Source organism: Pseudomonas sp. CK-NBRI-02, from assembly GCF_008124495.1.
Lineage (GTDB): Bacteria > Pseudomonadota > Gammaproteobacteria > Pseudomonadales > Pseudomonadaceae > Aquipseudomonas > Aquipseudomonas guariconensis.
Window position 1 is genome coordinate 284,534 of the sequence record NZ_VSJH01000006.1, and the last position, 115,343, is coordinate 399,876.

Here is a 115,343-nt window from a genome sequence, read left to right on the forward strand (position 1 = left end):
CATGGTAGACCGTATTTACGTGCCACATGCACATCAAATCGTAAAGCTGCTTCTGGTTGCGCACCGACCCCAGGAACGGTAATACCCGTATCGGCAAGGCTTCGCGGTTAACGCGCTGCTCAAGCTCACTCAGGATACTGTAGAGATTGAATTCACTGTGCTCGAACAATAGCAAGGTGCGGGGGTGCAACGATAGAATCTGGCGGCATAACTCAGAGCCGATCGAACCACCCGCACCTGTAACCATTACAACTTGACCGGTGATGCAGCGGGCCAATAACTCACTTTGTGCCGGCACGGCATCACGCCCCAACAGGTCGGCAATGTCAACTTCCTGGATATCATCCACCTTGACTCGACCGCTAGCCAAGTCCATGAAACCAGGCACGCTGCGAACATGGAGTGGAAAGTTTTCAAGATACCCAAGCACTTCTCTACGACGGGCACGACTGGCCGAGGGGATTGCCAGCAGAATTTCATCTGCTCCGGTGAGATCAATCATCCGTTGCACATCATTGCCACGAAAGACCTGCAATCCAGAAATCACACGGTCAACCAAACTTTCATCATCATCGATGAACGCCACTGGCTGCATCATTCGCCCCATGCGCAACGCCACCGCCAACTGGTTGCCAGCAGCACCCGCACCATAGATGGCCACTTTTGGTAGTCCGTTATCACGATTGGTGAACGGTACGTGCTGAGTCGCAGCAAACCAATCACCGAGAAAATACTGGCGCATTATCAACCTTAACCCGCCGAGCAAGACGAGGCTGAGCCACCAATAATTGAAGATGATTGAGCGTGGCACAACAATTTTGTGATTGCTGTACCAATACACGATTAATGCTAGGACGAGCGCTGACAGACTCACGGCCTTAAAAATGACAATGAGTGCATCGTTACCAAAGTAGCGCATGACCGCTCTGTACATGCCAAAGCGAACAAAAATCGGGATCGCAATGATAGGCGCAACAGCAAACAACCATAAATGGGTGAACACGGGGTTGATCTCTTCGATGCCGAGCCTGACGACAAATGCCAGCCACATCGCGATCCAGACCAGGAAGACGTCGGTGACCACCTGTATCGCCCTCTTATAGCGACGCGGCAGTGACAACATCCGTGATCTCAATTTATCCATTGCCCGACTCAACCTCACATGAACATTTCACTCGTCCCCGTCCTAGCGTGGCGGGAGAATTAATTTTGTCACTTTACAGCAGGCACGCGCATTAGGGCTTTTCCACAGTACCTGCCTTGTAGACAACCGCCAAAAGGCAAAGTGGCACATAGGCAATCAAGATGCCAAACAATCCGCTCATCCACCCCAGCGCTACCGCAACGGCCAGCGGCAGCAACCATAGGGTGTTGATGGCCAGGACACCTAGCGTAACCGGCAAATGGCGACCGTAACGACGCGAGGCGAACTGGTATCCGTGACTGCGGTGTGCCTCATAGACTTTTTCACCCCGACCCAATCGACGGATTAAGGTGTAGGTAGCATCCACCACAAAGACTCCGAGCAGTATCAGCCAGCTCCATAACAACGACGGGCCAGACCAGGCAGCCTGTAGCGCCAGAGCGGCAATGATCACACCCAGAAAGCCGCTCCCGGCATCCCCCATGAAAATGCGCGCAGGAGGGAAGTTCCAGATCAGGAATCCGGCTACCGAAAAGGCCAACAATAATGGAATACCTGCCAGCATCGCATGGCCTGTCAGCCAATAGACCAAGGCACCTCCCCCACACACGCCGATGGCCTCGACACTGGCGATGCCGTCAATCCCATCCATGAAGTTATAGAGATTCAGCATCCAGACAAGGTACAGCAACGCCAGAATATGGCCCAGCCATCCCAATTCGACGGTGTGGCCAAACATGTCAACGGGAGGAAAGCCACCGGTCCAGAACAAAATCCATACCGCAGCCGAGAAATGCCCAAGTAACCGCCAACGTGCGGCGATATGCCCGTGGTCATCCAAAAAACCGAGTAGTGCCACACCTGCGCCAGCCCCCAACAAGGCTACGCCCCAGCCGTCAGCAATCCCGCCGGTAGAAAGCATCCACACCAATGCCGCCAGAAAAGCCAGCACAATCGCCACACCTCCTCCCCTTGGAGTGGGTTGCGTATGGGAGCTACGGGCATTCGGCACGTCTATCAGCTTGCTCGCCAGTGCATAGCGACGCAACGCCCAGGTCGCAACGAACGAAAACGACAAGACCACCAAGCAGGCAATCGTCCAGATCATCATCAGAATGGAAACCCTTGTTCAAATTCGGCGCATTTACCAGTCAGGTATTTCGATGCACCGGCAGTCATCCGCGAGCCTTTTGGCGGGAGATGTATTCACGGCCAGCTTTTCGCAAACCTTCGAGAGTGTTTTCGCTGGACTGCCAGCCAAGCAAACGATATGCCTTGGAGGCATCGACCTGCAAAGAGCCACAGAGTTGTTCATACATTGCAGCTTTGCCCAACATGAGTAGTGCGAGCCTAAGCAACCCCACCGGGAAGGCAAACAGAAGTGGGCGCTTGCCCATGCCCTCTCTCAGAGCCATTATCATCTGCGCTGTGGAAACATCCTCCCCATCAGCGACCAAGAACAACTCACCTGCGGCGCGGGGGTGTTCAGCGCACAGGACGAGAAAATCAACTATATTCCTACGGGAAATCAGACTCCGTGCATTGTTGACGGTGCTCAGCGGCAACGGTAGACCACTCGCAACAAGCTTCAGTAGACGGCCGAAGTTACCAGGAGCATTGTCGGCGTAGATCAGAGGTGGCCGGACAATAACAAGCTCCATACCCTTGCCCTCGAGCAACGCCATCAACTCTTGTTCCGCTTCATATTTTGAAACCGCATAGGGGGCATGCGGCCTGGCCGGCGAATCCTCGATGAAGGCCTGCTGAGAAGTGCTGTTACCGTTTACACCAATAGAACTGACAAACACAAAACGCTTTACCCCGGCGTCAAGTGCACGGCAGGCCAATCGAATGGTCGCGTCTCGGTTGACCTCACGGAACGCCGTTAGCGGGTCAGCAGCCGTGTCATCCAGCATATGCGCGCGCCCGGCCAGATGAATGATGCACTCCACGGCCGGAAAGCCATCGACAAATGCTGTGGGATCGGAAAGATCGGTTTCAATATACGTAACTTCGGGCAATCGTTCTTCGATCCGCCGCACAACTGCAACCACGCCATGACCGGCTCTCACTAGTTCACGACACAAGGCCGACCCCACGAACCCAGAAGCCCCGGTAATCATGATTTTTTTCATTCTGGCCTTCCACTGCCAAGCCCCTGCACGACCTTGCGCGCTAGCTTCTCATAGGTGTAGTGCCCCAGCACCGCATCATGCCCCCTACGCCCCATCGCCCGGCGCTCATCCGCGCTCAGCGGCAAGAGGCAAGATATAGCAGCTGCAATATCTTCTGCAGAATCCGGGTCGGCAGAAACACCGCAGTCATAGTCCCCCACCGGATCATTTCCAGCTTTGCAGGCAAAAATGACGGGTAAGCCGACCAGCATGTAATCCCACAATTTGTTGGGACTGACGCCAAAGCGAAAGATCGGTTCAGACTTGAGAGAGATGTAACCCGCCGACGCCAGCTTGAGAGCAGCCATCACCACTTCCTTGGGTTGCTGCTCGAAAAACTCCACCAAGCCGCTGGCGTCCTGCGAGGCAATTGCCTTTAACTGCTCTTTGCGCTCGCCCTTGCCCACCAAGATGATCCTGACATCAGCCTCACGCTCGGCCAGCAACTTGGCGGAACGCACCAACCCCTCGAGTGCGTTGGGTTCGCCGTGGGCGCCCGCATAGATCACGACGAAGGTACCTTGTGCCCTAAGTGATTTCACATGCTGAACGAAACCACTCTCATGCACGGCCAGATCAGGCTGGGCGTCACTGCTGTCTACACCATTCGGGACCCACATGAACTTACCAGCCGCAAGCCCTTTGCTAGCCATATGAGGCTCAGCGCAGGGTAGCAGGCTGATGACTTTGTCAGCCCGAGCATAAGCGAACCGCTCGATCCAGCCGGTAACGCGCACCAAGGGGTTGCTGGCTTTCAGCCCGCCCAACTCAATCAGGCTCAAGGGCCAGATATCGCGCACCTCGAATACGAATTTCGCCCGGAGCAGTCGAGCGGCCAACCAGCAACTGATTACGCCAAATGGATGGGGCGAGGAGTAGATAATCGCGTCCGGACGCCCCCGTTTGAACGCCTGACCGATGCAAAATGGCAACAGCATCACGGCAAACATCAGCATCGACAACATTCGGCCCAAACCATTCCCCAGATAGCGCAAGGTCGGCACATAGACGTACTCGGTCCCATTCACGTCGGCTGTCCCAGTGCGCTTTTCATCCGGCTCAAGTAGATGGTGATAACCGGCGGAGATGACCACCGAACGGTGCCCTGCTTTATTCCAGAATTTGGAAAAATAATACGGTCGCCAGTAACGACCGACTCCAGGGCCACCAGCGTAGGGATGCACATACCAGACGTTCATGAAACTCGATAAACCTTGTGTGGGTATTCAGGGTGCGAAGCGTTACAGTTTGGCCAAGTACTCCGCAATCCGGCCTGCCGCCTGACCACCGCCATACAGTTGGCCATCGTCCTGCACCTGCTTGCCCAGACTTGCGCTGGCTGCGTCAACGATCTTGTCGCGGTCCGCTCCCACCAGAATATTCGCGCCACAGGTTACCAGTTCGACCCATTCAGTCTGGTCACGCATCGTGACGCAAGGCTTACCAAAGAAGAAGGCTTCTTTCTGAACCCCGCCGCTGTCGGTGAGCACCAGACCAGCGCGCTGAAGCAGCCAGATCATTTCCAGGTAACCAACAGGGTCGATTACTTGGACCTCCAGCTTGAGTCCTAGACGCTCGATGACCCCTCGGGTACGCGGGTGCAAAGGTAGAATGACAGGGGCTGCATTGCGCTGCAGTAAGTTCAATGCTTCCACGATCGAGGTGAGACGGGCAGGGTCGTCAGTATTTTCCGCACGATGCAAAGTCGCAAGAATGAAACCGTCCTCAACGGAAATCCCCGACGGGGCACTAGCACGCTGAGCAAAAAATAGGGCGCTGTCCTGCATCACATCGCCAACATTCAGGATTTTTACCGGCTTGTGCTCGAAACCTTCACTTTTGAGGTTATCGATAGCCACTTGGGTCGGGCAGAACAGAATGTCGCTGACCTGATCGGTGAGGATACGGTTAATCTCTTCAGGCATACGCATGTTGAAGCTGCGCAGCCCCGCTTCGATGTGTGCAGTCGGCACATGCAGCTTGGACGCAGCCAACGCACCCGCTAACGTGGAGTTGGTGTCGCCATAGACCAGCACGCGATCAGGCTGTTCTTTCAAGATGACGTTTTCGATTTCCATCAGCATCCGACCGGTCATCTGCCCGTGGGTGCCGCCATGGATGTCCAATTGGTAGTTGGGTTTCGGAATACCAAGCTGCTCAAAAAAGATATCCGACATGTTGGCATCGAAATGCTGGCCGGTATGCACAATGACCTCTGTCAGTGCAGGCTGCTGCATAATTGCCTTGGAAACCACGCTTGCCTTGATGAACTGAGGGCGTGCACCGATAATGGTTAGGACTTTCATTCAAAATCTCACTTGTTCAGTAGCTCGGTATAGAACTGCAGTAGCTTGCGCCCTTCTAGATCCCAGTTATAGCGCTCGTTCACAGCGCGCTGACCATTACGGCCCAAGGCTGCGGCTTCCTCTGGGTGAGAAACTAGGTAGTCAATCGCCTCTGCAATGGCTGTCGGCTGCAACGGGTCAACACAAAGCCCGCAATTACTACCCTCGATGATTTCCCGCCAAAGGGGGAAGTTCGAAGCGATGACCGGAATACCCGACGACATATACTCGAACATCTTGTTTGGTTGGGCATCTATGTGGTTAGGCAACGGATGAAACGTCACCAAACCGGCCAAGGAACTACCCAACACGTCCCGAACCTCTTCGCGGTCCAACTGCCCATGCTCGTTGACTGCCTGCCAACCCCTAAGTGTTTTCGCTTCGCGTTCAACGTCAGGCTCAGAAAATCGGCCGACAAGGTTCAACCTCGCTCCGGTCTTCACCAACGCCAAACTGTTGATCACCTCACGAATGCCACGAATGGACGTTATACCGCCCACATAACAAACTTCGTTTTTTTTGTGGGTCCAAGGCACCATCGCATCCAACTCCCCCAACATCGGGAAATTATTGACATCCAAGACATTTTTATTGATATTCTTAAATTTGTCTCGAATATGCGGTGTCGCAGTGAGGATCGCATCCAGCTTTCGGCAAGCATATTTCTCATAGCCTGAAAACACGCCCGCCACAATTCGCCTCGCCAGAGGGTGCAAATACGGCTTACTCAGCAATTGCTTGGGGACATCTTCATGGGAGTCGAAGATCACTTTCTTGCCATGCTTTTTCAACCTGACACCGACAGGTATCAATTCAGGATCATGCAGCTGATAGATATCGGCCTGCAAGGCCAGCGCACGATCATGGACTTTACGAGTAGTCTTGAAGATCCGATTCAAACGACCAGATAGTTTGCCGACGTCAATAATACGCACGCCGTCCTTGACCTCGTCACCCTTTCCATCAGCCACGATCAGGCACACCTCGTGCCCCGCCTGGGCCAATGTCCTGCATTGCTTGCGGAAAATACGAATATCGTAGCGCGAGTGAACCGATGTGAGGTGAGCAATTTTAGACATGCCTGTTCCTTATCCGTCAGGAATAGACATTGATACGACGCCCCAACAGGCGCTGCACCAGCAGTTGAATTTTCTTTGCGCCCTGCTGCCGCGAGTCCCAATTTGCAAAGTCGGAATACTCGTGAATCGGCGCCTTCATCAAAGCCTCGAACTGCGCCTGTGTAATACGCATTTTTTTGCAGAAGTACTCGATATCCAGTTGAAGCTCAGCCGGATCATAAAGAGGTTCTGCAAGCTTATGTTGGGCTTCGTCTCGAGTCATCTGCCCAGAAAGAATCATGCTAGAGTAGTGGAGTTTGCGCTTATCATAACCAAACTTGGTAGGCAGATAATAATTTTGGAATAACTTGGTAAAAATAGACTCTCCATGCTTACGCGCATAGGACCGATAGCCTATTGTTTCCTGCAGGTAGGCTTCAGCCTTGGCCTTATCATAGTTCATGAAGTTCAAGGGCCGAACCGTGCGCATGCCTTTGACGAACGGGTACCAGAAGTAGTATTCAAAAAAGCTGATGGTCTTATAGTCTTTCAGCGGCCGCTCACCATACTTCTTATGAATGGCTTTCAGATTGATCGCATCCATCGCACTGCCGTGCCATGTATCTGGAAACACCGCTTCAGTTGCGAGATTTCCGCCACTAAGAATATATTTGATATTATTCTTGACCGCAAAATGATACATACTTGCAAAGAAGGCATGATCCTGCGGCACATCTTGGTTAGCGACGGCCGCTTTCATGTAAGCAAGTTGTAAGTCACGAACTTCTTCCCAGTTCATCACATGCGTGTGCAGGTCATAACCGCAGTGCTTGATGATTTTTTCGATGTTGCTAACAGCCAGTTCACTGTTCCAACCTGCATCCACATGCACCACCAATGGACGCAGCCCCAAGTCTTTGACTTTCACAGCAAGATAGGAACTGTCCACACCGCCGCTAAGACCAATGATACAGTCGTAGTCTTTGCCAGCACCTTCATTCTTAATCTGATCGACAATCTTCTGCAGGCGCTGTTCACCACTGCCATCGGAGAACAATTGCTTGGACTGGACGTTGTCAAATTTATGGCAGTGATTGCACACTCCCGCATCATCGAACACGATTTCAGCGTCAGATGTATCCATGACACAGCGCGAACAAACCTTCACCACTCCCAACCTCCTGAAACGTTCTCATTGGCCTGTCTGTTGAGGTGCCTCACCAGCAGACCTGAATTTTGTTGTCAATCAAGGCAGCGGCCCGCCCCAAAGCAAGGGGCTCTCCAGTCCACGAGACTGCCTTTCAGAAATTTCAAATGCGCTTACCCGGCATTCAACTTGTTGATGTCCGGGTAACTGATCAGTACGGCACGATGCTTGCCGTGGAACACAAAAAGACTACCTGCGGCCACAGCCGAAACGCCGGTACGGTCAAAAAGGTCGGTCAGATCGGCCATAGAGCCTGCGCCACCGCAAGCGATGACAGGCACGTGTACTTGCGAGACAACGCTTTCGACCAGTGCGGTGTCAAAGCCCTTCTGCGTGCCGTCTCGATCTACCGAGTTCAGGAAAATTTCGCCAACACCTGCCGCCTCAAGCGCCTGCGCCCAGTCCACCGGGGAGCGCTTGGTATCTTTCATTCCGTTGTCGGAGTATACAGAATAACCGCCCCAGAATCCCTTACGACAATCCATGGACCCAACGACACTCTGTGAGCCGAATTTGTCGGCAATCTGCCGGATGAGCGCCAAGTTGGCGAAAGCCGCTGTATTGATTGAAATTTTCTCGATACCTAGCTTGAAAATTCGCTCGGCATGGTCGAGGGTCTTGATCCCGCCCCCGTAGCAAATAGGCATGAAACACTCACCCGCCACCTCCGCGATCAGCTCGTAGTTCGGCTCACGGTTAAGCCGGGAGGCCTCGATATCGAGCAGCACCAACTCATCAACTTCCTTTTCGTTGAAGATGCGTATGGCGTTGATGGGGTCACCCACATACTTGGGGTCTTTGAACTTCACGGTCTTGACCAGACCGCGATCTTGGATTAACAAACAGGGAATAACGCGTTTCCTGACCATTAGACCAGCTCCACGAAATTCTTAAATAGCTGCATGCCAAATTTGTGACTTTTTTCCGGGTGAAACTGAAAACCGAAAATGTTTTCCTTGACTACCGCCGCCGCAAATTGCTGATCGTAGTTTGAGGTCAGCAAAATATTCTCCACCTGCCGAGGCACCATATAATAACTATGGACGAAGTAGAACCGACTCATTTGGTCTATACCGGTCAGAATGGGGTGCTGCCGCTGCGGCGTGACTTCGTTCCAACCCATATGGGGCACTTTACGGCCCTCTCGCTTCTCGAAAAGAACTACATCCATATCGATCCAGCCAAGACCAGGCTCTTGTCCTTCTTCGGAGCCATTGCCCAGCATCTGGCTACCCAAGCATACCCCCATCACGGGCTTGCACTTGTCTAACGCCTGTTCGTTAAGCACCTCCACCAAGCCGCTGTTCCGCAGTGTCTGCATACCAGCATCGAAAGCTCCAACACCCGGCAGAATGAGTTTGTCTGCCTGTTGAATGTCTTCCGGACTGCTGGAAGCCTTGGCATTCGCGCCCACGCGCTTCAGCATGTTCAGGACCGAAGCAATGTTCCCCACACCATAATCAACAACAACAATCACTTGACATCTCCCTTGGCGCAGTGGAAGGACATCCAGAAATAAATGAAATACATAGCGGCATAGCCCACTGAGTAGAGCCACAACACCGCATCCACGGTCACTGGCAATGTAAAGCAGGCGACTGTCAACACCAACAAAGCCAACTGCCAGAACAAATCCAGATTCTGACGTTGGGCAATATAAATCGTATAACTGAGTGGGCTAACAATAAAGCGCATGTAAAAAAGTGGGATCATCAATACGGCGTAACGCCCCGACTCTGCCCAGGCCTCACCAAATATAAAACCAAACGCCCACTCACCCACAAACCAGAATGCAATGAAGGGAGGTAGCGCCAGCAACGCCAGCAATTTGAACGTTTTCAAGAAAACGCTTCGGCAACTCCCAGTATCCCGAAAGTCCCGAGCGGCCTGTTCTTTGAACACATCAAGGACTGAGGCAGCCAAAAGCGAGATCGGCGCCCCCATGATCTTGAGCGTCAAGGCAAACCAGCCCGCACTCTCGCCGCCGAATTTTGTCGCCAATAGAACAACCGGAATTTGGCTTGCGACTGTATTGATCAGATCGGCAGGCAAGGAAAATTTCGGGAAGTTCATAAACTGTACCGCCACTTGGCGAACGGCTCGAGACGGCGTGGCGGCACAGGCAACGAACAACGGCTTGCCCACCCAGAATGCGGCCAAGACAGTGGCCACCAGCACACCCCATAATTGGCCGTAGATCAGCCCCGAAACTCCCCCTACGAGATAAGCAGCTGAAACCTGGCCAATGGCAATGCAAGCAGCAAGACTTACGCGCGCGCCCCCTAATCTATTGAAGGCCTGCTGAAAGGTGAGCAATGACAGGACCAACTTGTTTGCACCCAACCCCAGGGAAACCAGCGCCAGCGCCAACCAGAACTCACCGACCACGCCAGGCATCGAGGACACGAACTGCTCGGCCAGGACAACCCCCACAGCGACTACGACCGACACTACCAAAATGAGCTGCAGCACTAGCTTCACCACGGCATGGAATTCGTCATTGCCTCGTGTGGAAAAGATTGCCAGTTCATATCGCCCGGTGACCACGACAGCAAAGATGGTGGCGAACGAAAGCCATACGCTAAATGCCCCCATTTCCGCTGGAGAGTAGAGCCGGACCAACAACAGTGTGACACCAATAGTGATCAATTGGGCACCCAGCGTACCTGCCAGCACACGCACAACTCGATTGATGAATACCGCTCTCATGGCACTCTCTTCAATGACAGCTTGAATGGGAAGGAGATGAGCACCAAGAACATCAACATCACGAATACTCCCGACCCCAAAAGCACAGTCAACAACGATTGTTCAAGGATTTTCGTCGTAAATAGCAAGGCAACCGGAATGGCCATGAACGCCCGGTATCGTGAAAAAAGGAAGTTCATGAGTATGACGATGGCCGCCACCACCAACGACTCCACCCAAACACCCAGATAACCCGCCTGCATGTAAGCAATCGCAAAAAAATTCACATTCGCATTCATGCTAGGATTATTATAAATCTCGCTCCCCAACCGAAACGTCAATGTTTCCGCACGCCCCTGGCCAAAGAAGACCCCCAGCAACGTATCACTGTAATAATTGGAGCCGAACTGCGTCACAAATTGATCCACCGCGCCTAACAAAGTAGAAGGCACGATAAACGCGCGCCGCAACAGGTAGTCATTCAGGTACGAATATCCTAATACCTCATGCTCCAACGCCCCCATCAGCAACAAGGCGAGTAATGCACCGACGATCCAAGAAACACTGACCCGACCAAATTTCCGAAAATACATCATTAGGCCGTAGATCAGAATGAGCACTATAAACGGATACTTCTGCCCAAAAGCCCCCCACAACACCAACGCGTTGAGCACACCCAGAGCGACATAAAGCCATTTCCGTTTGTAGACCCCCCAGGCGAAGAGCACAGGAAAGAAAGCCTGAGTACCGATTGAAGACAAGTAGCCATTGACGGAGCCTGCAGCAAACACCTCTCGCGCAACCGCGCGACGAAGATATTGCCCAGCATAATCGAGCGAAAAATAGCCGGCGCTTTTTAAAAAAATAAATGTCAATACGGCCAGATTGAGCACCGATAGCAGTATCAATACTCTACGACCCTGGTTCTCACGCTGCCCATCACTGCGGGGCAAAAACCTGATCTTGTTGGCGGTGCCAATGAGCAAAATGCCCAAGGCCACCGCCAACGGTACGCCCGACCACGGTTGGGCATCGGGCGAAAATTGATTGGCTCCATTGAGTACAAGTGCGTGTGGTACCAACACCACGATCAACAAAGTCACCAATAGGTCACCCGGTCTACGGATGTCACCACCGCATAATACTGCGCAGATAAACGCCAGCACAAGCAGGTATGGATACAGCCCGAAATTGGCAGTCTTCTTTGCCGCTCCCATATACTCATAGAGAAAAAATATGTAACTATTATTCACCCACACTACCGCAGAGAAGTAGGCGAATAATAATAGGGTATTCAGCAGGACAGACCTGTCGATCCGAGCAAGTATATACATGCGTCAGTTCGTCAACGCAGCACAAATGGTATCGATGGACGCCTCATCCAGATAAGGGTGCATAGGCAGACTCATCACGCGAGTGGCAATCTGATCGCCAACCGGCAACATGCAGGTTTCATCCGCAACTGCGGGCTGCTTGTTGAGAGGGATCGGATAATGAACGGCAGTCGGTACACCTGCTGCTTGCAGGCGCTTCTGAACGGCATCTCGCTCGTCCACTTGCACGGTGTATTGAGCGTACGCACTGACGTTGCCAGCTTCGATGAAGGGCGTGCTATCGACCCCCGCCTGCTTGAGCACTGCGTCGTACCACCCCGCCACCTGCTGACGCAGGGCAATTTCCTCTTCGAAAATCTCCAGCTTCGGCAACAAGATAGCCGCCTGCAGCGTATCCAGACGACTGTTCACCCCTACTCGAATATGGTGGTAACGTCGGTCTTGGCCATGACGCGCAATTTGACGGAGAACAGTGGCCAGCGCCTCGTCATTAGTGAAAATCGCGCCACCGTCACCGTAGCAACCTAATGGCTTACTGGGGAAAAAGCTTGTGCAGGCGATGGTGGTGAGATTGCACGAGCGCTTGTCTTTATAGGACGCACCAAAGCTCTGCGCAGCATCCTCAATGACCGGAATGCCGTATTTGGAGGCGATTGCATTGATGGCATCGAAGTCCGCGCATTGGCCATACAACGAAACCGGAATGATCGCTTTGGTCCGCGGCGTAATGGCCGCTTCAAGCAGCTTCGGATCAAGATTGTAGGTGCGAGGGTCGACGTCTACGTAAACCGGCTTAGCCCCCAACAATGCGACCGTCTCGGCCGTTGCGATGTAGGTGAAACCTGGCGTAATGACTTCATCCCCTGGGCCGATACCCAAGGCCATCTGTGCAATCTGTAGGGCATCAGTGCCATTTGCACAACTGATGCAGTATTTGGCGCCTACAAAAGCAGCGAGGCGCTCCTCGAGCACTTGTACCTCCGGCCCCAGAATGTACTGACCATGGCTCAGTACCCGTTGAATACCGGCGTCGATCTTATCCTTGATGCGCGCCTGCTGACACTTCAGGTCAATGAACTCAATCATCTCAAACACCTACCTTGTCCAAGTTACTTCCATTCAACACGTAGCGCGCGCCTGTATGAGAACAGACAGCCTCACCCTGATCGCTCATTTGCAGTTGTTCACCGAACTCACTCATCCACCCAATCTGACGGGCAGGGACCCCTACCATCAGCGCATAAGCCGGCACATCCTTGTTGATGACTGCCCCGGCACCCACAAAGGCGTACTCACCGATGGTCACACCGCAGACGATGGTGCAGTTGGCACCTAGTGTCGCGCCTTTTTTCACCAACGTATCGCGGTATTGGTCCTTGCGCTCAATAAGTGAACGGGGATTGTAGACATTGGTAAACACCATGCTCGGTCCACAGAAAACCCCCTCTTCCAAGGTTACGTTGTCATAGACCGAAACATTGTTCTGAACTTTGCAGCGATCGCCGATCACGACCTTGTTGCCGACAAAGACATTCTGGCCGAGCGAAACACCTGCGCCGATACGGGCACCGGCACAAACATGGACAAAGTGCCAGACACGGGAGTTTTCACCGATTTGCGCGCCCTCATCGACGATGGCGCTCGGGTGCTGGTAGTAATTCATGGCTTCAGACTCACACTGGACTGAGGTTGGTCGAATGCACGTTGCAACTGCCCAGCCGCAAAGTGCCCATATCGCGTTGCCCCCACTTCATTGAGGTGGTGACTATCGCGATATATAAGCAAACCTTGCTGATAGGGTGCCGCGGCGAAAAAGGAGCTGTCGGAAAAGTCCAAGTAGCGCACACCTGGCGTGCGGTCGACGATGCTCTTGACTTGCTGATTGGCAGACTGCCATTCACGATTGAGTGTCAACGGTGCAGGCAACCCGATTTCAGTGAAACGTCGGACTCGCTGGACATCCGTCTCGAACATCGGCACCTGAGCTAGCACTACAATCTGTTTATGGGCGTTTGCAATGTCCTGGAGAAAATCAGCAAGGGCTTTGGCAAATACCGGACTCTGCATCTGGTACTGCCACATACCCGCGATAATCACCCGGTCGACCTTTGGTAACTCACGCGCTACCGCTTCGATTTGGGCACGACAAGGTTTTTGAGCCCACCCCGGCAGTCGCTCCAGATCAAATCCTGGAATCGGTACACAGCTACTGGCCGTCAGCACGCGGTACGCCACGCCCTGCTCTTGACCAACCTGGTCGAAGAAGTAATTCAGTTGGGCTGCGTGACTGTCACCGAGCACCAGGACAGAAACCTCTGCTTGCGGTTTGCCCCTCTTGCATTCCCCGACCTGCGTACCATGACAAATCAGCTCGGGAGGCGCATAACGCGTCAACTCAACAGGCAGAGGCGCCACGAGCGAGGCGTTCACACGCGGCCCACCCCAGATCATCAACACCACCAACGCCAAAGCCAAGCCCCCTCTGCGTACTTGGTGCAGCATGCCGGTGGCGTTTCTCGCCGGTGTTTCTATGAATCGATAGGAAAGCCACGACAACAGGAAAGCGCTTGCCACAAACGTCAACAGCCACCCTGGCGTAAGCTCGTACTGCCCCGTGTAATAGCGGATAAACGCGAGAATCGGCCAATGCCACAGGTACAACGAATAGGAAATTCCACCAACCCAGACCAAAGGCTTGGTGGCCAACAATGAATTAACAGGGCCACGCCTTGCTGCAATCAGCAGCCCGGCACCAACACAAGGCACGACGGCCCAGAAGCCAGGAAAATACTGTTTATCAATGGCCACAAATGCCCAGATCAGCAGAATCGCTCCGCCAAAACCGAACACCCTGGCAAGCACAATTGGAAGCTCGCGCTGGCGCATCAGCAAGGCAACGGCAGCACCGACCATGAACTCTGGCGTTCGCGCCACAAGAGAAAAGTACTGGGCAGCCTGTGCATCGCCGAACGAGCTGTAGGCGCTCCAACCGAACAGCCCCACTGCCAAGAATGCAAATGCCGCGAGGTGAAAGCGCTTTGGGACACATACGAGTATCAGCGGGAAAAACAGATAAAACTGCATTTCAATAGCTAACGACCACGTATGCAGCAGGGGTAATTCATCAGCGCGTGGTGCGAAATAGCTGCCAAAACCAGCGAAATAGTGATTGCTGAAAAACAGCGCCGAGGACCTCAGGCTTTCCTGAAAGAAAGAAAAGTCCGCCGGCAGGAACAGGACCGTTGACAGCGCACACACCGCGACCATCATCGTGAAGTACGCTGGGAAAATGCGTTTGATACGACTGATATAGAACGCCGCGAGATCGATTTTCTCGCTCCGTTCGGTCAATAAGGCAGTAATGATGAAGCCTGATATGACAAAAAACACATCGACACCGACGAAGCCGGCCTTCAGCCAGCCGCTATTGGCGTGATAGAGCAAGACTGCGAGTACCGCAACGGCACGCAAACCCTGGACATCAAGCCGGATACTGCGCCCTGACCGCTGCGCCTCCATATCGTTCGGCTTTTGAAAATTTTCGTTCGACACGCTGACTCGCGATCCTGCTGTAAACCTTGAGAACGGGTGACTGAAAGCCACCCGTATGCATCATCCCATCAGCGGTACAGTGCCTGAACGAAGGGATGGGCTTCGCTGTTCGCAGCCGTGACAATCGCTGCACTGCGAATGGTGTTGACCGTCTCAACACAATGGCGAGCATCTTCAATGCCATAGCCTCGACCAGCCAGGATTTCCTCATAGCTAGTGGTATGCAGGTCGGTGAAACCTTCGGAGAATTCCATCTCCTCTCCGTTGACTGTGATCGAACGGTAGGTCGGCTTCTTGCCCTTCACCGACTCAGGCAGATCGTTGGCATCCACCGACAGGAACCAGCGCACGCGCGCATTTTCATATTCCAAGTAGCCAGCGGCTTTGTGCTCGGAAGTGAAGTGTACGACGTTACGCTGCAGCTTGCCGAAAATGAAATGCAGCATGTCGTAAAAGTGAACGCCGATATTGGTGGCTACACCGAACGACTTGCGCGGGTCACCTTTCCAGCTCTGCAGGTACCACTTTCCGCGCGACGTAATATAAGTCAGATCAACTTCGTACTTATGTGGATTGTTTTCTCGGGCTACTTTATCTTTTAAAGCGAGGATCGCCTGGTGGTGACGCAATTGTAGGATGTTATATAGGCGCTTACCAGTTTCTTGCTCAACTCGTGCCAGCTCGTCCAACTGCTGAGGCGTCGGTACCAACGGTTTTTCGCAAATGACATCGCACCCCAGGCGCAGCCCTGCGGCGATATGAGGGTGATGCAGGTAATTCGGCGAACAGACCGATACATAATCCAGCGCGGTCGCCGCGTCACGCTTGAGGCCGTGAGCGTGATCAAGGAAGAACTCAAACTCAGTAAAGAATTCGCTCTGTGGCGAAATGCTGTCAATAATGCCGACCGAGTCATTGATATCGTATGCGGAGACCAAACGGTTACCGGTATCCTTGATGGCGCGCATATGCCGAGGAGCGATATAGCCGGCGGCACCGATAAGAGCAAAATTTTTCATAGGGATTCCTTTGAAACGGATAAATCCGCTCAGTCCTCACGGCATGAGCGGATCAATTTGCTGGTGATGCCGATCAGGCTTTGATGATGTGCGAAGCCGGAGCGCGATACTTACCACGACTGTCAATGATCAGCTTTGCCTTTGCCTCGATCAGGGAATAATCAAATTTATCGTGATCGGTGGCCAAAACGACAGCGTCGAAGCTTGCCAGGTTTTCGGCCGTCAACGGCTCACTGCTCAGCTCGAAGTGGTGTTCACGCATCTTAGGGAAGACCGGTACATGCGGATCGCTATAAGCCACCACGCCCCCCTTGGCCTCGATGAGTTCCATGATCTCGACAGAAGGCGACTCACGCATATCGTCGACGTTCTTCTTGTAGGCAATGCCCAACACTAGCACTCGACTACCTTTGAGCGCCTTACCGGACTCATTCAAACCGTCCATCAGCTTGCCCAACACATACTCAGGCATGGCCTGGTTGACCTCACCGGACAATTCGATGAAGCGGGTATGCAGGCCATACTCACGTGCCTTCCATGTCAGATAGAAAGGGTCGATCGGGATGCAGTGGCCGCCCAAACCAGGGCCTGGGTAATAGGGGGTAAAGCCAAAGGGTTTTGTAGCTGCAGCATCGACCACTTCGAAGATATCGATGCCCATGCGATCAGCGACGATTTTCATCTCGTTGACCAAACCGATGTTGACCGCACGATGAATATTCTCCAACAACTTGGTCATCTCTGCGGCCTTGGTCGAGCTAACCGGCACGACGCGATCGATGGCCTGCTCGTAGAGCGCGATGCCGACCTCAAGGCATTGAGGGGTATGACCGCCAATCACTTTCGGAATGGTACGAGTTTCAAAATTAGGATTGCCCGGATCTTCACGCTCCGGCGAATAGACGAGGAAGATGTCCTGCCCAACGACCAAGCCACGCTCTTGAACACGAGGCAGCAATTCCTCTTCGGTCGTGCCTGGGTACGTCGTGCTTTCCAGCGACACCACCTGTCCTGCGCGCAGATAAGGCTTTAGCGCGTCAGTGGTATTGATGACAAAACTCATGTCCGGCTCGCGATACTTGTTCAGCGGCGTAGGCACGCACAGGATCAAGGCATCACATTGGCTGACACGCGTAAAATCGACAGTGGCCTCGAAGCCTGTTTCACGTGCTTTGGCGATGCTGGCCGCCGGGATGTGCTCAATATAGCTTTCTCCAGCATTCAGCTTGCCGACCTTGACCTCATCGATGTCGATGCCCAGCACGTTGAAACCAATAGCGTTGTATCGCAGCATCAGTGGCAAACCGACATAGCCGAGCCCTACGATACCAATCAAGGCCTCTCGGCTTTTGAACTTCGTTACCACTGCCTTCATGTCTGTCATTCTTCCCAACTCACCTTGAATTTTCCTGCCCGTCTCCACGACCGCTATAACGGGGTATTCGAACCTATCGATTCATTCGTTAGACGAGCGAATCCTTTCCGCTACACCACGCGCCCATCACACGGTGCCGCATAATCAAAGAAGCGCCCACTAAAGTCCGATCAAAAATCTACCTTACCGGCGCCAAAATGAACATCCAATCATAGGGGGTAAGGCCTCAGCGATCCATAAGAGATTTTTAGAATCATCCTAAGGGTTGAGACCGCCCCCCCATGAAATCAACCAATATTGCGTCGAAAGGAACGAATCTGCGAGGTTCAAGCTTGCAGTCCTTTTGCGTCCACCCCTGTCTGTTAGGCGCCATTCGTCACCCAGGCGTCAGCATCCGACATTGCCGTTAAGGCCAAACACAACGTCGTGGACCTGCCTAATCTCGCCGCACTCGTGCCTGCCAGAGATGAACAATCAAAGCCAAGAATCCACCCAGCAATACACCGAAAATCGCTCCCAGGGCCACAATCATTGGCTTGTTGGGCTTAACCGGTCGATCGGGAGATTCCAATGCACCATCTTGGCGATACACTTGAACAACACTCGGTTCAACTCGCAAGGAGCGATAGAAATTTAAAGACTCCTGCTTCTCACGCAGGTTTTCAATAAACGGATCATCAGAAGTACGGCTGCGCAGATTTTTGATCTCTGCCTCCAGCGCGTTGGCACCCCGCATATAGGTCAACGGTCCATCCATATCCGCGGATACCTCGCTGGAAGGCCCATAAGAAATGATCGGCGGTTTTTCCAATCCCACAGAGCGCGCAACCCTGAGCGCCTCTGTCAACTTTGCAATTCTATCCTCCCGTTGTTTTCGCGCACTTTCACGGGACGCCCTTACCAACTGCTCAAGATTATCTGCCTTGACCATCGCATCCGCACGAGCATCCTTAATAATCTCGGCCTTGGCCTGATCACCCGCCATTTCCACATAACGGGCAACCCATTCTGAGGCCTGCCGCGGGTCTGGAAGTTGCGCCATTACGAAAAAGCGATCCGGCGCATCCTTGCTAACCACGCCCAGTGTCAGAGTTTTCTTAAACTGGTTGTACAGCGAATCTTGAGAGCCGCTCCGCCGCTCTTCGCTCAAACTAGGGATATAGTACTTACGAAAAAACTCCCTGCGCAGCGATTCCGATTGAAGCGTACGTGAGTAGATGCCTGAAACATCCTTTATTGTGAACGGTTTTAGCTCGCTTTTCCCACCACGCCCATAATTGAGTGGTGCAATATCATTTTGAGACGGAGCCTGCACAAAAACCTTGGCTTCATAAATTGGGGTCGCTAGCAGAACATACGCCAGTGCCATTACTGTCACTACAACTGCCACTAAAATGATCAGTAGCTTTTTCTTCCACAACCCCTCGATCAGCTCGAACAGATCAATCTCATCCTCAGCTTCACCACTCAGGCGCTCACGTTCACTGCGCATTTATTCTATTTTTCCTCTGATCCGTCTTAGCTATCGCACATTCCTAGGCAGGCGACAAGCATACCGGCCGCCCCGCTTCACGCGTGGTGCCAATTTACCAGTATGCTCGTCGGACTTCACGCCTTAAGCGTTAATCAATGATAGAAGAGGCTCTTCAGAAAAAGTTCCCGGAACTCCGATGAGAATTTGCCGAACCGCCAAACGGTCACGGGATCGAGACAGTTAGCGCCTCATTCGTCGCTTCGTACGCTCGCTGAAGCGCTCCAGCCAATGCTCGCTTAGCACGCTCCTCGCCATGCACGAGCACTACTTCCCTCGCGGCACTCCCCTGCCCTCGTGCAAAATCGACCAGTGCTGCCTGATCCGCATGGGCCGAATAACCCTCCAAACTCATCACTTTCGCCCGCACTTCGTACATTCTGCCGTCTAGGTCAATTTGCACAAAACCTTCTGCCCCCTGACTCGCTTGGATGACGGCACCGGGTGTGCCTTTTGGCTGATAACCGACAAACATCACTTCATGTCTGGGATCGCCCACCATAGCCTTGAGGTAATTGACGATGCGCCCGGCGGAGCACATGCCATTACCGGCAATCACGATAGCGGGACGTCCCGTACTTTTAAGGTAATTGACCACTTGCTGATGTTTGGCGTGTGTATCCACGCATATCAGTTGTTCAAAGCTCAAGGGGTTGCGGCCTTCATATAAACGTTGCCGGGCTTCGGCGTTCCAGAACTGATGCAGGTCTTGGTACGCGCGGGTAATGCGCTGGGCCAGGGGCGAATCGAGGATGATGGGGAGTTGCGACCAATCAAGGGGATCACTCCCGGTATTCTCGCTGCGGGGCGCGAGCAGGGCTTTGCGGTGCAGGATGTCTTCGAGCTCGTAGAGCAACTCTTGGGTACGCCCGAGGCTGAAGGCGGGGATCATGAGGGTGCCGTGATCGGACAACGCGCGATCAATGGCCGCTTCCAGTCGTTGCTGGCGTTCGCTGCGGTCAGCATGTAGGCGATCGCCGTAGGTGCTTTCGAGCACCAACACGTCCGCTCGCTCTGGTGGCTGTACGGGCTTGAGCAATGGATTATGCGCAGCACCCAGGTCTCCGGAAAATACGACACGCGTGCTGCTGGGCGAATCCGCTTTACATACATCGCACTCGACATAGGCAGAACCGAGCAGATGCCCGGCGCGCTGCAGCCGGATGCGGCATACGAGTCCTTCTCGATCTACGATGGTGTGCCATTGTTCGAAGGGTACGGGGGTTATCAATTTCTCGAGGAATTCCAGGTATCGCTCGACCTGGGTAGGCTCGGCAGTGACGCTGAGCTTATAGGCATCTTCCAGCACCAAGGGTAACAAGCGCGCAGAGGGCTCGCTGCAGATGATCGGGCCGCGGTAGCCGGCGGCGAGCAAGGCGGGAATACGCCCGACGTGGTCTAGGTGCACATGGGTAACGATCAGCGCCTGGATTCCATCGATGGCGAAACCGAGCGAAGCGCTCTCACCTTTCAGAGCGGCATCACCGCCCTGCTCGAGGCCGCAGTCGATCAACAGGCTGGTCGCGCTGTCGATGTGAAGTTGATGGCATGAGCCGGTCACACCACGGATAGCACCGTGGTGTGAAAGCGTAGGGAATTGCATGCTGCTGAACCTCCAAAGTCTGAATTGAAGCGCGCTATTACTTCATTCATTCAGCTGGAGGATACAGGGCAGGATTCGCCGCCCCTGGAAGGAAAAATCCTCAGTTGCCAGACAGGGCCGCCTGGCGGGCAGAAGCACGGATCTTGCGCTTGCTGCGAAGCACGCCGTAAGCGCCGAGCAGCGGACCGACAGCCAGGCCAACGACCAATGCGGCGATCACCAGTATCGCTACAGGGACCGCCGGTGCAGTCCAACCGAACAAGACCAAGGAGACGGCTTGCTGATTCTCCAGAACGAAGAACAGGACCACCGCCGCCAGCAGCAGCACGAAGAGTGCCGCCAAGGCACGCTTGAGGTTACGCATCAGGCTGTTCCTTTATCAGTGCGGGACCTGGTCTTCTTCGTTGACGCGATCGCGCAGTTCCTTGCCGGGCTTGAAGTGCGGTACGTACTTGCCTTCAAGATTCACCGACTGGCCGGTCTTGGGGTTACGCCCTACCCGTGGTGAGCGGTAGTGCAAGGAAAAGCTGCCAAAACCACGGATTTCGATGCGATCACCGGTGGCTAGGCATTGTGACATCTGTTCAAGCATGGTCTTGATGGCCAACTCCACGTCCTTGGACGAGAGCAGCCCTTGATGGGTGACAATACGTTCGATCAGCTCCGACTTCGTCATATTTTTCCCTTCGTTATCAAGCAGCTAGATCATTGCTTAACCAGTTTGTAGCACGCCCCGACGGATTTGAACAGGGTGGATCTTGACTTAATAAAAAAATTCAAGATTGCAGGAGACTGGGAAGCGAGATGAGCAGTAGGGAATGGCCGAATAACCAGGCGAGGCGCAGTGAATTGATTCAGGGGGAGCTGGCGCCGCTTTGCAGGCTTCGTCAGCGTCTACAGAAGCGGCACGCGACGCGAGGGCGGTATCTGCTTGTTTTCAAATAGGCACAAAAAAGGGCGACCGAAGTCGCCCTCTTTTACCGATCAAACAGAACTTAGTTCTGCTTGGCCATCGCTTCGCGCAGCAGCGCAGCCATGGTGGTGTCGGCAGCAGCTTCCGGAGCGGCGTTTTTCAGGCTCTGGATAGCTTCGCGCTCTTCAGCGTCGTCCTTCGACTTGATGGACAGGCTGATAACGCGGGACTTGCGATCGACGCTGATGATCTTGGCTTCGATCTCTTCGCCTTCCTTCAGGACGTTACGAGCGTCTTCAACGCGGTCACGGCTGATTTCGGAAGCTTTCAGAGTAGCTTCGATGTCGTCGGCCAAGGTAACGATGGCGCCTTTGGCGTCAACTTCCTTGACGATACCCTTGACGATTGCACCCTTGTCGTTCAGAGCAACGAAGTTGGAGAACGGATCGTCTTCCAGTTGCTTGATACCCAGGGAGATGCGCTCGCGCTCTGGGTCAACCGACAGGATGACGGTTTCCAGCTCGTCGCCCTTCTTGAAGCGACGTACGGCTTCTTCGCCGGACTCGTTCCAGGAGATGTCGGACAGGTGAACCAGACCGTCGATGCCGCCGTCCAGGCCAATGAAGATACCGAAGTCGGTGATCGACTTGATGGTACCGGTGATCTTGTCACCTTTGTTGAACTGGCTGGAGAAGTCTTCCCATGGGTTGGACTTGCACTGCTTGATGCCCAGGGAGATACGACGACGCTCTTCGTCGATGTCCAGAACCATGACTTCCACTTCGTCGCCAACCTGAACGACTTTCGACGGGTGGATGTTCTTGTTGGTCCAGTCCATTTCGGAAACGTGTACCAGACCTTCAACGCCTTCTTCCAGCTCAGCGAAGCAGCCGTAGTCGGTCAGGTTGGTAACGCGAGCCTGTACGCGAGTACCTTCTGGGTAGCGCGAGGTGATGGCAACCCACGGATCTTCGCCCATTTGCTTCAGACCCAGGGAAACGCGGTTGCGCTCACGGTCGAACTTCAGGACGCGAACGTCGACTTCGTCACCAACGTTGACGATTTCCGACGGGTGCTTGATGCGCTTCCAAGCCATGTCGGTGATGTGCAGCAGGCCGTCGATACCGCCCAGGTCCACGAAGGCGCCGTAGTCGGTGAGGTTCTTGACGATACCCTTGACCTGTTGGCCTTCCTGCAGGGTTTCCAGCAGGGCTTCGCGCTCGGCGCTGTTCTCGGCTTCCAGCACGCTGCGACGGGAAACGACAACGTTGTTGCGCTTCTGGTCCAGCTTGATGACCTTGAATTCCAGCTCTTTGCCTTCCAGGTGGGTGGTGTCGCGCACTGGGCGGACATCAACCAGGGAGCCCGGCAGGAACGCACGGATGCCGTTAACGTCGACAGTGAAGCCGCCCTTAACCTTACCGTTGATAACGCCCTTGACCACTTCTTCGGCGGCGAAAGCTGCTTCCAGAACAATCCAGCACTCGGCGCGCTTGGCTTTTTCACGGGACAGCTTGGTTTCGCCAAAGCCGTCTTCGACCGCGTCCAGCGCAACGTGAACTTCGTCACCGACCTTGATGGTCAGCTCGCCAGCTTCGTTGATGAACTGCTCGAGCGGGATGACGCCCTCGGACTTCAGACCAGCGTGAACGGTAACCCAGTCGCCGTCGATGTCGACAACGATACCGGTGATGATCGCGCCCGGCTGCAGATTGAGGGTTTTCAGGCTTTCTTCAAAGAGTTCTGCAAAGCTTTCGCTCATTTTAATTCCTGTAGATTCGGGCGAAACAGACGCCCATAGCCACATTCCAGACAATGTGGGTTTCGTTCATATAAAGGAAAACCGGCAGGACGTTGACTGGTGCCCCTGCCTGTTCTCCTGGCTATCAGAGCAGATCGCGCTGGGCGAGCTCGCTCCTGATACGTTGCAACACCTGCTCGATGGACAACTCGGTGGAGTCCAGTTGGATGGCATCGGCCGCTGGTTTCAGCGGGGCCACCGCGCGCTGGGTGTCGCGCTCATCGCGCGCACGAATCTCATCTAGCAGACTCGCCAGACTAACATCATCGCCCTTGCCCTTCAACTGCAAATAGCGACGCCGTGCCCGCTCCTCCGCGCTGGCGGTGAGGAACACTTTCAAGGGCGCGTCCGGGAAGACCACGGTGCCCATGTCGCGACCGTCAGCGATCAGGCCAGGCGCTTCGCGGAAGGCGCGCTGACGCTGCAGCAACGCTTCGCGCACTGCGGGCAGCGAAGCGACCATGGAGGCGCCGGCGCCGACGGTTTCGGTGCGGATCACGTTGCTGACATCCTCACCCTCGAGGATGATCTGTTGCAGCTTACCCGGTTCCGCGGCGACGAATTGCACATCCAGATGGGCGGCCAAGGCCTTGAGCAACTCTTCGTTGGTCAGGTCGACGCCGTGGTTGACGGCATTGAACGCCAGCAGGCGGTACAGGGCGCCGGAATCAAGCAGCTTCCAGCCCAGCTCGCGGGCCAGAATGCCCGCGACCGTGCCCTTGCCCGAACCGCTTGGCCCATCGATGGTGATGACTGGCGCTTGCGAACTCACGATTTGCCCTCTTCTGCGACCCGAATGCCAACCTCGGCGCACAGCGCCAGGAAGTTCGGGAAGGACGTGGCGACGTTGGCGCAGTCATGGATGCGAATCGGCGCGCTAGCACGCAGCGAGGCAACGCTGAAGGCCATGGCGATCCGGTGGTCACCGTGACCGTGCACTTCGCCGCCGCCGATCTGGCCGCCATCGATGATGATGCCATCGGGGGTTGGCTCGCACTTCACGCCCAGGGTCAGCAGGCCGTCAGCCATGACCTGGATGCGATCGGATTCTTTGACGCGCAGTTCCTCGGCGCCGCGCAGCACGGTACGCCCTTCGGCGCAGGCGGCAGCCACGAACAGCACCGGGAATTCATCGATGGCCAGCGGCACGAGGTGCTCGGGGATCTCGATCCCCTTGAGCTTGGCACCGCGCACGCGCAGGTCCGCGACCGGCTCACCGCCAACTTCACGCTGGTTTTCCAGGGTAATGTCGCCGCCCATCAGGCGCAGGATATCGATAACGCCGGTACGGGTCGGGTTGATGCCGACATGCTCGAGCACCAGCTCCGAACCCTCGGCGATCGAAGCCGCGACCAAGAAGAACGCCGCCGAGGAGATATCCGCCGGCACCTCGATGCGGGTTGCACTGAGCTTGCCACCCGACTTGAGCGAAGCGACCGGGCCGTTGGTCTCGACCGCATAACCAAAGCCGCGCAGCATGCGCTCGGTATGGTCGCGAGTCGGCGCAGGCTCGGTGACGGTAGTGGTGCCTTCAGCATACAGGCCAGCCAGCAGCAGGCAGGATTTGACCTGGGCACTGGCCATCGGCAGCGTGTAGTTGAGCGCCTTGAGCTTGTGGCCGCCACGGATGGTCAGCGGCGGACGGCCTTCAGGACCGGTCTCGACCACTGCACCCATCTCGCGCAGCGGATTGGCCACACGGTTCATTGGGCGCTTGGACAGCGAGGCATCGCCGGTCATGGTGACATCGAACGGCTGGCCGGCCAGCAGACCCGACAGCAGGCGCATCGAGGTACCGGAGTTACCCAGGTAGATCGGGCCGGGTGGCGGTTTGAGGCCGTGCAAGCCGACGCCATGGATGGTCACACGACCATGGTGCGGGCCTTCGATGACCACACCCATGTCCCGGAAGGCCTGCAAGGTCGCCAAGGCGTCCTCGCCTTCGAGGAAACCTTCGACCTCGGTGGTACCTTCGGCCAGCGAGCCAAGCATGATCGAGCGATGGGAAACCGATTTGTCGCCCGGAACGCGGATCCGTCCGGACAGGCGGCCACCAGGTTGGGCCAGGAAAATCAGATCGTTGGCGTTCATAGCGTCCACATAGGCCCGGCGGGCCAGGATTTTACTGAAATGCTCGCGGGCAGCCCGGGCGCGGGTGAATACACCCAGCAGCTGGTGCCCGTCCCCTGCATCGACCGCGTCGCGCAAGGCGTCGAGATCGCTGCGAAATGTATCCAGGGTGCGCAGGACAGCCTCGCGGTTGGCGAGGAAGATGTCGTGCCACATGATCGGGTCGCTGCCGGCGATTCTCGTGAAATCGCGGAAGCCTCCCGCAGCGTACCGGAAGATCTCCAGGTTTTCATTGCGCTTGGCCAGGGAATCGACCAGACCGAACGCCAGCAAGTGCGGCAGGTGGCTGGTGGCGGCCAGGACTTCGTCATGGCGCTCCACCGGCATGTGCTCCACATCGGCACCCAGCGCGCGCCACAGGCGGTCGACCACGGCCGCGGCGGCCGGATCGGTTTCCGGCAGTGGCGTGAGGATGACCTTGTGGCGGCGGAACAGTGCGGCATTGGAGGCCTCCACGCCGCTCTGCTCGGAGCCTGCGATCGGGTGGCCCGGGACGAAACGCGACAGACGTCCGGCAAAGGCCTCACGTGCGGCACGCACCACATTGCCCTTGGCGCTGCCCACATCGGTGATCACTGCATCGCCCAGGTCCAGGCGCGCGAGATGGGCCAGGACCTTTTCCATCGCCAGGATGGGCACGGCCAACTGGATCACGTCGGCGCCGACGCAGGCCACGTCGAGGTCTTGCTCGCAGCGATCGACCACGCCGAGCGAAACGGCCAGCTTGCGCGACTGGGCATCCAGATCGACGCCGACCACTTCCCGGCACAGGCCGCTTTCGCGCAGGCCCTTGGCGAATGACCCGCCGATCAGGCCCAGGCCTACGACGACCAGGCGGCCGATGATCGGCGCGGGTTTGGTTGTAACTGCATCTACCACGAGTGCGAACCCTGTTTAGAAACTATGCCAGTCAGTGAGACCGCAGGGGGCTGCCGGGCAGCCCATCGCGACACGAGGCCGCTCCCACAGGTACCGCGCGAAAACCAAAGGTTTTCGATCAAAGCACCGCCTTCGGATAGGACCCCAGCACCTTGAGCGCCACAGCCTCCTGGCTGATCTTCTCCAGCACCGCCTTGATCAGCGGGTCGCGGTGATGGCCGACGAAATCGATGAAGAACACGTAGGTCCATTTGCCGCTGCGCGACGGGCGGGTCTCGATACGGGTCAGGTCGATGCCGTTTTCATGGAAAGGCACCAGCAGCTCGTGCAGGGCACCTGGCTTGTTGCTCATCGAGACGATGATCGAGGTCTTGTCATCGCCGGTCGGCGGCACTTCCTGGTTGCCGATCATGAGGAAGCGCGTGGAGTTATCCGGGCGGTCCTCGATCTTCTCGGCCAGGCGGGTCAGGCCGTACAGATTGGCCGCCATATCGCCGGCGATGGCCGCCGAATTCCACTCGCCCTTGACCCGTTTGGCGGCCTCGGCGTTGCTGGACACCGCCACGCGCTCGACATTCGGGTAGTGCGCGTCCAGCCACTTGCGGCATTGGGCCAGGGACTGAGCGTGGGAATAGATGCGCGTGATGCTGTCGGTCTTGGTGTTCTCGCCCACCAGCAAATGGTGGTGGATACGCAGCTCGACTTCGCCACAGATCACCATGTCATGCTCGAGGAAGCTGTCCAGGGTATGGCTCACCGCACCTTCGGTGGAATTTTCCACCGGCACCACACCGAAGTTGACGGCACCTGCCGCCACTTCACGGAACACTTCATCGATGGCAGCCATCGGACGGCTGACCACGGCATGACCGAAGTGCTTCATGGCCGCGGCCTGGGTGAAGGTGCCTTCAGGGCCGAGGTAGGCAACCTTGAGCGGCTCTTCCAGGGCCAGGCAGGAGGACATGATTTCGCGGAACAACCGCGCCATCTCTTCGTTGTCCAGCGGGCCCTTGTTGCGCTCCATGACGCGCTTGAGCACAGCAGCCTCACGCTCGGGCCGGTAGAACACCGGCTTCTCGCCTTCGGCCAGGGAGGCGGTCTTGACCTTGGCCACCTCCTGGGCGCAACGGGCGCGCTCGCTGATCAGCTCGAGGATCTTCTCGTCGAGACTGTCGATGCGTACGCGCAGCGCCTTGAGTTCCTGATCGGACATCAAGCGTGCTCCTTCTCGAACTCGGCCATGTAGGCCACCAAGGCATCGACCGCTTCCAGGCCCAGGGCGTTGTAGATCGAGGCGCGCATGCCGCCGACCGAACGATGGCCCTTGAGGTTGAGCAGACCACGGGCATCGGCGCCGGCCAGGAAGGCCTTGTCCAGGCGCTCGTCGGCCAGGCGGAACGGCACGTTCATCCACGAGCGGGCATTGTGACTGATCGGGTTGGTGTAGAACTCGCTACCATCGATGAAACCGTACAGGCGGTCCTTCTTGGCGCGGTTGCGCTGCTCCATGGCCTCGACCCCGCCCTGCTCCTTGAGCCATTCGAACACCAGGCCCGAGAGGTACCAGGAATAGGTGGCAGGAGTGTTGTACATCGAGCCGTTGTCGGCCGCGACCTTGTAGTCGAGCATGGTTGGGCAATGGCTACGGGCGCGACCGAGCAGGTCTTCGCGCACGATCACCACCACCAGACCGCTCGGGCCAATGTTCTTCTGCGCACCGGCATAGATCAGACCGTACTGGGAGACGTCGATCGGGCGCGACAGGATGTCGGACGACATGTCGACCACCAGAGGAACGTCACCGGTCTGCGGAACCCAGTCGAACTGCAGGCCACCAATGGTCTCGTTGGAGGCATAATGGACATAGGCAGCGTTCTTGGTCAGGTTCCACTCGTTCTGTCCCGGAATAGCCAAATAATCGTAGGGCTTGGCGCTAGCGGCGACGTTGACATGACCGAAGCGGCGCGCCTCTTCGATGGCCTTCTTCGACCAGATGCCAGTCTCGATGTAGTCGGCCGTAGCGTTTTCCGGCAGCAGGTTCAGCGGGATCTCGGCAAACTGCTGGCTGGCACCACCCTGCAGGAACAGGACTTTGTAGTTGGAGGGGACGGACAGCAGGTCGCGCAGGTCCTGCTCGGCCTTTTCGGCGATGGCCACGTAGTCATCGCTGCGATGGCTCATCTCCATCACGGACAAGCCCTTGCCACGCCAGTCCAGCATTTCGGCCTGGGCACGCTGCAGGACAGCGTCAGGAAGCGCGGCAGGGCCTGCGCAGAAGTTAAAGGCTCGTTTGCTCACATCCACTCTCGCTCTGCCAAATAGTACAAATCTACAATCTTCGATACTGCCGAGCACCCTGGGAAGCGGGTTTACCCGCTTCCACAGGTAGTGCACCGTCCTTGAGGACGCTGCCTGCCGTAATCAGTCAAACGGGGCGACCATGGTCGCCCCGTTCGGGGGTGTTGCGCTGAGTTACTCCTGTGGCGCCTCTTCGGCGACACCACCGTCGTCGTCGACTGCGTCCAGCGCATCGACCTCGACGCCCTCCTCGTCCCCGTCGATCAGTTCGTCGGGATCTTCGGACGGCTCCTGAATCCGCTCCAGCCCCACCAGCGTCTCGTCGGTCGCCAGCTTGATGAGGGTCACACCCTGGGTGTTACGGCCCAGGCTGGAGACCTCACCCACACGGGTACGCACCAAGGTGCCCTGGTCAGAGATCAACATGATCTCTTCGCCTTCCTGCACCTGGATCGCACCGATCAACAGACCGTTACGCCCCTTGGTACCCATGGCGATGACGCCCTGGCCGCCACGGCCGCGACGAGGGAACTTGGACAGCGGGGTACGCTTGCCGAAGCCACGCTCGGAAGCCGTGAGGATCTGCGCGCCGGACTCAGGAATCAGCATGGAGATCACCTGCTGCCCTTTGCCCAGTTTCATGCCGCGAACACCACGGGCGGTACGGCCCATTTCGCGCACCACGCTCTCGGCGAAGCGGATCACCTTGCCGGCGTCGGAGAACATCATGACTTCCTTGGCGCCGTCGGTGATGGCCGCGGCAATCAGGGTGTCACCTTCCTTGAGCTTCAGGGCGATCAGACCGCTGGAACGCGGACGGGCGAACTGGGCCAGCGGGGTCTTCTTAACGGTACCGGAGGCGGTCGCCATGAAGATGTACGCGCCGGTCGGCTCTGCCACCCATTCCGGGGTGTCGCCGTCTTCTTCGTCGACTTCCTCGGCCTCGATCACTTCCCCTTCGAGCACGGTGTCGTCGGCATCCTCCAGTTCTTCGTCGCCATCGGCGTTCTGCTGAAGGGCTTCGAGGTCGATCTGCAACATGGCGGTGATGCGCTCACCTTCTTCCAATGGCAGCAGGTTGACCAGCGGACGGCCACGGGCGGCGCGGGACGCTTCGGGAATCTCGTAGGTCTTGAGCCAGTAAACCTTGCCCTTGCTGGAGAACAGCAGCAGCGTAGCGTGGCTGTTGGCGACCAGCAGGTGTTCGATGTAGTCCTCGTCCTTCACGCCAGTGGCCGACTTGCCTTTGCCGCCACGGCGCTGTGCCTGATAGGCGGACAGCGGCTGGGTCTTGGCATAGCCACCGTGGGAAATGGTCACCACGCGCTCTTCTTCCGGGATCATGTCGCCGTAGCTGAGGTCGTGAGTGGCGTTGAGGATTTCGGTGCGACGGGCATCGCCGTACTCGGCGCGGATCGCTTCGAGTTCTTCGCGGATCACTTCCATCAGGCGCTCAGCGCTGCTCAGGATGCGGATCAGCTCACCGATCTGCTCGAGGATCTCCTGGTACTCGGCCAGCAGCTTCTCGTGCTCAAGGCCGGTCAGGCGGTGCAGGCGCAGGTCGAGGATGGCCTGGGCCTGTTCCGGCGAGAGGTAGTACTTACCATCACGCAGGCCGTACTGCTCCGGCAGGTCTTCCGGACGGCAGGAGTCGGCACCGGCACGCTCGACCATGACCTGTACGGCGCTGGACTCCCAGGCCGTGCTGATCAGGGCTTCCTTCGCCTCGGAAGGGGTCGGCGAGGCCTTGATCAGGGCGATCACCGGGTCGATGTTGGACAGCGCAACGGCCTGGCCTTCAAGAATGTGACCACGCTCGCGCGCCTTGCGCAGCTCGAACACGGTACGGCGGGTCACCACTTCACGACGGTGACGGACGAACGCCTCGAGCAGGTCCTTGAGGTTGAGCAGACGCGGACGGCCGTCGATCAGCGCGACCATGTTGATGCCGAACACGCTCTGCAGCTGGGTCTGCGAATAGAGGTTGTTGAGCACCACTTCCGGCACCTCGCCGCGACGCAGCTCGATGACGATGCGCATGCCGTCCTTGTCGGACTCATCGCGCAGCTCGGTGATGCCTTCGATCTTCTTCTCTTTGACCAGCTCGGCGATTTTTTCGATCAACCGCGCCTTGTTCAACTGGTACGGCAGCTCGGTGACGACGATCTGCTGGCGACCGCCGGTCTTGTCCTTGTCGATGTCCTCGATCTCGGAGCGGGCGCGCATGTAGATGCGGCCACGGCCGGTGCGGTAGGCCTCGATGATGCCCTGGCGGCCGTTGATCAGGCCGGCAGTGGGGAAGTCGGGACCGGGGATGAACTGCATCAGTTCATCGATCGACACCTCGGGATTGTCGATCAGCGCCAGGCAGCCGTCGATGACCTCGCCCAGGTTGTGCGGCGGGATGTTGGTTGCCATGCCCACGGCGATACCGCTGGAACCATTGACCAGCAGGTTGGGGATCTTGGTCGGCATGACCGCCGGGATTTGCTCGGTGCCGTCATAGTTGGGCACCCAGTCGACGGTTTCCTTGTGCAGGTCGGCCAGCAGCTCGTGGGCCAGCTTGGCCATGCGCACTTCGGTGTATCGCATGGCTGCGGCGTTGTCGCCGTCGACCGAACCGAAGTTGCCCTGGCCATCGACCAGCAGATAACGCAGCGAGAAGGGCTGGGCCATACGCACGATGGTGTCGTAGACCGCAGTGTCGCCGTGGGGGTGGTACTTACCGATGACGTCACCGACCACACGCGCGGACTTCTTGTACGGCTTGTTCCAGTCGTTGCCCAGTTCGCTCATCGCGTAGAGAACGCGGCGATGCACGGGCTTCAAGCCGTCACGCGCATCGGGCAGCGCACGCCCGACAATCACGCTCATCGCGTAGTCGAGGTAAGACTGTCTCAGTTCGTCTTCGATATTGACCGGGAGGATTTCTTTGGCCAGTTCGCCCATGAGAAGCCTGATTCCTTTTTCTGGTGAAACTTCGTCGTTTCCCTCGTAGGACGAACGAAGCTCGCCGCCGCACGCAAAGGGGTGCGACGACTTACGACAAATCAATGAGTTGAGCCATGGATCTGCGCAATGAAGGCCGCTTCAACGAGCGGCCCTGGAAACTGCCGGATGGTATCACAAAGGCGTGGGGCGTGGGAGATATGGCAGGTTGCCGCTGCGCCTGTAAAAACGCCGTTTTTCCTGCCCCACGATGAGGCCATCGTAAAATCCTGAACGATCAGTGCAAACGCTTGCGACAAATCAACTGGGCAATCTTGGCGGTATCAGGCCGCTCTACCACGCCTCGCTCGGTCACGATCACATCGACCAGGTCCGCTGGCGTCACATCGAATACCGGATTGAACACCTCCACCTCGGCTGCCACACGGTTACCCGCCACATCCAGCAGCTCGTCGGCCTCGCGCTCCTCGAGGGGAATGTCCTCGCCGGTAGCCAGGTTCAGGTCGATGGTGGTGCTCGGCGCCACCACCATGAAGCGCACGCCATGGTGCATGGCCGCGACCGCCAGTTGGTAAGTCCCGATCTTGCCAGCCACATCGCCATTGGCGGCGATGCAGTCAGCGCCCACCACCACCCAGGTGATGCCCTTGGTCTTCATCAGATGGGCCATCGCCGAATCCGCGCACAGGGTCGCCGGGATGCCTTCGTGGGCCAGCTCCCAGGCGGTGATGCGCGAGCCGTGCAGCCAGGGCCGGGTTTCGCCGGCGTAGACCCGCTCCACCATGCCTTCGAGGTAGGCCGCGCGGATCACCCCCAGCGCAGTGCCGAAGCCGCCACTGGCCAAGGCACCGGCGTTGCCGTAGGTGAGGATGGTCTGCGCGTTGCCCTGCTGGCGGCGAATCAGCTCCAGGCCGTGCTGGGCCATGGTCAGGTTGGCTTCGCGGTCGCTTTCATGGATTGCCACCGCTTCGGCCTCCATGACCGCCAGCACGTCTTCATCCGCACGCAGACGCTGCAGGCGCTCGCGCATGCGGTTGAGCGACCAGAACAGGTTGGCCGCCGTAGGCCGGGCTTCGGCAAGGGCAAGGAAATCTTCCTCCAGCGCGTGCTCCCAGTCCTCCCCTTCGGCCAGGCGCTGGCGCAGGGCAAGCACTAGGCCGTAGGCGGCGCTGATGCCAATGGCCGGCGCACCGCGCACCGCCATCTGGCGGATCGCGTCGACCACCGCCGTCACGTCGGTGCAGGCCAACCAATGCTCACGAACAGGCAGCAGGCGCTGGTCGAGCAGATGCAAGGTGCCATTACGCCACTGGATGCCGGTCACCTTTTCCGCCGCCAAAAGTCGCTCGCGCATCGCCTCTCCCCGTCGTTCGCTGATCAAAAGCGGCCGATTATAGCGAGCCTCAGCCCTGGACGCTCGGGTATACTGCGCGCTTGACTCAACCGAACCAGGTGCCCTTCGCATGCCCACAGCCCCCTCCCCCCTCGACCTGCTGCTCGTACCGGGCTGGCTGGTCCCCGTGGAGCCGGCCGGCGTGGTACTCAAGGAGCACGCCCTGGGCATCCGTGACGGGCTGATCGCCTGGCTCGGCCCGCGTGAACGGGCACCGGCTGCACGGGAAGTACGCGAGCTGCCCGACTGTCTGCTGTGCCCCGGCCTGATCAACGCCCATGGCCACGCCGCCATGACCCTGCTGCGCGGGCTGGCCGACGACCTGCCGTTGATGACCTGGCTCAAAGAGCACATCTGGCCGGCCGAAGGCCGCTGGGTGGATGAAGCCTTCGTGCGCGATGGCACGGACCTGGCCATCGCCGAGCAGCTCAAGGGCGGCATCACCTGCTTTGCCGATATGTATTTCTTCCCGCGGGAGGCCTGCGACCGAGTGCACCGCAGCGGTATTCGCGCCCAGATCGCCGTGCCTTTGCTGGATTTCCCCGTCCCTGGCGCCCGCACGCCCGACGAAGGCCTGCACCTGGCCATCGAGCTGTTCGATGACCTGCGCCACCACCCACGCATCAGTGTCGCCTTGGGGCCTCACGCGCCCTATACGGTCAGCGATCAGAGCCTTGAGAAGATCCGCGTGATCGCCGACCAGCTCGACGCCCCGCTGCACATGCATATCCACGAGACCGCCGGCGAAGTCGAACAAGCCCTGGCCGAGAACGGCGAGCGCCCGTTGGCGCGCCTGGCCCGTCTCGGCCTGCTGGGCCCAAGGCTGCAGGCGGTGCACATGACCCAGATCAGCGACGATGACCTCACTCTGTTGGTAGAAAGCGACACCAGCGTTGTCCATTGCCCCGAATCCAACCTCAAGCTGGCCAGTGGCTTCTGCCCGGTGGAACGGCTATGGCAGGCCGGGGTCAACGTGGCGGTCGGCACCGACGGTGCAGCCAGCAACAACGACCTGGATCTGCTCGGCGAAACCCGCACCGCGGCCCTGCTGGCCAAGGCGGTCGCCGGCTCCGCCACAGCCCTGGATGCCCACCGAGCCCTGCGCATGGCCACCTTGAATGGTGCCCGCGCCCTGGGTCTTGAGGCGGTCACCGGCTCGCTGGAGCTGGGCAAGGCCGCTGACCTGGTGGCTTTCGACCTCTCGGGGCTGGCCCAGCAGCCCGTGCACGACCCGGTTTCGCAACTGATTTACGCCACAGGCCGCGACTGCGCACGGCATGTCTGGGTCGCCGGCCACCAACTGCTCGACGACCGACGCCTGACGCAGATGGACGAACAAGCTTTGACGACCACGGCCCGCGCCTGGGGCGCGCGCATAGCAGGTCACGAATGACGGCCGCAAGCCTTGGGTTTGCGCCTGTAACACTTTTATCGAAGATTCAGAGGATTGTTCCATGAGCAACGTCGACCACGCCGAAATCGCCAAGTTCGAAGCCCTGGCTCACCGCTGGTGGGACCGCGAGAGCGAGTTCAAGCCGCTGCACGACATCAACCCGCTGCGGGTCAACTGGATCGACGAGCGCGTGGGCTTGGCCGGCAAGAAGGTGCTGGACGTCGGCTGCGGCGGCGGCATCCTCAGCGAAGCCATGGCCCTGCGTGGCGCCAGCGTCACCGGCATCGACATGGGCGAGGCACCATTGGCCGTGGCCCAACTGCACCAGCTGGAGTCCGGCGTCGAGGTCGAATACCGCCGCATCACCGCCGAAGAGATGGCCGAGGAAATGGCCGGGCAGTTCGACGTGGTCACCTGCCTTGAAATGCTCGAACACGTGCCTGACCCCTCCTCGGTGATTCGCGCCTGCCATCGCCTGGTCAAGCCGGGCGGCCAGGTCTTCTTCTCGACCATCAACCGCAACCCCAAGGCTTACCTGCTGGCGATCATCGGTGCCGAGTACGTGCTCAAGATGCTGCCGCGCGGCACCCACGACTTCAAGAAGTTCATCCGCCCGTCGGAGCTGGGCGCCTGGAGCCGCGTCGCGGGCCTCGAGGTGAAAGACATCATCGGCCTGACCTACAACCCGCTGACCAAGCACTACAAGCTCAGCAGCGACGTCGACGTCAACTACATGATCCAGACCCTGCGCGAGGAATGAGCATGCGTTTGCGAGCAGTACTCTTCGACATGGACGGCACCCTGCTGGACACGGCGCCGGATTTCATTGCCATCTGCCAGGCCATGCTGGCCGACCGTGGCCTGCCGGCCATCGATGACCAGCGCATTCGCGACGTGATTTCCGGCGGCGCCCGGGCCATGGTCGCGGCCACCTTCGCCATGGACCCGGACGCAGAAGGCTTCGAAGCCCTGCGCCTGGAATTCCTCGAGCGCTACCAGCGCGACTGCGCGGTGCACAGCAAGCTGTTCGACGGCATGGCCGAGCTGCTCGAGGACATCGAGAAAGGCAACCTGCTGTGGGGCGTGGTCACCAACAAGCCCGTGCGCTTCGCCGAGCCGATCATGCAGCGCCTGGGCCTGGCCGAGCGCTCGGCCTTGCTCATCTGCCCGGACCATGTGAAAAACAGCAAGCCCGACCCCGAGCCGCTGATTCTCGCCTGCAAGACCCTGAACCTGGACCCGGCCAGTGTCCTGTTCGTCGGCGATGACCTGCGCGACATCGAGTCCGGCCGTGATGCCGGTACCCGCACGGCGGCGGTGCGCTATGGCTATATTCATCCTCAGGACAATCCCAACAACTGGGGAGCAGACGTGGTGGTGGACCACCCCCTGGAACTGCGCAAGGTGATCGACAGCGCGCTGTGCGGCTGCTGACCTGATACAACCGGGTTTGGGGAGGGCATAGCGCTCCCCGTTGATCGCAACTGACTTCAAAGGACCGACCGATGTACGACTACACCGCCCGCCCCGACCTGCTCAAAGGCCGGATCATTCTGGTCACAGGCGCTGGCCGTGGTATCGGTGCTGCCGCCGCCAAGGCCTATGCCGCCCTGGGGGCGACCGTGCTGTTGCTGGGCAAGACCGAGGCCAACCTCAACGAGGTCTACGACCAGATCGAGGCGGCCGGCCATCCGCAACCGGTAGTGATCCCGTTCAACCTCGAGACCGCCCTGCCCCACCAGTACAACGAACTGGCCGTGATGATCGAAGAGCAGTTCGGCCGCCTCGACGGCCTGCTCAACAATGCCTCGATCATTGGCCCGCGCACGCCGCTGGAGCAGCTTTCGGGCGAAAACTTCATGCGCGTGATGCACATAAACGTCAATGCCACCTTCATGCTGACCAGCACGCTGTTGCCGCTGCTCAAACTGTCGGAGGACGCGTCGGTGGTGTTCACCTCCAGCAGCGTCGGGCGCAAGGGCCGCGCATACTGGGGCGCCTATGGTGTCTCGAAGTTTGCCACCGAAGGGCTGATGCAGACCCTGGCCGACGAACTGGACGGCGTAGCGCCGGTGCGCGCCAACAGCATCAACCCTGGCGCCACCCGCACCGCGATGCGTGCCCAGGCCTACCCGAGCGAGAACCCGCAGAACAATCCGCTGCCCGAAGAGATCATGCCGCTGTACTTGTATCTGATGGGTCCGGACAGTGCCGGGGTGAACGGGCAGGCGTTCGACGCCCAGTAACAGGGCCGTTCAGCCTGACACGATCAGAGGCCAGGCCAGCTCCTACAGGTAACGTGTTGCCCCTGTAAGAGCTGGCGCAGCCTGCGATGGGCAAGCCCCCAGACCTTACCCTATGGCCAGCGCCGGCCGCAGACGCCCTGGCTGACGATGCTCCAGCTGCATGCATCGCTCCAGGAACAGGAACATGCAGTCATAGCTTTTGCAGATCGTCCTGCGCAGCTCGGCCCGCAAGCCCGGAGTCGGGTGCTCACCAGCCAGCGTACAGATGATCTCCAGCGCCTCCCACGGATGCGCATCATCGTATTGAGCATGCATCTTCAGCCATTTCATCGCGCGCTTGCGGATGTCCTCGGGGAAGCTCAAGGCATAGGTGTCGGTGGAACACACCAACGCCGCCCACTCACCTGTCGCGCCTTCGATCGCATAGTTGGTCGCGGCCATCGACAGCGCCAGCGACTCGGTGGCACAAACCCGCCAGCACCAGTCATTGAGGCCATTGAGCTCCGGCGGGACCTCCTGGGCCTGCAGGTCAGCCAAGGTGATCCCGTGGGCCTGGCACCAGTGCAGCCAGTAGTCGGCGTGGTTGAGCTCGACGCGGATGTTGCGCATCAGCCAGCGCCTCGCCATGTCTTCGCCTGGGTGCCGGGCAAAGCGGGTCTTGGTCAGGTTGTGGGCCATATAGAGGGAGAACTGCTCGACCACCGGCCAGCCACCGATCAGGTACTGGCGGATAGTGGCCTGCTTGAGCTGGCCGTCGCGCAAGCGCTGGTAGAACTCATGCTCCACCACCCGCCGCTTGCTTTCGCGGCACTCTTCGATCAATTGCTGAGCCCAATCGGGGTAACTGGCGGCATCCATCAATGGGCCGATTCGTACGAAGGTATCAATCACTTTCTGCTCCTTGAATCCATGTGATTTCCGGACGACACCTTCTTCAACGAAAGGTCCCAGGCGCCCGGTGCAACAGGGGCCTTGCGGCTATTCGTTGGCGTTGCAGGCTGTCGCAGGTGAACACCTGCGGCCGCTCGATGAGGTAACCCTGGGCATAATCCACGCCGATCTCCTGCAACGCCTGTTCAATCAACGGCGTTTCGACGAATTCGGCAATGGTCCGTTTGCCCATCACATGCCCGATATGATTGATCACCTCGACCATGGCGCGGTTGATCGGATCGTCGAGCATGTCTTTTACGAAACTTCCGTCGATCTTCAGGAAGTCTACAGGCAAATGTTTTAAATACGCGAATGACGACATACCCGCGCAGAAGTCATCCAACGAGAACTTGCAGCCCAGCCCCTTCAACTCGTTGATAAAACGAATCGCACTGCCCAGGTTGGCGATGGCGCTGGTTTCGGTGATCTCGAAACAGACCAGCCGCGGTGGAATCGAATACTCGCCAAACAATGAGCGCAGGTACTCCAGGAACTTGTCGTCGCCAATGCTCGATCCGGATAAGTTGATCGCGCACATGGCCAGCGGCCCTTCCCTGCCTTCGTCCAGGCATTGGCGAATGACCTGGAACACGTTGCGCACCACCCAGCGATCCAGGGCAGTCATCAAGCCGTAGCGTTCGGCGGCCGGAATAAAGGTGCTGGGCAGGATGGTGCGGCCGCTTTCATCGTGCAGGCGCAGCAGGATCTCCAGATGGCCAGGCCCTTCCATGGACGAAAGCGGCGCGATTTCCTGGGCATAGAGGCAGAAGCGGTTTTCCTCCAAGGCTACGTGCAGACGCTGGATCCACGCCATTTCGCCAAAGCGCAGGGACAGTTCAGTGTCGTCGGCGTGGTACACCTGGACCCGGTTGCGGCCTTTCTCCTTGGCCATGTAGCAGGCCATGTCGGCCGCACGCAGCGAGGCTTCCAGGGTTCCGGCCGGTTGGGCGATATGCACAAGGCCCACACTCACGGTGGTGACGAACGGCCGGCCTTTCCACACAAAATGTAGGCTCTGCACGGTCTGGCGCAGTTGCTCGGCAATACGCTCGGCCTGTTCGGGCGGGCAGTTCTCTAGCAGCACGCCGAACTCGTCGCCCCCCAGCCGCGCCAAGGTGTCCCCCTCACGCAGGCCAGCCTGCAATACCGCGCAAATGTGGCGCAACAACTCATCGCCAGCGGCATGGCCGCTGGTGTCGTTGACCAGCTTGAACTGGTCCAGGTCCAGGAACATCAGCGAATGCCGCCCGGGCTGGCGTGCCAGGCTGTTGAGGGCCTGCTCGAGGCGATACTCGAACTCGCGGCGGTTGGCCAGGCCCGTCAAAGCGTCGTGAGTCGCCTGCCAGGAGAGGCTGGCGATGTACTGGCGCTCCTGGGTCATGTCATGCAACGCCAGCACCAGGCCACTGACCTGGCCATCGCTGACGATCGGCGAGCCGACCAGGTTGATCGACACCGTGCTGCCATCAAGCCGCTGTATCAGCCGGGCATGCTCGGAGCCACCCTTGAGACTGCCGCTGAGCACCTGCTCGACCAGGGTGCGGTTGTCGTGCTCGGCATGCTCGTCCACCAGGCTGAACAACGCCGCCAGCGGCATGCCCTGGGCCTGGCTGGCCTGCCAGTGGGTGAGCAGCTCGGCGGCCGGGTTCATGTAGACGATGCAGCCTTCGACGTCAGTGGTAATCACCGCATCGCCAATGGACTGCAAGGTGATCTGCGCCCGCTCCCGTTCGGCCTGCAGGGCCTGGGCAAACGCTTGGCGCTGGGCCAGCAGCTTGCTCGAACGACGCCAGGCGATACTGATGAGAAACAGCGCCGTCGCCAGATTGGTGATCATCAGCATCCTGAGCAACATCCGCGACCCTTCGCCCAGTGCATCGCTGAAGGCCTTGGCCGCCGGGGTTACACCCTCGTTGATGGAGACGATGCGCGCACGCCAGCGGTCCACGTCGCCGGCAGTGACCTCTCCAGTGACAAACCCCTCGCGCATCTCCCGAGCCACGTCATCGAGCAAGCGCAGATAGTTATCGCCGATGTCCCAATAGGCGATGGCGGTTTCCATATAGCTGACGTGGCGAAAATTGCGGTAGAACCAGATGATCCGGGAGGCATCGTCCGGGTGGTTGCCGCCTTGCAGGACACCTTTGCGCGCCGCCTCAATGTCAGGATCGGGTCGGTCCAGCGCCAGACGCAGTTGGTAGTCACCCTTGGGCACGTCGATTGCCTGCAGGTAACGCTGGTAAGAGCGTTCGTCACGGGTATCGGCGTACAGGCTCAGGTAGTAGATGGCGTCCTTCTGGGCCTTGGACCACAGGCTTTCGCCTGCCACATAGGCGCGTACGGCAGACAATGCGTAGAGACTCATGCTGCCCAACAGCATCTGGAAAATCACAACGGCGATGAAGGGCCAGATGATGCCCAGCAGCCTTGGCGCTTCGAGAGTCCGATTTCCCTTCATGTAATCCCTGTCACTGAGCAGAAAGGCGCATGTCGACCCAGACAAGCACAGCGTAGGTCATTTGCCAGCGGGACGACGGGGTTTTTGATGGGAATTGAAGTGGGTTACCGCGTTACCGGTACTGGCCTGGATCAAGCGTTGCGGGGCAATGGCACCGACCGTGGCAGTGCTCGCGACGAGGCGCGCTTTCCCGCAGCGCCCCCAGGCACGTTCAGCTCTGCTGCAAATGCCCATACAGCTTGGCGTACAACCCGCCCTCGGCAATCAACTGCTGGTGACCGCCATCCTCGGCCACATGCCCGCCATCGAACACCAGCACCCGGTCTGCCTGTTTCACCGCCGACAGCCGGTGGGCGATGATCAATGTGGTACGGCCATTGAGAAACCGCGCCATGGCCTGATGCAGGTTGTATTCGGTGGCAGCGTCCAGGGCCGAGGTGGCCTCGTCGAGAATCACCACCTTGGGCTCGGCGAGGATCATTCGGGCAATGGCCAGGCGCTGGCGCTGGCCACCGGACAAACGCACGCCGGAGCGCCCCACCACGCTGTCCAGGCCCTGGGGCAGCGCGGCGATGGTGGCATCGAGCTGGGCGATGCGCAGAGCCTGCCAGCAGGCCTCGTCGGTGCAGTCACGGCCCAGCGTCAGGTTGGCGCGCACGCTATCGTTGAACAGCGATGGGTGCTGTAGCACCACCGCGACATTCTCGCGCAGCGCCTCAAGGCCGATCTCCTGAAGGCTCGCCCCACCGAAGCGGATGGTCCCGGCCTGGGCGCTGTACAGGCCCAGCAGCAGCTGTACCAAGGTGCTCTTGCCGCCACCGCTGGCCCCGACAATAGCCACTTTCTCGCCCGGGGCGATGGAAAGATCCAGATGCTCGAGCACCGGCTCGTCGGCATAGGCAAAGCGCAGGTCGCGCACTTCGATGCCGACCGTGTCGCGCCCGGCGAAGGGGTCGACCGCCGCCGGATACTGCGGCTCGTCGGCCCGTGCCAGCAGCTCATTGAGCCGGCTCAGGGCGCCGCCGGCGGCATAGTAGGCGTATTGCAGATTGAGCAGTTGCTCCACCGGCCCGATCATGAACCACAAGTAGCTGAATACAGCCAACATCTGGCCAATGGACAGGTCGGAGAACAGCACCGTGAGCATGGCCGCGGCGCGGAAGATATCGATACCGAACTGGAACAACAGCCCGCTGGCACGACCGCTGGCGTCGCTCTTCCATTGGGAGGCCACGGCATAGTCGCGCACTTCCCGGGCACGCAGCCCGAGGCGACCGAGAAAATAACCCTGACGGTTGCCAGCGCGGATCTCCTGGATGGCGTCCAGGGTCTCGGCCAAAGCCTGGGTAAAGCGTGCGGTGCTGTCGTTTTCGAGCTTCTTCAGGTGCTTGACCCGCTTGCCCAGTTGCACGGTGAAGTAGATCACCAGTGGGTTGAACAGCAGGATCAACAGTGCCAGCTGCCAGTGCATCCAGATCAGGATGGCGGCCGTACCGGTCAAGGTCAGGACGGCCACCAGGAAGCGGCTCAAGGTCTCGCCGACGAACTTGTCCAGGGTGTCCAGGTCAGTCACCAGATGCGTGGTCACGGTGCCGCTGCCCAGGCTTTCGTATTCCTTGAGGGAGATCCGCTTGAGCCGTTCGATCAGGCGAATGCGCAGGCGGTAGACGATGTCCTTGGCAAGGCCCGCGAACAACTTGGCCTGCAACACGTTGAAGGCCAGTGCAGCCAGGCGCAGGCCAAGGGTCGCGATCAGCATCAGGCCGATGTAGCCGGCCGCCACCTGCCAGTTGTCCGGCAGGAAGCGGTTCATCCACTTGAGCGCCGCATCGCCATGGCCGAGCAACACTTCGTCCACCAGCAATGGCAGCAGCAAAGGGATCGGCACGCTGCACAAAGCCGCGAGCACGGCCACAAGGTTGGCGGACCACAGGGCCTTCTTGTGATGCAACGCCAGGCGGCGGATCTCCGCCCAGCTCAGACGATCGGCCACGGCGGGGGCCTTCCCCGGCACAGGGTCGGATGACCCTGGCAGGTCAAGCACAGGCGGCCTGCTGCAGCCAGCGGCCGAGCAAGGGTTGCAGCCGGTCCAGCGGCTGGTAGCCGTTGGTCAGCAAGGCCAGCTGGCCGTTGCGCTCGGCCAGCAGCGTCGGAAAGCCGGCAATGCCCAGATCCTGCACCCAACTGAAATCGGCCGCGGTGGCGGCACGGGTACCGGCCCGGGAAAACGCCTCGGCGAAATGACCTCGGTCAAAACCTGCCTGCTCGGCAAGCTCCACCAGTTGCGGAGCGCGGGTAACGTCCACCCCCTGCTCGTAGAACGCCCGCTGAATCAATCCCAGCAGAGGCCAGACCCGCTCGACGTCCAGCTCGCGCGCTGCCACCAGGGCGCGGCAAGCGGGCTCGGTGTCGTAGACGAAGCCGTCCGGCATGGCACCTTCGAAGCGAAACGCCTGGCCGGTGGCTTCGGCCACCGCCTGCCAATGTTCGAGGATGTAGCGACGGGTCGAGGCATCCAGGGCGCTGCTGCCCGAGCGCAGGCCACCCAGCACTAGGCGCGTCGGCACGCCAGCCTCACGCGCCTGGGCGATCAACGCCTCGGCCACCGGGGCGAAGCCCCAGCACCAGGAACACATCGGGTCCATCACATACAGCAGGCGTGCGGACATGCATCAAGCCTCGGCTTTGTAGTTGTAACCGATCGGGTGGGGCTGGTTGCGCGCCTTGGCCAGTTCGATCTGCTTCTGCCGGTCGATGGCACTGCGCCGGGTCTTCTCGCTCAGGCTGTCCCAGCAATGCGGGCAGCTCACGCCTGGCGAATAGTGCTCGGACGCACGGTCCTCCACGCTGATCGGGTGGCGGCAGGCATGGCACTGGTCGTATTCGCCCTCGGTCAGGTCATGACGCACCGTGACGCGATTGTCGAAGACGAAGCAGTCGCCATCCCACAGGCTCTGCTCCTGAGGCACTTCCTCGAAGTACTTCAGGATCCCACCCTTAAGATGATAGACCTCCTCGAAGCCTTCACCGAGCATGTAGCTGGAGGCTTTTTCGCAACGGATGCCGCCGGTGCAGAACATCGCAACCTTTTTGTGCTTGCTCGGATCGAAGTTGGCCTTGATGTAGTCGGGAAACTGGCGGAAGGTCTCGGTCTTCGGGTCGATGGCGCCCTTGAACGTGCCGATGGCCACTTCGTAGTCGTTGCGGGTGTCGATCAGCAGCACTTCCGGGTCGCTGATCAGGGCGTTCCAGTCCTTGGGCTCGACGTAGGTACCGACCTTGTGGTTCGGGTCCACGCCCGGCACGCCCAGGGTGACGATCTCTTTCTTGAGCTTGACCTTGGTGCGGTAGAACGGCTGCTCGTCGCAGTAGGATTCCTTGTGGTCGATATCGACCAGGCGCGGGTCGTTGCGCAGCCAGGTGAGCAGCCCGTCGATACCTTCACGGGTGCCCGAGACAGTACCGTTGATGCCTTCCAGGGCCAACAGCAAGGTGCCTTTGACGCCGTTGTCGACCATGGTCTGGAGCAGCGGCTCGCGCAGCTCGACGTAGTCTTCCAGAGTGACGAACTTGTACAAGGCCGCCACGACGATAGCTTGGGACATGAAACAACTCTCCAGGTGGTCACCCTCGTAAGGGGCGGACCGGGTTTGACAAAAAGCAGGGGGCCGCTGTAGCGGCCCCCGGATGACGCGGATTGTACCAGAACGACGGAAGGGATTCAGTGCCCCCCGCCGGCACAGACCGGGGAGGCCGGCGCCGCACCGACTTTGGCCCATTCCTCGGATGTATAGGTATGGATCGCCAGGGCGTGGATCTGGCCCATCAGCTCACCCATGGTGGCGTAGACCTTCTGGTGGCGCTTGACGCTATTGAGTCCGGCGAACTGCTCGCTGACGATCACCGCCTTGTAGTGGGTCTCCTGGCCACGGCTATGCATGTGGCTCTCGTTGAGCACCTCAAGGTGCGCCGGGGCCAGGGCGGCCAACTGCTGTTCGATGCGTTGCTGCATGTTCATCGGGGCGTCACTCACTTCTTGGCTGGGGCCTTGCCGGCGTTCGGGTCCAGTTCCTTGGTCATGTCGTCAAGCAGCTTGTTGACCACTGGGACCGCCGGCTCCAGGCTCTGCTGGGTCAGCTGGGCCGACTGCTGGGTCACGCGGGGCATCTCGCGCAGGACCTTCTTGCCCAGCGACGATTCGTAGAATTTGACCAGGTCCTTGAGCTCCTGCTCGGTGAAGGTCTGGGTATACAGGTCGACCATCTTCGGCTTGATCTTCTTCCAGCCGATGGCGTTGTCCAGGGCGGCATTGGCCTTGGCCTGGTAGCTGTCGAGCACGTTTTTCTTGGACTCAGGCGCTTTGGTCTGGGCGAAACGCTGGGCGAACATCTGCTGGACTTGCATGTACACCGGGGTGCCCAGCTTGTCGGCATTGACCAGAGTCAGGAATTTCTCGGCGGCAGCGTTGTGGCTGGCAGTGGCGGCGAGTACCTGGCCGCTGGCGCAAGCCAGGACGACGGCGGCACAGAGGACGCGAAGACGAGTCATTGCATTTCCTTCATGAAAGAAAGGGAGGCGGGTACCTCGGGGAGAGCATTCTGCGCCGTGGCGCCATAGTGCTCAAGTGGCATGACGAGCGACGGAACCGCTCGAGCGAATCAGGGCCTAAACTGCGGTTTCGGACTGACAAAGGAGTGAACGCAGCATGAGCCGTATCGAGACAGACAGCCTGGGCCCGGTCGAAGTTCCAGAGGACGCCTACTGGGGCGCGCAGACCCAGCGTTCGCTGATCAACTTCGCCATCGGCAAGGAGCGCATGCCCCTGGCTGTACTGCACGCCCTGGCGCTGATCAAGAAAGCTGCAGCGCGGGTCAACGACCGCAATGGCGACCTGCCGGCCGACATCGCCCGTCTTATCGAACAGGCCGCCGATGAAGTGCTCCAAGGCGAACATGACGACCAGTTCCCGCTCGTCGTCTGGCAGACCGGCAGCGGCACCCAGAGCAACATGAACGTCAACGAAGTCATCGCCGGGCGCGCCAACGAGCTGGCCGGCAAGGGTCGAGGCGGCAAGGCGCCGGTACACCCCAACGACCACGTCAACCGCTCGCAGAGCTCCAACGACTGCTTCCCCACCGCCATGCACATCGCCGCTGCACAGGCCGTGCACGACAAACTGCTGCCAGCGATCGCCGAACTCTCGGCGGGACTGGCCGAGCTGTCGGCGCGTCACCAGCACCTGGTCAAGACCGGCCGTACCCACATGATGGACGCCACACCCATCACCTTCGGCCAGGAAGTCTCGGCGTTCGTCGCCCAGCTTGACTATGCCCAGCGCGCCATTCGTGCCAGCCTGCCGGCAGTGTGCGAGCTGGCCCAGGGCGGGACTGCGGTCGGTACCGGGCTCAATGCTCCGCACGGCTTCGCCGAAGCCATCGCCGCAGAGCTGGCGGCGCTTTCGGGCCTGCCCTTCGTCACCGCACCGAACAAGTTCGCCGCCCTGGCCGGCCATGAGCCGCTGACCACCCTGGCCGGCGCCCTCAAGACCCTGGCCGTGGCCTTGATGAAAATCGCCAACGACCTGCGCCTGCTCGGCTCCGGCCCACGGGCGGGGCTCGCCGAAGTACGCCTGCCGGCCAACGAACCGGGCAGTTCGATCATGCCCGGCAAGGTCAACCCGACCCAATGCGAGGCCTTGTCGATGCTTGCCTGCCAGGTGCTGGGCAACGACGCGGCGATCGGCTTTGCCGCCAGCCAAGGGCATCTGCAGTTGAACGTGTTCAAGCCGGTGATCATCCACAACCTGCTGCAATCGATCGAGTTGCTGGCCGACGGCTGCCGCAACTTCCAGCAGCACTGCGTGGCCGGGATCGAGCCGGATGCCGAGCAGATGGCCGCGCATCTGGAGCGAGGGCTGATGCTGGTCACCGCGCTCAACCCGCACATCGGTTACGACAAGGCTGCCGAGATCGCCAAGAAGGCCTACAGCGAGGGCAAGACACTGCGTGAGGCGGCGCTTGAGCTCAAGTACCTGAACAACGAGCAGTTCGACCAATGGGTGCGGCCAGAGAACATGCTGGCGCCCGGTGCAAAAGGCTGACCGTCAGGCCATGCAGCCCCGTTTGCGCCAGCTCTTTTACGGGAGCTGGCGCAGCCACGTCTGGTTCACTGAACCTGTGCCAATCGCGCACGCCGCGCACGCCAGCCGGCCATCAATGAAGGTCCCAACGCCACGAGGGCCGACCCCACCACCACCGTCACCGCCCCGACGTATCCCAGGGCGTTGATGTCTTCGGCCTGGACATAATCCGGCCACAGCACGGCCGCCGCGGCCACGGCGAGGAAAGTCACCAAAGGTGTGAGCGCCAAGGTCGCGCTCACTCGCGAGGCCTCCCAATGGGCCAGCGCCTCGGCGAACGCTCCGTACGCCACCAGGGTATTGAGGCAACACGCCAGCAACAGCCAGCCTTGCAGCGGGCTCAACTGCAATGCCTCCAATGGATGCGCCCAGGGCATCAGCAACAGCGCACAGCTCAGGTACATCACCATCATCACCTGCTGTGAATGCCACACCGTGAGCAGTTGCTTCTGGCTCAGGGCATAGAACACCCAGATGCTCGTGGCCAGCAGAATGGTCAACACGCCGGTGGTATAAACGCCCAACGAGGTCAGCAGCTCTTCGAGCCGCTGGTTGAAGAACAGCCCGAATCCAGCCAGCAGCACCAACAACCCAAGCCCCTGTCCCAGGCTGAAGCGCTCCTTGAAGACGAACACGCTGGCCACCAGCAACAACACCGGGCCAATCTGCACCACCAATTGTGCGGTGCCAGGGCTGAGCAGGTTGAGCCCGATCAGGTACAGCACGTAATTGCCCATCAGGCCGAAGACCGCCACGGCGATCAGGCCTGCGCCCTTGCGTCCAAGCTTGCCGACAGCCGGCAAGCGCCGATTGACCGCCAGCCAGGCGAACAGCAGGCAGCCAGAAACCGTGAGGCGATACCAAGTGACGGTGATCGGGTCCATCACCTGCAGGACTTGCTTGAGCTTGATCGGCAGAATGCCCCAGAGAAACGCGGTCAGCAGTGCCAGGAACAGGCCGTAGCCCCAGCGTCCGGAAGAAATGTGCATAGCGTCCTCAAATCAGGCCCTGCGGGTGGGGGTACTGGAAATTCTAAGGGCTTGGAGTACAGGGCTGGGGAAAAGTCGCGGGAAAAGAATTCATCGGGTCATTCCTTGCGGGCATGCCAGGATTTCCCCTGTCGCCTACGCTGGCCTTTTCGCCGGCAAACCCGCTGCCACAGGTGCACCGCTAGTCTGTGGAAGCGGGTTCGCTCGCCAAAATAGGTGACAGCCAAGCACTTACTTGCGGGATTTATGAAATGCCGCTTCCAGCGCCTCGTTGATGGTCTTGAGCACCTTCACCCGTGCCCAACGCTTGTCGTTGGCCTCGACCAAGGTCCAGGGCGCGATCTCGGTACTGGTGCGGTCGACCATGTCCCCCACCGCCTCTACATAGAGGTCCCACTTGTCGCGGTTGCGCCAATCGTCCTCGGTGATCTTGTAGCGCTTGAACGGGATCTGCTCGCGTTCCTCGAAGCGCTCCAGCTGCGTTTGCTGGTCGATCGCCAGCCAGAACTTCACCACCACGACGCCCGCGTTGGTCAGTTGCTCCTCGAAATCGTTGATCTCGCCATAGGCACGCATCCAGTCGGCCGGGGTGCAAAAGCCCTCCACCCGCTCCACCAGCACCCGGCCATACCAAGAACGGTCGAAGATGGTGAACTTGCCTCGCGCCGGAATATGCCGCCAGAAACGCCACAGGTAAGGCTGGGCCCGCTCCTCCTCGGTGGGCGCGGCGACCGGTACGATGCGGTACTGACGGGGGTCGAGCGCCGCGGCCACCCGGCGGATAGCGCCGCCCTTGCCTGCCGCGTCATTGCCTTCGAACACCGCCACCAGTGCATGGCGGCGCATCTGCTTGTTGCGCAGCAGCCCTGCAAGGCGAGCTTGTTCGGTGACCAGTTGCTCTTGGTAATCGTGTTTGTCCAGGCGCCGGCTCAGGTCCAACGCGCCGAGCAGGCTCTTCTGGTCGATGCTGCGCCCCAATGGCGCCACGTTGCCTTTGTGCTTGCTACTCGGATCGTTGGCCAGCGCCGCTTGCAGGCTCTCCAGCAGGATGCGCCCCACCGCCAGGCTGCGGTAGTACGGATCGACCCCCTCGATCACATGCCAGGGCGCGTAGTCGCGGCTGGTGCGACGCAACACACGCTCGCCGAAACGCACGAAGCGGTCATAGGTTTGCGATTGCTGCCAGTCCAGCGGGCTAATGCGCCAGCTGTGCAAAGGGTCGTCCTTGAGCGCCTTAAGACGCGCCTTCATCTGTTTCTTGGACAGATGGAACCAGAACTTGATGATCAGCGCGCCCTCGTCGCAAAGCATCTGCTCCAGACGCTCGGCCCCGGTGATGGCCTGGTCGAGCACCGCATCCTTGAACAGACCATGGACCCGTCCCTGCAGCATCTGGCTGTACCAGTTGCCGAAGAACACACCCATGCGCCCTTTGGGCGGCAACGCCCGCCAGTAGCGCCAGGCCGGCGGACGGGCCAGTTCCTCATCGGTCTGCTGGTCGAAGGTGCGTACCTCGATCAGACGCGGGTCCATCCACTCGTTGAGCAGTTTGACCGTCTCGCCCTTGCCGGCGCCCTCGATGCCGTTGATCAACACGATCACCGGAAAGCGCGCCTGCTGCTTGAGTTCGTACTGGGCTTCGAGCAGCGCCTCGCGCAGGGCGGGTACTTCGGCCTCGAAAGCCTCCTTGTCGATGCTGTGACCAATTTCGGCGGATTCGAACATGAGTTGCCTTGGCTCCTTCAATGGATAACCAAGACTAGCGGATTGTGCGCCAGGCTTCAGGTCCAATCGCTGGCCACGTTCGGTTCTGTTCGGTTGGCGCAGCGACAGGTGCGTAAATGGCTTAAAATCGTCCTCCCGCGACATGCTGAGCCAACCATGCCTGACACCTTCTTACAGCACGCCCAGATCGACTGGGACGACCAGGGCCGCCCTCACTCGCGGCAGTACGACGACGTCTACTTTTCCAAGAACGAAGGCATCGAGGAAACCCAGCATGTCTTCCTCGAACAGAACCGCCTGCGTGAACGCTGCACCGCCCTGACGCCCCAGGACTGCCTGGTGATCGGCGAGACCGGCTTCGGCACGGGCATGAATTTCTACTGTGCCTGGCAGTTGTTCGCCGAACACGCCCCGCGGGGTGCGCGCCTGCATTTTGTCAGCGTCGAAAAGTACCCGCTCACCCGCGAAGACCTCGCCCGCGCGGTACAGCTGTGGCCACAACTCGAACCTTACTGGCAGCCGCTGCTGGCACAGTACGTGGCGGTACATGGCGGCTTCCAGCAGTTCAGCTTCGACCATGGGCGGGTGACCCTGACCCTGATGGTGGGCGATGCCCTGGCGCAATTGCCTACGCTCGATGCGCAGGTCGATGTGTGGTTCCTCGACGGCTTCGCCCCGGCGAAGAACCCCGACATGTGGACGCCGGAGCTGTTCGCGCAACTGGCCCGGCTGTCCCGGCCCGGCACCACACTGGGCACCTTCACTACCACCGGCTGGGTGCGTCGTGGCCTGATCGCTGCAGGCTTTGCCATGCGCAAGGTGCCGGGTATCGGTAAAAAATGGGAGGTCATGCACGGCCAGTTCCAGGGCTGGCCCGCTGAGCAACCCGCCCCAGCCGAACCCGAACCTTGGTACGCCCGCCCTGCCCCTGTGCAAGGCCCGCGGCATGCCTTGGTCATCGGTGCCGGCCTTGCCGGTAGCGCCACGGCTGCCAGCCTCGCGGCCCGTGGCTGGCAGGTCAGCGTGCTGGAGCGCCACGACGCCCCGGCCCAGGAAGCCTCGGGCAATCCCCAGGGCGTGCTCTACCTGAAACTCTCGGCCCACGGCACGACGCTGTCGCAGATGATCCTCTCGGGCTTCGGCTACACCCGCCGTTGGCTGCAACAGCTGCAACGCGGACAGGACTGGGACGACTGCGGTGTGCTGCAATTGGCCTTCGACGACAAGGAAGCACAGCGCCAGGCCAAGCTGGCCGAGGCCTTCGACAGCACATTGCTGCACGTGCTCGATAAAGCCCAGGCCGAGTCGGTCGCAGGTGTGGCACTGCCTGCCGGTGGGTTGTTCTATCCCGAAGGCGGCTGGGTGCACCCGCCAGCGCTGTGCCAGGCGCAGCTGCAACATCCGCACATCGAGTTGCTGACCCACCAGGAGGTGATCGAACTGCGCAAAGTCGATGGCCGTTGGCAAGCGTGGGACGGTGAGCGCCTGCTGGCGAGCGCGCCAGTGGTGGTGCTCGCCGGTGCCGCCGAGATCCGCCGCTTCGAGGCCTGCGCCGAGCTGCCGCTCAAGCGCATCCGCGGGCAGATCACCCGCCTGCCGGCCACCGAGGCCAGCCGCGCCTTGCGCACCGTGGTGTGTGCCGAAGGCTACGTCGCGCCGCCGCGTGGCGATGAGCACACCTTGGGCGCAAGCTTCGACTTCCATAACGACGACTTGGCACCGACTGTCGCCGAACACCAGGGCAACTTGGCCCTGCTCGATGAAATCTCCACGGACTTGGCCGAGCGGCTCAATACCAGCGTGCTGGACCCCGCCCGGTTGCAGGGCCGAGCGGCGTTCCGCTGCACAAGCCCAGACTACCTGCCGATCGTAGGGCCCGTGGCGGATGCGCAAGCGTTCACCGACGCCTATGCGGTGCTCGCTAAAGACGCTCGACAGGTGCCGGACACGCCCTGTCCTTGGCTCGACGGGTTGTACGTGAACAGCGGCCATGGTTCGCGAGGGTTGATCACCGCGCCCTTGAGCGGCGAGCTGGTCGCAGCCTGGGTGTGCGGTGAACCGCTGCCGCTGCCGCGCACGGTGGCGCAGGCGTGTCATCCGAACCGGTTTGCGTTGCGTCGGTTGATTCGCGGCAAATAGAGAGGCCGGGTTCACCGGCAACGGAGCCGCTCAACCCATATAACGGATTGATCTAAAACTCTCACAACCCCCATGGGTCAGTTCCTTATGTGCCCCATTTCGGGGCGCATATTCCCCAACGGCAAAACCGGTAAGGACCTATGTGCGGATTAGCAGGAGAGTTACGTTTCACCCCCATCGACCAAGCCCCTCGCCCGGCGGACCTCGCCGCGGTAGAGCGCATCACTCATCACCTGGCGCCTCGCGGCCCCGACGCCTGGGGCTTCCACAGCCAGGGCCCGATCGCCCTCGGCCACCGGCGTCTGAAAATCATGGACCTGTCCGACGCCTCGGCTCAGCCCATGGTCGACAACACTTTGGGTCTGTCGATGGTCTTCAATGGCGCCATCTACAACTATCCCGAACTGCGCGAAGAGCTCAAAGCCCTGGGCTACCGCTTCTTCTCCGACGGCGACACCGAAGTGTTGCTCAAGGGCTATCACGCCTGGGGCGCAGCCTTGCTGCCCAAGCTCAACGGCATGTTCGCCCTGGCCATCTGGGAACGCGACGCCCAGCGCCTATTCCTGGCCCGCGACCGTCTCGGCGTCAAACCGTTGTACCTGTCGCGCAACGGTGAGCGTCTGCGCTTCGCCTCCACACTCCCGGCGCTGCTCAAGGGCGGCGATATCGATCCGGTGATCGACCCGGTGGCGCTCAACCACTATCTGAATTTCCACGCCGTAGTGCCCGCGCCTCGTACCCTGCTGGCCAACGTGCAGAAGCTCGAACCCGGGACCTGGATGCGCATCGACCGCCACGGCGAGGTGCAGCGTGAGACTTGGTGGCAGTTGCACTACGGTCCGCGTCCGGATGAACAGCACCTGGACCTGGAAGACTGGACCACACGCGTGCTCGACGCCACCCGCGACGCCGTAGCCATCCGCCAACGGGCGGCGGTGGACGTCGGCGTGCTGCTCTCCGGCGGCGTCGATTCCAGCCTGTTGGTCGGCCTGCTGCGCGAAGTAGGGGTGGACGATCTGTCGACCTTCTCCATCGGTTTCGAAGATGCCGGCGGCGAGCGCGGGGACGAGTTCCAGTATTCGGACCTGATCGCCCGCCACTACGGCACGCGCCACCATCAATTGCGTATCGACGAGCGCGAGATCATCGAACAGCTGCCGGCGGCGTTCCGCGCCATGAGCGAGCCGATGGTCAGCCATGACTGCATCGCCTTCTACCTGCTTTCGCGGGAAGTGGCCAAGCACTGCAAGGGGGTGCAGAGCGGCCAAGGCGCCGACGAATTGTTCGCCGGCTACCACTGGTACCCGCAGGTGGACGGCGCCGACGATGCCTATGAGGCCTATCGCACCGCGTTCTTCGACCGCGACCATGCCGAGTATCGCGACACGGTCCAGGCCCCGTGGCTGCTGGAAAGCGACGCGGCCGGCGAGTTCGTTCGCGAACACTTCGCCCGCCCTGGCGCCAGCGAGGCTGTGGACAAGGCCCTGCGCCTGGACAGCACCGTGATGCTGGTCGACGACCCGGTCAAACGCGTCGACAACATGACCATGGCCTGGGGCCTGGAAGCCCGCACACCGTTTCTCGATTACCGACTGGCGGAACTGTCGGCGCGCATCCCGGCCCGATTCAAACTGCCCGACGGTGGCAAACACGTGCTCAAGGCCGCGGCGAGACGGGTAATCCCACATGAGGTGATCGACCGCAAGAAGGGCTACTTCCCGGTGCCGGGTCTGAAGCACCTGCAAGGCGCCACGCTGGACTGGGTTCGTGAACTGCTGACCGACCCAAGCCAAGACCGAGGTCTGTTCAAACCGGCCATGCTCGATCGCCTGCTGAGCAACCCTCAGGGTCAACTGACGCCGCTGCGAGGCTCCAAGCTTTGGCAGTTGGCCGCCCTGAACCTCTGGCTCAGCGAACAAGGAATCTGACCGATGAAAGCGCAAACAGCCTATGGCCAGCGCCTGCTCCGCGGACAAGCCCCCTCCTACGAGCGCCTGCAGGCGCAATTGGCCGGTGACGGCAGCGAACCCCACGGCCAACCCCGTGCGGTACATTGCGGCTGGGGCCGGCTGCTGATCGGCCACACCTACCCGGACCCGGCCGTGCTCGCCGAGGCATTGCTCGACGAGCGCCCCGGCGAGCGAGACATCGCTCTGTATGTGGCCGCTCCCCAACAAGTGCTGGCCCAGGCCCCGCAACAGTTGTTCCTCGATCCTTCGGACACCCTGCGCCTGTGGTTCACCGACTACCGCCCTGCGCAACGCGTGTTCCGCGGATTTCGCATCCGCCGGGCCCAGGCCGACGCTGACTGGCATGCCATCAACGCCCTTTACCAAGGACGCGGCATGCTGCCGGTCAACCCAGAGCTGCTCACCCCCCATCACCTGGGCGGGCCGGTGTACTGGCTGGCCGAGGACGAGGACACGGGCGCTGTGATCGGCAGCGTCATGGGGCTGAACCACAGCAAGGCCTTCGATGACCCTGAACACGGCAGCAGCCTGTGGTGCCTGGCCGTCGACCCGCAATGCACCCGCCCAGGCGTAGGCGAAGTGCTGGTGCGTCATTTGGTCGAGCACTTCATGAGCCGCGGCCTGGCCTACCTGGACCTGTCGGTGTTGCACGACAACCGCCAAGCCAAGCGCCTGTACAAGAAGCTGGGCTTTCGCAACCTGCCGACCTTTGCAGTCAAGCGCAAGAACGGCATCAACCAGCCACTGTTCCTCGGCCCTGGCCCAGAGGCTTCGCTCAACCCCTACGCCCGTCTGATCGTCGACGAGGCCTACCGGCGCGGCATTGACGTGCAAGTCGACGACGCCAGCGCAGGCCTGTTCACCCTGAGCCTGGGCGGGCGCCGTGTCCGTTGCCGCGAATCCTTGAGCGATCTGACCAGTGCCGTGAGCATGACCTTGTGCCAGGACAAACGTCTCACCCAGCACGTTCTGGACGCCGCCGGTCTGCGCGTGCCGGTTCAACAGTTGGCCGGTAATGCCGATGACAACCTGGCTTTTCTCGAAGAGCACGGCGCGGTGGTGGTCAAGCCGGTGGATGGCGAACAAGGCCAAGGTGTCGCAGTCAACCTGGGCACTCTGGAGGAGATCAACCAGGCCGTCGAGCAGGCTCAACGCTTCGACAGCCGGGTACTGCTCGAAAGCTATCACCCTGGTCTGGACCTGCGCATCGTGGTGATCGGCTTCGAAGTGGTGGCGGCAGCGATCCGTCACCCGGCCCAGGTGATTGGGGACGGCAAACACAGCATTCAGGCCTTGATCGAAGCCCAAAGCAGACGGCGCCAGGCTGCCACCGGAGGCGAAAGCCGTATCCCGCTCGATGAGGAGACCGAACGCACCTTGCGTGCGTCGGGCCTGGACTACGACAGCGTGTTGCCGGCAGGACAACGCCTTGCCGTGCGCCGCACCGCCAACCTGCACACCGGCGGCACGCTCGAAGACGTCACCGAGCGCCTGCATCCGGTGCTGGCAGACGCCGCCGTGCGCGCCGCGCGCGCCCTGGACATTCCTGTGGTGGGCCTGGACCTGATGGTGCGCGATGCCGAGCAGCCGGACTACGTGATCATCGAAGCCAACGAGCGGGTGGGCCTGGCCAACCACGAACCGCAACCGACCGCCGAGCGCTTCGTCGACCTGCTCTTTCCCCACAGCCAAGCACCGACATGAAACCGTGCACAAGGTAAACCGGCTCCCATTGGGCTCGGCGCAGCTCTGTGGGAGCGGGCTTACCCGCGAGAGAACAGCGTTAACCCAAGGAGTACCTGATGTCTAACGGACACCCCGAACCCGATCTCGAGTACCTCAAACGCGTGCTGCTGGAAATGCTCGCCATTCCTAGCCCCACCGGTTTTACCGACACCATCGTACGCTACGTGGCCGAACGCCTGGACGAATTGGGCATCCCCTTCGAACTGACCCGCCGCGGCACCATCCGCGCGACGCTAAAAGGCCGTCAGAACACGCCCGACCGCGCCGTCTCGGCGCATCTGGACACCATCGGCGCCAGCGTGCGCCAACTGCTCGATAACGGCCGTCTGGCCCTGGCCCCGGTGGGCTGCTGGTCCAGTCGATTCGCCGAAGGCAGTCGCGTCAGCGTGTTCACCGACACAGGCGTGTACCGCGGCAGTGTGCTGCCGCTGATGGCGAGCGGGCATGCCTTCAACACGGCCATCGATCAGATGCCGATCAGTTGGGAGCATGTGGAAGTGCGTCTGGACGCTTACTGCGCTACCCGCGCCGACTGCGAGGCACTGGGGATAGCCATCGGCGACTTCGTCGCCTTCGATCCGCTACCGGAGTTCACTGAAAGCGGTCATATCAGCGCGCGCCACCTGGACGACAAGGCTGGCGTGGCAGCACTGCTGGCAGCACTCAAGGCCGTGGTGGAGTGCGGCCAGCAACCGTTGATCGACTGCCACCCGCTGTTCACCATCACCGAAGAAACAGGCTCTGGTGCCGCGGCAGCGCTGCCTTGGGACGTGAGCGAGTTCGTCGGCATCGACATCGCTCCGGTGGCACCCGGGCAGGCCTCAAGCGAACATGCCGTGAGCGTGGCCATGCAGGACTCCTCAGGCCCTTATGATTACCACCTCTCACGGCACCTTCTGAAACTGGCTGGCGACCACGACCTACCGGTGCGTCGTGACCTCTTCCGCTATTACTTCAGCGATGCCCATTCGGCCGTCACGGCCGGCCACGATATCCGCACCGCGCTGGTGGCGTTTGGTTGCGATGCCACCCACGGGTATGAGCGGACCCATATCGATAGCCTGGCTGCCCTGAGCCGCTTGTTGGCGGCTTATCTGCTCAGTCCACCGGTATTCGCCAGCGATTCGCACCCTGCAAATGCATCGCTCGAGCGCTTCAGCCATCAGCTGGAGCATGATGCCCAGATGGAAAGCGAGACAAGGGTGCCGGCGGTGGACAGCCTGGTTGGCAACAAGCCTTGAGCGCTTGGCGCGAGGAGGCACAGCACCTGAGGCAAGCCCTGCGCGATTGGCGTAGCATGCCCCCATCCCAGCCAAGACTTTGTGACCATGCTGATCCCCTACGACCAACTCGAAGCCGAAACCCTCACCCGTTTGATCGAGGACTTCGTAACCCGCGACGGCACCGATAACGGCGACGACACGCCCTTGGAAACCCGCGTACTGCGGGTCCGCCAGGCACTGGCCAAAGGTCAGGCGTTCATTTTGTTCGATCTTGAAAGTCAGCAATGCCAATTGCTGGCCAAGCACGAAGTGCCCAGGGAGCTATTCGACTGACTGCTTGCCCTGGCGCCGCTGCGCCAGGGCTTGTTTGACGCTGTCACTGATCTCTTCCCGGTTTACCGTGATATCAGCAGGTGCCTTGATGCCCAGACGCACCTGTTCACTCCCTTGCACGGACAACACCCGAATCGTGATGTCGTCCCGGATCTTGATCGCCTGCCCCACCTGACGCCCTATCACCAACATGTCTGACCCTCCAATCCAACGGAAAACCAGAGACTGCCTGTGGCGCCTTCAACCGCACAACGTTACGCAGGTGAAATAGACGCATCCCACACAAACACGCGATTTCACCTACAGCCTTGCCTGCATCACCCTTGCTGCAACCGCGGCCCGAACACAATGAGGGTTGCACCGGCCACGCAGAGCAGTGCCCCTAACCAGTCACTAGTCATTGGCCGCGCACGCTCCACCAACGCCAGCCAGAGCAACGAGGCAACGATATAGATACCGCCGTAGGCGGCATAGGCACGGCCGGCATACGCCGCTTCGACACGGGTGAGAATCAGCCCGAACACCGTCAGGCTGGCCAGCGCAGGCGCTACCCACCAAGCGCTCTTGCCCAGGCGCAGCCAGAGATAAAATGCATAGCAGCCGCCAATCTCGAACAGCGCCGCCAAGAAAAACCATAGGTAATTGATCACACCGGCCATCCTGCCCATTTGAACGACGCATAGCATAACGGAGGCGGAAGCAAAGCATGGAGGGCTCTCAGGGGTTACCGTTCCATCGCAACCGCAGAAGTTCTCAGGCCAGCTCGATTTGTAATTCAGGATTCAATGCAAGCATTGCATGTAATAGTCTGATGTCATCAGTGGCATCAGCGCCTCTATTGTCTGGGGAATACAAGATCCCGGTGACGCCAACTTCTTTCGTCATCGTAAAATGTATTTTGGCGCACGGTCGGGTCACCACAAGGATTTCGTTATAATCCGAAAAAACACCGTGACCTCGGGTATGGTGCAATATCTCGAACGGCGGCTCGATGTGTCTGAAGCCACCCGCCCACATCATGTTTTGCTCGAACCCGTTAAGCACTGCATCGGAAAACTCGTATCCATCGGCTGATGCATGGGTAGGAAAAAGTACATCCCGCGAGAACGTGCCGAGGATATTTTCAGGCGGCACATCCAATATAAAACCCACCGAATGACACATGGGTGTCACCTGAGACGAAATCTGCACAAAGCCTGCACGGTTCCTGCGCATCATACTGTGTGCCCACAGACGCCTGCGTATGACCAAAGACGTTGAAATCACATCCCAGGATCTAAAGACATCCTGTGCCCTGCCCGCTGACAGCGCGCCTGCCTGAAATCCATTCAAACAGAGCGTATGAACCAGGCATAGGCCATATTCTGAAAGCCGTCCCCACTCACGTAAATCGCGCTCGACCTGCTCGTCGAAGGAATACAACGGCGATGAACACGACGACCGTGGCTTGAATGCCGCCTTCGCCAAGCCCGCAGAGAGAGATTCTGCGCGCGATCGAAACCTGAAACATCCCATGCGAAGAGCCTACTAGCAAGATTTTGCGCAAATGGTATGTACACTGACAGATCGAGTATGGCGGTGTATGAAAACAACCAGCGGCGAGGAAAATCGAGGCCGACAACCAGACTCATATGTATTCGACAGTTAAATCCGGATTAACCTGACACAACCGGTCTAGCATAAACTGATCCCGCCTTTTGTCTCGGATGAAAGCGTTTCCATGCTGCGAGTAAATAATGCCTTGCACCCTAACCTCTTCCGTCGCCGAAAAGTGCACCCTGACATTGGGTCGGGTAACGACCAATATCTCGTTGTACACGGCACTTGGCGTGATGGTTTTCTTCAGGATCTCGGCAGGTGACTCAATCTTGGTAAACAGGTCTTCATTGAAAAGCTTTCCTTTTGCCGTTCGCCTTGCCAGTATTCGAGATGCAAATTCGTAGTGTGCCGCCGGCGCATGAGTCGGAAAGAAAACATCATACTCGTGAGTACCTAATATATTTTGGGGAGGTACTTTTAAAATCAGCCCCAGATTGGCGTACAGACAATTGCAGCTATCGATCTGTCGAAGAATCCGGTTTGGGAGATTGTGTGCTTGGGCCTGTCGCCGGATACGATTACGTGCAATCATGGACGTGGAAATTACGTCCCACCCCCTCAACACATCCTGCGCTCTTCTTTGGAATAACTCGCCCCCAAAAGAGCTAATGCCCAAAGCATGCACCAGACACAGCCCATATTTCGAAATGTCCCCCCACGCCTCCAAATCACTTTCCACTTTTTCGTCGAAAGAGAATCTAGGCGTAAAGGATGCTCGCGTTGAACTGAAAGCCGTCTTGGGCTCTGCAACCGAAAGGCAATTCAGTCTTCGTATAACCTGGGATACTTTCATCCAACCTCTCAAGAATACTATGCAAAGGCATCAAACGTGCCCAAACTTCAAACAAACAATGTCCACACCGGAGTTTCAGGCGGCAGTACGGCGCCCCGCACCATCATTAGCTTTCTTCCGACCTTTAACGCCTCGCCGGCGCATAGGCCCCCCTGAAGTAATTCGCCGTATGAAAACCCAACCACAACTTCCGATTTTCATCGGAAAACTCGGACTGCGTGTCCTTCGAAAGCACCACGATATCTTTGGCGATGACTCTCTGCGTGACAACACCATGTACATGTTGGTTGGGTTTGCCCATGATCAAAACTTCATTATGCTGCCAACGGGTCGATTTCATTAGCGTTTTGGGTGTAACAACGTTGAAGGAGGCATCCGTCTGAGACGTAATATCTGGACCTTCAACACTGAATAATCCATTGTTTGCCAATATGAATTTTTGCTGATTGATTCGGGTACGAGTCATCATCGGTGCCGCCGCAGCACGTAGGATATTTTGCGGCGGCACGTCGAGCACAATACCAAGTTCCTCCGGCATACCGGAAAATAAATGCCCGTCCCTATTCATTCGCCGATAGCTTTTCCGTTGCTTTTCGATGTCGCTCGGATTGACCAATGACGTGGACAGTACCCAATGACGATCAATCCACTGTTGGATGACTGGCAATTCATAGCCACATAAAGCCGTGATGGAGGTGAAGGGGCACACCAGCATCATGCCTTGGCGGTCGAGATTCTCCCACTGCGATAAAACCTGCTGCATCGCGGTGCGATTGGAATATAGTTTTCGCTCTTTCGCTTTCGAAACCATCGCTCAGATTCACACTGTTCGCCAAGTCAGGCTTACCCTTCCTCGACTGGAAGATCGGGATTCAATTCGCGCAAGCGCTGAAGCACCTCGGCTTCCGACGGACTGAGACCACAACTTCCTTGAGTGTAAATAATACCCTTCACTTCAACGTTCTTCGTTTCCGAAAAGTGCACCCTGACATGAGGGCGGGTCACCACGAGAATCTCGTTATACTTAGTACCCGGCATCTCTTTCCCGGTCCTTTCCATTATCCTGCGCGGCGACTCAATCTGAGTATATGCCCCTCCTAATACCGGACGCGCTGTACTTCTGTCTCCTAAAACTGCACTCGCAAACCTGTAGTCTTTTGCCGGTTCATGCGTTGGGAAGAAGACGTCCGTTGGGAAGGTTCCCAGAATATTTTCTGGCGGTACCTGTAGAATCAACGCGACATTTGCATACATCGTCGGAGGCTTCCTTAGCAGCCGGGCGATCTTTGGATCCCGATTGCGGATCTGCACTTGCGCCCATGGCCGTCTGCGACTGATCAACGACGTTGAAATGACATCCCACCCGCTCAAGACGTGCTGTGCGCGCCCTTGGAACAGCTCACTGTCGTCCAGCGCGTGCTCGCCCACGGCATGCACCAAGCACAGCCCCATCTCGGAAATACGCCCCCACTTTTGCAAATTTTTTTCGACTTTCTTGTCAAAAGAATATGCTGGATAGGCAGTCGCCGGTTTGAAGGTAAAAGCAGCTTTGGAATCCTTTCCCGATAGCGCTTCGAATCTCGAACTGACGCGTATTTTATTCAACCACCTCACATGACACCTCGTATTAGCCCACGCCTTAGACCTGTACAACACCAAGCCCTGGATTCAACTGACGAAGGCGACTTATAAAATCCAACCGTTCGAAACTCGATCGGTCCCGATCATTTCCCGCAACCTCGAATTTAGGCGCGTAAAGAATACCGCGCACCCTGATCGGTTGCGTCATCGTGCAATATATATTCACATTAGGTTTGCCGACGACCAGCACTTCATTATGAAACGCCGTTCGCCCAATGATGTCGCTTGGCGGAACGACCTTATTGTATTTCTCCACCAGCCTTTGCGAAAATAGCTTGGAGACACCGTTGAGTATTGCATCGGCAAACTTAAAATCCTTACTGGGAAGGTGCGTCGGAAACATGACATCTTCCGGGAAGGTTCCCAGAATATTTTGCGGCGGCACTTCCAGAATGAAACCCAGCTCGCCGAATACTTGGGTTGGAATGGCTGATCCTGTATTTTTATATCGGCGTCTGTACCTGAAGACCCGCAGGGAGTCCACCAGACTGGTGGAGAAGACATCCCACGACTTGAAAACGTCTTCGGCCCGTCTCTTCGAAAGGTCGCCTCTTTCGAACTTATCCAGGTCGAAAGCATGCACGAGAAATCTGTTCTGCTCCGCCAGTCGCTCCCATTGACCCAGGGCGTGCTCGACACTTTTATCATAAGAGTATTTGGGGTGCAGCCGCCCCGCGTCGCTCAACCTGCCCATCGATAGTTCAAGTGCCCGTTCGTATATGATGGCACGTCAGCATGTATGAACGCACCGCACCTCTACAATTCCTCAACAAGGTCTTACATGGAATAGACTTCAAGGCCTGGATTCTGCACTCGCAGCAGCCTAATCAAATTAAAATCTTCACGCAGTTTTTCACTATCGTTCCGATTGACAATTACCACACCCTTTACGTTGATTTTGCGCGTCTGGGCAAAATGCACATGCGTGTTGGGCCGACCAATGACCAGTACTTCATTGCCAACATTTTTGTACTTGAGCAGCTCCTCCGGCGTCATAATTTTGCGATACCCGCCTTTGATTATCTTTCCGCTCTGGCTAATACCTGCCTCTATGCTGTGGGCCAACTGATACTTAGAGGTCCGTCCATGAAACGGCAGCCCGACAGGCCGAGTAAACGTCCCGAGAATATTTTGAGGATTTATGTCCAGAATCAGGCCAACCCCGCGAGTCCACGGTACCGAGGCAGGGTTGCCATACGAAGCCAATGAGGTGGAAAACACATCGCACTCCTCGATAACATCCTCCGCTGTTCGCCGACTCAGATCACTGCTCAAGAAACACTCCAGCGTCACGGGATGTGCCAAGAAAAGGTCGCGATCATCCAGGTCTTCCCACGTTGTCAATCGCTGTTCCAATTTGGGGTCGAGGGAATATTTTGGCGTGCATGCCTTGCCATGCATATTGACCTTGGTGTTGGCGGGTCGCCGCCGCAGCAAAGACGACGTAGCAGTTGCCAACTTGGACTTTAAATCAGTCATGAGTCTCTCACTTTCAGATTTTGTTCAAACAGATAATATTCGACCATTCGCCACTTCGATTGATCGGCGATTGATCACGTCTCGACAGTCTTAAACAACGCTAAGCGGCAACGTCGGATTTAACTCACACAACCTTCGCAGTAACGCAACCCTTTCCCAAGGCAGGTCACGCAAAGACAACTCGCAATTCTGATGGTGGAGAATACCGACGACCTTGATGGGCTTGGTCATTGCGTAGTGCAACTTGAATCCCGGCCTGCCCACGACGAGAACTTCACTGTATATATAAATCTTCGACGCCACCCACTCAGGCGTCTCGATACGATTGTAGCCGCCTTTTATATAAACGCGCCGCCCCAACGGCTTGTCTTTATAGGCCGAACGCCCAGACAATACGGATCGGGCAAACTTATTCTTCTCACCCGTTTCATGGGTGGGAAAGTACACATCCCCCCTGAAAGTACCCAAGATATTTTCAGGCGGGACCTCCAATATCAGTCCAATCGCGGCAAACGTTCCGAGTGGCGCCTGTTGCCTTCCAGCTTTACCGCTCGGACAGGCTATCAAGGAGGTCGAGAACACGTCCCACCGCTGGAATACCTCCTCAGCGGGCCTTCTCGTCAATTCACTCGAGAGGCCATGGTCAGTCCTGATCGCGTGCACCAGGCAAAGGCCCTTAGCAGAAAGATTCGCCCATTCACCCAACTTGGACTCTGTCGCTGGATTCGTCGAGTACCGCGGGCCAGGTAGGACGCCACGCATTTCAAAGTTGGAAACCGACGGCATGGCGTGTTTATACGCTGCCTTGGAACTGAAGATGCTCATTTCTTGCCCCCTACGCTTCGACCGCCGAAAGGTTTTTCCACTGACATTGATAGCGGTTTTTCGAAAACGACAGAGTCAGCACCCCTGTCTTCCCCTGTTCGGCCGCTACCACCCTTGCCAGCTCGGGAAGCACGTGTTCATCGATCAGTTCATCGATTTCTCGCGCCCCGCTTTCGCTCACACGGCACGCCGTTGCAATCGCTTTGACAATGGCCGGTTTAACGACCAGCTGCATATACCCTCGGGAGGCTTCACCGACGCGATCAACGATCTTGTCCAGTTTGAGCCGGGCAATTGCCATTAACTGTTCGAGGCACAGCGGTTGATAGACCTGTAGATTCACACGCCCCATGAAGGCCGGCTTGAACACCTGGGCACAGGCTTGGCGAACATGCGACATCACCTCATCGTCCGCACGACATTCAGTCAGCAGTTCCGATCCCACATTAGTGGTCATCACCACCCAGGCATCATGGAAACTCACGCGTTGCCCTTCGGCGTCTTCCATCCAGCCCTTATCCAGGACCTGGTAGAACATCTCGCGTACGTCGGGGTGAGCTTTTTCGAATTCGTCCAGCAACAGCACGCAGTGCGGTCTCTTCCTGACCGCTTCGGTCAATCTTCCGCCTTTGCCATAGCCTACGTAGCCGGCCGGTGCCCCTTTGAGTGCAGAGACCGTATGCGCCTCTTGATATTCGGACATGTTCAGCGTGATCAGGCTCTCTGGCCCTGAGCCATACACCTGTGCCAATGCCAATGCCGTTTCTGTCTTGCCCACCCCCGAGGGGCCGGCCAGCATGAACACTCCAGCCGGCTTGTCCGGTGCCTGCAGCCCCGCTCGGGTGATGAACAGTTTGCGGGCCAGCGCCTTCAATGCCGGTTCCTGACCGGCCACGTAGGTTTGCAGCTGGCCGAGCAACGTCGTTTCGCTGGCTTGCGTGCGTTCCTTGAGCTTGCCAAGCGGGATTCCGGTCCAGCCCGAAAGCACATGCGCCACGCACATCGCATCGACGTGGGCATGGACCATCACCTGCTGTTCATGCGCCTCGGCCAGGGATCGGCTGGCGGCATCGCCAGCGGGCAATCCGGCAAGCGTTTCTTGTACCCAGGCTCTTTGCTGCTGCCATTGCTGATAAACATCCTCTCGAGCTCGCTGGAGCCGTGCTTGGGTGTTGACAAGCTCCTCCAGCAGCCGAACCTCGCGCTTCTCGCGCGCCAACCAATCCCGATGGCTGCCCAGACTGGCCAGTTGTGCGTCCAGGTCTTCCAAGGCGTGCGGAACATGGGTTTGCGAGAGCGCGACCCGTGCACAGGCTGTGTCGAGCAATGCCAGGGATTTGTCGGGCAACTGGCGATCGATGATGTAGCGCGTCGACAAGCGCACGGCCGCTTCGATCGCTTCGTGGAGAATGGTCACCCCATGGTGCCGCTCCAGCAGCGGAGCGACATGGCGCAGCATCGCAATGGCGGATGTTTCGCTCGGTGGCTCGACCTTGATCAACTGGAAACGGCGCGCCAGCGCGGCGTCTTTTTCAAAGATGCTCTTGTACTCGGCCCATGTGGTCGCGGCGATGACCTGAAGCTGTCCTCGGGAGAGCGCCGGCTTGAGCATGTTCGCTGCATCGTTCTGCCCGGCCATGCCGCCTGCGCCTTGCAGTCGATGGGCTTCGTCGATGAACAGCACAACCGGTACAGGCGAAGCCGCAGCCTCTTCCACCACGCTTTGTAGCCGCTTTTCAAACTCACCTTTGACACTCGCCCCTGCCTGCAGCAGCCCAAGGTCCAGGCTGTAGACTTCGCAGTTTTTCAGGACTTGCGGCACGTCGCCGGCCGCAATGCGCTGCGCGACCCCTTCTACCAGTGCAGTCTTTCCCACACCGGGTTCCCCGACCAGCAGCGGATTGTTCTGGCGACGACGCAGTAAGACATCGATGACCTGGCGAACTTCCTTTTCGCGCCCAATGACAGGGTCAAGGCGCTGCTCACGCGCTTGCTGCGTCAAGTTGTGGCCATACGCCTTCAGCGCCCCGACTTCCTGTCCAGACGTCGGCTGCCCATGACCTTGGGTGCGCAACCATGCCACTGCCGCAGACGCATCGCAGGTAAGCCAGGCGCGCAGCGAGGCCACTTCCGGATGATGCGATCCGCTCTGTTCGAACCATGACGCCCAGCAACACGCCACGCCAATCGACGAGTGCCCCCATTGCAGACAAGCACGCTCCCAGGCGTCGTCCAAGACACCGACCAACGACTCGGAAAACACTACGCTCTGGGCATTACCGTCTGGTTGATCCTGCAATCGGCGTTTCAGCTCGACCTGCAGCGCCTGAAGATCTAGGCCGCAATGGCGCGAAAGCCCTTCAGCCAAGCGGGGCTGCTGGCCAATCAGCGCAAACAGAAAATGATCGCAGGTGATCTCGAAATGTCCGGCCTCGCTGGCACGCAAGGCTGCTTCATCCAGAGCCTTGCGCGCTTCGATCGACAACGAAGCCACCCGTGATCTCAATGTATCGTGCATAACCCGTAGCCCTTAACGTCGACACTGGACGGCGCTGACGGGCAGAGCCGTCAAATTGCCGGTGAAATAATTGCCATGCTGCTTTGCAGCATCTTGTAAAGCCGAGATCTGCCCCCGTACCGGTGCCATGGCCTGCCTTACTTGTTGCCAGGCACGCCATCGCTCCAAGGCGCGCTCATGCCCTTCCAAGGAAAAACGTACGAGAATCTCGTTGACGCCTTGCAGCGAAAACACCAAGGGATCGGCAGCCTCGAACGCCTCCAGCGCATAACGGTGCTCGCCGCTTGCAAGCTCCTGGAGAAATCGCGGCCAGGCATCGTCCCCAAGCCACTGGCGCTTCAACTCGCCTTGTGGAAACACCACCGACAAACTCACGCTCTGACACTGGCCCGGCGCCCAGCGAAACACACGCTCCTCGTACAGGTTTGCGCTGGTTAGCGCTGTGGTCTGCTTGCCGCAAGACAAACCGAGTTTCGTACCAATCGGCATCAGCGCTGCCCCACCAGGAATGGTGGCTGGTTGGGTGGTGACACGGGTTTCGAACCATTGCTCGCTCATCGCCGCGCCCAGGTCCTTCAGCCTTGCCAGCTCAGCTTGCTGCGCTGAGAGTTCATCTTGATTGCGCGTTTGTTCGCGCAGCGGCAGACGCTCCAGATCCTGGGAGGAAGTCGCACTGTTGAGCACTTGCAGGAACTCCGTCGTGAACGGTATCGCGCTGTCCTGCCAGTACTTCGGCGAAAGCCCCGATTGGCCGGGCGTCAGATACGCCAGGGCCTTGTTTTTCAAGAAGCCCTGGAACAATTGCCAGGCCATTTCCTCCTGGCGACGGGCGTTGTGCTGAAGCCGCGGGTCACTCAAGGGCTGCAGGACCTGGTTCTGCCAATGCCCTTCCAGTTCACAGGCCACGACCGAAACGGCATTGGCCGTCAGCGCGTCAACCTGTGTGCGCAACAGCTCCCAGACCGTGCCGCTGCCCTGCCCCTGGGCGGGCAACGCCATGTGTTCCTCAAGTTGGGTGAACGCCCCGTGCAACGCCTCCAGCACGTTGGACGCCGATTGCCCCTCACTTTCCGGATGAACGAACAACCCTTGCGCCGTCCTGGCCAAGTCTGTAGGCCGCAATGTCATGTTCACTGCCGCAGCAAGGTTGTCCCTCCATGCTTGCCATACCTCATGGTCCTGCTGGCTGGCATAGGCCTGGCTACGCGTGCTACCCCACTGTCGATAGAACCAACCCCGAACGCCTTTTTCCCAGACGAACAACCGCTCCTTCATGGTGGCCGGTCGCCACTGGGCCTGTAGGTGCGACACACGGCGCATTTCATTCAGCCATGTCTGGCTTTCAGCGCCAGGGATGGTCGCCAGCTCCGATACGGTGCGCGCGATAAAGCGGCTCGCCGGATCCTGCCCGTTGAGCAATGCCACACTCTCGTCGCTGGCAAGGGGGTGTTCTGCGTGTGCGTGAACCTGCGCGATCGTATCGCCGATAAAGGCCAGCCAAGCCTCCTGCCGACGCAAGTGCCAGGTTTTCCAGAAGGCTTGGAATGGCTGCCGATCGGCGCTGTGCAACGCGCGGGAGACCAAGGTGATTTCTTCTTGCACTGTTCGCTCGCCCGCCTGCAGCCACAGGCCCGACAGTTCGGTTTGCACGGGCCAATCTGGCCAAAATTGGGCAGACCGCAATGCCGGTAATGTGTCACGCCCTTGCAAAAGCCAAGTCCAGGCCGGGTCCTGCTCGACCCACGACAACAGTAGCGCGCGCTGCTCGGCCAACGGCAAGCGATGAGGGTTGCGCTGCCCCCACGCCCGTGTGATCAACAACACTTCCTTTGGGCTGAGTGTCTTGTCGAACGTCAGCGGATAGAAACGATTGCCCTCCCAGTGCAGCGGTGCGAGCACTGGCAATGCCTGCTGATCGAGCACCGCTTCCTGCAACAGCACAGCCGAGCTCAGCTGCAGGATCATTTGCCGTTTCTGCGCGGCGTCGGCCTGTGCGAACTGCTGTTGCCAGAGGACCTGGGCCGCCGACTGGTCGTTTTCGCGCCATCCCCCGGCCTCGAGCATCTGCCGCTCGAGCCGTGCCTGCCAATACCTCATCAACGGCACATAAGGCATATGCAGCATCGGCTGAGCGAAACCTGCATCCAGTTGCGCCAGCCGCACGACACTGACCGGCAACTTCGAAGCGGGGGGTGCGTCATACAGGCGATACGTCTTCCAGCCGCTCCACAGCAGCGCCCCGGCCGCCAAGGCGAATGCCACCGTAGCCAGCGACGGCCTGTGCACACCTGGACAACGTACATACCGCTCCCCTGCCGACGATTGCGCAGCCTGCAGCAAGCGCTGACTCAACAACTCTGCAACAAAATATCCCTGGCGTTTTTCTCCGGCTTGGGCCATTCCGGGCGCAGCCGTCAACCACACGCCTTTGAGTACCCCCGTGGCGTGGTAAGGGTCTGGTTCGCAGAGCGCGACCACGAAACGCAGCAGGCCGGGTTTGAGCGCCTGCACCCGCCCTGGCAATCCCAGGCGCTGCGCCGTGGCCTGGCCAGGCGGCGTGGCGTCCAGCGTGCTCAGGCACTGGGTCAGCAATCCGTCGCAGAGCGTGTCGAACAACGGCTCGAGAAACGACGTGTTTCGATCGACGACCGGTGGGCGTTCCCACTGGTAGCCCAAAGCGTGTTCACGCTGCTCATCCGTCAGCGTGCGCTGCCAGGCGTTGAAGCCTGGCAAGGCATCGATACCGGTAATCACGACATGCACCGGCAATGCTTGGCCGCAGGCTTTGATCAGATGTTCAAGCTGCTCACGCAGGCGACGCCCGTGTTCATGCAGCTGCACCGGAGAATGCGTCTGCAGTGCAGTGCAATTGATCGAGACGAGCACGCCTTGGGGTGGCCGAACCTGCCTGGCCCATCGCACCAGACGTTTCCAACTGCGCTGTGCCGTGGCATTGCCCGTTGAGAAATGACTACCGACGTCCAGCACACACAGGTGTTTGAAGAACCACCATTTCAATGTCCGGGTCGGGAGTATCCGTTCGCGCGTATCCAACTGGGACAACACGGGCAGTCGTGCGCTGTCGAGCAGCGTCGTCTTGCCATCGCGCCCACCTACGAATACAAACCAGGGCATTTGTGCACCAAAGCGATTCAAGCGCTTTAATGTGCGCGCCCCGCTTCGCCAATGCTCACGCAACAAGAAAACCTTTCGGGAAACTTGAAAGCCGGCGAGGAACCGATGCATACGCGGATGCCCGCGAAGTTCGCCGAACGCCACCATCAACAGGCGAAACAGCAGAATAACCAACAGCACACCGGCCCACATAAACAAGGCAGCAAACAACGAGCCCTCTCGAGCGAGTGCAACTAACGCGCACAACAAAAAGAGCAAGCCAGCCAGTAAGATCCAGCCGGAGGATGAAAGTATCTTTTTCATGTTTGACTACAAGAAGGTGAACAACAATCCAACAGAAACCATCGCCCACAAGACTGTCAGGGTCAGAACAAAACGATAACGCCATATCCAAAGATGCCGACGCTTACGCTTGATGCCTTGACGGTCGACAGGTGTTATTTCTGCGCAACTGTGTTCGGCTTGCCAGGCGTGGGGCAACGCTTGGCGCGCCGACGCGATACGTGCCCGTAATTGCGCCGGCTCAAGATGGCGATACTTGCCTTGGAATCCGAGCAACAGGCAAGTCAGATAGACCATGCGTATTTGGTGATTGCATGTGTCCAGAGCATCAAACCTGGCAAAGAAGGCTTCCCCGCCCACCACTGTTTGATAGTGTTCAGACTGCAGCAAACGGTCGCGCCATTCATGGCGCAGCGCCAACGCGGAACACAGCACCCATTCATCGACCCAGGCCATGATGGCAAAGCGCGAGGCATGTAGATCATCCTTGCCGACAAGAATCGCGCTGGCTTGTGCGGCTTCGGCCAAGTACCGCTCCACCTGTTGCCGAAATGCGGTGAAATCCCCTGCCGTATCCGCTTTTGTACTGGCAATGAATTGGATCAAGGGAAGGTAACACTCAACGACCTGCATCAATTCGCCCTGCATAAACCAGCTGAACGCTCAAATCATCGGGCGCGTATGCCCAGAAGAAACTGAGTTTCTGAAACTGTTCCGCCGTTACCCAATTCGGGTCACGGATATCAATTTCCAGATAGCATGTATCTTCACGCCTAGGCAGCTCTATAGGTGTTTTCTGACATAGGCGTAGCGAAACACCTGACAATGCATGCTGAATCAATGACTCCATTCTCTGAGGGTCGGCCAGCTTAGCGGTATCCAGCCCATGAACCATCGCCTCGTTGTCAATGAACCTGCTGCTTTGAAGTTTTATATATAAGCTCTTGGCTTGAGCGATCATTTGCCGATCAAGGCGGCTTTGATAAATCCCTCGCTCGTCCCGCTCGAAGGTGCGATAGGTATTCTTTTCCAGCGCAATGCTGTTGAGCAGCCTGTGCAAAACTCGCTGGACCTGCTCGAAACTTTCAAACAGCCGGTCGTGGTCGTACTGCAACGCTGCCGACGCATCGTGCTGCCACTGGCCCAAATGGTTGCAGTCATCGTTGAAGGTGGAGAGTTCGCCGACCAACTGGACCAACAGCAGGTGCGCCTGCCAGGGGTGGACACCTGGCGCACCCAGGTAGGCCTGCAACATCGGCAGCGCACGATTGAGCGAACGCATGACCAGGGTCAGCACCAAGGATTCATTGCTGACTTCGCTGGTGAGCCTGCATAACGAGTGTTTGAGCTCAGCCAGGCCCTGCGTACGCTGGGTCAGTTCAAAAAAGATCTGCTCGAGTTTCGAACGCAAGGCCTCGGAACTGTCCAGGACGATGCCAGGTGGCGCGTAGGTTTCGTCGACGACCACTTCATGGTCGCGCATACGCACACGCAACAATGGGAAGCACTGATCGCTCAATGCCTCCTGGCGCTCGTCGTCCCAGAGCAGACGCAGGCTGTGAAGGACACGCGGCACTTCGACTTCCGGGCCCTGGTGATACAGATCACGCATCGTGTGTTCGGGAGTCGCGGTGACCCAGCGCGTCAGTGGCTGCTCGCAGCCTTGCTCGAGCACGGTGACATTCTGTTGCTGCGGGTCGAGCCGGCGCAGCGCACCCCAAATGATGAACGGCTTGTCACGCTGCTTCCAGGCTTCGCGAAAACAGCGTTTTTGCAGATGACAGTTGCCTGGATACGCAAGGTACTCACCGGCGGCTGTCACCACTTCCAGAGCGTGAAACTCCACCGTGAAATCGAGCAAGGCGTGCGGGTTGACCTGAGCCTTGACGATCCCTGACTGCCACGGCTTGCCATGGCGCCAATGCTGCGCATGCTGCCAGCTTTGATGAAGATCCATCGACTGGAAATGCTGCGGTTGCAGGTAGAGCCCGGAGTACCAGTAAACGGGTAGTTGCGCCTGGATCATTGCCCATGCTCCTGTCGATCCGAGGAGGTCGGCAGCAGGTTCGTCGCGCCCTCGAGCTTCACCAGCGCGCGCTCACCCCACAACGTCGAGAAACGCAAGGTCTCGATCGATACCTTCCAGCCGAGCCATCCCCGCTTGATTTCAACCGGCACAGCAACCACCGCGGCCTGCTGGGCGCCAGGCACGGGATAGTAGCCAGCGATGACTGCGACGTACCGGGCGTTCTCGACACGGTTCACATGCAGGGTGGCCTGCTGGCCAGGCAAAGCCGTGAAACGGTCGATCGCAAGGATCTGCGGCGGCAATGCCGCACCGCTGAACAACGCGCGAGCAGCCTTTTCTGATGCGATGAGCGCGTTCAGGCTGTGTTGGTCACGCGCTTGCAGGATCAACAGCGATACCGAGTTGGCCAGCCCTTTCCAGGCATTGAGCGTCGGCTCTGTCTTCACATTGACCACGATGCCGGCCTCTGCATACCAGGGTGGCGATTGCTGCAGCAGTTTCTGGCGCTGCGCCTCGTTCAACGAACACGCGCTAGACAGACCCGCAACGCACAGCAGCACAAACCATCGAAGTGGACGCATCATGCTTGCGGCCCCTCCAGGACGAGGTTGATGTCCCTCAGGCAGTTCTCGTCGCGCACCATCTCCGTCAACCATTGCTGCAACGGCATGCTCGCCCAGCGCACCGCCCGGTCCATCAGCATCGGCACAGGACTGGAGGGCTCGTGCTGACGAAAATACCGGGCGATGTCCTGCATCTGGCTGATTGCGGCTTCGCGAGACTGCGCACCCTGCGCCGCACGTTCCGCCACACGCTCGGGGGATGGCGCCTGCACCTCTTCATCGCTGACTCCGAGCGGAGCAAACCATTCCAGCATCCGCGACACAAAAGCGTCCCACTCATCAAGCTTTTCCTGGGTTTTAGCCATCACGCTTGCGCCACTACTGGCCATGACCGCGGACAACGCGTAGGCGAACGGTTGCAACAGGCTGCGACAGTTCCTGACCTGCTCAAGCAGAGCATCCAATTGCGCAGCCTCCAGTTCCCGAACCACCCACAGACGAAATTGCTCCAGGCTGTATTCGTCCGGAGTGTTCGTCTCTTCGCTGCGCTTGAGGTGCTCATGACGAAGCACCTGCTGCCACCAAGCCAGCGAGCACTGCGGCGAGCCGGTCATCGAATGGGTTAGCAGCCATTGGCCAATGTCCCGATCCAGGCGACCGAACATCGCCAACCGATAAGGTTCGCCGTCGGCCTCCAAGGCCGGAAAGCCGCTCGCCCACCACTGGCGCACCATGCTTTCGAGCAAGGCCAGGCCTTGGGCCAATCCCGTCAGCCCTTGCTGGTGCATCCAGGCCTGGGTCACCCAGCAAGCGATCTGAAAGTGCTTGGAGTGCTCCCTGAGCACCTCCTCTCCGAGCAAAATGACTTGCTGCCAGTCGGCGACCTTGGCTTCGCAGGCCCACTCGTCCTCGGCCACCACCTCCTCGTGTTCACGCGCCTGGCGAATCTGCTCAAAGAGGCTGTCGTACTCGATGTCGTGCCCCGCCGGGGCCTCGGAGCCGATTGGCGCCATCAACGCCTGAATCCGCACGTTACGTTCTTCACTCATCTGCGTTGTTATCCAATCAGAACTTTCGGGTATCCCACAGCGATGCTGCCGCCATGCGCGCACTGGTCACCCATACGCGCGGCTGGCTTGCCGCCGATCAACACTTTGGCGCTGCCTTTGACGATGGTGTCCGCGGGCCCGGTGCAGGTCAGCAAGTCGCCGACCACCGCTGCGGGCATGCCACCGATCAGCACCTTCGGATTGCCGGGGCCGGTGATAGGCCCGCCGACATGGGGAATAGGATCAGCGACCGGGCAAAGGTGCATATCGCCCAGGCGTGCAGCTGGCTGGCTCATGGTGTGCGCTCACTATCCAATTTTGATCAGACCGCCATCGATGACCGTCAAAGCGTCACCCTTGAGGGTGATCTGCGGGGCTTTGAGAGAGATACCGGCAGGGCTGATGCTGATCTCGCTGCTACCCACCTTGATGACCACCTTCTCGTTGGACTCGATCAGGCACGCCTTCGCCGTACTGATGGTGCTGCCTGCCGTGCGGCTTTTTATCCGGTGCTGGCCATCGAACTCCTGGGTGCAATCGCCTTTTGCCGTGAGGCGGTAACTCCCCTGCCCTAGGTCTAACAGGTCATCGCCTTCCTTGATCTGCGTGCTTCGTCCTGTACCGACGGTGATATGGGCGGCATTGCCGAATTCGGCCAGCAAGTCATGCCGGGTTTTTAGCGAGAGGTCCTTTTCCGAGTGCAGCTGGATCAGTTCCGCGTCTTTTCGGTCATCGAACACCAGACGATGACCATGACGGGTATCGCCGCCTGGCTCGCTGCGCGTGGTGATCCCACTGCTGAGCTTTTGCGCTGGCAGCGGCACCGGCCAGCTATCGCGTTCGTTGTAAAGCGAGCCTGTGACCACCGGGCTGTTGGGGTTGCCCTGGATGAAACTCACCAAGACTTCGGTGCCCACTCGGGGCAGGCAGAATGCGCCAAAGCCTGGCCCTGCCCAGCCCTGGGCCGCGCGAATCCAGCAGGACGCGGAGTCACTCTGACGCTGCGCTTCATCCCAGTGAAAGCGCACTTTGATACGGCCATGTTCATCGACATTGACCGCCTCGGACGCAGGCCCCACCACGGTTGCCATCATCACGCCCGGAATGACCGGAACCGGTGTTTTCCAGTGAGGCCGCAGCTTGAGGCTTTTCGCTTGCAGACCAAGCCTTGCCGGCTCGGCCTTGATGTTGGCGGACCAGTTGTCGATGAACATCTCCATCGAAACCACACAGTACTCGCCGTCATGTGCAGGGTTTCTGCCCAGGCTGACCCGTTCTCCCACACTCATCCAGAATGCCATTGCATCGGCGTGCAGGATGCCCCGCGACGCGGCTTCTTCGTTGCGTACTTTTGCTTCGCTGTCAGCCCGACGCGTCCATTGCTCACCGTTGGGGTCCAGCACGGGCAATGCCGCGCTGTCGATCCAGCCGTGCACCGGCTCGACCGCTTCGGGCGGTGCCGGCGCCCACTGACTCGCGACCACCCCTCGAAGACTGTTGAGCTCCAAATCGCGCCATGTTTCCTGCCAGATCAATGTCGGGCCTTTGGCGCGTTCACAGCCGCCGGTATGGTCAATCAAGACAAGGTGGTGGGCATCGGGTGCATGCCGGAAGAAATAGTGGATGCCCGCACGCTCGAGCAGACGCGATATGAAGTCGAAGTCGGTTTCCTGGTACTGCAACCAGAACGGTTGTTCGGGGTACTCGCCGATCAAGTGCGTCGTCTGTGCGGACAACCCATACTCGGCCAAGATCGAAACCACCAGATCGACCACATTGATGTTCTGGAAAACCCGCAGATTCCGACGTTGTCGAGTCACCGCCAGTTGCGGAACCACACTGAGCTGCCAGCGGTGCTCCTCGCACTGATTGACGCTGCTGACATAGCCGTGAATGAAGCGGTCGATTCCGGCGGATGCGATCCGACAACTCACCAGGGTACCCAGCGCGTCGATGACGGGCTCACCGGGGTAGGCACGTATGGTCATCGTGTACTCGAACAACGAGGAAAGTGCTTCCCGCCCCTCGACCCGGTGGATTTCCCACCGTGCGTGCGCGGGTGAACTGAAGCTCAGTTTGGTGAGGATCATGTCACTAGCTCCCAGGGTAGTTTGATACGGCGCTCGACCTGCCCTTGACCGAGGCAAGCGCACATGCCCAACCGCCGCTTGCCCAGCACGGCAGGCAGCGGCATCGGCTCATGGATGGTGATTTCGATGTCGAAGCCAAGATCGGCCCCGACGAAGTACTGCAGGCAGCGATGCAGCTGCGCCAACGAGTCACGCCCAGGCATGAACGACTGCGCCTGCAGGGAACCCACCGGACCTATCGAAAGGGCAAAACGGCTTTGCGGCTCCCAACGCACGCCCCCCAACATCGGCGCATGGCCCAGGGGCAACTTCATTGCGCCCAGGGGCGACAGCGTGTATTCGCTGGCTGGTTGCCAACTACCGGTAAACGGACGAATCACCACTGGCACGTCGAAAACCTGCTGTATCCAGCTTTCGAGCACCGTGAGCGAGCGAACCGGCTGCGCCAGCAGCGACGCATAGCGGTACGACAACAATGCTTCGTCACGGGGGTTGTTCAGCACGCCGCTCAAAGCTCGGCTGGCCGTACTCAGTGGTACCTCGTCGCGCAGCTCTGCACGCGCATAGCACCGGCTTTTCTCCCAGACAAGAAAACGCAGCACCTGCAAGCGATGCGTGAACAGATCCAGAAATGCCTTGGCCGCACGCTCACCACGGGTGTAGTAGCGGTCGATCAGCCATTGGGTGTAAGCCGTCGGCAGCGCGCCCAGTGCCCCTACCAGACCACGCTGCCAAACAGTGATTCGCCAACGGCCCTCCACCTTGTGCGCATCACTGACTTCAGTGGGCGAGGCCTCCAGCGAGAGCGGGGAAACCATCTCCATCGAGTCTTGCAACAGCTCGTTCTTTCCCGCTGGCCGCTCGCCAGCAATGCGGTTCAGCAGTTGGCGTACATATTGGTAAAAATGCCGGTTGACCGCCGACAGCCTTACAGCCACGAAAGCCTCCCCGCCCTGATCGGCCACTGTTGGCGGGACTCCTCGACTCCCTCGATGCAGGTAGTCAAGCGCGAAAACCCATTGACTGGGGCATATAAGCCCAGCAGATGGTCAAGAAAACAGCAGAACAGCGTGTAATAGCCAAAGGTCCGGGCCTGGGTGGCGAAGCTGACCGTTATGCTCAGCCCACGTGCCGTGGAATGGGGGTCGCAGGCGATCAGGCGTTCGTGGACCGAGGTCATCTGGAGGCCCCGGACAAGCTCGATCGCTTGGCGAAAGCGTGGACAATGGCTCAGGTTGTAGAGCGATAAGCTGTGCTTGAGATACTGGCACCCCTGTTGATCGCTCAGCAGCAGATGATTGAGGGTCAACTGGGAAACCAACCGCCAGACCGAGGCCGTCCCCTGCGGTGGATGTACGGGGGCCGAGGGACGCGTCAGGGCGTTAATGGTCATCCCCGGCAGCTCGGCCGGTGCCACGAAGTCTCCATCAGGGTGCCCGTTGGCCATTTCCGTAGGCAGCGCGCCGTTAGTGCAAAGAATCTCCAGCATCACGACGCCCGAGGGCTCGGAGTGGGGCAAGGGACGGCGGTCGGAAAACGCGATGAACGTGCCGATGCCAGCGCCGTCCTTTCGCAGTAGCTCTCGTTGCACGAGCTGCCAATGCAGCCCCGGCCCGGCATCGACGTGATACCCCTCTAGGCCCAACAGTGGCGAAAGGATCGTCGTGACCGCTTCATCGCCTTTGACCTGGCGCAGCCTGACCGACTCGATGGCCCAGAACACTACGCTCTTCTGGTTTTTCATGTCCGCGATAACCGGATGTTCGTCGACTTGCGACTGCAAGGTGATCGGCTCTGCGCGGCATGCGAATAAATTGAGCGCTGGTGTGCAATTGATCTGGAAGTTGGCAGCACTCACCAAAGGTGCGATAGCAGCCAATGCAGGCGCCATCCAATTGCGCCGGAACGTGATTTCCCATTCCAAGGGCTCCGGCCCGGCAAGACTTGTCTCTTCCGGCAATGGCAGATCCAGGAAATGAAAGCGTTGCGCGAACTGCGCGAAGTCCAGCATCAGGCTATGGGTCGGCGCGGTCCGCGCCTGCTTGTGCAACAACAGCTCGTCTTGCTCGAATCCCACGTGTCGAAGGCGCTGCACTGGCAAATCGAAGCGCTTGCCAGCGTGACGCACCGTGATGTGCTGGACATGCGCGCACAACTGGGCCAGCAGGGTATGCACCAGTTCTTCGCTGCCCTCCAGCCAAACGCGCAGATGGTTTTCGCGGATGACACTCCCTGGCCAGGGTTGCACTGACAAACGCAACTGCCACGTATCATCCAGGTGTGACTGCGCAAGGCACGCGTCATCGACTCGGGCCGGCCAGATCCGCAAGGGGTAATGGGTCAGGAACCGACAGGTCTGCCCGTCGATGGGATTGCTCTGCAGCTCGAACCCTGCCGGGATGTTCCGCACCTGGGTCATGCCCCCTTGCTGGACATCCGGCTGAAACTGCACGATGCACGACGAGGGAAAGGATCTGAGCAGTTGTGGCGCAAGGTTTTGCATCACGCCGTTGGCGATTTCAGGGACATCCTCGTCCAGCCGCTGGTGCAGTTGCGCGGTCAACAGCGCGAACGACTCCATCAGCCGTGCGGTATGCGGGTCGTCGAAATTGCCTTTTGACATACCCAATGCCTGGGCGACACCCGGAAACCGTGGGGAAAAATACTTTCCCTGCTGCGCGAGCAACTGCAGCTCCTGGCGGAAATAGGACATCAAGTTACGCATAGAGTCTCTTCGTCTAGGGACGGATAGCTGCGCTATCGAGGGCATCGTTCCAGACGATGGAAAAAGCGATGTCTTCATCGCCGACGTCGGCGACGAACGAATAGGTCATACCTGCCGAGCACTGCTGCTGCTCGAGCAGTCGCACTTGGTGCATGCGGGGCTCGAATGCCAGGATCGCCTCCAGCAAACGCCGCCCAATTTCTTCCTGCTTCTGGGCAAGAGGCAAGCCATCGATATGCTCCAGCTGGATTCCGTACTGCAGGATGGTGTCTTCGCCACCTGGTCCGACAGGTGCTGCCGCCTTGGACTGCAGCACCATTTCCAGCTCACTGAGCAGCTGATGCAGCCATGCCTTTTCGTCACACGACACTTCGTGTTCGGTCAAACGAGACAACAAGGACACATCAGCTTCCCTCAGCGTGGACGTGCGTCAATGCTGACGAACACCCTTCTCCCAAGTGATGTCCTTCTTCTGCGCGCCATTGGCGTACTGAGTCTGGATGGTTTGGAAATCGAGTACGAAGCCCGCGACGTATTCACCCGAGGTTTCTTCGGTATCCAGGCTCAGGTCCTGCACGATGACATTGGTCAAGGTCACTTGAGTGAGGGGCTTGGCATTTTTGTCGTTGCGGTCCGCAACAGCGGCAATGACCACTTCCTTGATGGCTTCTTTTTTGTTGATGAAATGATCATGGATATCACCAGCCATGTTGTCCGACAGTGACAGCTGGATTGGAATGTCGAAGTACTCCGGCGCCTCGTTCACGGTCAGCGCTTTGCCATCGGCGGTACGCTGCATGCGGCGCACCATATGCAGCGAAGGGAAATTTCGCGCGGTTGCCCAGGTACTGAAATCGCTTTTGTTCATACCGCCAATCCCGTCAAGGTACACGGCGACTGTCTTACTCATCGTACTGCTCCAGTGGTTGGTTGATTAAGATGCCGAGGCAGGAAGTTCTGCCACCAGGCGAAGCGAGAGCGTGAGCCCTTCCAATTGGTAATGTGGTTTCAGGTAGGCCACTGCGCGGTACACGCCGGGAGCGCCCGCGACTTCCGACACTTCCACCCGGGCTTCACGCAACGGCCGACGCGCCTTGAATTCCGCAGAGGCGGAATCGGACGCCAACACGTACTGGTCGATCCAGGCCTGGAGGTAGTCCTGGCATTGTTCGCGAGACATGAAACTGCCCACTTTGTCGCGCACGATGACCTTTAAATAATGGGCAAAGCGGGACGTCGTCAGGATGTAGGGCAACTGGCTGGACAAGCGCGCATTGGCGTTGGCGTGGTCGGACAGGTATTTGCGCGGCTTGTTGACTGAGGAAACTGCGAAAAACGCAGCGAAATCGGTGTTCTTGCAGTAAATCAGGGGAATGAAGCCGAGGTCGGCGAGCTCTTTCTCCCGACGGTCGGAAATGGCCACTTCGGTTGGGCATTGAAGCAAGCGCTCGCCGCTCTGCGCCGTGTAGGTGTGGGCCGGCAGGGAACGCACCAAGCCACCGCCTTCGACACCGCGGATATTCGCGCACCAACCGTACTCTTCGAATGCCTCGACCAACCGGCCGGCCAATTCGTAGGCTGCATTGACCCACAGGTAGCTTTCATCCGGGCTGTCCTGGAGATGGCGCTCCTCGAACTGGAAGGTTTCGGCAGTTACCGTTTTGCTGCCGTAAGGCAAACGCCCGATGACACGCGGCAAAGTCAGGCCGACGTAACGCGCGTCGTCGCTCTGGCGGAAGCTGTTCCAGCGGGCGTAGTCGGTGGTGTCGAACAGCTTGCCCAAGTCGCGCGGTTGAGCGATATCCCGATAACTGTTCATTGCGAACATGCCTGGCGCCGCGGCACTGAAGAACGGCGCATGGGCCGCAGCGGCGACATGGGAGATCTGCTCGAGCAACTGGATGTCTTCTGCGGTGTTATCGAAGGCAAAGTCGCCGACGAAAGCGGAGAATGGCGTTCCGCCATAGGTGCCGTATTCGCTTTCGTAGACAGCCTTGAACAAAACGGATTGATCGAAATCCGACGCCGATTTGAAATCCTTGAGCAGTTCGCGCTTGGTGCAATTGAGCATGCGCACCCGCACGTTTTCCGTCACGCTGGTATGGACCAGTTTATGCAGCCCCGACCAAGCCGACTCTCGCTGCCTGAACGCCGGCGCCTGCATGATCAGGCTGACCTGTTCGGAAAGCAGCTGGTCGATCTGGGCGATACGTGCCTCGAGGCTCGAGACCAGATCGCTGGACAGCATGACCGAGCCCGCCTCGAGCTCCCGGAAAAAATGTGTCAACTGCGTGCGCAACTTGCCACGGTCGGACTCGCGACGGATGGCGTTGGTGGAATCGATGATTTCGTCGAGCAATTGCGTGGCGACAGGTTGGGCGAGCTGTTCTTGATGGGCTACCTGCGTCATGCGGTTTCCCCATCGTCGCCTGGCTGCCCTTCGGGGCGTTTGCCTTGCTCCAACGCAGCACCAAGGCGCTCTTTCAATTGGATGTTGCTGGCAGCGCGATTACGCAGCTCGCTCAGCTCGTTGCGCATTTCCAGCAACGCCTTGAGTTCAGGAACGTTCTGCACGACCTGGTCGGGCGTGAAGTCCTCCATGGACGAGAACGTCAAGGCCAACGCCATTGCCCCCTCTTTACCGGGCAGTACGCTGTCCACTATCACGTCAGCGCAGGGGCGCAGGCTGCTCATCACCTCGTTGAAGTTGTCTTTATCGATGTTGATGAAACTGCGCTCGCGAAGATCGTTATCCTCTTCTGCAAATTCACCTACCGCACCAATCACCAGCGGCAACTCTTTGCTTTGTTCAGCGCCCCCTGTTTCTACGTCGTAGGTAATTTGCACGCGCGGCACGCGCACCTTGCCGATCTTCGATTGTGTTCCGGACATAACTACGCTTGATTCTCAACCATGAACGATACTGGTCTGCCCGATAAATCGCCGTTCACTGTGCGGTCATTAACCAGGCAGGCGCTTCAAATGCGCTACAGGGCAATCGCCCAACGCATTGAGTGCTGGAGATGATCGTTAGTTAGTCGCCCCCGAAGAAGACGGACAATCCACAAAACTTGTAAGGAAACCCTTATACAAGGAGGCGTGACTGCTGCGTGCTGAACGCGTTCGCACAAAAGTGCTAGAGCACCTGCGCATCGAAGATGAGCGTTACCGTCCCTGCGTAGGTACTGCCGGGGTTGGTCAAAGGACCGGACGTGGTCAGGCGAAACGACAGGTCGCGTGTGATCTGAGCGGGCGCTCGCCCACCGGACCATCTCCCAGCCGCCAGGTGGCTCCATTGAAAGGCGCCCCCAGCCCCTTCGGCGGCAACGGTGCACGCACCACGCTGCACGAGCCTTGCACATCGCGTGTCGCAACCGGGCTGTTGCTGCCTACAGGACTTTCGGCAGTCACGATCGCGTACTGCCTGATATGCATGGGCACGGGCCGTTTCAGTCTTTGAACGCCAGTTCCTGGCGCTGCCCTCCTTCGAGCAGCTCGAAGCGATACTCACGCCCTGGCTGCTCGGGGAACTTGCGCGTCACACCGGGCAAGAGGTGATGCTTGGTGCCTGCAACGCATTCGGTGCCGTTTCTAACGCAATGTCGGAAGTTGTCCAGCACCACCGTACTGTTGCCCTGGTTCGCCACCACGAAGTCCGCGCCCTCCCGATGCATGGGCGTGCGAAAGTGCGCGCCTTGAGGGCGAACGAACAGCAAAGTGCCATAGCCTGCCAGCAATTGAACGCCGGCCTTGAGGGTATCGCTGTACTGTTTGGCCTCTTCCTCGCTGATGGCGAAGCCATCGTTCTTTTCCGGCAGCACAGGCACGAAGCGCAGGCGGAAGTAGCGCTCCTTGTCGCGCTCACCGCGATACAGCAGGCGCACGGCCTGCATACCGCGCGCCGGCACGATCAGTCGTGCGGGGCTGGCGATCACGCCGCGCTGCTCCAAAGGCAGTTGCTCCAGGTCCACTTCCTTTGGCACCCCGTCTGCCCCGTAGACCAGCTCGGCGACACTGACCTTTACGAAGGCCGTGGCGTCCCCGCCGTTGTAGATACGTTTGAGCAGGGTGCTCTTGCCATCGTCCAGGTAGTCGTAAAGACCGCCGACGTTGAGCTCGGGGCCTGCCTTGGCCACCAGTGGTACCAACAACAGCGCCAGACACAGCGATTTGAACCCGTGCATTTTCAACCTCCGATTTGCTAAGCACATCCTTGGCCTGCGGCCTCGATACCGCAGGCCGCATCTCATGAATCACCTTTGGGTGCGTTGCCGCGATCGGCCAGACTGCTGGTGCGGCACACTTGGTCGCCCGCCAGCAGCACATCCCCTTCACGCTTCAAGCTGCTCACCGGCAAGCTGAGCAGGCAGCTCACCGCACCGGCCTGGCGAATTTCCAAAGTCGGCGTGGAATGGCTCATTTCCACCGAGAAGAACCCATCGACTTCGCTGACACCGCGGCTGGCATGGTTGATGACATGCGCGCCACGCATGGGTTGGCCTTTCTCGTCGAGCAGCCTGCCAAGCACCGTGACCGTTCGCATCACATGCAACTGGCGGTACTCCACGCCCCCCCGGTTGAGGTGATAGTCCAGGCTCGACGGCTGAATGACAGCAGCCGGAGCATCGTCACCGTCGAAATCGAACTGCACATGACCTGACTTGAACGCCGTGACTGGGATGATGTTGCGACCTGGACGCAAATTGGCGCTGCTGCCCTGCTGGTCATCGGCGCGCAGTTTCAGGCCATCGACATCGGAGTCCACATCCACGATCAGACCCGCCTCATGTGTCAGATACTGGCCGCTCATGGCCATCTTGCCGCCACCGAAGGCCGTGATGCTCTGCAGGTTCAGGCCGGCGCTGAGCTTATTGTTGAGGGTCGAGGTTTGCGCATATGCATCCCCGTACAGGCTGTCGCTTTGCAGTTGGGCATTGCCGCCGAAACCGCTGCCGTAGCGGTCGACCGTCGTGCTGATGCCCAGGCTTTGCACAGGGCCTGCGTCCACATCCTGCTGATAGGAGACCGACGCGTGCTGGTCGCTGCGTCCATCACGGGAAGTGCGGCTGCCCAGGCTGGCAGCGATACGCTTGCCTGGCCCGCCCAGGTTCATGCTCAGCGTCAGGTTGACGCCACGGCTGCGCGCATCGCCGCTGCTGGCGGTACCGGGGCGGTCGAACACCGAAAGACGCCAGTTGGTCTCCGAGCCCAACATCTTCCCGAAGAACGCCCAGCCCAAGTCGATGCCCGTACCACTGGCCGAACCTGAGCTGTGGGACAGACGCAAGGTGGCACTGCTGCGCTGGGTGACCCGGTGGCTGAGCGACAGGCTCGACTGACTGCGTTGCTCCTGCCGGGACGCCTCGCCTCGATGGGTGCGGCCGGTCTCGACCCACGACTGACTGTGACTGAGGACCATAGAGCCTTGGGCGTAGGACTGGATGAGCTGCATGTCGTAGCCCGTGCCACGATCCTCGGTGTAATTGACGTTGCCATAGAGTTTCAGCCGTTCCAGGACATCCCAGTCCAGCGAGGTGCCGTACTGCAGCGCCTCGTCCACTCGCTGAGCGGACAGACCAAGCACCGCACGCGGATGCAGCAGGTAATTGCTCATGACGCCGGCGCCGAAGCTGTCCTGACGTTCATAGCCCCAGTTGTTCAACAGGCTGGTTTGCTGCCCCAGGTAGGCGTTGTAGCGCCAGCGGCTTTCCGGGTTGCGCCAATTGGAAGGCTTGTAGATGAACGCCTCGGTACGCGAGGTCTCCTGACCGTCTTCGAGCAGACGCACTTCCACCTCGTAGATGCCACCAGGCAAAACGCGGGTATCGAGGGTTTGCAGACCCGGCTGCACCGGCTGGCTGTTGATCAGCACGCCGTTGCGGTAAATCTCGACGATCCCCTGGCGATTGGGCGTGACATAGATCGGCGTGGAGCTGGGCTGGCCGTTGTCGATCAGCAGACTGTCACTGCTGCCGAACATCAACCCGAGCGTGGTATCGGGCGCGTTACCCAGTAACGTGGGCTGACGCGTCAGGCCCTGGGCGCCCGGGGTGAAGTAACCCAGGCGGAAGAAATTCTGTTCGAGCAGACGCTCGGCATAGAGCTGGTCCATGCGATAGCGTGTGCCCGCCTGGCTTTGGCTGACACGGTCGGCCTGGGCATCGGCGACCGCGGTCCAGTTGCCCAGACTGCCTTGGCTCTGGAAGGCGACGCGGCCGGTGGTGTCGTCACCATCATGGACAAGGTTGAGCTGGTTACGCACCAGCAAGCCCATGCTGCCGCCTTCGGGCATCTTGTGATAGCGCAACTGTTGCGCATTGTTTTCGGCATTGGCCGTGACCAGCGAGAGCTGGGAGTTGGCCAGGCTGTAATGGATGGCCTGCAATCCATCTGGACAGTTGCGGGTGCAGTCTCCGAGCAGGCGCCCGGCCTGCAGACGCTCCTGCCATTGACGCCGGACCACAGGCGACTCCCGGCTTTCCTGGGTATCGGTGAACTCGAGCAGTTGCACGCGTTCGTCGCGGGTCAGGATCACCATGGCGTCGCCCAGGTAGCGCCCATCGAGCTCGACGCGAACCGCCAGCGGCACGTCGAAAAAATGCGCCTCGAACTCGCGCGGCAACCCATCGAACTGGCGAACCACCGAAGGTGGGACCTGAGATTCGGCCCAGGTCTGCAAGGGCATCAGGCAGGTGCTACAGACCAACCAACCGCGCAGACAACGGTGAAGTGCAATGAAATGGAACATGACTCTTTCCGCAGGCAAAGCCTACCCCCTGCCACTCGAAGAGCATCGAGCAGCGGAGGGAGGCAATGGAGAGGGAGTGCGGTGTGCCGCAGAGAGGGATCAGGCGCCGCCTGGAGCTTCGCTTTCGAACATCATGTTGACCATGCCCTGGTAGGAGCCTGCCTTGTAACCACCGGCTGGTTTCACCGCGCTGACCACGAAATCCATGGTGGTGCCGGCAGCGGCCTGCTCCTTGGTCAACAGCGGAACAGGCGTAAGACCCAGCGCCTTGCCAGCCAGGGTGACGTTCAGGCCGAATTTGTCGATACCGCTGACGACCTCTGGCTGGTTGAGCAGGAAGGCGGTCACTGGACCGATGGTGCTCTTGGCCTGGAACTGACGACGAATTTCGCTGAAGTCCTCACGCTGCGGGTTCCAGGTAAGCGCTTGCGGATCGTCCATCCAGTTGCCGACTGGCTCGACATAGAACTTCTCGGTCGGTACCTGGGCAACGACCTGGACCTGCTTCTCGATCGTCTCGGCGGCTGTCACCGAACCTGCCGCCAGCGCCAGAAAAGGGATAGCCAGAAAACGCGCTTTCATTCCATTCATCTCCTTGAAAAATCTCAAATGTCATCTCGGCAATTCGCCGCTGACGGAGTGAATTATCGACATGCGCTGTACGTGTATATGCAGGACCGCTCCGAGCGTACTGTGGAAATTTCAGACGGCACTCAGCCTGGAAAACCGTGGGTTGGCATCCTTGCCAATTGATGCTCCAGCTGCATCATCATTCGGCGTAGCGCCTGGACATCGCTGCGCAGGCGCTCGACATCCAGCGGTTGCGCGGCACAACTGCGCTCGAGCTGTTCGCAGCGGTCGTACAGTCGATCAGCCCGGGCGATTCTCGCCCCGCCCTTCACGCGATGGGCCAGCTCCGCCAACGCCAACGCATCGTTGCCCACAGCCTCCAGGCGCTGCAGGTCTTCTCGGTTACTGCTGCGCAGGTCACCCAGCAAGGCCTTGAGCGCAGCCTGGTCCCGGTTGACCAGACGCTGCAGGTGTTCGAGGTCGAGCATGGGCTGCTCTGCGTTTTGCTGGCGCATGCCATCGGCCAGTGCCCGTTGCAGGCTATCCAGGCCGAGGGGCTTGAACAGGCAATCATCCATGCCCACGGCACGACACCGCCGGCGCTCGCGCGTCATGGCGCTGGCCGTCAGGCCGATCAAGCGACAGCGCGACCTGCCGCTGCGACGCTCATGTTCGCGAATGGCTCGGGCCAAGGCATAGCCGTTGAGCTGCGGCATGTTGCAGTCGCTGATCACCACATCGAAGTGCTCCTTGAGCCACAAACGCAGTGCTTGCGAGCCATCCTCGGCCACCCGGGCATGGTGACCGAGAAAGTCCAGTTGCTGGGCCAACAGCAGGCGATTGGCCGGATAATCATCGACCACCAGTACCCGCAAGCGCAGTTCCCCCGCCAGGTCCGGAGGCGCATTGGCGGGCAGGGCCTGCTCACGCTCAGGTGCCAGTGCCAGGTCAAGGTTCAGTTCCACGCGCGTTCCCTGCCCCAGGACGCTATGCAACTTGAGGTCGCCGCCCATCATCTGGCAGAGGCTGCGGCTGATACCCAGGCCAAGGCCGGCGCTACAGCGGGCCGATTGACGCTGATTGCTGGCCTGGCGGAAAGGCTGGCCGAGCGCATCCAGCTCTGCTGCATCGATGCCGATACCGGTGTCCTCGACATGCACCTCGACCAGCAGCCTCGTTTCATCCTGCAAGGCCCGCACCCACACCCGCACATGCCCTTGGGCCGTGAACTTGACCGCATTGCTCAACAGATTCGCCAGCACTTGCTTGAACCGCAGCGGATCGAGCATCACCTGCGTATCGACCGGACCTTGCGTGTCCAGGAGCAACTCCAGCCCTTTACCCTTGGCCTGTTGGGCAAAAAGCTGCACGACCCGGGCAACCTGCTCATCCAATCGAACCCGCTCAAGCACCAGTTGCAGGTGCCCGGACTCGATACGCGTGATATCGAGTATGTCGCCGATCAGCTCCAGCAGGCCGCGTGCCGCATCGCTGGCAACCTCGATGGCCAGCCGATCGAGTACCCCTTGGGCCGCCTTGCGCTGGGCCAGTTCGAGCATGCCCTGCACCGCATGCAAGGGCGTGCGGATTTCATGGCTCATGGTGGCCAGGAAGTGGGTCTTGGCCTGGTTGGCTTGCTCGGCGTCCTGCTTGGCACCCCGTAGTTGCAGGTGCAGGCGCCGCAGATAACGCACCCACAGCAATGCCATGGCCAGCAATACGACGATCACGGCAAAGCCTGCCATCACCTTGGCCCGGTAACGCGGCCAGTTGCCGTCGGCGACGATCATGGGGTTGCGCCAGCGGCGCACCAGCGCGTCGATTTCCTGTGGTGCCAGGCTGAACATGGCCTTGTTGATGATGCCTTGCAGCTCTGTCGCGCCGCGAAGGCTCGCCAAGGCGAAATGCACAGGCGGCAGTGCCAGGCTGGCGCCGATCTTCAAGCGTCCCGGGTACCAGCGGATGATCAGCGGCCGGGCGTCGTCAAGTGACAGCACGGCAGCGGCGGCCTTGCCTTTGGCCACGGCGTGCAGCGCGTCCAAAGGGGTTGCGACGTTCAACTGACGAAGCTTCGGATGGTGCTGTCGCAGTTCGTCCTGCACAGCGCTGCCCTGAACCAGCGCCAACCGCTGCCCCTGCAACTGCGCAAGCGCTGTCGGCGCCTGGGGTTCATCGCGCGTCACCAATACCCGCGGTGCACTCAGGTAGGCACGACTGAAGCTCAAATATCGGCGCCGTCCGGGGCTATCGGGCAAGCCGGCGATCAACTGCGCCTGCCCCTGGCGCAGTTGATCGATCATTCGCTCGATGGTACCGCCAGGCCGAACATCGAACTGCAAACCGGTACGACGCTCGATCAACTGCAGGATGTCCAGGCTCATGCCTCGCCAGTTGCCGTTGGCGTCGTGATAGCTCAACGGCACCAGATGCTCATCGGCCAATACCGTCACGCGCGGGTTGTCGCGCAGCCAGAGTTGCTCGGCGACACTCAATTGCAGAGGCTCGGGATGGTGACTGTCGATCAACGTGGGCCGCCAGCGCTTGCTCACCTCAAGGCGCTGGGACACCGAGAGGCTGTCCAGAGCGATATCGATCAGATCCGCCAACGGACTGGCGCCCTCGGCCATGGCAAAGCCGAGCATCTGCTCAGGCAGACTGGCACGCCCAACCTCCTCGAAGCCACCAGACTCATTGCGCCCCAGCACATAGCGCACACCCAGCGCGCTGCCCAGGTAAAGGTCCGCCTGGCCAAGCGACAGCGCGGCCAAGGCGCTCGCCGGCGAAGGAAAGGTTTGCAGTTGGGCCTGGGGAAAGGCCGCCTCCACCTGATCCGGTGCACGGTAGCCGTCGACCATTGCCAGCCGCACAGCCTGTGTGGTGTCCAGGGGCGCACGCACGCTCGGCGCCAACAAGGTGGGCGCATCGCTGACATAAGGGCGGGACAGCCGCAAGCCCTGGGCCTTGGCCTGTTCCAGTGTCATCGAGCCAAGCAGGTCGATATCCCCCTCGCGCAAGCCTTTGATTGCACCGTCCAAGGACGTGTACACCTTGACCTTCACCTGTAGCCGCAACTGTGCAGCCAACAGGCTGGCGTAGTCGGCGGTGATACCTTCGAAAGACAAGCCTGTGCCCAGAATTTCGAACGGCGGGTTCTCTCGATCGATCACCCCAAGGCGCAAGGTGCGGCGCTCCCACAACCAACGAAGCTGTCGATTGTCCAGGTCCGGCCGCGCACCTTCGGAAAAGGGATGCGTGTTGAGTTGTGGAGCACCATGGGCGACGGAGACGGCGATGCAATACAGCAACGCCGTCAGTAAAAGACGTAAGGGCACGGAGAAATGTTCTAGATGAGCTGATTGCGGCGAGCGAGGTCGGCCAGCTCGATCAACGAGCTCACCCTGAGTTTTTCCAGCAAACGTGTCTTGTAGGTACTGACCGTTTTGTTGCTGATCAGCATCAATTCACCAATGACCTTGTTGCTCATGCCACGCGCCAAGTACTGGAAAATGATCACTTCACGGTCGCTGAGCGCAGCGATGCGTTGAGCTTCGGTGGTGATCATGTCCTTGTGGTTGACGGAGCTGTACGACACATCCGGGAAATAACTGTACCCAGAGCGCAAGGCCAGCACGGCCTTGCTCAGCTCATCGAGATTGTCGCTCTTGGACAAAAATCCCGACGCCCCTGCCCGCATGCATCGCAAGGAAAAATAGTCGGCCAGGTGCGAAGTCAGCACCAAGACCTTCGGTGGCTGTGGCATGTCCCGAATCCGGAGCAGAACCTGCAGGCCGTCCATGTCGGGCAGCACAAGATCCAGCACCACCAGATCCGGCATATGCTCGCGCACCAGGCGCACGGCATCGACGCCGTTGTCTGCCTGGCCGACCACCTCGAGCCTGTCCTGGCGAAGCTGCATGCTCACACTGGAACGGATGAAGGGGTGGTCGTCCACGATCACAACTTTCATGGAGTGTCATCCTTTACAAATCAGCAGTTGGCCTTTGCAGAAGTCCGATAGTGGCCAATTGACTATCACTGGATCTATTGTTCGCTGATTGACGCATATGAATAGTCGGACACCTCCCAAACGTAATAGGAAACATCCGCTTGGCGTGTCAGACGAAACCTACATCCAGGCATCAGTCATGCAACGGGCTTCAACGTGTAAAAGCGCCCCATGAGGTCGTCAATCGGCCTTGCCGGAGGTACGGGGTCGAAGCGGGAAGTGTGGGCAATCTGGCTTACCTTTTTAACGAGACTGGTCCCAATGAAACTGCGAAACGTCCTATGGGATTGCGAAATTTCTCATAGCCAATAAAAACGCCCCGACTGGCGGGGCGTCATTGGCAGAAGCAAGACCTTAGTGGGAAACCGCGCCACTGGCCCCCAGACCGGTCTGCGAACGGACGAACTGCGGGAAGAACAGCGCGCGCTCGTCTTCGGCAGCCTTGGACTTGTCGGTCACCGAGAAGAACCAAATACCGGCAAAGGCGATGAGCATGGAGAACAGCGCCGGGTACTCGTACGGGTAGATGGCTTTTTCATGGCCGAGGATTTGCACCCAGATGGTTGGGCCAAGGATCATCAAGCCGACCGCGCTGACCAGGCCCATCCAACCACCGATCATGGCGCCGCGGGTGGTCAGCTTCTTCCAGTACATCGAGAGCAGCAACACAGGGAAGTTGCAGCTGGCGGCGATGGAGAAGGCCAGGCCCACCATGAAGGCGATGTTCTGGTTCTCGAACAGGATGCCCAGGCCGATCGCCAGTACGCCCAGGGCGATGGTGGTGATCTTCGACACACGGATCTCGTCCTTGTCGTTAGCCTTGCCCTTGCGCCATACGCTGGCGTACAGGTCATGGGACACCGCCGAGGCGCCGGCCAAGGTCAGACCCGCCACTACCGCCAGGATGGTGGCGAAGGCCACTGCGGAGATGAAGCCCAGGAACACGCTGCCGCCCACGGCATTGGCCAGGTGCACCGCCGCCATGTTGTTGCCGCCGATCAGGGCGCCAGCAGCGTCCTTGAAGTCCGGGTTGGTGCTCACCAGCAGGATCGCGCCGAAGCCGATGATGAAGGTCAGGATGTAGAAGTAACCGATGAAACCGGTGGCGTAGAGCACGCTCTTGCGCGCTTCCTTGGCGTCGCTGACGGTGAAGAAGCGCATCAGGATGTGCGGCAGGCCGGCAGTGCCGAACATCAGAGCCAGACCCAGGGAGAACGCCGAGATCGGGTCCTTGACCAGGCCGCCCGGGCTCATGATCGCCTCGCCCTTGGCATGGACCTTGATCGCCTCGGAGAACAGGGTATTGAAGTCAAAGCCTACGTGCTTCATCACCATCAGCGCCATGAAACTTGCGCCGGAGAGCAGCAGCACGGCCTTGATGATCTGTACCCAGGTAGTGGCCAGCATGCCGCCGAACAGCACATACAGGCACATCAGGATACCCACCAGAATCACCGCGACGTGATAGTCCAGGCCGAACAGCAGTTGGATCAGCTTACCGGCACCGACCATCTGGGCGATCAGGTAGAACGCCACGACCACCAGAGAACCGGAAGCCGACAGCGTGCGGATTTCCTTCTGCCCGAGGCGATAGGAAGCCACGTCGGCGAAGGTGTACTTGCCCAGGTTGCGCAGGCGTTCGGCAATCAGGAACAGGATGATCGGCCAGCCGACCAAAAAGCCGATCGAGTAGATCAGGCCGTCATAGCCGGAGGTGAACACCAGCGCGGAAATCCCCAGGAAGGAGGCTGCCGACATGTAGTCACCGGCAATCGCCAGGCCGTTCTGGAAGCCCGTGATGCGACCGCCCGCGGCATAGTAGTCCGAGGCCGACTTGTTGCGCTTGGAGGCCCAGTAGGTAATACCCAGGGTAAAGGCGACGAAGGCGACGAACATCGCGATCGCCGAGACGTTGAGCGGCTGCTTGTGCACCTCGCCGGTCAGGGCATCGGCGGCCCACACGGCGGGTGCGAAAGCGCCGCAGGCCAGGACGGCCAGGGCTTTGGCTTGGCGGATCATTGTTGCGCCTCCTTGAGGATCTCTTTGTTCAGCTCATCGAATTCGCCATTGGCGCGACGCACGTAGATAGCGGTCAGGACAAATGCCGCAACGATCAGGCCGACGCCCAAGGGAATGCCCCAGGTGATCGACGAGTCAGGGCTGAGTTTGGAGCCCAGGATCTGCGGGCCATAGGCGATGAGGAGGATGAAGCCGCAGTAGAGACCGAGCATGATCGCCGAAAGAATCCAGGCGAAACGCTCGCGCTTGGTGACCAGTTCCTTGAAGCGCGGACTGTTCTGTATCGATTGGTAGATGCTGTCGTTCATTGTTTTTGTCCTAGCAGCAACGCAAATAAGGGAGAACCCGCCCTTACTTTATTCTGCCGATGGACACCAACCAGACGACCTTAGTCTTAGATGCAACGGTGTTTTACAGATTGCGTAACAAATTCGCGGGTAAACCCGCTCATACAGGCCTGTGCAATACCTGTAGGAGCGGGTTTACCCGCGAAAACAGCAGAGTCGACTACAGAGTCTGATTACTTGCCGGTCCACTCCTTCACGCGCTCTGGGTGCTTGGCAACCCAATCCTTGGCCGCGGCATCGGGCTTGGCACCTTCCTGGATGGCCAGCATGACCTCGCCGATCTCATCCTTGGACTGCCAGTGGAAGTTCTTCAGGAATTCGGCCACTTCTGGCGCCTTGGTCGCCAGTTCCTTGCTGCCGATGCTGTTGACGGTTTCGGCGGCACCGTACACACCTTTCGGATCTTCAAGGAACTTGAGTTTCCATTTGGCGAACATCCAGTGCGGCACCCAGCCGGTCACGGCGATGGATTGCTGCTTGGCGTAGGCGCGGCCCAGTTCGGCAGTCATCGCCGCGCCGGAGCTGGCTTGCAGTTTGTAACCGTCCAGGGCGTAGTCCTTGATGGCCTGGTCGGTCTTGAGCATCACGCCGGAACCGGCGTCGATGCCAACGATCTTGTGCTTGAAGCTTTCATCGGTCTTGAGGTCGGCAATGCTGGCAGCCTTGACGTACTCCGGCACGATCAGGCCGATCTTGGCATCCTTGAAATTAGGGCCGTAGTCGACCACCTTGTCCTTGTTCTTGCCCCAGTATTCCCCATGGGTGACCGGCAGCCAGGCCGACAGCATGGCGTCGAGCTTACCGGTGGCCACACCCTGCCACATGATGCCGGTGGCGACGGGTTTGAGGTCCACGTCATAACCGAGTTTCTGCTTGATCACTTCGGCGGCCACATAGGTGGTTGCCACACTGTCGGACCAACCATCCACGTAACCTATGCTTACTTCTTTGGCCATTGCCTGTGCAGCGCTCACGGCCAAAACCAGGGCTGTCCCCACACCCAGGAAACGTCGCATTTTTGTAAACGTAGCCATCAAAGCATCCCCTCGTCAGGTCTCGGAAGTTGCATCATCATCCTCACACCATAGCCGACCTGCTCTGAGCACGACCTTTACCGACCGATAAACGACAGCAAATCGCCATCAATCACTGAACCATCATGCGCCCTGCGTGATCCTTGCATGGTGAATGCTTGATCTAGAGCGTTTGCGGCTATCATCTAGCCCTTTGCACCTGACGACGGACCGCCCGATGCCCAGCAGCACACGCCTTCTGCCCCTCTACCTGATCGCCTGCTTGTTTGCCCTGATCGGGCTCGGGTCGCTCTGGTACGGGCTTGGCAAGCCTGTGCACCTGCCCGATGCGGCCAGCCCTACGCACAAATTGCAGTGCGCCTCCTATACGCCGTTCGACAAGGACCAGTCGCCGTTCGACCAACCCTTCCGCTTGCGTCCGGCCCGCATGGACGCGGACCTTGCGCTGCTGGCCGAGCGATTTGAGTGCATCCGCACCTACTCGATGACCGGTCTCGAGGCCATTCCGGGCCTGGCGCGCAAACATGGGCTGAAGGTGATGCTTGGCGCCTGGGTCAATGCCAACCCGGTGGACACCGATAAGGAAGTCGACGCGCTGATTGCCTCGGCCAACGCCAATCCGGATGTGGTCAGCGCCGTGATCGTTGGTAACGAGGCGTTACTGCGCAAGGAAGTGACCGGCGACCGCCTGGCTGGCTTGATCGCTCGGGTCAAAAGCCAGGTGAAGGTACCGGTGACCTATGCCGACGTCTGGGAATTCTGGCTGCAGCATCCGCAGATAGCACCGGAGGTGGATTTTCTCACCATCCACCTGCTGCCCTACTGGGAGGACGACCCCCGCGGCATCGACGATGCCTTGGCCCATGTGGCCGATGTGCGCCGACAGTTCGGCGCACGCTTTGCCCCCAAGGACATTCTCATCGGCGAGACCGGCTGGCCCAGCGAAGGGCGCCAGCGTGAAACCGCCACACCAAGCCGAGCCAACGAAGCACGCTTCATCCGTGGTTTCGTTGCATTGGCCGAAGCCAACGGTTGGCGCTACAACCTGATCGAAGCCTTTGACCAGCCCTGGAAGCGCGCCAGCGAGGGAGCAGTTGGCGGTTACTGGGGGCTGTACGACGCCGACCGTCAGGATAAGGGCGTGCTCGAAGGACCGGTGAGCAACCTGCCGTACTGGCCGCAGTGGTGGCTGGCAGGTGTGCTGCTGTTTGCGGCCACCTTGCTGCTGGCTGGACGACCTGGCAATCGGCACGCGGCCACGCTGCTGCCGCTGCTGGCCGCGCTGGGCGCGGCAAGCCTAGGGTTGTGGGGCGAGCTGGTGCGCACGAACGCACGCTTCACCGGCGAGTGGGTGTGGGCAGGATGGCTGGCCGGGCTCAACCTGGTAGTGCTGGCCCATGGCGCGCTGGCACTGGCCGCTCGCGGCGGCTGGCGCGAGCGTCTGTTCGCCTGGCTGGAACGTCACGCCCGATGGTGGCTGCTGGCGGCGGGTTTCGCGGCGGCGGTGAGCATGCTGGCGATGGTGTTCGACCCGCGTTATCGCAGCTTCCCAACGGCGGCACTGGTGCTGCCGGCAGTGGTCTACCTGGCGCGCCCCGTGGCGGCGCCCAGGGCTGAGATCGCGTTGCTGGCGCTCATTGTAGGGGCCGGGATCGCACCGCAGTTGTTCATCGAAGGAGTGAACAATGTCCAGGCGTGGGGCTGGGCGGTTGTCAGCGCGGCGATGGTCGCAGCGTTGTGGCGCAGTCTGCGCAAAAACCAAGAGGTGCCTTCACGGTAAACCCGCTCCCGCAACGCCCGCGGTGATTCGTACGGGAGCGGGTTTACCCACGAACAAAAGCTCCCGGGTCTAGTTCGCAGGCTGCCGAACCAACCGCAACCCCGCCAGCACCACCGCGAATACTGCAATGCTCGCGGTATACAACACCAAAGCAGGAATCCCGAACAACAGCCCCAGCACCGCCAGCCCCCACCCGCCCCGCCCCGGCACCCACTGCGCCAGCAGCGAAATACCCAGCGCGCCCCAGGCCAGCACCTGATGATGGATGCCCAATCCCAGCAACGAGCGGGCCTGGCATTGCCAGTACCCCTGCGCCGCGCTGCACAGCCCGACCCAGCGGGCATCCTCCATCAGCCCATAACGCACCCCATAGCTGGCCGCCAGCCACGCCGACAGCAACAGCAGGAACAGGGCGATGGGCAACGAGCGGGCCATGGGAACTCCAACGGGTTGAAAACAAACGCCAGCATAAACGCCCGTGCCTACCTTGCAAGGCAAAATCCGCGCATGACGGCTATGTTCCAAGGATGACCGTTTGCCGCGCCGTAGACTGTCGCGGCAACATCTGGCACGACAAAGAACACTGCGGCAGGCAACTTTGCCCTGCCTATCATGGTCCTAGGTAGCGATTTGCCTTACGTACTTTCTTGGGGGATCCCATGCTTCGACCCTTGTGCCTCGTCGCCTCGCTCTGCGGCCTGCTCCTGGCCACAGCCGCCTCGGCGCGGGATATCGACGCCGCGAGCTATGGCTATCCGCTGACCAATCCGTTCGAGGCCACCATCGCCACCACGCCGCCAGAGCAGCGCCCGACGCTGCCCAACGACGAGGACATCAGCCAATCCGACTACAGCCTCAACCTGAGACCGGAGCGAGCCTTCACGCTGCCGGACAACTTCTGGCCCGTGCGCAAGCTCAAGTACCGTCTGGCCCGCCAGGATCACGAAGCACCGCTGATCTTCCTCATCGCCGGCACCGGCGCGCCCTATTCCAGCAGCATCAACGAATACCTCAAAAAGCTCTTCTACCAGGCGGGCTTCCATGTGGTGCAACTGTCCTCGCCCACCAGTTGGGACTTCATGAGCGCTGCCTCGCGCTTTGCCACGCCGGGCGTGAGCAAGGACGATGCCGAGGATCTGTATCGCGTCATGCAGGCCGTGCGTGCCCAACACCCGCGCCTGCCGGTGAGCGAGTTCTACCTCACCGGGTACAGCCTCGGAGCCCTCGACGCAGCCTTCGTCAGCCACCTGGACGAGACCCGGCGCAGCTTCAACTTCAAGCGGGTGCTGCTGCTCAACCCACCGGTCAACCTCTACACCTCGGTCAGCAACCTGGACAAGCTGGTGCAAACCCGGGTCAAAGGCATCGATCGCAGCACCACGTTCTATGAGCTGATGCTCGAAAAGCTCACCCTGTACTTCCAGCAGAAGGGCTACATCGACCTCAACGAGGCGCTACTCTACGACTTCCAGAAGTCGCGCCAACACTTGTCCAACGAGCAGATGGCCATGCTGATCGGCACCTCGTTCCGCTTCTCGGCGGCCGACATCGCCTTCACCTCCGACTTGGTCAACCGCCGTGGTCTGATCACTCCGCCGAAATTCCCGATCACCGAAGGCAGCAGCCTCACGCCGTTCTTCAAGCGTGCGCTGCAGTGCGATTTCGAGTGCTACATCACCGAGCAGGTGATCCCGATGTGGCGAGCCCGCACCGATGGCGGCAGCGTGCTGCAACTGATCGACCAGGTGAGCCTCTACGCACTGGCCGACTACCTGCGGGAGAGCCCCAAGATCGCCGTGATGCACAACGCCGACGACGTCATCCTCGGCCCTGGCGATATCGGCTTCCTGCGCAAGGTGTTCGGTGATCGCCTGACGCTCTACCCTCATGGCGGCCATTGCGGCAACCTCAACTACCGCGTCAACAGCGATGCGATGCTGGAGTTCTTCCGTGGTTAACAAATTGCTGCTCGTCACCGCCCTGCTCGTCGCCGGCAACGCCCTGGCAGCCGAGACAGCGCCCCGCACCAGCGTGGAGGAAGCCGACAAGGCCGACTCCCCGACGGTCGAGCCCGACGGCTTCCTCGACCCGCTGCGCGAACTGAAATTCAACCCAGGGCTCGACCAGCGCGAGTTCGAACGCTCCACCCTGACCGCGCTGAATGTCTATGACCCGCTGGAGTCGATGAACCGGCGCGTGTATCACTTCAACTACCGCTTCGACCAGTGGGTGATGCTGCCGGTGGTCGACGGCTATCGCTACGTCACTCCACGCTTCGTACGCACCGGGGTAAGCAACTTCTTCAACAACCTGGGCGATGTGCCCAACCTGTTCAACAGTCTGTTGCAACTCAAAGCCAAGCGCTCGGCCGAGATCACCGCACGTCTGATGTTCAACACCCTCATAGGCGTAGGTGGGTTGTGGGATCCGGCGACCAAGATGGGCCTGCCGCGCCAGAGCGAAGACTTCGGCCAGACCCTTGGGTTCTATGGAGTGCCTGACGGGCCTTACATCATGCTGCCGATCCTGGGGCCGTCGAACCTGCGCGACACTGCCGGGCTGGCGGTGGACTATGTGGGTGAACGGGAGGCGAACTTCCTCAATGTTGCCGATGCCAGCAGCGATCACCCGGAAATCACTGTGCTGCGGGCAGTGGACAAGCGCTACACCACCAACTTCCGCTACGGGCAGCTGAACTCACCTTTCGAGTACGAGAAGGTGCGCTACGTATACACCCAGGCACGCAAGCTGCAGATCGCCGAGTAGATCCTTCACCCCTTCGCGGGCAAACCCGCGCCCACACGTAGGAAACTGGTGGGCGCGGCCCTCGTCGGCATCAAGGCGGATTCAACCCCAGGAATTGACACAGTTCCCGCCGCTTGGCCAAAGCATCCTTACGCCCAAGCTCGATCAGTTCACTGCAATAGCTGGCCTCGAACAACAAGTAGCTCAACACCCCCGCGCCACTGGTACGGGTCGCCCCCGGCCCACGCAGGAACAGACGCAGCGCCGCCGGCAGTTCGCGGCGATGGCGCGCTGCGATTTCGTCCAGCGGCTGACTGGGCGCTACCACCAACACATCGATCGGTGCCAGACCCAGGCGCCGGGCATTGAGGTGTGCCGGCAGCAGGTGGCTGAGGTGGTTCAGGCGTTGGAGCAGCTCGATGTCATCCTCGAGGCTGTCGATGAACGTGCTGTTGAGCATGTGCGCGCCGATTTGCGCAAGGCTGGGCTGCTGGCCACTGAATACCCGCTGGTTTGGCATCGGTGCCGAAGGCCGCTGCGGGTTGCCACTGACCCCTACCACCAGCACCCGGCTGGCGCCAAGATGCAGCGCTGGGCTGATCGGCGCCGACTGGCGCACCGCGCCATCGCCGAAGTACTCCTCGTCGAGCTTGACCGGGGCGAACAGCAACGGAATCGCCGAGCTCGCCAACAGGTGCTCGATGGTCAGGGAAGTCGGGACGCCAATGCGCCGATGGCGCAACCAGGGCTCGATGGTGCCGCGCCCCTGATAGAACGTCACCGCCTGGCCGGACTCATAGCCGAAGGCAGTGATGGCCACTGCCCTGAGTTGCTCGGCAGCCAGGGAATGGCCGATTCCATCAAGATCCAGATGTGATTGCAGCAGGCCCCGCAAGGGGCTGCTGTCGAGCAGCGCCACCGGGACCTGACCGCCGACCCCCAACAAATTGTGGCTGACGAAGCGGCTGGCCTGGCGGATGACACCGGGCCAGTCGCTGCGCAGCACAAGGTGGCTGCGAAAGTTCTGCCAGAAGGTCGTCAGCCGCTGTACCGCCTCGGTGAAGCGCGTAGCCCCGCTGGCCAGGGTGACGGCGTTGATGGCGCCAGCCGAGGTCCCGACGATCACGGGGAACGGGTTGGCCGCGCCCGGCGGCAGCAACTCGGCGATACCAGCCAGCACCCCCACCTGGTAGGCAGCACGGGCGCCGCCGCCGGAGAGAATCAGGCCTGTGGTGGGGAGTGGCGCCATCGTTGTCACTCGCGATCAGCGCTTTTTCTTGTCATAAAGCCGCGGTTCTCCTGGCGGACGCGACTTGAAACGCCGGTGGGCCCACAGGTACTGCTCCGGACACTCCCGCAGCACACCTTCGACCCATTGGTTGATACGCAGGCAATCGGCCTCTTCGGTCTCGCCGGGGAAGTCCTCCAGTGGTGGGTGAACGACCAAGCGATAGCCGCTGCCATCCTCCAGGCGCTTCTGGGTGAAAGGGATCACCCGGGCCTTGCCCAGGCGGGCGAACTTGGTGGTCGCCGTGACGGTTGCGGCCTGAATGCCGAACAACGGCACGAAGATGCTCTGCTTGGCGCCGTAGTCCTGGTCCGGCGCGTACCAGATGGCGCGGCCGCCGCGCAGCAGCTTGAGCATGCCGCGCACATCGTCGCGCTCCACCGCCAGCGAATCGAGGTTGTGGCGCTCGCGACCACGGCGCTGGATGTAGTCGAACAGCGGGTTACCGTGCTCTCGGTACATGCCATCGATGGTATGGGCCTGGCCCAGCAGGGCGGCGCCGATCTCCAAAGTGGTGAAATGCACAGCCATCAGGATGGCACCCTGCCCCTCCCGCTGGGCGGCCTGCAGGTGCTCAAGGCCCTCGATATGGGCCAGGCGTGCCAAACGCGGCTTGGGCCACCACCAGCTCATGGCCATCTCGAAGAAGGCGATGCCGGTCGAAGCGAAGTTTTCCTTGAGCAGATGTTGCCGTTCGTCGCGCGACAGCTCCGGAAAACACAGCTCCAGGTTGCGCGCGGCAATACGCCGGCGCTCACCGGCGACCCGGTACATCAGCGCGCCCAAGGCACGGCCCAAGGCCAACAGGGCACGGTATGGCAACTGGGCGACCAGCCACAGCAGGCCAAGGCCCAACCAAAGGCCCCAAAATCGTGGGTGAAGAAAATACGGACGAAAACGCGGGCGTTCCATTGAAGCTTCCGGCAAGACAAAGGTGGCCATTCTACATCGGTTCGGCTGCGGTTGCGGCCAACGGGTCTTATCGTTATAAGTCAGGGCACTTTTTTCGCAACAAGCCGTCTATGCAGACCATGAGCCTCAACCCGACCTCCGATACCGCACCCGTCTTCCAGCTCAAAGGCAGCATGCTTGCCATCACTGTGCTGGAACTGGCGCGCAACGACCTCGAAGCCCTCGACCGGCAACTGGCGGCGAAAGTGGCCCAGGCCCCCAATTTCTTCAGCAATACCCCCTTGGTACTGGCCCTGGACAAGCTGCCGGCCGACTGTGGGACGATCGACCTGCCCGGCTTGATGCGCGTCTGTCGCCACCATGGCCTGCGTACCCTGGCCGTGCGCGCCAGCCGGATCGAGGACATCGCCGCGGCGATCGCCATCGATCTGCCCGTGTTGCCGCCCTCCGGTGCGCGTGAGCGGCCATTGGAGCCGGAGCCCGAGGTGAAGAAACCCGAACCCGCACCAGCTCCGCCACCACCACCGGCCGAACCGGAAGTGCGCCCCACCCGCATCATCACGACGCCGGTACGCGGCGGCCAGCAGATCTACGCCCAAGGCGGCGACCTGATCGTCACTGCCTCGGTCAGCCCCGGCGCGGAACTTCTCGCCGATGGCAACATCCATGTGTACGGCGCCATGCGCGGTCGCGCGCTTGCTGGCATCAAGGGCAACACCCGGGCCCGTATCTTCTGCCAGCAGATGACGGCGGAGATGGTCTCCATCGCCGGTCAGTACAAGGTGTGCGAAGACCTGCGTCGCGACCCGCTGTGGGGGGCTGGCGTGCAGATCAGCCTGTCCGGCGATGTGTTGAACATCACCCGTCTTTAACGGATACTTGCCGGCATTTTTAGCGCAACTTTTTTCCCGTTGCCGTTTTTTGTATTTGCAGGGACACGCGTCCCGTTTATTTAGGGGTGAAACACCTTGGCCAAGATTCTCGTGGTTACTTCCGGCAAGGGGGGTGTGGGCAAGACCACCACCAGCGCCGCTATCGGTACCGGCCTCGCACTGCGTGGCTACAAGACTGTCATCGTCGACTTCGACGTGGGCCTGCGTAACCTCGACCTGATCATGGGCTGCGAGCGCCGCGTAGTGTATGACTTCGTCAACGTGGTCAACGGCGAAGCCAACCTGCAGCAAGCCCTGATCAAGGACAAGCGCCTGGAAAACCTGTTCGTGCTGGCTGCCAGCCAGACCCGCGACAAGGACGCCCTGACCCAGGAAGGCGTCGAGAAGGTCCTGATGGAGCTCAAGGAGTCCTTCGACTTCGTTATCTGCGACTCCCCGGCCGGCATCGAGAAGGGCGCTCACTTGGCGATGTACTTCGCCGACGAAGCCATCGTGGTGACCAACCCGGAAGTTTCCTCGGTTCGTGACTCCGACCGCATGCTGGGCATCCTGTCGAGCAAGTCGCGCCGCTCCGAGAACGGCGAAGAGCCGATCAAGGAACACCTGCTGATCACCCGTTACCATCCTGAGCGCGTCGAAAAGGGCGAAATGCTCAGCATCGCCGACGTCGAAGAGATCCTGGCGATCAAGCTCAAGGGTGTGATCCCTGAATCCCAAGCCGTGCTCAAGGCCTCCAACCAAGGTATTCCAGTGATCCTGGACGACCAGAGCGATGCCGGTCAGGCATACAGCGACACTGTCGACCGCCTGCTGGGCAAAGAGAAGCCACTGCGGTTCATCGATGTGCAGAAGCAAGGATTCTTCGCGCGCCTGTTTGGAGGCAAGTAAACCATGAACCTTTTTGACTTCTTTCGTGGCAGACAGAAACAAAGCAGCGCGTCGGTAGCGAAAGAGCGTCTACAGATCATCGTGGCGCACGAACGCGGCCAGCGTAGCGAGCCGGACTACCTCCCAGCCCTGCAGAAAGAACTGCTGGAAGTGATCCGCAAGTACGTGAACATCGGCAGCGACGACGTGCATATCGAGCTTGAGAACCAGGGTAGCTGCTCGATCCTGGAGCTGAACATCACCCTGCCCGATCGCTGATCCAGCTATTTCGGGTCGCCCCTGTGGGAGCGGCTTGTCCGATGATCGTGCCAGCCCAGGCTGACGCAACCATTGGACAAGCCGCTCCCACAGTGCTTTCCAAAGAGACTTTGCAATGCCGCTGTCGAACGTCCAGATCCTCCATGAAGACGCTGCCATCCTGGTGGTCAACAAGCCGACACTGTTGCTGTCGGTGCCAGGTCGCGCCGAGGACAACAAGGACTGCCTGATCACCCGCCTGCAGCACAACGGCTATCCTGATGCGCTGATCGTTCATCGACTGGATTGGGAAACTTCCGGGATCATCCTGCTGGCCCGCGATGCCGACAGCCACCGCGAGCTTTCGCGACAGTTCCATGACCGCGAGACCGAAAAGGCCTACACCGCGTTGTGCTGGGGTCAACCGGCGCTGGACAGCGGCAGCATCGATCTTCCCCTGCGCTACGACCCACCGACCAAACCCCGTCATGTGGTGGACCACGAACAGGGCAAGCATGCCCTGACCTTCTGGCGCATCCTCGAGCGCTGCGGCGATCACTGCCGGGTGGAGCTGACCCCAATCACCGGGCGCTCGCACCAATTGCGCGTGCACATGCTCTCGATCGGCCACCCACTGCTGGGCGACCGCCTGTACGCCAACCCCCAAGCCCTGGCCGCCCACGATCGACTGTGCCTGCATGCGAGCATGCTGAGCTTCACCCACCCGGTGACGGGCGAGCGGTTGAAGTTCGAGTGCCCGGCACCTTTTTGAGCTACAAGCTTCAAGCGACAAGTTGCAAGAAATAGCCAAAGCGGATGGCGTGGAACTTGCCCAAGCTGCCGCTCTTGCTTGAAGCTTGCAGCTTAAAGCTTGAAGCTCGAACCGGAGTGAGTTATGCGCGATTCCCTGAATGCTGGCCTGATCGATTTCCTCAAGGCCTCCCCAACGCCTTTTCATGCGACCGCGAGCCTCGCCCAACGCCTGGAGGCCGCCGGCTATCAGCGCCTGGACGAGCGCGACAGCTGGGCGACGGTGCCGGGTGGCCGCTATTACGTGACCCGCAACGACTCCTCGATCATCGCTATCAAGCTGGGCAAGCAATCGCCATTGCTCGGCGGTATCCGCATGGTCGGCGCCCATACCGACAGCCCGTGCCTGCGCGTCAAGCCGCAGCCTGAACTGCAGCGCCACGGTTTTCTGCAACTGGGCGTCGAGGTCTACGGCGGCGCGCTGCTCGCGCCTTGGTTCGACCGCGACCTGTCGTTGGCCGGCCGGGTCACCTTCCGTCGCGACGGCAAGGTCGAGAGCCAACTGGTGGACTTCAAGCTGCCGATCGCGGTGATCCCGAACCTGGCTATCCACCTCAACCGTACCGCCAACGAAGGCTGGGCGATCAACCCTCAGCTCGAACTGCCCCCCATCCTGGCCCAGGTGGCCGGTGACGAGCGCGTGGACTTCCGGGCCCTGCTCACCGAGCAACTGGCCCGCGAGCACGACCTCAATGCCGACGTGGTGCTGGATTACGAGCTGAGCTTCTACGACACACAGGATGCTGCGCTGATCGGCCTCAATGGCGACTTCATCGCTGCTGCCCGCCTGGACAATCTGCTTTCCTGCTATGCCGGTCTGCAGGCCCTGTTGGCGGCGGACAGCGACGAAACCTGCGTACTGGTATGCAACGACCACGAGGAAGTCGGTTCCTGCTCAGCCTGCGGCGCCGACGGTCCAATGCTCGAACAGACCCTGCAGCGCCTGCTGCCCGATGGCGACGACTATGTGCGAACCATCCAGCGCTCGCTGATGGTCTCGGCCGACAACGCCCACGGCGTGCACCCCAACTATGCCGACAAGCACGACGGCAACCATGGGCCGAAGCTCAACGCGGGCCCCGTCATCAAGGTCAACAACAACCAGCGCTACGCCACCAACAGCGAAACCGCAGGCTTCTTCCGCCACCTGTGCATGGCCGAGGAAGTGCCGGTGCAGAGCTTCGTGGTACGCAGCGACATGGGGTGTGGCTCGACCATCGGCCCGATCGCCGCCAGCCATCTGGGCGTGCGCACGGTGGACATCGGCCTGCCGACCTTCGCCATGCACTCGATCCGCGAGCTATGCGGCAGCCATGACCTGGCGCACCTGGTGAAGGTGCTCACCGCGTTCTACCGTAGCCGCGAACTGCCCTGAGTGGCCAAAGGGCCGCTTTGCGGCCCTTTTCCCGGCGTCGCCAGCACCCACCGATGCCCTGTCGGCATGCTCGATGCCTGTCCTTGATCAATCTCGCCTGCGTCCCGAGCCGCTATGCTTAAAGCATGGCCCTATCTTTCAGAAGGATTCCTGTCCATGACGTTCCTGTCGCTGTTCCTGCCGGTCTTCCTGTTCCTGCTGCTGCTAACCATTGGTTTCAGCCTGCGCGAACGCAATATCGGCGTGCTGATGATGTGGATCGGAACCCTGGGTATCTTCGGCCTCACTTGCTGGAAGATCCTGGAGCAACTGCCCTCATAAACCTCTACACTCGGTCAATCGTTTGACCTGAGGTAGATTTCCCGGTGCCTGCACTCCTGCGCTGCCTGTTCCTGCTGTTGTTCCTGTTCATCACCCCGGTCCAGGCCGCGGGCCTGCCGAGCCTGCTCGGATCGAGCGCGCCAGCGCAGCCGGAGGCGACCGAGCCTTTGGGCAAGTCGCTCGATGAGGTGATCAAGAACCTGGAAAACGACCAGCAACGCGCCAAGCTGCTGGCCGACCTGAAAAAACTGCGCGATGCCACCAAACAGTCGCAACCGACCGTCGAACAGGGCGTGCTCGGGCTGATCGGCGGCGCGTTGCACGACCTGGAAAAGCAATTCAGCGGCGACGCCAGCCCATTCCGGCGCTGGTCCCTGGAAATCGACCAGGCCCAGCAGGAGCTGGCGGCCCTGATCGTTCCCGTGCATCAATGGCCGGCGATCCTGTTCGGCTTCGCGGCGATCATCGCGGTCTGGAGCCTGCTGGCGTATGCCTTCAACTGGATCGGCCATCGCGTGCGCCTGCGCTTCGGCCTGACCGAAGAACTGCCCCAACACCCGCGCACCTGGGACTTGGTCCGCTTTGCCTTGCGCAAGCTGGGGCCTTGGATGGTTGCACTGGTGTTCACGGTCTACCTGAGCTTCGCCCTGCCCTCTTCCCTGGGCAAATCACTGGCCATGGTCCTGGCCTACGCCTTGGTGGTCGGCACCCTGTTCTCGGCGATCTGCGTGATCGCCTTCTCACTGCTCGACGGCCCACACCGTCATCGCGCCCTGTACATCCTGCGCCATCAGGCGTTCCGCCCGCTGTGGCTGATCGGCAGCTTCGCTGCGTTCGGCGAGGCGATGAGCGACCCGCGCATGACGACCGCCCTGGGCAGCCACTTGGCCCATGCCCTGGCGACACTGGCCAATGTGGTGGCGGCGATGTGCACCGGCCTGTTCATCCTGCGCTTTCGCCGCCCCATCGCTCACTTGATTCGCAACCAGCCGTTGTCCCGACGCCTGACCCGGCGAACCCTGAGCGACACCATCGAGATCCTCGGCAGCTTCTGGTTCGTACCGGCGCTGCTCTTGGTAGCTGTCTCGTTGTTCGCCACGTTCGTCTCGGCCGGTGACACCAGCACGGCCCTGCGCCAGTCGCTGATGTGCACCGTGCTGGTGGTGGTGTGCATGGTGCTCAACGGCCTGGTGCGTCGTCACGCGGCCAACCCCAAGCGCGCCAACCGACGCCAGGAGGTATACGCCGAGCGCCTGCGCAACTTCGGCTACGCTCTGGTGCACCTGTTCATCTGGTTGGTGTTCATCGAACTGGGCCTACGGGTCTGGGGGCTGTCGATGATCAATTTCGCCGAGGGCGATGGCCATGAAGTGAGCATGCGCCTGGTGGGTCTGGCAGGAACCATGATCGCAGCCTGGCTGGTGTGGATCCTGGCCGACACGGCGGTACACCACGCTCTGGTGCGCTCACGCCGGGGCCTGGCCAACGCTCGCGCACAAACCATGATGCCGCTGATCCGCAACGTCATGTTCGTGGCGATCTTCATCATCGCGGTGATCGTCGCCCTGGCGAACATGGGCATGAATGTCACTCCGCTGCTCGCCGGTGCCGGTGTCATCGGCCTGGCGATCGGTTTCGGCGCGCAGTCGCTGGTAGCCGATCTGATCACCGGCCTGTTCATCATCATCGAGGACTCCTTGGCCATCGATGACTATGTGGATGTCGGTGGTCACCTGGGCACGGTCGAAGGCCTGACCATACGCACCGTGCGGCTGCGAGACATCGACGGCATCGTGCATACGATTCCGTTCAGCGAGATCAAGAGCATCAAGAACTACTCGCGCGAATTCGGCTACGCGATCTTCAGGGTGGCCATTCCCCACAGCATGGCGATCGACCAAGCGATCACCTTGATTCGCGAGGTCGGGCAGAAGCTGCGCAACGACCCGCTGATGCGGCGCAACATCTGGTCCCCTCTGGAGCTGCAGGGGGTAGAGAGCTTCGAATCAGGGTCGGCCATCTTGCGGGCGCGGTTCAAGACGGCGCCTATCAAGCAATGGGAGGTGTCGCGGGCATTCAATCTGGCCTTGAAGCGCCAGCTCGATGAAGCCGGGCTGGATCTGGCGACGCCACGGTTGTCGGTGCAGGTGGTGACGGCGGGTGGAGGCACGACCGCCGATTGATTCTCATCTGAGTACGACGGGGATGCCGCCATGCCTGGCGGCTTTTCCGATACGTCAAACAGCGCTTTCCGACTAGCAGTCAGCCATACAGCCAAATCAAGCTGATTCTTCACTCCCCTCTGGGGGTGGCGAAAAATCAACATGATCAAGGTAACTGCAAGTTGGGACACATAGACTTTTCACTTCATAACGGAACGCCTACGGTCACCGTCCGAGACAACCGAGGATTAGGCATCCGCGATATCGCTTATCATCGCCATCCCGATACACCCGAACAACTCGACGAACGCATCACCCGCCACCGGTTCAACGCCCTTGCGCAGCTTGAGCAAAGCATCGATCCTCGCCTCCATGAACGCCAAGCCGTGGACGCGACGACCCAACCCAATTACAAATTTCATAATTCGCTGACGGGCGATGTCCTGCGTAGCGACAGTGCCGACGCGGGCGTCACGCTCTCGCTCAACGATGTTCACGGCCGCCAGTGCCTGAGCATTGGCGCCACAGGCGTGCTCCATCGCTGGCACTATGAAACCCCACCGCTTGCAGGGCGATTGCTACACGTGAGTGAGCATATCGCCGAAGCAAATCCGCGCATCACAGAACGCTTGGTCTGGGGCGACAACACCCAGACTGCGAAGGATCAGAATCTTGCAGGCCGATGCGTGCGCCACTATGACACGGCAGGTTGTTGGCAGATGGACAGCGCCGGCTTGGCCACAAGCGTACTTTCCGCCACCCAAAAGTTGCTGGCGGAAGGCACCGAAGCCGATTGGCAGGGAGAGGACGCGGCAGTCTGGGACAAGCTACTAGCACCGGATGCGTTCACGACCTCATATCGTATCGACGCGACGGGAGCTTCCATCGAGCAACGCGATGCGCTCGGCCATACCCAATGCCAGGCCTATGACATAGCGGGCATGCTGCGTAGCACTCGGCTGATCATGAAAGGTGGAACGACGCGGGTTATCTTGAAGGCTGTGGAATACTCCGCGTTCGGACAAAAGCTGCGGGAAGAACAGGGCAACGGCGTCATTACCACCTACACCTACGAACAGCGGACTCAGCGCCTCCTAGGCAGCAAGATCGAACGACGTGCCGGGCGCAGCGAGGCGAAAGTCCTGCAAGACATACGGTACGAATATGACCCAGTCGGTAATATCCTGAGTGTGCACAATGATGCGGAGGCGACGCGGTTCTGGCGTAATCAGAAGATCGTACCGGTCAATCGCTATGCATATGACAGCCTCTATCAACTGATCTCAGCCAGCGGCCGTGAAATGGCCGATATGCCCCGCCAAGGCCCTAAGCCTCCCTCCCCCACCATTCCACTCCCGACCAACGACGGGGCCTACACCAACTACACACGTCGTTACCAATACGATCGCGCTGGCAACCTGACGCGTATCTCACACAGCGCACCCGCCTCCAACAACAGCTATACCCTGGACATGACAGTGTCCAACCGCAGCAATCGGGCGGTATTGCATACTCTCGCCGACGATCCTGCCAAGGTCGATGCCCTCTTCGATGCAGCGGGCAATCAGTTACAACTGCAACCTGGCCAATCCCTTCATTGGACACCGCGCGGGCAGCTCGGCAAGTTCGTGTCACAGGCAGGTGATGACAGCGCTGTTGGCCAGGAAAGCTATCGCTACGGCGCGGACGGCCAACGCATCGCCAAGTTCAGCATCCAACAGGCAGGCGCCCAAACCCGATATGTACTCTATTTGCCAGGGTTGGAAATGCGTGCCCGTGCCAAGGACGATGCGATAAAAGAACTGCTTCACGTGATCACCATCGGCGAAGCCGGTAATGCTCAAGTGCGATTACTGCACTGGGAAACCGGCACACCGCCAAGTGTCAGCAATGACTCGCTGCGCTACGGCTATTCCAATCTCATAGACAGCGTCGGGCTCGAACTCGATAGCGACGGTCAAATCATCAGCTATGAAGAGTACTACCCCTACGGCGGCTCTGCGGTATGGGCCGCTCGCAGCCAGACAGAAGCCGATTACAAGACCGTGCGTTATTCAGGGAAAGAACGCGATGGCACGGGGCTCTATTATTACGGTCACCGGTATTACCAACCCTGGGTCGGGCGCTGGCTCAGTGCAGACCCTGCCGGTACGGTCGATGGACTTAATCTTTATCGAATGGTACGAAACAACCCCATTGCCTTAAAAGACAACAACGGGTTGAATGCCGAAGGGTATTACCATGAGTTCCAAGCGCTGAAGAGCGCACCCAGTATGATCCGTAACACCAGGCTTCAAATTCAAGATTATATGCGAAGCCAAACCGAAAGCCGGATTATTTACGTGTTGATGTCGATCGTTTTGGAAGCGCTCGCTACGACCATTGGCATGGCCGGCGGCCTCCTGGGCGGTGCGGCGGGAGGGGCTATAGGAGGCGCTGTAGGAGGGGTTATCGCCAACGTTCCAGGAGCCGCTGTAGGCACAACCTGGGGGGCTAGCGTAGGAGGGCTCGTCGGGAAAACCGTTGTAAAGAAAGCGGCAGAGAAAATACTCCCGCAGGCTGAGTTGACGCCAGACCTCGACATGACAAAAAAAATAAACGAAACGGCCGAAGGCGGCCTTGGGCATAAAATCAAACATTTCCTAGAAAAAGAAATAACCATGGAAAAGCTCCGTGAAAAAATAACCGATGATCAAATGACCAACGATGCAAACAAAGTGGCGACAGGCGTGGGTTTACCACAATACCCTCTTACCCTTCCCGTATCAAAAGCGATAAAAGTCGCCACAGAAGTGGAAAAATCAATAACCGTTACCACAAAACATGCAGTAGCCGGGGCAATACCTGCTCAAGTAGAGAATGCAAAAGGTGCCCTTCATGCCATTTACTCAAAGATAGACGCGCAATTCGGTAAGCTCAGCAGCATGCGCAGCCGTAAAAGCCTGTTGAGGCCTTTCATACCCGATGGCCCACGAGAGCTTTCCATTACATTGAATAATGACCCGTTCAACCCTGATGCATGGGTGGGAAGATCGGAGGTCGAGAAGCCTTACCAGGCAGCCTTGGCCGAACTGGATAAACTTAACGAACTGTACGTTAAGTACGAAAAAAAATTTCGTACTTAAGCGATCTCAACAACCGGCCCCGCCGGTCTGCTGCATGCAAGACCGGCGGTACCCCAATGCCTGAACTCACCCCGCCTCAGCCCGAATCCGTATCGCGTCATGACGCCAATATTCCAGGTCACAGTCGATCAGATGCCCATACTGGTCGCTGTTGACCCGGGTGACATGCAACCCCGGGCTACCCGCCGAGACCTTGAGGGCTGCGGCAGCCGGAGCCGGCAACGCGGTCGGCAGGATCTCGAAGCATACCCGGCCATAAGCGATCCCATAGGCTCTGGCATAGATCTCGGTCAGCGACTGACCAAGATCCAACTCCAGGATCCCAGGAAAATACTTAGGGTTCAGGTAATGCTCGGCATACAGCACGGCACGCCCGTCGATGCGCCGCAAGCGGCAGATCTGCACCACGCTGGACAACGCCGGCAAGCGCAACCGCGCACAGATCGCCGCCGAGGCCGGTTGCAACCGAGCAGACAGCAGCTCGGTACTGGGCACCCTCCCCTGCTCTCGGACCATGGCATGGAAGTGGCTGCGCTCGATCAGGTCATAAGTCAGCCGCTCCGGCGCCACGAACCAACCCCGCCGCTCCTCGCGATAAATCAGCCCCTGTGCCTCCAGCTGCACCAAGGCCTCGCGCAGGGTGATACGTGTGGTGTCGAACACCTCACTGAGCTTGCGTTCGGCCGGCAGCTTGCCGCCCGGCGCCAGCAGACCGTGTTCGATCTGCTCTTGCAGGGCATGGCAGATGGCTGTTACCGCGCGCGGTGGCGTCGAGTGCATCAAGGTTACCTGTATGGACTAGTCCAGCCCCAATGTTGGGCAATTGGAGAATAGTGCAAGCCTAGGGAGGGGTGATGAACATCCTGTGACAAAGACTACCAGTGCTGGCCTAGGAAACGAGCAAGGCCTTGCGAATAAAGGCCTGCGATCTGGTCTACGCTGTAGTGCCAGGGCCTGCATCGCAGGGTTGCGGGCCTGCTCGTACATCAAACTGTCACGCAACCGGCCTACCTTGGCTCGAGGATTGCTGACCTAGACCAAAGGTTCGCAAACGAACGGTTTTCCTACAACAACACTGCAAGGCCCAACCAAAGGAGCTTCGGATGAAAAAGTTCTTCATGGCGTCACTGCTGGGCTCGGCCATCGCCCTGTGCACCTCGGCCATGGCCGCCGATACCGATCTCAAGGCCCTGGAAGAGGCCACTCGCAAGGAAGGCACCGTCAATAGCGTGGGCATGCCCGATGCTTGGGCCAACTGGAAAGGCACCTGGGCGGACCTTGCCAGTAAATACGGTCTCAAGCACAGCGACACGGACATGAGCTCGGCCCAGGAGATCGCCAAGTTCGATGCCGAGAAGGACAATGCCAGTGCCGACATCGGTGACGTGGGCGCCGCCTTCGGCCCCATCGCCGCCACCAAAGGTGTGACCCAACCGTACAAACCCAGTACGTGGGATCAAGTTCCAGAATGGGCCAAGGACAAGGATGGCCACTGGGCCTTGGCCTATACCGGTACCATCGCGTTCATCATCAACAAGGACCTGGTCAAGGAAAGCGAACGCCCGAAAACCTGGCACGACCTGGAAAAAGGCAAGTACAAGGTCGCCATCGGCGACGTAGGCACCGCCGCCCAGGCCGCCAATGGCGTGCTCGCCGCAGCCATCGCCTACAAGGGCGACGAGAGCAACCTGCAACCCGGCCTGCAACTGTTCACCAAACTCGCCCAGCAAAAGCGCCTGTCGCTGGCCAACCCGACCATCCAGACTCTGGAAAAAGGTGAAGTGGAAGTCGGCGTGGTATGGGACTTCAACGGTCTGAGCTACCGGGAGCAGATCGATCCCAAGCGTTTCGAGGTGCTGATCCCGTCCGATGGCTCAGTGATCTCCGGCTACACCACTATCATCAACAAGTACGCCAAGCACCCCAACGCGGCCAAGTTGACGCGTGAGTACATTTTCAGTGATGCCGGCCAGACCAACCTGGCCATCGGGCACGCCCGTCCGATTCGCGCCGAGCACCTGAAGCTGCCGGCCGAAGTGCAGGCCAAGCTGCTGCCGAACGAGCAGTACAGCGCCGCCCAACCGATCAAGAATGCCGAGGCCTGGGAGGCCACTTCCAAAAAGCTGCCGCAGATGTGGCAAGAGCAAGTGATCATCGAGATGGAATAAAAAGCTTCAAGTGCCAAGCTGCAAGCTTCAAGTCAAAGCAGGTGATCGACATGCCTGCTTCTTCTTGTCGCTTGTAGCTTGCAGCTTGCAGCTCCACTGGGAGCCACCATGCAACACAACGTCATCCTGGTCCTGCTCGACGGCCTCAACCATCAGGTGGCCCACCACGCCATGGGTCATCTGCATGCCTATGTCGAGGCCGACCGTGCCGCCCTGTACCGCGTAGAGTGCGAGCTGCCATCGCTGTCACGCCCGCTGTACGAATGCATTCTCACCGGTGTCCCGCCCATCGACAGCGGCATCGTGCACAACAACATCAATCGTCTGTCCACCCAACGCAGTGTCTTCCACTATGCCCGAGAAGCGGGCCTAGGGACCGCGGCGGCGGCATATCACTGGTTTAGCGAGCTGTACAACCGCTCGCCCTTCGACCCGTTGCGCGACCGTCACACCCACGCGCCGAAGCTGCCGATCCAACACGGCCTGTTCTACTACGCCGACCACTACCCTGACTCGCATTTGCTGGCCGATGCCGAGTACCTGCGTCGGCGCCATGCGCCGAACTTCCTGCTGGTCCATCCGATGAACATCGATGACGCCGGGCACCGCCATGGCCTGGACAGCAGCCAGTACCGCAATGCCGCTCGCAGCGCCGACATCCTGCTGGCCGACTACCTACCGCTGTGGCTGCAGGAGGGCTATCAGGTGCTGGTGACCGCCGACCATGGCATGAACAACGACCGCTCGCACAATGGTTTGCTGGCCGAGGAGCGCGAAGTGCCGTTGTTCGTGTTCGGCGAGGCATTCAGCCTGGACCCTGCGGCCACGCCCCTGCAGACCGAATTGTGCGGCACGATCTGCGAGCTGCTCGGCGCGCCACATGACAAGCCAGTCTGCCGGGAGCTGCTCAAGTGAATGCCAGCCAACGTGGCCGCTACCTGGCCCTGCTCTGCCTGCTCCCGTTTGCCGTGTTCTTCATTGTTTTCCAGATCGCGCCCTTGGCCTGGGTGGCCATCAACAGCCTGCAGAGTGAAAGCGGCTGGGGACTTGCCAATTTCAGCAAGGTCTTCGCCTCGAAGTTCTACTTGCAGGCGCTGCAACGCAGTCTGGAAATCAGCTTCTGGTCGAGCCTGTTCGGCATCGTCATCGCGACCCTCGGCGCCTACTCCCTGCGCCAGGTGGATTCACGCTTGCGTGATTTCGTCAGTGCCTTCGCCAACATGACCAGTAACTTCGCTGGCGTACCGCTGGCCTTCGCCTTCATCATCCTGCTCGGCTTCAACGGCGCCCTGACCCTGCTGCTCAAGCAGGTGGGCCTGCTCGAGGATTTCAGTATCTATTCCAAGAGCGGCCTGATCCTGGTGTACACCTACTTCCAGATTCCCCTCGGCGTGCTGCTGCTCTACCCGGCTTTCGACGCCCTGCGGGAAGACTGGCGCGAGTCGGCAGCCCTGCTGGGTGCCAGTCATTGGCAGTTCTGGCGGCACATCGGCCTGCCGGTGCTGGCTCCGGCGTTGCTGGGCACGTTCGTGATCCTGCTGGCCAACGCTCTGGGCGCCTACGCCACCGTCTACGCCCTGACCACCGGCAACTTCAACGTACTGCCGATCCGCATCGCCGCCCTGGTGGCCGGTGACATCACCCTGGATCCGAACCTGGCCAGCGCCCTGGCCATGGTGCTGGTGGGGCTGATGACACTGGTCACCGTGGTCCATCAATGGCTGCTCAAGAGGAGCTACCATGCGCGCTGAACCTCGAACCAGCCTCTATCACCGGGTCGTGGTGTACCTGTTGTTCATCATCCTGCTGTTGCCGCTGGCCGGCACCCTGCTCTACTCCTTGGCCACCAGTTGGTCGGCGAGCCTGCTGCCCAGTGGCCTGACCTTCAAGTGGTACCTGGCGTTGTGGAGCGAGCCGCGCTTTCTCGCGGCCTTCGGCCAGTCGCTGCTGGTGTGCGTAGGTGCGCTGGTGCTATCGGTGGTGCTGATCCTGCCTTTGCTGTTCGTGGTGCATTACCACTTTCCGCGGCTGGACGCGCTGATGAATATCCTCATCCTCCTGCCGTTCGCCGTGCCACCGGTGGTGTCTTCGGTGGGCCTGCTGCAGCTGTATGGCAGCGGCCCGATGGCCATGGTCGGTACGCCTTGGATCCTGATCGGCTGCTACTTCACCATCGCCCTGCCCTTCATGTACAGGGCGATCACCAACAACCTGCAGGCGATCAACCTGCGCGACCTGATGGACGCCGCCCAACTGCTCGGTGCCAGCACCTGGCAGGCAGCGTTCCTGGTGGTGCTGCCGAACTTGCGCAAGGGCCTGATGGTGGCACTGCTGCTGTCGTTCTCCTTCCTGTTCGGCGAGTTCGTCTTCGCCAACCTGCTGGTGGGTACACGCTACGAGACCTTGCAGGTGTACCTGAACAACATGCGCAACAGCAGCGGCCATTTCAACAGTGCACTGGTAATCTCCTACTTCGCCTTCGTGCTGGTGCTGACCTGGGTCGCCAATCGCCTGAACAAGGACAAATCCTGACATGAGCTTCGTCAGCGTACAGAAACTGCACAAAAGCTATGCCGGCAGCCCGGTGTTCCACGACATCGACTGTCAGATCGAACGCGGCGAGTTCGTCACACTGCTGGGTCCATCCGGCTGCGGCAAGTCGACCCTGCTGCGTTGCATCGCCGGCCTCACCCCCGTGGACAGTGGCCGGATCCTGCTCGATGGCCAAGACCTGGTGCCCGTCAGCCCGCAGAAGCGCGGCATCGGCATGGTCTTCCAGAGCTACGCGCTGTTCCCCAACATGACCGTGGAGCAGAATGTCGCCTTCGGCCTGCGCATGCAGAAGACCAAGGCCGACGAGAGCAAGGCCCGGGTTCTCGAGGCTTTGGAGCTGGTGGAGCTGGGCAGTTTTGCCGGGCGCTATCCGCACCAGCTCTCCGGTGGTCAATGCCAGCGCGTGGCCCTGGCCCGATCGCTGGTGACCCGCCCTCGTCTGCTGTTGCTCGACGAACCACTGTCGGCCCTGGACGCGCGTATCCGCAAGCACCTGCGCGAGCAGATCCGCGCGATCCAGCGCGAGCTGGGGCTGACCACCATTTTCGTCACCCACGACCAGGAAGAAGCGCTGACGATGTCCGATCGAATCTTCCTGATGAACCAAGGACGCATTGTCCAGAGCGGCGATGCCGAAACCCTCTATACAGCACCCGTGGACCTGTTCGCCGCAGGTTTCATCGGCAACTACAACCTGCTCGACCCGGACGCCGCCAGCCGCCTGTTGCAACGCCCGGTGGCCGCCCGCCTGGCGATCCGCCCGGAAGCCATCAGCCTGCACCTGGACGGCGAGCTCGAAGGCCAGGTTCGCAGCCACAGCCTGCTGGGCAACGTCATCCGCTACCGGGTGCAGGTGCGTGGCGTGGAACTGGTGGTGGACGTACTCAACCGCTCATCGGCCGACCTGCATGCCGATGGCCAGCGGGTGTCCCTGTCGATCGACCCCACGGCGCTACGAGAAGTGGCCTAAGGAGAACAACAATGGCATTGGCAATATTCGATCTGGACGAAACCCTGATCCACGGTGATTGCGCCTCGCTGTGGAGCAAGCAGATGGCTCAGTTGGGCTGGGTCGACGGCAAGGAATTCCTGCGACGCGACCAGGAATTGATGGAAGCCTATGGCAAAGGCCACCTGCAGATGGAGGAGTACATGGCCTTCAGCCTGGAGCCGATAGCAGGACGTACCCTCGAGGAGGTCGAACACCTGATCGAGCCCTGGGTCGAAGACGTGATCGAACCGATCATCTTTGGCGACGCCTGCCGCTGCATCGCCGAACACCGCAAGCGTGGCGACCGCATCTTGATCATCTCCGCCTCGGGAACTCACCTGGTGGGACCGATCGCGGCGCGTCTGGGCGTGGACGAATACCTGGCCATCGAGCTGGAAGCGGTGAATGGCGTGTACACCGGCAAGACCCACGGCGTGCTGACCTACCGTGAAGGCAAGATCACCCGCCTGCTGGAGTGGCTGGACCAAGAGCAGGAGAACCTCGAAGGCGCCAGCTTCTATTCGGACTCGCGCAATGACCTGCCACTGCTGCTGAAAGTCGACTACCCGCATGTGGTCAACCCGGACCCGGTGTTGCGTGAGCATGCGCAGATCAATGGGTGGCCGATCCTGAGCTGGAGCTGATTTTCAGCCTGTTCGCGGGTAAAAACGCTCCCACAACACCAGTGGGAGCGGCTTACCTGCGAACAGGCCAGCCCGGCTTACACCAAGGCAGGATCGATCACCAGCACCAGCTTGCCCGACACCTGGTTGCTCGCCAGCTCCGCAAACGCCGCCTCGGCAAAGGCCACCGGGTAGGTGTCCACCAGTTGCGGTGAAAGCCGACCTTCGCTGAACAGCGGCCACACCTGCTGGCCCAGGTCTCGCAGCAGTTCAGCCTTGAAGGTATCGTCACGGTTGCGCAGCGTGGAGCCTGTGACTTGCACCCGTTTGGCC

At 59.7% G+C, this 115,343-nt stretch carries 99 protein-coding genes (2 of these 99 running past the window's edge); 27 read left to right on the forward strand and 72 right to left on the reverse strand.

Going from position 1 to position 115,343, the window contains the following annotated elements; genetic code table 11:
- From DQ397_RS05850 to mtnA, 27 genes are all read right to left on the reverse strand, one after another.
- Window positions 1-1,144: the 5' portion of a nucleoside-diphosphate sugar epimerase/dehydratase gene (locus DQ397_RS05850; RefSeq protein WP_043206570.1), read on the reverse strand. It extends 845 nt beyond the left edge of the window; the window shows 1,144 of its 1,989 coding nt (coding positions 1-1,144); it begins with the start codon at window positions 1,142-1,144; the stop codon falls past the left edge of the window.
- A gap of 91 nt (window positions 1,145-1,235) precedes the next feature.
- Window positions 1,236-2,255, reverse strand: coding sequence for a glycosyltransferase family 4 protein (locus DQ397_RS05855; RefSeq protein WP_043206571.1), 1,020 nt, complete (start codon window positions 2,253-2,255; stop codon window positions 1,236-1,238).
- A 64-nt stretch (window positions 2,256-2,319) separates the two neighbouring features.
- Entirely contained in the window at window positions 2,320-3,267 is a 948-nt protein-coding gene (locus DQ397_RS05860; RefSeq protein WP_043206572.1) for an NAD-dependent epimerase/dehydratase family protein, read from the reverse strand.
- Window positions 3,268-3,275: 8 nt separating this feature from the next.
- Window positions 3,276-4,517 (reverse strand): glycosyltransferase family 4 protein, encoded by a 1,242-nt coding sequence (locus tag DQ397_RS05865; protein WP_043206574.1) that lies wholly within the window; start codon window positions 4,515-4,517, stop codon window positions 3,276-3,278.
- Between the two features lie 42 nt (window positions 4,518-4,559).
- Complete coding sequence (wecB, locus tag DQ397_RS05870; protein WP_043206575.1) at window positions 4,560-5,624, reverse strand: non-hydrolyzing UDP-N-acetylglucosamine 2-epimerase; 1,065 nt, start codon at window positions 5,622-5,624, stop codon at window positions 4,560-4,562.
- Between the two features lie 8 nt (window positions 5,625-5,632).
- Window positions 5,633-6,742, reverse strand: coding sequence for a glycosyltransferase family 4 protein (locus tag DQ397_RS05875; protein WP_043206576.1), 1,110 nt, complete (start codon window positions 6,740-6,742; stop codon window positions 5,633-5,635).
- 16 nt (window positions 6,743-6,758) lie between these two features.
- On the reverse strand, window positions 6,759-7,892 hold the full coding sequence (locus tag DQ397_RS05880) for an N-acetyl sugar amidotransferase (RefSeq protein ID WP_043206577.1): 1,134 nt from the start codon (window positions 7,890-7,892) through the stop codon (window positions 6,759-6,761).
- A gap of 149 nt (window positions 7,893-8,041) precedes the next feature.
- The gene (locus DQ397_RS05885) at window positions 8,042-8,797 is read right to left on the reverse strand and encodes an AglZ/HisF2 family acetamidino modification protein (protein WP_043206578.1); all 756 of its coding nucleotides are present in this window, start codon (window positions 8,795-8,797) and stop codon (window positions 8,042-8,044) included.
- Window positions 8,797-9,405: an imidazole glycerol phosphate synthase subunit HisH gene (gene hisH, locus DQ397_RS05890; protein WP_043206579.1), complete on the reverse strand. Its 609-nt coding sequence runs from the start codon at window positions 9,403-9,405 to the stop codon at window positions 8,797-8,799. The genes DQ397_RS05885 and hisH overlap by 1 nt, the downstream gene beginning before the upstream one ends.
- Window positions 9,402-10,637 carry an oligosaccharide flippase family protein gene (locus tag DQ397_RS05895; protein ID WP_043206580.1) on the reverse strand — a complete coding sequence of 412 codons (1,236 nt, stop codon included), beginning with the start codon at window positions 10,635-10,637 and terminating at the stop codon, window positions 9,402-9,404. Before DQ397_RS05895 ends, hisH begins: the two co-directional genes overlap by 4 nt.
- On the reverse strand, window positions 10,634-11,950 hold the full coding sequence (locus DQ397_RS05900; RefSeq protein WP_148921508.1) for a polymerase: 1,317 nt from the start codon (window positions 11,948-11,950) through the stop codon (window positions 10,634-10,636). The genes DQ397_RS05895 and DQ397_RS05900 overlap by 4 nt, the downstream gene beginning before the upstream one ends.
- A gap of 3 nt (window positions 11,951-11,953) precedes the next feature.
- Entirely contained in the window at window positions 11,954-13,036 is a 1,083-nt protein-coding gene (locus tag DQ397_RS05905; protein WP_043206581.1) for a DegT/DnrJ/EryC1/StrS aminotransferase family protein, read from the reverse strand.
- Between the two features lies 1 nt (window position 13,037).
- Window positions 13,038-13,613 (reverse strand): UDP-2-acetamido-3-amino-2,3-dideoxy-D-glucuronate N-acetyltransferase, encoded by a 576-nt coding sequence (gene wbpD / locus DQ397_RS05910; RefSeq protein WP_043206582.1) that lies wholly within the window; start codon window positions 13,611-13,613, stop codon window positions 13,038-13,040.
- Entirely contained in the window at window positions 13,610-15,469 is a 1,860-nt protein-coding gene (locus DQ397_RS05915) for an acyltransferase family protein (RefSeq protein ID WP_043206675.1), read from the reverse strand. The genes wbpD and DQ397_RS05915 overlap by 4 nt, the downstream gene beginning before the upstream one ends.
- 101 nt (window positions 15,470-15,570) lie before the next feature.
- A complete protein-coding gene (gene wbpB, locus DQ397_RS05920; protein WP_043206583.1) occupies window positions 15,571-16,521 on the reverse strand; it encodes a UDP-N-acetyl-2-amino-2-deoxy-D-glucuronate oxidase in 951 nt (316 codons plus the stop codon).
- A gap of 73 nt (window positions 16,522-16,594) precedes the next feature.
- Entirely contained in the window at window positions 16,595-17,905 is a 1,311-nt protein-coding gene (gene wbpA / locus DQ397_RS05925; RefSeq protein WP_043206584.1) for a UDP-N-acetyl-D-glucosamine 6-dehydrogenase, read from the reverse strand.
- Window positions 17,906-18,332: 427 nt separating this feature from the next.
- On the reverse strand, window positions 18,333-19,388 hold the full coding sequence (locus tag DQ397_RS05930) for an LPS O-antigen chain length determinant protein WzzB (protein ID WP_043206585.1): 1,056 nt from the start codon (window positions 19,386-19,388) through the stop codon (window positions 18,333-18,335).
- Between the two features lie 205 nt (window positions 19,389-19,593).
- Window positions 19,594-21,030, reverse strand: a complete 1,437-nt coding sequence (locus DQ397_RS05935; protein ID WP_043206586.1) for an MBL fold metallo-hydrolase — start codon at window positions 21,028-21,030, stop codon at window positions 19,594-19,596.
- Between the two features lie 100 nt (window positions 21,031-21,130).
- Window positions 21,131-21,394 (reverse strand): LapA family protein, encoded by a 264-nt coding sequence (locus tag DQ397_RS05940; RefSeq protein ID WP_043206587.1) that lies wholly within the window; start codon window positions 21,392-21,394, stop codon window positions 21,131-21,133.
- A 15-nt stretch (window positions 21,395-21,409) separates the two neighbouring features.
- Window positions 21,410-21,706, reverse strand: a complete 297-nt coding sequence (gene ihfB, locus DQ397_RS05945) for an integration host factor subunit beta (RefSeq protein ID WP_043206588.1) — start codon at window positions 21,704-21,706, stop codon at window positions 21,410-21,412.
- Between the two features lie 319 nt (window positions 21,707-22,025).
- The gene (rpsA, locus tag DQ397_RS05950) at window positions 22,026-23,705 is read right to left on the reverse strand and encodes a 30S ribosomal protein S1 (protein WP_043206589.1); all 1,680 of its coding nucleotides are present in this window, start codon (window positions 23,703-23,705) and stop codon (window positions 22,026-22,028) included.
- 124 nt (window positions 23,706-23,829) lie between these two features.
- On the reverse strand, window positions 23,830-24,516 hold the full coding sequence (cmk, locus tag DQ397_RS05955) for a (d)CMP kinase (RefSeq protein ID WP_043206590.1): 687 nt from the start codon (window positions 24,514-24,516) through the stop codon (window positions 23,830-23,832).
- Window positions 24,513-26,720 carry a bifunctional prephenate dehydrogenase/3-phosphoshikimate 1-carboxyvinyltransferase gene (locus DQ397_RS05960; protein ID WP_043206676.1) on the reverse strand — a complete coding sequence of 736 codons (2,208 nt, stop codon included), beginning with the start codon at window positions 26,718-26,720 and terminating at the stop codon, window positions 24,513-24,515. Before DQ397_RS05960 ends, cmk begins: the two co-directional genes overlap by 4 nt.
- A 151-nt stretch (window positions 26,721-26,871) precedes the next feature.
- Window positions 26,872-27,966 (reverse strand): prephenate dehydratase, encoded by a 1,095-nt coding sequence (pheA, locus tag DQ397_RS05965; protein ID WP_023379266.1) that lies wholly within the window; start codon window positions 27,964-27,966, stop codon window positions 26,872-26,874.
- Window positions 27,966-29,051, reverse strand: a complete 1,086-nt coding sequence (gene serC, locus DQ397_RS05970) for a 3-phosphoserine/phosphohydroxythreonine transaminase (protein ID WP_167358068.1) — start codon at window positions 29,049-29,051, stop codon at window positions 27,966-27,968. Before serC ends, pheA begins: the two co-directional genes overlap by 1 nt.
- Window positions 29,052-29,225: 174 nt before the next feature.
- Window positions 29,226-32,000 (reverse strand): DNA gyrase subunit A, encoded by a 2,775-nt coding sequence (gyrA, locus tag DQ397_RS05975; protein WP_043206592.1) that lies wholly within the window; start codon window positions 31,998-32,000, stop codon window positions 29,226-29,228.
- A gap of 277 nt (window positions 32,001-32,277) precedes the next feature.
- A complete protein-coding gene (mtnA, locus tag DQ397_RS05980; protein WP_043206593.1) occupies window positions 32,278-33,354 on the reverse strand; it encodes an S-methyl-5-thioribose-1-phosphate isomerase in 1,077 nt (358 codons plus the stop codon).
- A gap of 109 nt (window positions 33,355-33,463) precedes the next feature.
- Between mtnA and DQ397_RS05985 the strand changes: the two genes are divergently transcribed.
- The 4 genes from DQ397_RS05985 to DQ397_RS06000 all read left to right on the forward strand — a co-directional run bounded on the left by DQ397_RS05985 (window position 33,464) and on the right by DQ397_RS06000 (window position 37,032).
- A complete protein-coding gene (locus DQ397_RS05985; protein ID WP_043206594.1) occupies window positions 33,464-34,786 on the forward strand; it encodes a TRZ/ATZ family hydrolase in 1,323 nt (440 codons plus the stop codon).
- A 61-nt stretch (window positions 34,787-34,847) separates the two neighbouring features.
- Complete coding sequence (gene ubiG / locus DQ397_RS05990; RefSeq protein ID WP_043206595.1) at window positions 34,848-35,546, forward strand: bifunctional 2-polyprenyl-6-hydroxyphenol methylase/3-demethylubiquinol 3-O-methyltransferase UbiG; 699 nt, start codon at window positions 34,848-34,850, stop codon at window positions 35,544-35,546.
- 2 nt (window positions 35,547-35,548) lie between these two features.
- Window positions 35,549-36,220 carry an N-acetylmuramic acid 6-phosphate phosphatase MupP gene (mupP, locus tag DQ397_RS05995; RefSeq protein ID WP_043206596.1) on the forward strand — a complete coding sequence of 224 codons (672 nt, stop codon included), beginning with the start codon at window positions 35,549-35,551 and terminating at the stop codon, window positions 36,218-36,220.
- 71 nt (window positions 36,221-36,291) lie between these two features.
- Window positions 36,292-37,032, forward strand: a complete 741-nt coding sequence (locus DQ397_RS06000) for a YciK family oxidoreductase (protein ID WP_043206597.1) — start codon at window positions 36,292-36,294, stop codon at window positions 37,030-37,032.
- Between the two features lie 105 nt (window positions 37,033-37,137).
- On the opposite strand, the gene DQ397_RS06005 is transcribed toward DQ397_RS06000, so the two are convergent.
- The 7 genes from DQ397_RS06005 to DQ397_RS06035 all read right to left on the reverse strand — a co-directional run bounded on the left by DQ397_RS06005 (window position 37,138) and on the right by DQ397_RS06035 (window position 44,971).
- On the reverse strand, window positions 37,138-37,923 hold the full coding sequence (locus DQ397_RS06005) for a TenA family transcriptional regulator (RefSeq protein WP_043206598.1): 786 nt from the start codon (window positions 37,921-37,923) through the stop codon (window positions 37,138-37,140).
- Between the two features lie 43 nt (window positions 37,924-37,966).
- Window positions 37,967-40,423 carry an EAL domain-containing protein gene (locus DQ397_RS06010; protein ID WP_043206599.1) on the reverse strand — a complete coding sequence of 819 codons (2,457 nt, stop codon included), beginning with the start codon at window positions 40,421-40,423 and terminating at the stop codon, window positions 37,967-37,969.
- Window positions 40,424-40,634: 211 nt separating this feature from the next.
- Window positions 40,635-42,467: an ABC transporter ATP-binding protein gene (locus tag DQ397_RS06015; protein ID WP_043206600.1), complete on the reverse strand. Its 1,833-nt coding sequence runs from the start codon at window positions 42,465-42,467 to the stop codon at window positions 40,635-40,637.
- A complete protein-coding gene (locus DQ397_RS06020) occupies window positions 42,460-43,092 on the reverse strand; it encodes a DsbA family protein (protein ID WP_043206601.1) in 633 nt (210 codons plus the stop codon). Before DQ397_RS06020 ends, DQ397_RS06015 begins: the two co-directional genes overlap by 8 nt.
- A gap of 3 nt (window positions 43,093-43,095) precedes the next feature.
- Window positions 43,096-44,028: a rhodanese-related sulfurtransferase gene (locus tag DQ397_RS06025; RefSeq protein ID WP_043206602.1), complete on the reverse strand. Its 933-nt coding sequence runs from the start codon at window positions 44,026-44,028 to the stop codon at window positions 43,096-43,098.
- 116 nt (window positions 44,029-44,144) lie between these two features.
- Window positions 44,145-44,441, reverse strand: a complete 297-nt coding sequence (locus DQ397_RS06030; protein ID WP_043206603.1) for a BolA family transcriptional regulator — start codon at window positions 44,439-44,441, stop codon at window positions 44,145-44,147.
- Between the two features lie 11 nt (window positions 44,442-44,452).
- Window positions 44,453-44,971, reverse strand: coding sequence for a DUF2059 domain-containing protein (locus DQ397_RS06035; protein WP_043206604.1), 519 nt, complete (start codon window positions 44,969-44,971; stop codon window positions 44,453-44,455).
- A 157-nt stretch (window positions 44,972-45,128) separates the two neighbouring features.
- On the opposite strand from DQ397_RS06035, the gene DQ397_RS06040 reads away from it, so the two are divergent.
- Window positions 45,129-46,523: a class II fumarate hydratase gene (locus tag DQ397_RS06040; RefSeq protein ID WP_043206605.1), complete on the forward strand. Its 1,395-nt coding sequence runs from the start codon at window positions 45,129-45,131 to the stop codon at window positions 46,521-46,523.
- Between the two features lie 65 nt (window positions 46,524-46,588).
- On the opposite strand, the gene DQ397_RS06045 is transcribed toward DQ397_RS06040, so the two are convergent.
- The gene (locus DQ397_RS06045; protein WP_043206606.1) at window positions 46,589-47,551 is read right to left on the reverse strand and encodes a DMT family transporter; all 963 of its coding nucleotides are present in this window, start codon (window positions 47,549-47,551) and stop codon (window positions 46,589-46,591) included.
- A 231-nt stretch (window positions 47,552-47,782) separates the two neighbouring features.
- Window positions 47,783-49,276 (reverse strand): polyphosphate:AMP phosphotransferase, encoded by a 1,494-nt coding sequence (gene pap / locus DQ397_RS06050; protein ID WP_043206607.1) that lies wholly within the window; start codon window positions 49,274-49,276, stop codon window positions 47,783-47,785.
- A 156-nt stretch (window positions 49,277-49,432) separates the two neighbouring features.
- Here pap and mnmC point away from each other — a divergent pair, with 156 nt between their 5' ends.
- From mnmC to DQ397_RS06075, 5 genes are all read left to right on the forward strand, one after another.
- On the forward strand, window positions 49,433-51,415 hold the full coding sequence (gene mnmC / locus DQ397_RS06055; protein WP_043206608.1) for a bifunctional tRNA (5-methylaminomethyl-2-thiouridine)(34)-methyltransferase MnmD/FAD-dependent 5-carboxymethylaminomethyl-2-thiouridine(34) oxidoreductase MnmC: 1,983 nt from the start codon (window positions 49,433-49,435) through the stop codon (window positions 51,413-51,415).
- Window positions 51,416-51,555: 140 nt separating this feature from the next.
- Window positions 51,556-53,343, forward strand: coding sequence for an N-acetylglutaminylglutamine amidotransferase (locus DQ397_RS06060; protein ID WP_043206609.1), 1,788 nt, complete (start codon window positions 51,556-51,558; stop codon window positions 53,341-53,343).
- Window positions 53,344-53,346: 3 nt separating this feature from the next.
- Entirely contained in the window at window positions 53,347-55,089 is a 1,743-nt protein-coding gene (gene ngg / locus DQ397_RS06065; protein ID WP_043206610.1) for an N-acetylglutaminylglutamine synthetase, read from the forward strand.
- A 98-nt stretch (window positions 55,090-55,187) separates the two neighbouring features.
- Complete coding sequence (locus tag DQ397_RS06070; RefSeq protein WP_043206611.1) at window positions 55,188-56,372, forward strand: osmoprotectant NAGGN system M42 family peptidase; 1,185 nt, start codon at window positions 55,188-55,190, stop codon at window positions 56,370-56,372.
- 87 nt (window positions 56,373-56,459) lie between these two features.
- Window positions 56,460-56,687 carry a YheU family protein gene (locus DQ397_RS06075; RefSeq protein WP_043206612.1) on the forward strand — a complete coding sequence of 76 codons (228 nt, stop codon included), beginning with the start codon at window positions 56,460-56,462 and terminating at the stop codon, window positions 56,685-56,687.
- On the opposite strand, the gene DQ397_RS06080 is transcribed toward DQ397_RS06075, so the two are convergent.
- The 31 genes from DQ397_RS06080 to DQ397_RS06230 form a co-directional block, all read right to left on the reverse strand.
- Window positions 56,676-56,879: a carbon storage regulator gene (locus tag DQ397_RS06080; RefSeq protein WP_043206614.1), complete on the reverse strand. Its 204-nt coding sequence runs from the start codon at window positions 56,877-56,879 to the stop codon at window positions 56,676-56,678. The genes DQ397_RS06075 and DQ397_RS06080 overlap by 12 nt on opposite strands.
- Before the next feature lie 125 nt (window positions 56,880-57,004).
- Window positions 57,005-57,337 (reverse strand): YnfA family protein, encoded by a 333-nt coding sequence (locus tag DQ397_RS06085; protein WP_043206615.1) that lies wholly within the window; start codon window positions 57,335-57,337, stop codon window positions 57,005-57,007.
- A gap of 103 nt (window positions 57,338-57,440) precedes the next feature.
- The gene (locus DQ397_RS06090) at window positions 57,441-57,851 is read right to left on the reverse strand and encodes a hypothetical protein (protein ID WP_043206616.1); all 411 of its coding nucleotides are present in this window, start codon (window positions 57,849-57,851) and stop codon (window positions 57,441-57,443) included.
- 463 nt (window positions 57,852-58,314) lie between these two features.
- On the reverse strand, window positions 58,315-59,079 hold the full coding sequence (locus DQ397_RS06095) for a hypothetical protein (RefSeq protein ID WP_148921509.1): 765 nt from the start codon (window positions 59,077-59,079) through the stop codon (window positions 58,315-58,317).
- A 124-nt stretch (window positions 59,080-59,203) separates the two neighbouring features.
- Entirely contained in the window at window positions 59,204-59,890 is a 687-nt protein-coding gene (locus tag DQ397_RS06100; protein ID WP_148921510.1) for a hypothetical protein, read from the reverse strand.
- Window positions 59,891-59,922: 32 nt separating this feature from the next.
- Window positions 59,923-60,684, reverse strand: coding sequence for a hypothetical protein (locus DQ397_RS06105; RefSeq protein WP_148921511.1), 762 nt, complete (start codon window positions 60,682-60,684; stop codon window positions 59,923-59,925).
- A gap of 34 nt (window positions 60,685-60,718) precedes the next feature.
- Window positions 60,719-61,414 (reverse strand): hypothetical protein, encoded by a 696-nt coding sequence (locus DQ397_RS06110; RefSeq protein ID WP_043206619.1) that lies wholly within the window; start codon window positions 61,412-61,414, stop codon window positions 60,719-60,721.
- Window positions 61,415-61,497: 83 nt separating this feature from the next.
- Entirely contained in the window at window positions 61,498-62,199 is a 702-nt protein-coding gene (locus DQ397_RS06115) for a hypothetical protein (protein WP_052352329.1), read from the reverse strand.
- Window positions 62,200-62,289: 90 nt separating this feature from the next.
- Entirely contained in the window at window positions 62,290-63,024 is a 735-nt protein-coding gene (locus DQ397_RS06120) for a hypothetical protein (RefSeq protein ID WP_043206620.1), read from the reverse strand.
- 10 nt (window positions 63,025-63,034) lie between these two features.
- Window positions 63,035-65,542, reverse strand: coding sequence for a type VI secretion system ATPase TssH (tssH, locus tag DQ397_RS06125; protein WP_043206621.1), 2,508 nt, complete (start codon window positions 65,540-65,542; stop codon window positions 63,035-63,037).
- Between the two features lie 12 nt (window positions 65,543-65,554).
- The gene (locus tag DQ397_RS06130; RefSeq protein WP_178113774.1) at window positions 65,555-68,677 is read right to left on the reverse strand and encodes a type VI secretion system protein; all 3,123 of its coding nucleotides are present in this window, start codon (window positions 68,675-68,677) and stop codon (window positions 65,555-65,557) included.
- A 309-nt stretch (window positions 68,678-68,986) separates the two neighbouring features.
- Complete coding sequence (locus DQ397_RS06135) at window positions 68,987-69,607, reverse strand: DotU family type IV/VI secretion system protein (RefSeq protein ID WP_080642040.1); 621 nt, start codon at window positions 69,605-69,607, stop codon at window positions 68,987-68,989.
- Entirely contained in the window at window positions 69,579-70,985 is a 1,407-nt protein-coding gene (tssK, locus tag DQ397_RS06140) for a type VI secretion system baseplate subunit TssK (RefSeq protein WP_043206623.1), read from the reverse strand. Before tssK ends, DQ397_RS06135 begins: the two co-directional genes overlap by 29 nt.
- The gene (tssJ, locus tag DQ397_RS06145) at window positions 70,982-71,572 is read right to left on the reverse strand and encodes a type VI secretion system lipoprotein TssJ (protein WP_178113776.1); all 591 of its coding nucleotides are present in this window, start codon (window positions 71,570-71,572) and stop codon (window positions 70,982-70,984) included. The genes tssK and tssJ overlap by 4 nt, the downstream gene beginning before the upstream one ends.
- A complete protein-coding gene (gene tssA / locus DQ397_RS06150) occupies window positions 71,569-72,600 on the reverse strand; it encodes a type VI secretion system protein TssA (protein WP_043206624.1) in 1,032 nt (343 codons plus the stop codon). The genes tssJ and tssA overlap by 4 nt, the downstream gene beginning before the upstream one ends.
- 8 nt (window positions 72,601-72,608) lie before the next feature.
- A complete protein-coding gene (locus tag DQ397_RS06155; protein ID WP_043206625.1) occupies window positions 72,609-72,896 on the reverse strand; it encodes a PAAR domain-containing protein in 288 nt (95 codons plus the stop codon).
- Window positions 72,897-72,908: 12 nt separating this feature from the next.
- A complete protein-coding gene (locus DQ397_RS06160; protein ID WP_148921512.1) occupies window positions 72,909-74,753 on the reverse strand; it encodes a type VI secretion system Vgr family protein in 1,845 nt (614 codons plus the stop codon).
- Window positions 74,687-75,628 carry a type VI secretion system baseplate subunit TssG gene (gene tssG, locus DQ397_RS06165; RefSeq protein ID WP_178113777.1) on the reverse strand — a complete coding sequence of 314 codons (942 nt, stop codon included), beginning with the start codon at window positions 75,626-75,628 and terminating at the stop codon, window positions 74,687-74,689. Before tssG ends, DQ397_RS06160 begins: the two co-directional genes overlap by 67 nt.
- Window positions 75,619-77,415 (reverse strand): type VI secretion system baseplate subunit TssF, encoded by a 1,797-nt coding sequence (tssF, locus tag DQ397_RS06170; protein ID WP_043206627.1) that lies wholly within the window; start codon window positions 77,413-77,415, stop codon window positions 75,619-75,621. Before tssF ends, tssG begins: the two co-directional genes overlap by 10 nt.
- Window positions 77,416-77,428: 13 nt before the next feature.
- On the reverse strand, window positions 77,429-77,818 hold the full coding sequence (locus tag DQ397_RS06175) for a GPW/gp25 family protein (RefSeq protein WP_043206628.1): 390 nt from the start codon (window positions 77,816-77,818) through the stop codon (window positions 77,429-77,431).
- Between the two features lie 27 nt (window positions 77,819-77,845).
- Window positions 77,846-78,325 (reverse strand): hypothetical protein, encoded by a 480-nt coding sequence (locus DQ397_RS06180; protein WP_043206629.1) that lies wholly within the window; start codon window positions 78,323-78,325, stop codon window positions 77,846-77,848.
- Between the two features lie 24 nt (window positions 78,326-78,349).
- Complete coding sequence (tssC, locus tag DQ397_RS06185; protein WP_043206630.1) at window positions 78,350-79,825, reverse strand: type VI secretion system contractile sheath large subunit; 1,476 nt, start codon at window positions 79,823-79,825, stop codon at window positions 78,350-78,352.
- A complete protein-coding gene (tssB, locus tag DQ397_RS06190) occupies window positions 79,822-80,307 on the reverse strand; it encodes a type VI secretion system contractile sheath small subunit (protein WP_043206631.1) in 486 nt (161 codons plus the stop codon). Before tssB ends, tssC begins: the two co-directional genes overlap by 4 nt.
- A 557-nt stretch (window positions 80,308-80,864) precedes the next feature.
- Window positions 80,865-81,599 carry a pilus assembly protein gene (locus DQ397_RS06195; RefSeq protein ID WP_043206632.1) on the reverse strand — a complete coding sequence of 245 codons (735 nt, stop codon included), beginning with the start codon at window positions 81,597-81,599 and terminating at the stop codon, window positions 80,865-80,867.
- Window positions 81,600-81,661: 62 nt separating this feature from the next.
- Window positions 81,662-84,163: a TcfC E-set like domain-containing protein gene (locus DQ397_RS06200; protein ID WP_052352346.1), complete on the reverse strand. Its 2,502-nt coding sequence runs from the start codon at window positions 84,161-84,163 to the stop codon at window positions 81,662-81,664.
- A gap of 99 nt (window positions 84,164-84,262) precedes the next feature.
- Window positions 84,263-84,745, reverse strand: a complete 483-nt coding sequence (locus DQ397_RS06205) for a CS1 type fimbrial major subunit (RefSeq protein ID WP_043206633.1) — start codon at window positions 84,743-84,745, stop codon at window positions 84,263-84,265.
- A 131-nt stretch (window positions 84,746-84,876) separates the two neighbouring features.
- A complete protein-coding gene (locus DQ397_RS06210) occupies window positions 84,877-88,065 on the reverse strand; it encodes a transporter substrate-binding domain-containing protein (RefSeq protein WP_238556590.1) in 3,189 nt (1,062 codons plus the stop codon).
- Window positions 88,066-88,076: 11 nt separating this feature from the next.
- Entirely contained in the window at window positions 88,077-88,700 is a 624-nt protein-coding gene (locus tag DQ397_RS06215) for a response regulator transcription factor (protein ID WP_043206634.1), read from the reverse strand.
- A 393-nt stretch (window positions 88,701-89,093) separates the two neighbouring features.
- Window positions 89,094-90,758, reverse strand: coding sequence for a cation acetate symporter (locus DQ397_RS06220; RefSeq protein ID WP_043206636.1), 1,665 nt, complete (start codon window positions 90,756-90,758; stop codon window positions 89,094-89,096).
- On the reverse strand, window positions 90,755-91,066 hold the full coding sequence (locus DQ397_RS06225; RefSeq protein WP_043206637.1) for a DUF485 domain-containing protein: 312 nt from the start codon (window positions 91,064-91,066) through the stop codon (window positions 90,755-90,757). Before DQ397_RS06225 ends, DQ397_RS06220 begins: the two co-directional genes overlap by 4 nt.
- A gap of 212 nt (window positions 91,067-91,278) precedes the next feature.
- On the reverse strand, window positions 91,279-92,139 hold the full coding sequence (locus tag DQ397_RS06230) for a glycine betaine ABC transporter substrate-binding protein (RefSeq protein ID WP_043206638.1): 861 nt from the start codon (window positions 92,137-92,139) through the stop codon (window positions 91,279-91,281).
- A gap of 217 nt (window positions 92,140-92,356) precedes the next feature.
- Between DQ397_RS06230 and DQ397_RS06235 the strand changes: the two genes are divergently transcribed.
- Window positions 92,357-93,919 (forward strand): beta-1,6-glucan synthase, encoded by a 1,563-nt coding sequence (locus DQ397_RS06235; protein WP_043206639.1) that lies wholly within the window; start codon window positions 92,357-92,359, stop codon window positions 93,917-93,919.
- A gap of 69 nt (window positions 93,920-93,988) precedes the next feature.
- Here DQ397_RS06235 and DQ397_RS06240 read toward each other — a convergent pair whose 3' ends face one another.
- Complete coding sequence (locus tag DQ397_RS06240) at window positions 93,989-94,354, reverse strand: hypothetical protein (protein ID WP_043206640.1); 366 nt, start codon at window positions 94,352-94,354, stop codon at window positions 93,989-93,991.
- A gap of 224 nt (window positions 94,355-94,578) precedes the next feature.
- On the opposite strand from DQ397_RS06240, the gene DQ397_RS06245 reads away from it, so the two are divergent.
- Window positions 94,579-95,877, forward strand: a complete 1,299-nt coding sequence (locus tag DQ397_RS06245; RefSeq protein ID WP_043206642.1) for a serine/threonine protein kinase — start codon at window positions 94,579-94,581, stop codon at window positions 95,875-95,877.
- Window positions 95,870-96,685: a VacJ family lipoprotein gene (locus tag DQ397_RS06250; protein ID WP_148921513.1), complete on the forward strand. Its 816-nt coding sequence runs from the start codon at window positions 95,870-95,872 to the stop codon at window positions 96,683-96,685. The genes DQ397_RS06245 and DQ397_RS06250 overlap by 8 nt, the downstream gene beginning before the upstream one ends.
- A 70-nt stretch (window positions 96,686-96,755) precedes the next feature.
- Here the strand turns inward: DQ397_RS06250 and DQ397_RS06255 are convergent, their stop codons facing one another.
- Both DQ397_RS06255 and DQ397_RS06260 read right to left on the reverse strand, forming a co-directional pair.
- A complete protein-coding gene (locus DQ397_RS06255; protein WP_043206644.1) occupies window positions 96,756-97,913 on the reverse strand; it encodes a patatin-like phospholipase family protein in 1,158 nt (385 codons plus the stop codon).
- A gap of 15 nt (window positions 97,914-97,928) precedes the next feature.
- Entirely contained in the window at window positions 97,929-98,864 is a 936-nt protein-coding gene (locus DQ397_RS06260) for a lipid A biosynthesis lauroyl acyltransferase (RefSeq protein WP_043206646.1), read from the reverse strand.
- 110 nt (window positions 98,865-98,974) lie between these two features.
- Between DQ397_RS06260 and minC the strand changes: the two genes are divergently transcribed.
- The 8 genes from minC (at window position 98,975) to DQ397_RS06295 (ending at window position 108,675) form a co-directional block, all read left to right on the forward strand.
- The gene (gene minC, locus DQ397_RS06265; protein ID WP_043206647.1) at window positions 98,975-99,736 is read left to right on the forward strand and encodes a septum site-determining protein MinC; all 762 of its coding nucleotides are present in this window, start codon (window positions 98,975-98,977) and stop codon (window positions 99,734-99,736) included.
- 96 nt (window positions 99,737-99,832) lie between these two features.
- Window positions 99,833-100,645 carry a septum site-determining protein MinD gene (minD, locus tag DQ397_RS06270; RefSeq protein WP_043206649.1) on the forward strand — a complete coding sequence of 271 codons (813 nt, stop codon included), beginning with the start codon at window positions 99,833-99,835 and terminating at the stop codon, window positions 100,643-100,645.
- A 3-nt stretch (window positions 100,646-100,648) separates the two neighbouring features.
- On the forward strand, window positions 100,649-100,903 hold the full coding sequence (gene minE / locus DQ397_RS06275) for a cell division topological specificity factor MinE (RefSeq protein WP_043206650.1): 255 nt from the start codon (window positions 100,649-100,651) through the stop codon (window positions 100,901-100,903).
- Window positions 100,904-101,018: 115 nt separating this feature from the next.
- Entirely contained in the window at window positions 101,019-101,654 is a 636-nt protein-coding gene (locus DQ397_RS06280; protein WP_043206651.1) for an RluA family pseudouridine synthase, read from the forward strand.
- A gap of 123 nt (window positions 101,655-101,777) precedes the next feature.
- The gene (locus DQ397_RS06285) at window positions 101,778-103,067 is read left to right on the forward strand and encodes a M18 family aminopeptidase (RefSeq protein ID WP_043206652.1); all 1,290 of its coding nucleotides are present in this window, start codon (window positions 101,778-101,780) and stop codon (window positions 103,065-103,067) included.
- Window positions 103,068-103,223: 156 nt separating this feature from the next.
- Window positions 103,224-103,388 (forward strand): hypothetical protein, encoded by a 165-nt coding sequence (locus DQ397_RS24490; protein WP_167358066.1) that lies wholly within the window; start codon window positions 103,224-103,226, stop codon window positions 103,386-103,388.
- A gap of 44 nt (window positions 103,389-103,432) precedes the next feature.
- Window positions 103,433-105,571: a mechanosensitive ion channel family protein gene (locus DQ397_RS06290; RefSeq protein ID WP_043206653.1), complete on the forward strand. Its 2,139-nt coding sequence runs from the start codon at window positions 103,433-103,435 to the stop codon at window positions 105,569-105,571.
- A 161-nt stretch (window positions 105,572-105,732) separates the two neighbouring features.
- Window positions 105,733-108,675 (forward strand): RHS repeat-associated core domain-containing protein, encoded by a 2,943-nt coding sequence (locus DQ397_RS06295; protein WP_202959332.1) that lies wholly within the window; start codon window positions 105,733-105,735, stop codon window positions 108,673-108,675.
- A gap of 66 nt (window positions 108,676-108,741) precedes the next feature.
- On the opposite strand, the gene DQ397_RS06300 is transcribed toward DQ397_RS06295, so the two are convergent.
- Window positions 108,742-109,455 carry a UTRA domain-containing protein gene (locus DQ397_RS06300; RefSeq protein ID WP_043206654.1) on the reverse strand — a complete coding sequence of 238 codons (714 nt, stop codon included), beginning with the start codon at window positions 109,453-109,455 and terminating at the stop codon, window positions 108,742-108,744.
- Between the two features lie 323 nt (window positions 109,456-109,778).
- Between DQ397_RS06300 and DQ397_RS06305 the strand changes: the two genes are divergently transcribed.
- From DQ397_RS06305 to DQ397_RS06330, 6 genes are all read left to right on the forward strand, one after another.
- On the forward strand, window positions 109,779-110,843 hold the full coding sequence (locus tag DQ397_RS06305; RefSeq protein ID WP_043206655.1) for an ABC transporter substrate-binding protein: 1,065 nt from the start codon (window positions 109,779-109,781) through the stop codon (window positions 110,841-110,843).
- Between the two features lie 108 nt (window positions 110,844-110,951).
- Window positions 110,952-111,758, forward strand: a complete 807-nt coding sequence (locus DQ397_RS06310) for an alkaline phosphatase family protein (protein ID WP_043206656.1) — start codon at window positions 110,952-110,954, stop codon at window positions 111,756-111,758.
- Entirely contained in the window at window positions 111,755-112,594 is an 840-nt protein-coding gene (locus tag DQ397_RS06315; RefSeq protein WP_043206657.1) for an ABC transporter permease subunit, read from the forward strand. The genes DQ397_RS06310 and DQ397_RS06315 overlap by 4 nt, the downstream gene beginning before the upstream one ends.
- Window positions 112,584-113,375 carry an ABC transporter permease gene (locus tag DQ397_RS06320; RefSeq protein ID WP_043206658.1) on the forward strand — a complete coding sequence of 264 codons (792 nt, stop codon included), beginning with the start codon at window positions 112,584-112,586 and terminating at the stop codon, window positions 113,373-113,375. Before DQ397_RS06315 ends, DQ397_RS06320 begins: the two co-directional genes overlap by 11 nt.
- 1 nt (window position 113,376) lies before the next feature.
- Window positions 113,377-114,366 carry an ABC transporter ATP-binding protein gene (locus tag DQ397_RS06325; RefSeq protein ID WP_043206660.1) on the forward strand — a complete coding sequence of 330 codons (990 nt, stop codon included), beginning with the start codon at window positions 113,377-113,379 and terminating at the stop codon, window positions 114,364-114,366.
- A gap of 11 nt (window positions 114,367-114,377) precedes the next feature.
- On the forward strand, window positions 114,378-115,031 hold the full coding sequence (locus tag DQ397_RS06330; protein ID WP_043206661.1) for an HAD family phosphatase: 654 nt from the start codon (window positions 114,378-114,380) through the stop codon (window positions 115,029-115,031).
- 77 nt (window positions 115,032-115,108) lie between these two features.
- Here the strand turns inward: DQ397_RS06330 and DQ397_RS06335 are convergent, their stop codons facing one another.
- On the reverse strand, window positions 115,109-115,343 hold the 3' portion of the coding sequence (locus DQ397_RS06335; RefSeq protein WP_043206662.1) for an NAD(P)H-quinone oxidoreductase. The gene runs 728 nt beyond the window's last position; 235 of the gene's 963 nt are visible here — the last part of the coding sequence; the start codon falls outside the window, past its right edge; its stop codon occupies window positions 115,109-115,111.

Coding starts and splice junctions, on each gene's coding strand:
- DQ397_RS05855 (WP_043206571.1), bottom strand. CDS start 2,255: ATGATGATCTGGACGATTGCCTGCTTGGTGGTCTTGTCGTTTTCGTTC.
- DQ397_RS05860 (WP_043206572.1), bottom strand. CDS start 3,267: ATGATTACCGGGGCTTCTGGGTTCGTGGGGTCGGCCTTGTGTCGTGAA.
- DQ397_RS05865 (WP_043206574.1), bottom strand. CDS start 4,517: ATGAACGTCTGGTATGTGCATCCCTACGCTGGTGGCCCTGGAGTCGGT.
- wecB (WP_043206575.1), bottom strand. CDS start 5,624: ATGAAAGTCCTAACCATTATCGGTGCACGCCCTCAGTTCATCAAGGCA.
- DQ397_RS05875 (WP_043206576.1), bottom strand. CDS start 6,742: ATGTCTAAAATTGCTCACCTCACATCGGTTCACTCGCGCTACGATATT.
- DQ397_RS05885 (WP_043206578.1), bottom strand. CDS start 8,797: ATGGTCAGGAAACGCGTTATTCCCTGTTTGTTAATCCAAGATCGCGGT.
- DQ397_RS05895 (WP_043206580.1), bottom strand. CDS start 10,637: ATGAGAGCGGTATTCATCAATCGAGTTGTGCGTGTGCTGGCAGGTACG.
- DQ397_RS05900 (WP_148921508.1), bottom strand. CDS start 11,950: ATGTATATACTTGCTCGGATCGACAGGTCTGTCCTGCTGAATACCCTA.
- DQ397_RS05905 (WP_043206581.1), bottom strand. CDS start 13,036: ATGATTGAGTTCATTGACCTGAAGTGTCAGCAGGCGCGCATCAAGGAT.
- wbpD (WP_043206582.1), bottom strand. CDS start 13,613: ATGAATTACTACCAGCACCCGAGCGCCATCGTCGATGAGGGCGCGCAA.
- DQ397_RS05915 (WP_043206675.1), bottom strand. CDS start 15,469: ATGGAGGCGCAGCGGTCAGGGCGCAGTATCCGGCTTGATGTCCAGGGT.
- wbpB (WP_043206583.1), bottom strand. CDS start 16,521: ATGAAAAATTTTGCTCTTATCGGTGCCGCCGGCTATATCGCTCCTCGG.
- wbpA (WP_043206584.1), bottom strand. CDS start 17,905: ATGACAGACATGAAGGCAGTGGTAACGAAGTTCAAAAGCCGAGAGGCC.
- DQ397_RS05930 (WP_043206585.1), bottom strand. CDS start 19,388: ATGCGCAGTGAACGTGAGCGCCTGAGTGGTGAAGCTGAGGATGAGATT.
- DQ397_RS05935 (WP_043206586.1), bottom strand. CDS start 21,030: ATGCAATTCCCTACGCTTTCACACCACGGTGCTATCCGTGGTGTGACC.
- DQ397_RS05940 (WP_043206587.1), bottom strand. CDS start 21,394: ATGCGTAACCTCAAGCGTGCCTTGGCGGCACTCTTCGTGCTGCTGCTG.
- ihfB (WP_043206588.1), bottom strand. CDS start 21,706: ATGACGAAGTCGGAGCTGATCGAACGTATTGTCACCCATCAAGGGCTG.
- rpsA (WP_043206589.1), bottom strand. CDS start 23,705: ATGAGCGAAAGCTTTGCAGAACTCTTTGAAGAAAGCCTGAAAACCCTC.
- pheA (WP_023379266.1), bottom strand. CDS start 27,966: ATGTCCGATCAGGAACTCAAGGCGCTGCGCGTACGCATCGACAGTCTC.
- gyrA (WP_043206592.1), bottom strand. CDS start 32,000: ATGGGCGAACTGGCCAAAGAAATCCTCCCGGTCAATATCGAAGACGAA.
- mtnA (WP_043206593.1), bottom strand. CDS start 33,354: ATGCGCGAGCGACTTTTGGCGGCGGAAAAGGTGACCGGCATCCAGTGG.
- DQ397_RS05985 (WP_043206594.1), top strand. CDS start 33,464: ATGCCCACAGCCCCCTCCCCCCTCGACCTGCTGCTCGTACCGGGCTGG.
- ubiG (WP_043206595.1), top strand. CDS start 34,848: ATGAGCAACGTCGACCACGCCGAAATCGCCAAGTTCGAAGCCCTGGCT.
- mupP (WP_043206596.1), top strand. CDS start 35,549: ATGCGTTTGCGAGCAGTACTCTTCGACATGGACGGCACCCTGCTGGAC.
- DQ397_RS06000 (WP_043206597.1), top strand. CDS start 36,292: ATGTACGACTACACCGCCCGCCCCGACCTGCTCAAAGGCCGGATCATT.
- DQ397_RS06010 (WP_043206599.1), bottom strand. CDS start 40,423: ATGAAGGGAAATCGGACTCTCGAAGCGCCAAGGCTGCTGGGCATCATC.
- DQ397_RS06020 (WP_043206601.1), bottom strand. CDS start 43,092: ATGTCCGCACGCCTGCTGTATGTGATGGACCCGATGTGTTCCTGGTGC.
- DQ397_RS06025 (WP_043206602.1), bottom strand. CDS start 44,028: ATGTCCCAAGCTATCGTCGTGGCGGCCTTGTACAAGTTCGTCACTCTG.
- DQ397_RS06030 (WP_043206603.1), bottom strand. CDS start 44,441: ATGAACATGCAGCAACGCATCGAACAGCAGTTGGCCGCCCTGGCCCCG.
- DQ397_RS06035 (WP_043206604.1), bottom strand. CDS start 44,971: ATGACTCGTCTTCGCGTCCTCTGTGCCGCCGTCGTCCTGGCTTGCGCC.
- DQ397_RS06040 (WP_043206605.1), top strand. CDS start 45,129: ATGAGCCGTATCGAGACAGACAGCCTGGGCCCGGTCGAAGTTCCAGAG.
- DQ397_RS06045 (WP_043206606.1), bottom strand. CDS start 47,551: ATGCACATTTCTTCCGGACGCTGGGGCTACGGCCTGTTCCTGGCACTG.
- pap (WP_043206607.1), bottom strand. CDS start 49,276: ATGTTCGAATCCGCCGAAATTGGTCACAGCATCGACAAGGAGGCTTTC.
- mnmC (WP_043206608.1), top strand. CDS start 49,433: ATGCCTGACACCTTCTTACAGCACGCCCAGATCGACTGGGACGACCAG.
- DQ397_RS06060 (WP_043206609.1), top strand. CDS start 51,556: ATGTGCGGATTAGCAGGAGAGTTACGTTTCACCCCCATCGACCAAGCC.
- ngg (WP_043206610.1), top strand. CDS start 53,347: ATGAAAGCGCAAACAGCCTATGGCCAGCGCCTGCTCCGCGGACAAGCC.
- DQ397_RS06070 (WP_043206611.1), top strand. CDS start 55,188: ATGTCTAACGGACACCCCGAACCCGATCTCGAGTACCTCAAACGCGTG.
- DQ397_RS06075 (WP_043206612.1), top strand. CDS start 56,460: ATGCTGATCCCCTACGACCAACTCGAAGCCGAAACCCTCACCCGTTTG.
- DQ397_RS06080 (WP_043206614.1), bottom strand. CDS start 56,879: ATGTTGGTGATAGGGCGTCAGGTGGGGCAGGCGATCAAGATCCGGGAC.
- DQ397_RS06090 (WP_043206616.1), bottom strand. CDS start 57,851: ATGTGTCATTCGGTGGGTTTTATATTGGATGTGCCGCCTGAAAATATC.
- DQ397_RS06095 (WP_148921509.1), bottom strand. CDS start 59,079: ATGAAAGTATCCCAGGTTATACGAAGACTGAATTGCCTTTCGGTTGCA.
- DQ397_RS06100 (WP_148921510.1), bottom strand. CDS start 59,890: ATGGTTTCGAAAGCGAAAGAGCGAAAACTATATTCCAATCGCACCGCG.
- DQ397_RS06110 (WP_043206619.1), bottom strand. CDS start 61,414: ATGGGCAGGTTGAGCGACGCGGGGCGGCTGCACCCCAAATACTCTTAT.
- DQ397_RS06115 (WP_052352329.1), bottom strand. CDS start 62,199: ATGACTGATTTAAAGTCCAAGTTGGCAACTGCTACGTCGTCTTTGCTG.
- DQ397_RS06120 (WP_043206620.1), bottom strand. CDS start 63,024: ATGAGCATCTTCAGTTCCAAGGCAGCGTATAAACACGCCATGCCGTCG.
- tssH (WP_043206621.1), bottom strand. CDS start 65,542: ATGCACGATACATTGAGATCACGGGTGGCTTCGTTGTCGATCGAAGCG.
- DQ397_RS06130 (WP_178113774.1), bottom strand. CDS start 68,677: ATGCCCTGGTTTGTATTCGTAGGTGGGCGCGATGGCAAGACGACGCTG.
- DQ397_RS06135 (WP_080642040.1), bottom strand. CDS start 69,607: ATGCAGGGCGAATTGATGCAGGTCGTTGAGTGTTACCTTCCCTTGATC.
- tssK (WP_043206623.1), bottom strand. CDS start 70,985: ATGATCCAGGCGCAACTACCCGTTTACTGGTACTCCGGGCTCTACCTG.
- tssJ (WP_178113776.1), bottom strand. CDS start 71,572: ATGATGCGTCCACTTCGATGGTTTGTGCTGCTGTGCGTTGCGGGTCTG.
- tssA (WP_043206624.1), bottom strand. CDS start 72,600: ATGAGTGAAGAACGTAACGTGCGGATTCAGGCGTTGATGGCGCCAATC.
- DQ397_RS06155 (WP_043206625.1), bottom strand. CDS start 72,896: ATGAGCCAGCCAGCTGCACGCCTGGGCGATATGCACCTTTGCCCGGTC.
- tssF (WP_043206627.1), bottom strand. CDS start 77,415: ATGCGTAACTTGATGTCCTATTTCCGCCAGGAGCTGCAGTTGCTCGCG.
- DQ397_RS06180 (WP_043206629.1), bottom strand. CDS start 78,325: ATGAGTAAGACAGTCGCCGTGTACCTTGACGGGATTGGCGGTATGAAC.
- tssC (WP_043206630.1), bottom strand. CDS start 79,825: ATGACGCAGGTAGCCCATCAAGAACAGCTCGCCCAACCTGTCGCCACG.
- tssB (WP_043206631.1), bottom strand. CDS start 80,307: ATGTCCGGAACACAATCGAAGATCGGCAAGGTGCGCGTGCCGCGCGTG.
- DQ397_RS06195 (WP_043206632.1), bottom strand. CDS start 81,599: ATGCACGGGTTCAAATCGCTGTGTCTGGCGCTGTTGTTGGTACCACTG.
- DQ397_RS06200 (WP_052352346.1), bottom strand. CDS start 84,163: ATGTTCCATTTCATTGCACTTCACCGTTGTCTGCGCGGTTGGTTGGTC.
- DQ397_RS06205 (WP_043206633.1), bottom strand. CDS start 84,745: ATGAAAGCGCGTTTTCTGGCTATCCCTTTTCTGGCGCTGGCGGCAGGT.
- DQ397_RS06215 (WP_043206634.1), bottom strand. CDS start 88,700: ATGAAAGTTGTGATCGTGGACGACCACCCCTTCATCCGTTCCAGTGTG.
- DQ397_RS06220 (WP_043206636.1), bottom strand. CDS start 90,758: ATGATCCGCCAAGCCAAAGCCCTGGCCGTCCTGGCCTGCGGCGCTTTC.
- DQ397_RS06225 (WP_043206637.1), bottom strand. CDS start 91,066: ATGAACGACAGCATCTACCAATCGATACAGAACAGTCCGCGCTTCAAG.
- DQ397_RS06230 (WP_043206638.1), bottom strand. CDS start 92,139: ATGGCTACGTTTACAAAAATGCGACGTTTCCTGGGTGTGGGGACAGCC.
- DQ397_RS06235 (WP_043206639.1), top strand. CDS start 92,357: ATGCCCAGCAGCACACGCCTTCTGCCCCTCTACCTGATCGCCTGCTTG.
- DQ397_RS06240 (WP_043206640.1), bottom strand. CDS start 94,354: ATGGCCCGCTCGTTGCCCATCGCCCTGTTCCTGCTGTTGCTGTCGGCG.
- DQ397_RS06245 (WP_043206642.1), top strand. CDS start 94,579: ATGCTTCGACCCTTGTGCCTCGTCGCCTCGCTCTGCGGCCTGCTCCTG.
- DQ397_RS06255 (WP_043206644.1), bottom strand. CDS start 97,913: ATGGCGCCACTCCCCACCACAGGCCTGATTCTCTCCGGCGGCGGCGCC.
- DQ397_RS06260 (WP_043206646.1), bottom strand. CDS start 98,864: ATGGAACGCCCGCGTTTTCGTCCGTATTTTCTTCACCCACGATTTTGG.
- minC (WP_043206647.1), top strand. CDS start 98,975: ATGCAGACCATGAGCCTCAACCCGACCTCCGATACCGCACCCGTCTTC.
- minE (WP_043206650.1), top strand. CDS start 100,649: ATGAACCTTTTTGACTTCTTTCGTGGCAGACAGAAACAAAGCAGCGCG.
- DQ397_RS06280 (WP_043206651.1), top strand. CDS start 101,019: ATGCCGCTGTCGAACGTCCAGATCCTCCATGAAGACGCTGCCATCCTG.
- DQ397_RS06285 (WP_043206652.1), top strand. CDS start 101,778: ATGCGCGATTCCCTGAATGCTGGCCTGATCGATTTCCTCAAGGCCTCC.
- DQ397_RS24490 (WP_167358066.1), top strand. CDS start 103,224: ATGACGTTCCTGTCGCTGTTCCTGCCGGTCTTCCTGTTCCTGCTGCTG.
- DQ397_RS06300 (WP_043206654.1), bottom strand. CDS start 109,455: ATGCACTCGACGCCACCGCGCGCGGTAACAGCCATCTGCCATGCCCTG.
- DQ397_RS06305 (WP_043206655.1), top strand. CDS start 109,779: ATGAAAAAGTTCTTCATGGCGTCACTGCTGGGCTCGGCCATCGCCCTG.
- DQ397_RS06310 (WP_043206656.1), top strand. CDS start 110,952: ATGCAACACAACGTCATCCTGGTCCTGCTCGACGGCCTCAACCATCAG.
- DQ397_RS06320 (WP_043206658.1), top strand. CDS start 112,584: ATGCGCGCTGAACCTCGAACCAGCCTCTATCACCGGGTCGTGGTGTAC.
- DQ397_RS06325 (WP_043206660.1), top strand. CDS start 113,377: ATGAGCTTCGTCAGCGTACAGAAACTGCACAAAAGCTATGCCGGCAGC.
- DQ397_RS06330 (WP_043206661.1), top strand. CDS start 114,378: ATGGCATTGGCAATATTCGATCTGGACGAAACCCTGATCCACGGTGAT.